This window comes from Arthrobacter sp. ov118, from assembly GCF_900116495.1.
Lineage (GTDB): Bacteria > Actinomycetota > Actinomycetes > Actinomycetales > Micrococcaceae > Arthrobacter.
Genome location: NZ_FPAY01000003.1, coordinates 228,069 through 340,667, shown reverse-complemented (window position 1 = coordinate 340,667; position 112,599 = coordinate 228,069). Strand labels below are relative to the sequence as shown.

General features: G+C 67.3%; 108 protein-coding genes, 3 tRNA genes and 1 riboswitch (1 of these 112 cut by a window edge). Of the genes, 66 read left to right on the top strand and 45 right to left on the bottom strand.

What is annotated here, in order from left to right; all coding sequences use genetic code 11:
- The 4 genes from BM372_RS09115 to BM372_RS09100 all read left to right on the top strand — a co-directional run.
- Window positions 1-394: the 3' portion of a urocanate hydratase gene (locus BM372_RS09115; protein WP_090954337.1), read on the top strand. It extends 1,304 nt beyond the left edge of the window; 394 of the gene's 1,698 nt are visible here — the last part of the coding sequence; its start codon lies beyond the left edge, outside the window; its stop codon occupies window positions 392-394.
- A 118-nt stretch (window positions 395-512) separates the two neighbouring features.
- On the top strand, window positions 513-2,105 hold the full coding sequence (hutH, locus tag BM372_RS09110; RefSeq protein WP_090954335.1) for a histidine ammonia-lyase: 1,593 nt from the start codon (window positions 513-515) through the stop codon (window positions 2,103-2,105).
- 152 nt (window positions 2,106-2,257) lie between these two features.
- Complete coding sequence (locus tag BM372_RS09105; RefSeq protein ID WP_090954333.1) at window positions 2,258-2,494, top strand: hypothetical protein; 237 nt, start codon at window positions 2,258-2,260, stop codon at window positions 2,492-2,494.
- A 117-nt stretch (window positions 2,495-2,611) separates the two neighbouring features.
- Entirely contained in the window at window positions 2,612-3,919 is a 1,308-nt protein-coding gene (locus tag BM372_RS09100; RefSeq protein WP_090954331.1) for a cation:proton antiporter, read from the top strand.
- Window positions 3,920-3,926: 7 nt separating this feature from the next.
- On the opposite strand, the gene hutG is transcribed toward BM372_RS09100, so the two are convergent.
- Both hutG and BM372_RS09090 read right to left on the bottom strand, forming a co-directional pair.
- Window positions 3,927-4,907, bottom strand: coding sequence for a formimidoylglutamase (hutG, locus tag BM372_RS09095; protein WP_090954329.1), 981 nt, complete (start codon window positions 4,905-4,907; stop codon window positions 3,927-3,929).
- 127 nt (window positions 4,908-5,034) lie between these two features.
- The gene (locus BM372_RS09090) at window positions 5,035-6,477 is read right to left on the bottom strand and encodes an NCS2 family permease (protein ID WP_090954581.1); all 1,443 of its coding nucleotides are present in this window, start codon (window positions 6,475-6,477) and stop codon (window positions 5,035-5,037) included.
- A 121-nt stretch (window positions 6,478-6,598) separates the two neighbouring features.
- Here BM372_RS09090 and BM372_RS09085 point away from each other — a divergent pair, with 121 nt between their 5' ends.
- Window positions 6,599-7,192 carry a copper resistance CopC family protein gene (locus tag BM372_RS09085; protein WP_090954327.1) on the top strand — a complete coding sequence of 198 codons (594 nt, stop codon included), beginning with the start codon at window positions 6,599-6,601 and terminating at the stop codon, window positions 7,190-7,192.
- Between the two features lie 78 nt (window positions 7,193-7,270).
- Here BM372_RS09085 and BM372_RS09080 read toward each other — a convergent pair whose 3' ends face one another.
- Window positions 7,271-7,903: an NAD(P)/FAD-dependent oxidoreductase gene (locus BM372_RS09080; protein ID WP_090954325.1), complete on the bottom strand. Its 633-nt coding sequence runs from the start codon at window positions 7,901-7,903 to the stop codon at window positions 7,271-7,273.
- A 478-nt stretch (window positions 7,904-8,381) separates the two neighbouring features.
- Here BM372_RS09080 and BM372_RS09075 point away from each other — a divergent pair, with 478 nt between their 5' ends.
- The 6 genes from BM372_RS09075 (at window position 8,382) to BM372_RS09050 (ending at window position 16,187) form a co-directional block, all read left to right on the top strand.
- On the top strand, window positions 8,382-9,419 hold the full coding sequence (locus tag BM372_RS09075; RefSeq protein WP_090954323.1) for a universal stress protein: 1,038 nt from the start codon (window positions 8,382-8,384) through the stop codon (window positions 9,417-9,419).
- A gap of 42 nt (window positions 9,420-9,461) precedes the next feature.
- Window positions 9,462-12,206: a PEP/pyruvate-binding domain-containing protein gene (locus BM372_RS09070; protein ID WP_090954321.1), complete on the top strand. Its 2,745-nt coding sequence runs from the start codon at window positions 9,462-9,464 to the stop codon at window positions 12,204-12,206.
- Entirely contained in the window at window positions 12,203-12,883 is a 681-nt protein-coding gene (locus tag BM372_RS09065) for a hypothetical protein (protein WP_256214139.1), read from the top strand. Before BM372_RS09070 ends, BM372_RS09065 begins: the two co-directional genes overlap by 4 nt.
- Before the next feature lie 116 nt (window positions 12,884-12,999).
- Window positions 13,000-14,079, top strand: coding sequence for a LolA family protein (locus BM372_RS09060; RefSeq protein ID WP_090954319.1), 1,080 nt, complete (start codon window positions 13,000-13,002; stop codon window positions 14,077-14,079).
- 106 nt (window positions 14,080-14,185) lie between these two features.
- Window positions 14,186-15,256: an ABC transporter ATP-binding protein gene (locus BM372_RS09055; protein ID WP_090954317.1), complete on the top strand. Its 1,071-nt coding sequence runs from the start codon at window positions 14,186-14,188 to the stop codon at window positions 15,254-15,256.
- Between the two features lie 133 nt (window positions 15,257-15,389).
- Window positions 15,390-16,187, top strand: a complete 798-nt coding sequence (locus BM372_RS09050) for an ABC transporter permease (protein ID WP_090954579.1) — start codon at window positions 15,390-15,392, stop codon at window positions 16,185-16,187.
- Window positions 16,188-16,216: 29 nt separating this feature from the next.
- Here BM372_RS09050 and BM372_RS09045 read toward each other — a convergent pair whose 3' ends face one another.
- From BM372_RS09045 to BM372_RS09025, 5 genes are all read right to left on the bottom strand, one after another.
- The gene (locus BM372_RS09045) at window positions 16,217-17,776 is read right to left on the bottom strand and encodes a C40 family peptidase (protein WP_090954315.1); all 1,560 of its coding nucleotides are present in this window, start codon (window positions 17,774-17,776) and stop codon (window positions 16,217-16,219) included.
- Between the two features lie 328 nt (window positions 17,777-18,104).
- Window positions 18,105-19,037 carry a cation diffusion facilitator family transporter gene (locus tag BM372_RS09040; RefSeq protein ID WP_090954313.1) on the bottom strand — a complete coding sequence of 311 codons (933 nt, stop codon included), beginning with the start codon at window positions 19,035-19,037 and terminating at the stop codon, window positions 18,105-18,107.
- Between the two features lie 10 nt (window positions 19,038-19,047).
- Window positions 19,048-19,518 carry a metallopeptidase family protein gene (locus BM372_RS09035; RefSeq protein ID WP_090954310.1) on the bottom strand — a complete coding sequence of 157 codons (471 nt, stop codon included), beginning with the start codon at window positions 19,516-19,518 and terminating at the stop codon, window positions 19,048-19,050.
- A 9-nt stretch (window positions 19,519-19,527) separates the two neighbouring features.
- Window positions 19,528-20,505, bottom strand: coding sequence for a DMT family transporter (locus BM372_RS09030; protein ID WP_090954308.1), 978 nt, complete (start codon window positions 20,503-20,505; stop codon window positions 19,528-19,530).
- Between the two features lie 224 nt (window positions 20,506-20,729).
- Window positions 20,730-21,611 (bottom strand): ArgP/LysG family DNA-binding transcriptional regulator, encoded by an 882-nt coding sequence (locus BM372_RS09025; RefSeq protein WP_090954306.1) that lies wholly within the window; start codon window positions 21,609-21,611, stop codon window positions 20,730-20,732.
- Window positions 21,612-21,691: 80 nt separating this feature from the next.
- Between BM372_RS09025 and BM372_RS09020 the strand changes: the two genes are divergently transcribed.
- Both BM372_RS09020 and BM372_RS09015 read left to right on the top strand, forming a co-directional pair.
- Window positions 21,692-22,282: a LysE/ArgO family amino acid transporter gene (locus tag BM372_RS09020; RefSeq protein WP_177235954.1), complete on the top strand. Its 591-nt coding sequence runs from the start codon at window positions 21,692-21,694 to the stop codon at window positions 22,280-22,282.
- Window positions 22,283-22,379: 97 nt separating this feature from the next.
- On the top strand, window positions 22,380-22,712 hold the full coding sequence (locus tag BM372_RS09015) for a methyltransferase family protein (protein ID WP_256214138.1): 333 nt from the start codon (window positions 22,380-22,382) through the stop codon (window positions 22,710-22,712).
- Window positions 22,713-22,754: 42 nt separating this feature from the next.
- On the opposite strand, the gene BM372_RS09010 is transcribed toward BM372_RS09015, so the two are convergent.
- Window positions 22,755-23,774 (bottom strand): PHP domain-containing protein, encoded by a 1,020-nt coding sequence (locus BM372_RS09010; RefSeq protein ID WP_090954302.1) that lies wholly within the window; start codon window positions 23,772-23,774, stop codon window positions 22,755-22,757.
- 176 nt (window positions 23,775-23,950) lie between these two features.
- Between BM372_RS09010 and BM372_RS09005 the strand changes: the two genes are divergently transcribed.
- The 14 genes from BM372_RS09005 to BM372_RS08940 all read left to right on the top strand — a co-directional run bounded on the left by BM372_RS09005 (window position 23,951) and on the right by BM372_RS08940 (window position 32,258).
- Window positions 23,951-24,023, top strand: a tRNA-Glu gene (locus BM372_RS09005).
- Window positions 24,024-24,126: 103 nt separating this feature from the next.
- Window positions 24,127-24,200, top strand: a tRNA-Asp gene (locus BM372_RS09000).
- A 49-nt stretch (window positions 24,201-24,249) separates the two neighbouring features.
- Window positions 24,250-24,325: transfer RNA gene (locus BM372_RS08995), tRNA-Phe, on the top strand.
- A gap of 233 nt (window positions 24,326-24,558) precedes the next feature.
- Window positions 24,559-25,005, top strand: coding sequence for a hypothetical protein (locus BM372_RS08990; RefSeq protein WP_090954300.1), 447 nt, complete (start codon window positions 24,559-24,561; stop codon window positions 25,003-25,005).
- A 101-nt stretch (window positions 25,006-25,106) separates the two neighbouring features.
- Window positions 25,107-25,586 (top strand): Asp23/Gls24 family envelope stress response protein, encoded by a 480-nt coding sequence (locus BM372_RS08985; protein ID WP_090954298.1) that lies wholly within the window; start codon window positions 25,107-25,109, stop codon window positions 25,584-25,586.
- Window positions 25,583-25,774, top strand: coding sequence for a hypothetical protein (locus BM372_RS08980; RefSeq protein ID WP_090954296.1), 192 nt, complete (start codon window positions 25,583-25,585; stop codon window positions 25,772-25,774). Before BM372_RS08985 ends, BM372_RS08980 begins: the two co-directional genes overlap by 4 nt.
- Window positions 25,771-26,154, top strand: a complete 384-nt coding sequence (locus BM372_RS08975; RefSeq protein WP_090954294.1) for a hypothetical protein — start codon at window positions 25,771-25,773, stop codon at window positions 26,152-26,154. The genes BM372_RS08980 and BM372_RS08975 overlap by 4 nt, the downstream gene beginning before the upstream one ends.
- An 86-nt stretch (window positions 26,155-26,240) precedes the next feature.
- Window positions 26,241-26,804: a hypothetical protein gene (locus BM372_RS08970; protein ID WP_256214152.1), complete on the top strand. Its 564-nt coding sequence runs from the start codon at window positions 26,241-26,243 to the stop codon at window positions 26,802-26,804.
- The gene (locus BM372_RS08965; RefSeq protein ID WP_090954290.1) at window positions 26,801-27,412 is read left to right on the top strand and encodes a hypothetical protein; all 612 of its coding nucleotides are present in this window, start codon (window positions 26,801-26,803) and stop codon (window positions 27,410-27,412) included. Before BM372_RS08970 ends, BM372_RS08965 begins: the two co-directional genes overlap by 4 nt.
- Window positions 27,413-27,556: 144 nt before the next feature.
- On the top strand, window positions 27,557-28,849 hold the full coding sequence (locus BM372_RS08960; protein WP_090954288.1) for an ABC transporter substrate-binding protein: 1,293 nt from the start codon (window positions 27,557-27,559) through the stop codon (window positions 28,847-28,849).
- Window positions 28,850-28,856: 7 nt separating this feature from the next.
- Window positions 28,857-29,894 (top strand): carbohydrate ABC transporter permease, encoded by a 1,038-nt coding sequence (locus tag BM372_RS08955; RefSeq protein WP_090954286.1) that lies wholly within the window; start codon window positions 28,857-28,859, stop codon window positions 29,892-29,894.
- A complete protein-coding gene (locus tag BM372_RS08950) occupies window positions 29,891-30,787 on the top strand; it encodes a carbohydrate ABC transporter permease (protein ID WP_090954284.1) in 897 nt (298 codons plus the stop codon). Before BM372_RS08955 ends, BM372_RS08950 begins: the two co-directional genes overlap by 4 nt.
- Before the next feature lie 23 nt (window positions 30,788-30,810).
- Complete coding sequence (locus BM372_RS08945; protein ID WP_090954282.1) at window positions 30,811-31,068, top strand: hypothetical protein; 258 nt, start codon at window positions 30,811-30,813, stop codon at window positions 31,066-31,068.
- Between the two features lie 122 nt (window positions 31,069-31,190).
- Window positions 31,191-32,258: a LacI family DNA-binding transcriptional regulator gene (locus BM372_RS08940; RefSeq protein WP_090954280.1), complete on the top strand. Its 1,068-nt coding sequence runs from the start codon at window positions 31,191-31,193 to the stop codon at window positions 32,256-32,258.
- Between the two features lie 57 nt (window positions 32,259-32,315).
- Here the strand turns inward: BM372_RS08940 and BM372_RS08935 are convergent, their stop codons facing one another.
- Entirely contained in the window at window positions 32,316-33,257 is a 942-nt protein-coding gene (locus BM372_RS08935; RefSeq protein WP_090954278.1) for a DUF8083 family protein, read from the bottom strand.
- Window positions 33,258-33,288: 31 nt separating this feature from the next.
- Window positions 33,289-34,095: an exodeoxyribonuclease III gene (locus BM372_RS08930; RefSeq protein ID WP_090954276.1), complete on the bottom strand. Its 807-nt coding sequence runs from the start codon at window positions 34,093-34,095 to the stop codon at window positions 33,289-33,291.
- Between the two features lie 131 nt (window positions 34,096-34,226).
- Between BM372_RS08930 and BM372_RS08925 the strand changes: the two genes are divergently transcribed.
- From BM372_RS08925 to BM372_RS08910, 4 genes are read left to right on the top strand one after another with little or no spacing between them, the layout of a single operon-like run.
- The gene (locus BM372_RS08925; protein WP_090954274.1) at window positions 34,227-35,726 is read left to right on the top strand and encodes a CoA-acylating methylmalonate-semialdehyde dehydrogenase; all 1,500 of its coding nucleotides are present in this window, start codon (window positions 34,227-34,229) and stop codon (window positions 35,724-35,726) included.
- Complete coding sequence (locus BM372_RS08920) at window positions 35,726-36,841, top strand: enoyl-CoA hydratase/isomerase family protein (protein WP_090954272.1); 1,116 nt, start codon at window positions 35,726-35,728, stop codon at window positions 36,839-36,841. Before BM372_RS08925 ends, BM372_RS08920 begins: the two co-directional genes overlap by 1 nt.
- Entirely contained in the window at window positions 36,834-37,820 is a 987-nt protein-coding gene (mmsB, locus tag BM372_RS08915; protein ID WP_256214137.1) for a 3-hydroxyisobutyrate dehydrogenase, read from the top strand. Before BM372_RS08920 ends, mmsB begins: the two co-directional genes overlap by 8 nt.
- A 44-nt stretch (window positions 37,821-37,864) precedes the next feature.
- Window positions 37,865-38,644: an enoyl-CoA hydratase gene (locus tag BM372_RS08910; protein ID WP_090954269.1), complete on the top strand. Its 780-nt coding sequence runs from the start codon at window positions 37,865-37,867 to the stop codon at window positions 38,642-38,644.
- Between the two features lie 35 nt (window positions 38,645-38,679).
- Here BM372_RS08910 and BM372_RS08905 read toward each other — a convergent pair whose 3' ends face one another.
- The 4 genes from BM372_RS08905 to BM372_RS08890 form a co-directional block, all read right to left on the bottom strand.
- Window positions 38,680-41,853, bottom strand: coding sequence for a bifunctional cytochrome P450/NADPH--P450 reductase (locus tag BM372_RS08905; protein ID WP_090954267.1), 3,174 nt, complete (start codon window positions 41,851-41,853; stop codon window positions 38,680-38,682).
- Window positions 41,854-41,981: 128 nt separating this feature from the next.
- Complete coding sequence (locus tag BM372_RS08900) at window positions 41,982-42,656, bottom strand: DUF6766 family protein (protein WP_090954265.1); 675 nt, start codon at window positions 42,654-42,656, stop codon at window positions 41,982-41,984.
- A 92-nt stretch (window positions 42,657-42,748) separates the two neighbouring features.
- On the bottom strand, window positions 42,749-43,174 hold the full coding sequence (locus tag BM372_RS08895) for a hypothetical protein (RefSeq protein WP_090954263.1): 426 nt from the start codon (window positions 43,172-43,174) through the stop codon (window positions 42,749-42,751).
- On the bottom strand, window positions 43,161-43,763 hold the full coding sequence (locus BM372_RS08890) for a Rho termination factor N-terminal domain-containing protein (protein WP_090954261.1): 603 nt from the start codon (window positions 43,761-43,763) through the stop codon (window positions 43,161-43,163). The genes BM372_RS08895 and BM372_RS08890 overlap by 14 nt, the downstream gene beginning before the upstream one ends.
- Window positions 43,764-43,914: 151 nt before the next feature.
- Between BM372_RS08890 and BM372_RS08885 the strand changes: the two genes are divergently transcribed.
- Both BM372_RS08885 and BM372_RS08880 read left to right on the top strand, forming a co-directional pair.
- Window positions 43,915-45,318 (top strand): M20/M25/M40 family metallo-hydrolase, encoded by a 1,404-nt coding sequence (locus tag BM372_RS08885; protein WP_090954575.1) that lies wholly within the window; start codon window positions 43,915-43,917, stop codon window positions 45,316-45,318.
- 177 nt (window positions 45,319-45,495) lie between these two features.
- A complete protein-coding gene (locus BM372_RS08880; RefSeq protein WP_090954259.1) occupies window positions 45,496-46,971 on the top strand; it encodes an aminotransferase class I/II-fold pyridoxal phosphate-dependent enzyme in 1,476 nt (491 codons plus the stop codon).
- 72 nt (window positions 46,972-47,043) lie between these two features.
- Here the strand turns inward: BM372_RS08880 and BM372_RS08875 are convergent, their stop codons facing one another.
- Together BM372_RS08875 and BM372_RS08870 are read right to left on the bottom strand one after the other, a co-directional pair.
- Window positions 47,044-47,550 (bottom strand): MarR family winged helix-turn-helix transcriptional regulator, encoded by a 507-nt coding sequence (locus tag BM372_RS08875; RefSeq protein WP_090954257.1) that lies wholly within the window; start codon window positions 47,548-47,550, stop codon window positions 47,044-47,046.
- Window positions 47,551-47,552: 2 nt separating this feature from the next.
- Entirely contained in the window at window positions 47,553-49,310 is a 1,758-nt protein-coding gene (locus BM372_RS08870) for an AMP-binding protein (RefSeq protein ID WP_090954255.1), read from the bottom strand.
- Between the two features lie 332 nt (window positions 49,311-49,642).
- Between BM372_RS08870 and BM372_RS08865 the strand changes: the two genes are divergently transcribed.
- Complete coding sequence (locus tag BM372_RS08865) at window positions 49,643-50,833, top strand: acyl-CoA dehydrogenase family protein (RefSeq protein ID WP_090954573.1); 1,191 nt, start codon at window positions 49,643-49,645, stop codon at window positions 50,831-50,833.
- Here BM372_RS08865 and BM372_RS08860 read toward each other — a convergent pair.
- From BM372_RS08860 to BM372_RS08850, 3 genes are read right to left on the bottom strand one after another with little or no spacing between them, the layout of a single operon-like run.
- A complete protein-coding gene (locus BM372_RS08860; RefSeq protein WP_177235941.1) occupies window positions 50,830-52,650 on the bottom strand; it encodes a sensor domain-containing diguanylate cyclase in 1,821 nt (606 codons plus the stop codon). The two genes, BM372_RS08865 and BM372_RS08860, sit on opposite strands and share 4 nt — an antisense overlap.
- Before the next feature lie 52 nt (window positions 52,651-52,702).
- Window positions 52,703-53,380, bottom strand: a complete 678-nt coding sequence (locus BM372_RS08855) for a response regulator (protein WP_090954251.1) — start codon at window positions 53,378-53,380, stop codon at window positions 52,703-52,705.
- Window positions 53,377-56,067 carry a DUF4118 domain-containing protein gene (locus BM372_RS08850; protein WP_090954248.1) on the bottom strand — a complete coding sequence of 897 codons (2,691 nt, stop codon included), beginning with the start codon at window positions 56,065-56,067 and terminating at the stop codon, window positions 53,377-53,379. Before BM372_RS08850 ends, BM372_RS08855 begins: the two co-directional genes overlap by 4 nt.
- 187 nt (window positions 56,068-56,254) lie before the next feature.
- Here BM372_RS08850 and BM372_RS08845 point away from each other — a divergent pair, with 187 nt between their 5' ends.
- The gene (locus BM372_RS08845; protein ID WP_090954246.1) at window positions 56,255-58,231 is read left to right on the top strand and encodes an APC family permease; all 1,977 of its coding nucleotides are present in this window, start codon (window positions 56,255-56,257) and stop codon (window positions 58,229-58,231) included.
- Window positions 58,232-58,331: 100 nt separating this feature from the next.
- Here the strand turns inward: BM372_RS08845 and BM372_RS08840 are convergent, their stop codons facing one another.
- The 7 genes from BM372_RS08840 to BM372_RS08810 all read right to left on the bottom strand — a co-directional run bounded on the left by BM372_RS08840 (window position 58,332) and on the right by BM372_RS08810 (window position 65,883).
- Window positions 58,332-58,535 (bottom strand): cold-shock protein, encoded by a 204-nt coding sequence (locus tag BM372_RS08840; protein ID WP_013599688.1) that lies wholly within the window; start codon window positions 58,533-58,535, stop codon window positions 58,332-58,334.
- A gap of 254 nt (window positions 58,536-58,789) precedes the next feature.
- Window positions 58,790-61,558, bottom strand: a complete 2,769-nt coding sequence (locus BM372_RS08835) for a PEP/pyruvate-binding domain-containing protein (RefSeq protein ID WP_090954244.1) — start codon at window positions 61,556-61,558, stop codon at window positions 58,790-58,792.
- Between the two features lie 21 nt (window positions 61,559-61,579).
- On the bottom strand, window positions 61,580-61,897 hold the full coding sequence (locus BM372_RS08830; RefSeq protein WP_090954242.1) for a hypothetical protein: 318 nt from the start codon (window positions 61,895-61,897) through the stop codon (window positions 61,580-61,582).
- A gap of 121 nt (window positions 61,898-62,018) precedes the next feature.
- Window positions 62,019-63,074: a zinc-dependent alcohol dehydrogenase family protein gene (locus tag BM372_RS08825; RefSeq protein ID WP_090954240.1), complete on the bottom strand. Its 1,056-nt coding sequence runs from the start codon at window positions 63,072-63,074 to the stop codon at window positions 62,019-62,021.
- 127 nt (window positions 63,075-63,201) lie between these two features.
- Window positions 63,202-64,407: an acetyl-CoA acetyltransferase gene (locus BM372_RS08820; protein WP_090954238.1), complete on the bottom strand. Its 1,206-nt coding sequence runs from the start codon at window positions 64,405-64,407 to the stop codon at window positions 63,202-63,204.
- A complete protein-coding gene (locus BM372_RS08815; protein WP_090954235.1) occupies window positions 64,404-65,090 on the bottom strand; it encodes a CoA transferase subunit B in 687 nt (228 codons plus the stop codon). The genes BM372_RS08820 and BM372_RS08815 overlap by 4 nt, the downstream gene beginning before the upstream one ends.
- A gap of 73 nt (window positions 65,091-65,163) precedes the next feature.
- The gene (locus BM372_RS08810; RefSeq protein WP_090954233.1) at window positions 65,164-65,883 is read right to left on the bottom strand and encodes a CoA transferase subunit A; all 720 of its coding nucleotides are present in this window, start codon (window positions 65,881-65,883) and stop codon (window positions 65,164-65,166) included.
- 234 nt (window positions 65,884-66,117) lie between these two features.
- Here BM372_RS08810 and BM372_RS08805 point away from each other — a divergent pair, with 234 nt between their 5' ends.
- Window positions 66,118-66,888, top strand: a complete 771-nt coding sequence (locus BM372_RS08805) for an IclR family transcriptional regulator (RefSeq protein WP_090954230.1) — start codon at window positions 66,118-66,120, stop codon at window positions 66,886-66,888.
- Between the two features lie 9 nt (window positions 66,889-66,897).
- Here BM372_RS08805 and nadE read toward each other — a convergent pair whose 3' ends face one another.
- Window positions 66,898-67,752, bottom strand: a complete 855-nt coding sequence (gene nadE, locus BM372_RS08800; RefSeq protein WP_090954228.1) for an ammonia-dependent NAD(+) synthetase — start codon at window positions 67,750-67,752, stop codon at window positions 66,898-66,900.
- 404 nt (window positions 67,753-68,156) lie between these two features.
- Here nadE and BM372_RS08795 point away from each other — a divergent pair, with 404 nt between their 5' ends.
- The 6 genes from BM372_RS08795 (at window position 68,157) to BM372_RS08770 (ending at window position 73,272) form a co-directional block, all read left to right on the top strand.
- Window positions 68,157-68,504: a hypothetical protein gene (locus BM372_RS08795; protein WP_177235930.1), complete on the top strand. Its 348-nt coding sequence runs from the start codon at window positions 68,157-68,159 to the stop codon at window positions 68,502-68,504.
- Between the two features lie 9 nt (window positions 68,505-68,513).
- Window positions 68,514-69,908, top strand: coding sequence for an FAD-dependent oxidoreductase (locus BM372_RS08790; RefSeq protein WP_090954224.1), 1,395 nt, complete (start codon window positions 68,514-68,516; stop codon window positions 69,906-69,908).
- Between the two features lie 65 nt (window positions 69,909-69,973).
- Entirely contained in the window at window positions 69,974-70,558 is a 585-nt protein-coding gene (gene pyrE / locus BM372_RS08785) for an orotate phosphoribosyltransferase (protein WP_090954222.1), read from the top strand.
- A 97-nt stretch (window positions 70,559-70,655) separates the two neighbouring features.
- A complete protein-coding gene (locus tag BM372_RS08780; RefSeq protein WP_256214136.1) occupies window positions 70,656-71,465 on the top strand; it encodes a GAF and ANTAR domain-containing protein in 810 nt (269 codons plus the stop codon).
- A gap of 95 nt (window positions 71,466-71,560) precedes the next feature.
- Window positions 71,561-72,106: a hypothetical protein gene (locus BM372_RS08775; RefSeq protein ID WP_090954220.1), complete on the top strand. Its 546-nt coding sequence runs from the start codon at window positions 71,561-71,563 to the stop codon at window positions 72,104-72,106.
- Window positions 72,107-72,243: 137 nt separating this feature from the next.
- Entirely contained in the window at window positions 72,244-73,272 is a 1,029-nt protein-coding gene (locus BM372_RS08770) for a thioesterase domain-containing protein (RefSeq protein WP_090954569.1), read from the top strand.
- A 55-nt stretch (window positions 73,273-73,327) separates the two neighbouring features.
- Here BM372_RS08770 and BM372_RS08765 read toward each other — a convergent pair whose 3' ends face one another.
- Window positions 73,328-74,218 (bottom strand): HAD-IIA family hydrolase, encoded by an 891-nt coding sequence (locus tag BM372_RS08765; protein ID WP_256214135.1) that lies wholly within the window; start codon window positions 74,216-74,218, stop codon window positions 73,328-73,330.
- Window positions 74,219-74,271: 53 nt separating this feature from the next.
- On the opposite strand from BM372_RS08765, the gene BM372_RS08760 reads away from it, so the two are divergent.
- The 3 genes from BM372_RS08760 to BM372_RS08750 all read left to right on the top strand — a co-directional run bounded on the left by BM372_RS08760 (window position 74,272) and on the right by BM372_RS08750 (window position 76,571).
- A complete protein-coding gene (locus BM372_RS08760) occupies window positions 74,272-74,955 on the top strand; it encodes a TrmH family RNA methyltransferase (RefSeq protein ID WP_090954218.1) in 684 nt (227 codons plus the stop codon).
- Window positions 74,956-75,123: 168 nt separating this feature from the next.
- The gene (gene fbaA, locus BM372_RS08755) at window positions 75,124-76,143 is read left to right on the top strand and encodes a class II fructose-bisphosphate aldolase (RefSeq protein WP_090954216.1); all 1,020 of its coding nucleotides are present in this window, start codon (window positions 75,124-75,126) and stop codon (window positions 76,141-76,143) included.
- A 2-nt stretch (window positions 76,144-76,145) separates the two neighbouring features.
- The gene (locus tag BM372_RS08750) at window positions 76,146-76,571 is read left to right on the top strand and encodes a DUF3151 domain-containing protein (protein WP_090954214.1); all 426 of its coding nucleotides are present in this window, start codon (window positions 76,146-76,148) and stop codon (window positions 76,569-76,571) included.
- 126 nt (window positions 76,572-76,697) lie between these two features.
- On the opposite strand, the gene BM372_RS08745 is transcribed toward BM372_RS08750, so the two are convergent.
- Together BM372_RS08745 and BM372_RS08740 are read right to left on the bottom strand one after the other, a co-directional pair.
- Entirely contained in the window at window positions 76,698-77,330 is a 633-nt protein-coding gene (locus BM372_RS08745; protein WP_090954213.1) for a uracil-DNA glycosylase family protein, read from the bottom strand.
- 199 nt (window positions 77,331-77,529) lie between these two features.
- Entirely contained in the window at window positions 77,530-78,759 is a 1,230-nt protein-coding gene (locus tag BM372_RS08740; RefSeq protein WP_090954212.1) for a cobalamin-independent methionine synthase II family protein, read from the bottom strand.
- Window positions 78,760-79,156: 397 nt separating this feature from the next.
- On the opposite strand from BM372_RS08740, the gene BM372_RS08735 reads away from it, so the two are divergent.
- Entirely contained in the window at window positions 79,157-80,446 is a 1,290-nt protein-coding gene (locus tag BM372_RS08735) for an adenylosuccinate synthase (protein ID WP_090954210.1), read from the top strand.
- A gap of 100 nt (window positions 80,447-80,546) precedes the next feature.
- On the opposite strand, the gene BM372_RS08730 is transcribed toward BM372_RS08735, so the two are convergent.
- Window positions 80,547-81,197: a GntR family transcriptional regulator gene (locus BM372_RS08730; RefSeq protein ID WP_090954208.1), complete on the bottom strand. Its 651-nt coding sequence runs from the start codon at window positions 81,195-81,197 to the stop codon at window positions 80,547-80,549.
- Between the two features lie 138 nt (window positions 81,198-81,335).
- On the opposite strand from BM372_RS08730, the gene BM372_RS08725 reads away from it, so the two are divergent.
- From BM372_RS08725 to BM372_RS08710, 4 genes are all read left to right on the top strand, one after another.
- The gene (locus BM372_RS08725; RefSeq protein WP_090954206.1) at window positions 81,336-82,346 is read left to right on the top strand and encodes a 1-aminocyclopropane-1-carboxylate deaminase; all 1,011 of its coding nucleotides are present in this window, start codon (window positions 81,336-81,338) and stop codon (window positions 82,344-82,346) included.
- 372 nt (window positions 82,347-82,718) lie between these two features.
- Window positions 82,719-83,255, top strand: coding sequence for a hypothetical protein (locus BM372_RS20640; protein WP_090954204.1), 537 nt, complete (start codon window positions 82,719-82,721; stop codon window positions 83,253-83,255).
- 124 nt (window positions 83,256-83,379) lie between these two features.
- Complete coding sequence (locus BM372_RS08715) at window positions 83,380-83,928, top strand: RNA polymerase sigma factor (RefSeq protein ID WP_177235940.1); 549 nt, start codon at window positions 83,380-83,382, stop codon at window positions 83,926-83,928.
- Entirely contained in the window at window positions 83,925-84,695 is a 771-nt protein-coding gene (locus tag BM372_RS08710; protein ID WP_090954202.1) for a hypothetical protein, read from the top strand. The genes BM372_RS08715 and BM372_RS08710 overlap by 4 nt, the downstream gene beginning before the upstream one ends.
- Before the next feature lie 299 nt (window positions 84,696-84,994).
- Here the strand turns inward: BM372_RS08710 and BM372_RS08705 are convergent, their stop codons facing one another.
- The 5 genes from BM372_RS08705 to acs form a co-directional block, all read right to left on the bottom strand.
- On the bottom strand, window positions 84,995-85,960 hold the full coding sequence (locus tag BM372_RS08705; protein WP_177235939.1) for an AraC family transcriptional regulator: 966 nt from the start codon (window positions 85,958-85,960) through the stop codon (window positions 84,995-84,997).
- Window positions 85,961-86,126: 166 nt separating this feature from the next.
- On the bottom strand, window positions 86,127-86,621 hold the full coding sequence (locus BM372_RS08700) for a CoA-binding protein (RefSeq protein WP_090954198.1): 495 nt from the start codon (window positions 86,619-86,621) through the stop codon (window positions 86,127-86,129).
- Entirely contained in the window at window positions 86,618-87,982 is a 1,365-nt protein-coding gene (locus BM372_RS08695; RefSeq protein ID WP_090954194.1) for an O-acetylhomoserine aminocarboxypropyltransferase/cysteine synthase family protein, read from the bottom strand. Before BM372_RS08695 ends, BM372_RS08700 begins: the two co-directional genes overlap by 4 nt.
- A complete protein-coding gene (gene sfnG / locus BM372_RS08690) occupies window positions 87,982-89,184 on the bottom strand; it encodes a dimethylsulfone monooxygenase SfnG (RefSeq protein ID WP_090954192.1) in 1,203 nt (400 codons plus the stop codon). The genes BM372_RS08695 and sfnG overlap by 1 nt, the downstream gene beginning before the upstream one ends.
- A gap of 9 nt (window positions 89,185-89,193) precedes the next feature.
- Window positions 89,194-91,374: an acetate--CoA ligase gene (gene acs / locus BM372_RS08685; protein WP_256214134.1), complete on the bottom strand. Its 2,181-nt coding sequence runs from the start codon at window positions 91,372-91,374 to the stop codon at window positions 89,194-89,196.
- A 285-nt stretch (window positions 91,375-91,659) separates the two neighbouring features.
- Here acs and BM372_RS08680 point away from each other — a divergent pair, with 285 nt between their 5' ends.
- The 12 genes from BM372_RS08680 (at window position 91,660) to BM372_RS08630 (ending at window position 100,008) form a co-directional block, all read left to right on the top strand.
- Complete coding sequence (locus tag BM372_RS08680; RefSeq protein ID WP_090954190.1) at window positions 91,660-92,085, top strand: CoA-binding protein; 426 nt, start codon at window positions 91,660-91,662, stop codon at window positions 92,083-92,085.
- Between the two features lie 97 nt (window positions 92,086-92,182).
- Window positions 92,183-92,272: riboswitch (SAM riboswitch) on the top strand.
- A 133-nt stretch (window positions 92,273-92,405) separates the two neighbouring features.
- A complete protein-coding gene (locus BM372_RS21025; protein WP_256214133.1) occupies window positions 92,406-92,906 on the top strand; it encodes an ATP-binding cassette domain-containing protein in 501 nt (166 codons plus the stop codon).
- Window positions 92,842-93,201: an ATP-binding cassette domain-containing protein gene (locus tag BM372_RS21020; RefSeq protein ID WP_371261717.1), complete on the top strand. Its 360-nt coding sequence runs from the start codon at window positions 92,842-92,844 to the stop codon at window positions 93,199-93,201. The genes BM372_RS21025 and BM372_RS21020 overlap by 65 nt, the downstream gene beginning before the upstream one ends.
- A complete protein-coding gene (locus BM372_RS08670) occupies window positions 93,194-93,859 on the top strand; it encodes a methionine ABC transporter permease (protein WP_090954188.1) in 666 nt (221 codons plus the stop codon). Before BM372_RS21020 ends, BM372_RS08670 begins: the two co-directional genes overlap by 8 nt.
- 45 nt (window positions 93,860-93,904) lie before the next feature.
- Complete coding sequence (locus BM372_RS08665; protein ID WP_090954185.1) at window positions 93,905-95,341, top strand: NtaA/DmoA family FMN-dependent monooxygenase; 1,437 nt, start codon at window positions 93,905-93,907, stop codon at window positions 95,339-95,341.
- Between the two features lie 38 nt (window positions 95,342-95,379).
- A complete protein-coding gene (locus BM372_RS08660; protein WP_090954183.1) occupies window positions 95,380-96,252 on the top strand; it encodes a MetQ/NlpA family ABC transporter substrate-binding protein in 873 nt (290 codons plus the stop codon).
- 45 nt (window positions 96,253-96,297) lie between these two features.
- Window positions 96,298-97,539 carry an acyl-CoA dehydrogenase family protein gene (locus tag BM372_RS08655; RefSeq protein ID WP_090954181.1) on the top strand — a complete coding sequence of 414 codons (1,242 nt, stop codon included), beginning with the start codon at window positions 96,298-96,300 and terminating at the stop codon, window positions 97,537-97,539.
- Window positions 97,540-97,644: 105 nt separating this feature from the next.
- Window positions 97,645-98,055: an MmcQ/YjbR family DNA-binding protein gene (locus BM372_RS08650; protein WP_090954178.1), complete on the top strand. Its 411-nt coding sequence runs from the start codon at window positions 97,645-97,647 to the stop codon at window positions 98,053-98,055.
- A complete protein-coding gene (locus BM372_RS08645; RefSeq protein ID WP_090954176.1) occupies window positions 98,052-98,609 on the top strand; it encodes a DUF1990 family protein in 558 nt (185 codons plus the stop codon). The genes BM372_RS08650 and BM372_RS08645 overlap by 4 nt, the downstream gene beginning before the upstream one ends.
- Before the next feature lie 14 nt (window positions 98,610-98,623).
- The gene (locus BM372_RS08640; RefSeq protein WP_090954174.1) at window positions 98,624-99,226 is read left to right on the top strand and encodes a tetratricopeptide repeat protein; all 603 of its coding nucleotides are present in this window, start codon (window positions 98,624-98,626) and stop codon (window positions 99,224-99,226) included.
- Between the two features lie 155 nt (window positions 99,227-99,381).
- Entirely contained in the window at window positions 99,382-99,699 is a 318-nt protein-coding gene (locus BM372_RS08635; protein WP_090954172.1) for a putative quinol monooxygenase, read from the top strand.
- 15 nt (window positions 99,700-99,714) lie between these two features.
- Window positions 99,715-100,008: a DUF503 domain-containing protein gene (locus tag BM372_RS08630; protein ID WP_090954170.1), complete on the top strand. Its 294-nt coding sequence runs from the start codon at window positions 99,715-99,717 to the stop codon at window positions 100,006-100,008.
- A 99-nt stretch (window positions 100,009-100,107) separates the two neighbouring features.
- Here BM372_RS08630 and purL read toward each other — a convergent pair whose 3' ends face one another.
- The 3 genes from purL to purS are packed head-to-tail and all read right to left on the bottom strand — an operon-like array spanning window position 100,108 to window position 103,458.
- Complete coding sequence (gene purL, locus BM372_RS08625) at window positions 100,108-102,435, bottom strand: phosphoribosylformylglycinamidine synthase subunit PurL (RefSeq protein ID WP_090954167.1); 2,328 nt, start codon at window positions 102,433-102,435, stop codon at window positions 100,108-100,110.
- On the bottom strand, window positions 102,432-103,205 hold the full coding sequence (purQ, locus tag BM372_RS08620; protein WP_090954165.1) for a phosphoribosylformylglycinamidine synthase subunit PurQ: 774 nt from the start codon (window positions 103,203-103,205) through the stop codon (window positions 102,432-102,434). The genes purL and purQ overlap by 4 nt, the downstream gene beginning before the upstream one ends.
- 1 nt (window position 103,206) lies before the next feature.
- The gene (gene purS, locus BM372_RS08615) at window positions 103,207-103,458 is read right to left on the bottom strand and encodes a phosphoribosylformylglycinamidine synthase subunit PurS (protein WP_018776110.1); all 252 of its coding nucleotides are present in this window, start codon (window positions 103,456-103,458) and stop codon (window positions 103,207-103,209) included.
- 268 nt (window positions 103,459-103,726) lie between these two features.
- Between purS and BM372_RS08610 the strand changes: the two genes are divergently transcribed.
- Window positions 103,727-103,912, top strand: coding sequence for a hypothetical protein (locus BM372_RS08610; RefSeq protein WP_090954163.1), 186 nt, complete (start codon window positions 103,727-103,729; stop codon window positions 103,910-103,912).
- 113 nt (window positions 103,913-104,025) lie between these two features.
- A complete protein-coding gene (locus BM372_RS08605; RefSeq protein WP_090954161.1) occupies window positions 104,026-107,376 on the top strand; it encodes a S8 family serine peptidase in 3,351 nt (1,116 codons plus the stop codon).
- 139 nt (window positions 107,377-107,515) lie between these two features.
- On the opposite strand, the gene BM372_RS08600 is transcribed toward BM372_RS08605, so the two are convergent.
- From BM372_RS08600 to BM372_RS08585, 4 genes are read right to left on the bottom strand one after another with little or no spacing between them, the layout of a single operon-like run.
- Window positions 107,516-107,884, bottom strand: a complete 369-nt coding sequence (locus BM372_RS08600) for a serine protease inhibitor (RefSeq protein WP_090954159.1) — start codon at window positions 107,882-107,884, stop codon at window positions 107,516-107,518.
- Window positions 107,885-107,943: 59 nt separating this feature from the next.
- On the bottom strand, window positions 107,944-108,864 hold the full coding sequence (locus tag BM372_RS08595) for a 3-methyladenine DNA glycosylase (protein WP_090954157.1): 921 nt from the start codon (window positions 108,862-108,864) through the stop codon (window positions 107,944-107,946).
- A gap of 4 nt (window positions 108,865-108,868) precedes the next feature.
- Window positions 108,869-109,486, bottom strand: coding sequence for a serine protease inhibitor (locus tag BM372_RS08590; RefSeq protein ID WP_090954155.1), 618 nt, complete (start codon window positions 109,484-109,486; stop codon window positions 108,869-108,871).
- A gap of 27 nt (window positions 109,487-109,513) precedes the next feature.
- Entirely contained in the window at window positions 109,514-110,020 is a 507-nt protein-coding gene (locus BM372_RS08585) for a MarR family winged helix-turn-helix transcriptional regulator (protein WP_090954563.1), read from the bottom strand.
- Window positions 110,021-110,165: 145 nt separating this feature from the next.
- On the opposite strand from BM372_RS08585, the gene BM372_RS08580 reads away from it, so the two are divergent.
- Both BM372_RS08580 and BM372_RS08575 read left to right on the top strand, forming a co-directional pair.
- A complete protein-coding gene (locus BM372_RS08580) occupies window positions 110,166-110,390 on the top strand; it encodes a hypothetical protein (RefSeq protein ID WP_090954153.1) in 225 nt (74 codons plus the stop codon).
- Window positions 110,391-110,534: 144 nt separating this feature from the next.
- On the top strand, window positions 110,535-110,729 hold the full coding sequence (locus tag BM372_RS08575) for a hypothetical protein (protein ID WP_090954151.1): 195 nt from the start codon (window positions 110,535-110,537) through the stop codon (window positions 110,727-110,729).
- A gap of 153 nt (window positions 110,730-110,882) precedes the next feature.
- Here the strand turns inward: BM372_RS08575 and BM372_RS08570 are convergent, their stop codons facing one another.
- Complete coding sequence (locus BM372_RS08570; RefSeq protein ID WP_090954149.1) at window positions 110,883-112,241, bottom strand: aspartate kinase; 1,359 nt, start codon at window positions 112,239-112,241, stop codon at window positions 110,883-110,885.
- Between the last annotated feature and the right edge of the window lie 358 nt (window positions 112,242-112,599).

Genomic DNA, 112,599 nt, shown 5'->3' with positions numbered 1-112,599 from the left:
CGTCAAGGAAGGCAAGGTCAAGGCGCCCATCGTGATCGGCCGTGACCACCTCGACTCCGGCTCCGTCGCCTCCCCGTACCGCGAGACCGAGGCCATGGCCGACGGCTCGGACGCGATCGCCGACTGGCCGCTGCTCAACGCCCTGCTCAACACCGCCTCCGGCGCCACCTGGGTCTCCATCCACCACGGCGGCGGCGTCGGCATCGGCCGCTCCATCCACGCCGGCCAGGTCTCGGTGGCCGACGGCACCGATCTCGCGGCCGAAAAGCTCGCACGGCTCCTCACCAACGACCCCGGCATGGGCGTCATCCGCCACGTCGACGCCGGCTACGACCGCGCCGTCGAGGTCGCCAAGGAACGCGGTGTCCGCATCCCCATGTCAGAGTCCCGCTGACCCAGCCCCCGTAAACCTCGTCGATTGCTCCGTAAGTGCCGTTTTGAGCCTTGAAAAGGGCCGTTACGGAGCAATCGACGGGGAGCCCGGCTCTACCATCAGACTTAGGAAGATCTCAATGACTCTTACCACCCACGAACCGCTGACCGTCACCCTCGGCTCCAGCGGCGTCACCCCCGAAGACGTTGTCGCCGTCGCCCGCCACGACGCCCACGTGACCATCGCCCAGGACGCCCTCGACGCCGTCGCCAAGGTCCGCGCCCACATCGACGACCTCGCCCACAGCGATACCCCCGCCTACGGCATCTCCACCGGCTTCGGGGCGCTGGCCAACCGGCACATCCCGGGCGAGCTGCGCACCCAGCTGCAGAAATCCCTGATCCGCAGCCACGCCGCCGGCATGGGCCCGGCCGTGGAACGCGAGGTGGTCCGCGGCATCATGTTCCTGCGCGCCAAGACCCTCGCCTCCGGCCGGACCGGCGTCCGCCCCGTGGTCCTGCAGACCATGGTGGACGTCCTGAACGCCGGCATCACCCCGGTGGTCCGCGAATTCGGCTCGCTCGGCTGCTCGGGCGACCTCGCGCCGCTGTCACACTGCGCCCTCGTCCTGATGGGCGAAGGCGAGGCGACCGGCCCGGACGGCGAGCACTACGGCTCCAAGGGCGAACGTCCCGTCGCGGAACTCCTCGCCGCCCACGGGATCGAACCCGTCACCCTGGCCGAAAAGGAGGGCCTGGCCCTCGTCAACGGCACCGAGGGCATGCTGGGGATGCTGCTGATGGCCATCGCGGACATCCGGCAGCTGCTCACGACGGCGGACATCACCGCCGCGCTCAGCGTCGAGGCGCTGCTCGGCACGGACCAGGTGTTCCTGCCCGAACTGCACGCAGCGCTCCGCCCGCACCCCGGCCAGGCCGCCTCCGCGGACAACATGCTCCGGGTCCTGTCCAATTCGCCGATCGTGGCCTCGCACCGGATCAATGACACCAAGGTCCAGGACGCGTACTCGCTGCGCTGCGCACCCCAGGTGGCCGGCGCCGTCCGGGACACCGTGGACCACGCGGCCCTGGTCGCCTCGCGGGAACTGGCCGCGGCGATCGACAACCCGGTGGTCCTGCCGGACGGCCGGGTCAGCTCCAACGGCAACTTCCACGGCGCCCCAGTGGCTTATGTGCTGGACTTCCTGGCCATCGCCGTCGCGGACCTTAGCTCCATCGCCGAGCGCCGGACCGACCGGATGCTGGATCCGGCACGCTCGCACGGACTGCCCGCCTTCCTTGCCGCGGACCCCGGCGTCGACTCGGGCCTCATGATCGCCCAGTACACCCAGGCCGGACTGGTCTCGGACAACAAGCGCCTGGCCGTGCCGGCGTCGGTCGACTCGATCCCGAGTTCGGCGATGCAGGAGGACCACGTCTCCATGGGCTGGCACGCTGCCCGCAAGCTCCGGAAAGCGGTCGAGAACCTGCGCCGCGTCCTCGCCGTCGAACTGGTGACCTCGGCCCGCGCGCTGGACATCCGTACCCAGGTCTCCGGCGGGGAGCTGACACCGGGCCCTGCGGGCACGGCCGTGATCGCCGCGCTGCGCGACGTCGTCGGCGGTCCCGGCACCGACCGGTTCCTGTCACCGGAGCTCGAAGCGGCCGACGCGCTGGTGGCGTCCGGCGGGATCCGGGCTGCGGCCGAATCCGCCGTCGGAAATCTCGCCTGAGAGGAAACAAAGTGCATGCCAGCTGAATAATTCCCGGAGTTCCCGAAATCTTCGGCAACACGGCCTTCGGGAGCGCGGGATGTGTAGTACAAATGGAAAGTCCACACCGACGAAGTTGTGGCAAAGAACACATACAAAGGGGTAATAGTTCTATGAAAGCACGCGGCACGGTACTGTCCAGGCGCCTTGCAACGGCAGCCACGGTTTCCGACTGGTGCGGCCTTCGGGTCGGAGAGCGGGTCGAAATCGTCAAGCACGCACAGGTCATTGCGGCCGGTGAGGTCGAAGAGGTCTCACTGAGCGGAAATGTGCTCTGGCTGGTGCCCACCGGGCCGTCCGAAACGCAGCTTTTCCTGCAGTCCGACGGCGTGCGGGTGCGCCGTAGCTGATCGTTACCGACTTTCCACCCCGCACGCGGGTATGTTCTAAAGGAGGGGCGCCGTTCCGTTGGGGACGGCGCCCCGACCCATTCCCGGGACTCCGGGCCGCGGCAGGAGGGAAAGCACGTGTTCGAGGCGACCAGTATCGTGTTCGCGGCGGCGGGTCTGGCGGTCTTCGCCGCCGCCGTTCTGCCGAAGCTGCTGCGCAATGCGCCGCTGTCCATGCCGATGGTGTTCCTGGCCGCGGGGATGCTGGCCTTCACCTTCATCCCCAGCCTGCCGGACCCGGACCCTGTGCAATACGGGGATTTCACCACGCACCTGACCGAGGTGTGCGTCCTCATCTCGCTGATGGGCGCCGGGCTGGCCCTGGACCGCCCGATCGGGCTGCGCCGGTGGTCCACCACCTGGCGGATGCTGGGCCTGGCCATGCCGCTCTGCATCGTGGGCCTGACCCTGCTGGGGCTGTGGGCCCTGGGACTAGGCCTCGGCGCCGCCCTGCTCATTGGCGCCGCACTGGCACCTACCGACCCGGTCCTGGCCTCCGAGGTGCAGGTGGGTGAGCCGGCCGACGACGAAGGTGAGGCCGAGCGCGGCGAAGACGAGATCCGGTTCGGGCTGACCTCCGAAGCCGGGCTCAATGACGGCCTGGCGTTCCCGTTTGTCTATCTGGCCATCGCCATCAGCCTGGTTGGCGCGTCCCCGTCTGAGTGGTTCGCCCCCTGGTTCGCCGTGGACGTGCTCTGGCGGATCGGCATCGGCGTTCTCCTGGGCTTCGCGGCCGGAAAAGCGATGGGCAGGCTCTTTTTCGGTGCCCGGCACGAAAGCATCCGGCTCTCCAACCACTCGGAGGGCTTTGTGGCCCTCGCCGCGACCTTCCTGGCCTACGGGGCAGCACAGATGCTCGAGGGCTACGGGTTCGTCGCGGTTTTTGTCTGCGCGGTGACCATCCGGGCCGCGGAACGCACCCACGGCTTCCACCGCGTGATGCACTCCTATGTGGAACAGCTCGAACGGCTCATGACCGTGGTCATCCTGGTGCTGCTCGGCGGCGCCATTGCCCGCGGGCTGCTGGCCGGAATCGGCTGGGCAGAGGTGCTGGTGGCCCTGGCCTTCCTCCTGCTGGTGCGGCCGCTCGCTGGCTGGCTGGCGCTTGCCCGGGGCAAGACCGGCCCGCGGGAACGGATTGCGATTTCGTTTTTCGGCATCCGCGGCGTCGGTTCGCTGTACTACATCGGTTTCGCCCTCGGCACGGGAAACTTCGCCGCGCAGGCGCAGGAGCTTTGGGCGTTGGTGGGGCTGGTGGTGGCGATGTCGATCGTGCTGCACGGCGCCACGACTGCCCCGGTAATGAACCGGCTGGACCGGCTGCGCCAGCGCAGGGCCCTGGAACAGCACGGCGACGAGGGTGAGGCTCCCCGCACGGCTGTATAGGCCCGCGTTACCCGAGCAGCGTGGCGATCAGCCGCGCGGCCACCTTGGCGGTGCGGGCGTCGATGTCGAAGTCAGGGTTCAGCTCCGCGACGTCCAGGTGCAGGAGCTTCCCGCTGGCCGCCACCTGCCGGCACACGGCGGTGATCACGGGCAGCGGTACGCCGTAGGCGGCCGGCGCGCTGACCCCGGGGGCCACCGAGGCCGGCAGGACGTCCAGGTCGATCGTGAGGTACACGGCATCCACCTGCGCCAGGAACTCCGCCACAAAGGACTGCGCGGCCTCCGCCGTGCAGTCCTCGTCCAGGAGGTAGTCCACGCCGAGCTCTTCTGCGGTCCGGAACAGTGCCCGGGTGTTGTTCGGCTCGGAAATCCCGACGACTGCGTAGCGCAGTTCGCGGCCAGCGGCCGCTTCCGCGCGGGCCATCTGCAGGAACGGCGTCCCGGAGCTGGGTGCGGGTTCGTCACGGAGGTCGAAGTGGGCGTCGAGGTTCAGCACGCCGACCCTCAGCCCCTCGCGCACGGCCGCCGACCCTGCGACGCCGAGGTAGCTGGCGAACGCGGTTTCATGGCCGCCGCCCAGCAGCACCGGAAGCTGCCCGGCGTCGATGATCCGGGAGACCGCCTGCCCGGCACGGACCTGGCCGGCTTCCAGAGACCCGCCGCTCACGGTGACGTCCCCGGCGTCGAGCACGTCCCGGCCGGAGTGGAAGGCGAGCGGGCCCAGGGCGGCCCTGATGGCGGCGGGCGCGGCCGCGGCGCCGACACGGCCCTTGTTGCGGCGCACCCCTTCATCGCTGCCGAAGCCGAGAATGACGGCGGTCCGGCTGCTGAATGGAGCCGGGACCGGTGCCGGGTGCGCGGCCGCCGGACCCTGCGGGGCGTAGGAGGTCACCGCCTGCCACCAGCGCCGGTGCTCGGCGCCGTCGCCATCGAACCTCCCGGTCCAGGGCAGCGGCGGGACATCGACGAAGAGGGCGGCAGTAACCATGGTCCTAGCTCACCGCAGCCGGCACCCGAAAACCAGCCGCTCCGTCGTCGTCGTGTCCGAAATCCCGGAAAGCCCCGTTAAACACTGCCGCGAATGCCATCTCGGCGGACGGGAAGGCGGGAAGACCTTAGTGGATCCCGAGCGCGGCCTCGATCGGGCCGATCGCGAAGAACAGGAGGAACGCCGCAGCCACAGCCCACATCAGCGGGTGCACTTCGCGGGCACGGCCCTGGAACAGGCGGATCAGCACAAAGCTGATGAAGCCCGCGCCCAGGCCGTTGGCGATCGAGTACGTGAAGGGCATGAGGGTGAAGGTCAGGAAGGCCGGGATCGCGATGCCCCAGTCCTGCCAGTCGATCTTGCCGACCTGCGAGACCATCATGAAGCCGACGATCACCAGGGCGGGGGCCACAGCCTCGAACGGCACGAGGTTGATTAGCGGGGTGAAGAACATGGCCACGAGGAACAGCAGGCCGGTGACGACCGATGCCAGGCCGGTGCGGGCCCCTTCACCGATGCCGGCGCCGGATTCGACGTAGATCTGGTTCGAGGAGACGGAAGCTCCGCCGCCGATGATCGCGCCGAGGGCGTCCACCTGCAGAACACGGTCTACGTTGGGGATGTTGCCGTCCTTGTCGATGGTGTCGGCCTCCGTAGCCAGGCCCACCATGGTGCCCATGGCATCGAAGAAGATGCTGAGCAGGATCACGAAGGCAAGCAGGGTGGCCGCGACGAAGCCGAGGTGCTCAAAGGCGCCGAAGGGGTTGGCCTTGCCGATCAGGGACAGGTCCGGCGCGGTCCACTCCGAGAACTGGGGTGCGACCAGGGACCAGCCCTGCGGGTTGTGGTTCTTGCCGTCAAAGCTGGGGCCGATGTGCAGGATGGATTCCAGGATCACCGACAGGATGGTGGAGGCGACGATGCCGATCAGGATGGCGCCCTTGACCTTGCGGACCACGAGCGCAATGGTGAGGACCAGGCCGAAGACGAACACGAAAGTGGGCCAGCCCACCAGCTTGCCGTCAAAGCCGAGCCCGACCGGAACGGTGGTGCCGGCGACATCCGGGATGCGGCGCACGAAGCCCGCGTTGACGAGGCCGATCAGGGCGATGAAGAGGCCGATGCCGACCACGATCGCGGTCTTCAGTCCCTCGGGGACGGCCTTGAACACGGCCGTCCGGAAGCCGGTGAGGACCAGGATCAGCATGGTGATGCCGGAGAGCATCACCAGGCCCATCATGTCCGGCCAGGTCAGGCCGGGGTTCGTGGCAACGGTGACCGCCACGAACGCGTTGACGCCGAGGCCGGTGGCCAGGGCGAAGGGATGCTTGGCCCACGCTCCCATGAGGATGGTGAGGATGCCGGCCACGAAGGCGGTTACAGCGGCGACGGCGGGGAAGCCGAGCGTCGCGCCCGTGGAGTCGGGTCCGGCGAGGATCAGCGGGTTCAGCACCACGATGTAGCTCATGGCGAAGAAGGTGGCGAACCCTCCGCGGATCTCGCGCGAGATGTTCGAACCGCGCTCGGAGATCTTGAAATACCGGTCGAGTTTAGAGTCCTGCTTGAGCATGACTTCTTGCATGAGTCCTCCGGGAGTGATGGGTGTTGCTTATATCCTATTGGGCGCCCCGCGGCCAACCCCGTGTTTTCGCCTAGTCTGTAAGGAAGACAACACTAGGAGTAGCCTGCCCATGCGCCTGATCCGACAGCTCGGGGGTGTCCTGCTGGGCGCCGTCGTCGCCGCCGCCGTTCTGCTCGGAGCCGGAGGCCCGGCGTCGGCGCACGACACCGCGGAGTCCACCAGCCCTGCCTCCGGAGCAACCCTTGCGGCGCCGCCGGAGAAGGTTTCGGTCACGTTCAACCACAATCCGCTGGCCCTGGGGTCGCAGATCGTGGTCAGCAGCGCCGCGGGCTCCAACTGGGCGGACGGTCCGGTGGAGATTGTGGACAACGTCGTTTCGCAGAAACTCAAGGCCGGCGCTCCGGCAGGGCAGTACACCGTGCAGTGGCGGGTGGCCAGTTCCGACGGCCATCCGATCGAGGGCAGTTTCACCTTTACCGCGGCGGCTGCTGCCCCGGGCGCGACGGCGGCTGCTGCGGTTCCCACGCTCGGCACCGCCCAGCCGGGCACCACCCAGGCGCCTGCCCCGGCGCCGGACGCGTCACAGCCGTTTCCGTGGAGCGTGATGGGTTTCGTCGCGGTGGGCATCGGAATCCTGGTGGCGCTCGGCCTGATGGCCAAACGCCGCCTCACGCCGGGCGCCGGCAGCGGCACCGAAGACTGAACAGCAACGCGGGGTCAGATACGGCCTATTGAAGGCCCTCCAATGGGCCGTATCTGACCCCGCGTTGCCCTTGGGCTATTAGGCCGGGGCGGCGGCCAGGGAAAGGGCGCCGGGCAGGAGCGCGGGCCGGCCGTCCGGGTAGACCTTGGCGGAAATCGCCTGCCCCACCACCTTGGCCTGGCGCAGCACTTCCTTGGGCGTGGGCGTGATGAGTTCGCCGACCCCCACGAGGTACATCCCCAGGGCGTGCATCGCCGCCATGACGTTGCGTCCGGCTGCCATGCCCAGTTCCGAGAGCATGCGGCGCAACTGGCTGTGGGCGCAGCGGGTCAGGACAAGATGATCGGCCAGGAGCACCCCGCCCGGAGTTTGGACAGCCCATTGCCCGGCGGGAGACCCGCCGGTGCCGGCGTCAAGGAGGTCCAGCTGCAGTGCCCGGATGTCGTTCCGAACGTCGAGCTTATGGCTCGCGGCGTAGTTGCGCAGATGCCGCAGGATTTCGTTGCGCTCCTTCAGGCTGGCGGCATCTGCCGCGTCGCAGCGCTGCAGGGAGGAAGTATTGGCCGGATGGCCGGCGCCCAGGAGGTCGAGACCGTCCACAATGATGGACGCGACACCGCGGCGCTGGAGCTCGCTGGCCACAGCCAGGCCGGAGAGCCCCGTCCCGATGACCACGGCCGTGGTCCGCTCAATCCCGCCGCACAAAGGCATGCTCGACACTGCAGGGTCCTCCTCGAAATGGCGCCAGTCCCGGGGCAATACCCCGGACGCTGACCTCGGCCTGGCTCCCGCAGCCACCCAGCAGCCGCGTTCTGAACTACCAGTCTCGGTTCAGCAACGAATCGAAGAATACCCAAGATTTGGCTCCGTGAATAGGGGAGGTAGGACATTGGCTGAACTCCCCGGATCACGGCGGTTTCCGCACGGGTCACGGCGGGAACCGGCCTTCGAAAATCCCGGAAATCCGGTGCCGCAACGGCCTGTTAATTCTGCGTAAATCCTTAGGCTCAGGGCCGCCGGGGACGCGTCTGACGCCGTCTTGTATGTTCGCAATTAACCGAGAATAGTGAGGAAAAAGAGGGGTTGTCGCGCGCGGGGTCGGGGTCGCCCCAGCCGGTGAACGCCGGGCGCCGGCACTTCTGGCAGAATAGCCGCAACATCAGGCAAGAATCGCGAGGAGGCGGACCCCATGGGCCGTGAACAGGTGCACCCGGACCCGGAATGGGAGACCGGCGGCGAGCCAGCGCCTCTGCGCGGAATCGTGGTGGGCTTCGATGGCTCGGACCACAGCCAGTGTGCCCTCGTGTGGGCCGCCCGCGAGGCCGAACGCCGGCGCCGCCCGCTGCACATCGTGACCGCTTATTCGGTGCCGATCTTCGCCGCTTCCGGGCTCGACGGCGGCTACGCCACTGTGGACGACTCCGTGATCCGCGAGGGCGCCGAAGCCATCCTCAAGCACGCCTTGGACAAGGTGGCCGGCTACAGCATTGACGTCGATGCGTCCGTTGAAAACGGGGACGCCTCCGGCGTGCTCCTCGAAATCAGCGAATCTGCGGAGCTGCTGGTCTTCGGAACCCGCGGCCGCGGAGGCTTCGTTGGCCGGCTGCTCGGCTCCGTCAGCAGCGCGTTGCCCGCCCACGCCAAGTGCCCCACCGTCACCGTGCCGCTGATCTGTGCCGACCGCCTCGGTGAAACCACTCAGGACAAGCATGTTCTGGCAGAACGGGCGAAGTCGGGCCGCCAGCCGGTCGAGAACGTTGTGGTGGTCGGCGTCGACGGTTCCGACCAGGCACGTATCGCGGTGCTGGAGGCCGCGGCCCAGGCCGAACGCCTCTCCGCCCGGCTGCGCCTGGTGTGCGCCGTCCCCCAGTACACGGGCTCGCTTGCCTGGGTGCCCGCGCCGATGGACCGCGATGCCCTGTTCGCCGACATCAAGATCCAGCTCGACGCGGGCGTGGCCTGGCTCCGGAGCCACTTCCCGGCCCTGGAGGTCGAGACGCAGCTTGTGGATGGCTCTCCGGTCGACATCCTCGTCGACGCCAGCCGCCACGTGGAACTGGTGGTGGTCGGCACCCGCGGGCGCGGAGGCTTCGCCGGAATGCTGCTGGGTTCCACGTCCGACGGCGTTCTGCACCACGCCAAGGGACCAGTGATGGTGGTACCGGACCGCGACGACCTGCGGCTTGCGGACAGGGCCAGCTTCGGCCCGATGCTCGGCGGCTACTAACGCCCCCAGGTACGGTCTCGACGCCGGAAGGACGGTCCGCACATGGGGCACCCCCGGAGGCCGGGCCCGGCCCAGGACGGGCTGGTTCTGGCCTTGGAAGACCTCGGCCAGGACATGCTGGCCGAGGTCGGCGGCAAGGCGGCCAACCTGGGCGAGCTGGCGTGCGCCGGCCTGCCGGTTCCGGCCGGCTTTTGCCTGGGCACCCGGGCCTACCTGGAAGCCACGGACTCCCCGTCGCTGGCCGAAGTGCAACGTGCCCTTGCCGCGACGGCACCCGATGACCTTGCCGCGCTGGCGTCCCTCGCCGCCGAGGCCCGCGCCCTGGTGCTCGACGCCGGCATCCCTGCCGGCATCGAAGCCGCCGTTCGGGCCGCGTACGCGGCGCTGGGAGCAGACACCGCCGTCGCCGTGAGGTCTTCAGCGACCGCCGAGGACCTGCCCTTTGCCAGTTTCGCCGGCCAGCAGGACACCTTTCTTAACGTGATCGGCGCAGATGCCGTGCTGGCTGCCGTCCGGCAGTGCTGGGCCTCGCTGTGGACGGACCGCGCCGTGACCTACCGGGCGGTGCAGGGCATCGATCCGTCCACGGTGTCCCTGGCGGTGGTGGTCCAGCGCTTGGTGGATGCGGCCGTGGCCGGAGTGCTGTTCACCGCCAACCCCGTGACCGGCCGCAGGCACGAGGCCGTCATTGACGCCAGCCCCGGACTGGGGGAGGCGGTGGTGTCCGGGGCCGTCACACCGGACCACTTCGTTCTCGACGGCGCCACGGGAACCATCACGGAGCGAAGAATCGGGGCCAAGGGCCTGCTGATCCGTCCCCTGCCGGGCGGTGGAACTGAGCGCCTGATGCAACCCGACGCCGGATCCCTGCCGAGCCTGGACGACACCCAGTTGGGCGCGCTGGAACGCCTGGGCCGCCGCGCCGAGCGGCACTTCGGCGCGCCGCAGGACCTCGAATGGGCCATGGACCAGGACGGCACCGCATGGCTGACGCAGTCCCGGCCGATCACCACGCTTTATCCGATGCCGGCCAGGCCGCCGTCGGGGCCGGGGACGCGTATCTATCTGTGCTTCAGCCTGGCCCAGGGGCTGACCCGGCCCCTGACGCCAATGGGCCTGGCCGGTATCCGGCTGATTGCTTCCTCCGTGGCGGCGACGGCGCGTTTCCCGGTGCCGGTTCCCCGGGACGGGCCCGCGCCGTTCGCGGAAGCAGGGCAGCGCATCTTCTTCGACGCCACCACCGTGGTCCGGAGCAAGACGGGGCGGGCGATCGTTCCGCGGGTGTTCGACGTCATGGAGGCCAGATCGGCCGTGGTGCTGCGCCGGCTCTTCGCCGATCCCAGGTTCTCCATCGTGATGACCTCGCCGTGGCCGCTCCTGCGCCACGTCGCCCCGGTGGCGGCGCGGGCGCGGGTCCCCGAGACAGTGCTCCGCGCCCTGATCCGGCCCGAAGATGCCCTGCGCCGCGCCGCCCGTGTGGGCCAACAACTTGCGACCGCCCTGGTGGTACCAGCGAGTGCCACCGCCGCGCAGCGCCTGGACCACGTTGAACGGATCCTCAGCCATAGCCTCTTTCCGGTGGTCCCGGCCCTGCTGCCGTTGCCCGCTTTAGGGTTCGCCTTGCTGGCCCTGGCCGGGAAACTCGCGGGAAGCCCGGGGAACGGGGCGCTGCAGGGCGTCCTGCGCGGCCTGCCCAACAACGTGACCACCGAAATGGACCTGGAGCTTTGGTCGCTGGCCGCCGCCATCCGGAACGACCCGGCGTCGACGGCGGTGTTCGGCGAGGCCACATTGGCCGAGCTGGCCCGGCGTTACCGGGCGGGCAGCCTTCCTGGCGTCGCGCAGTCCGGGCTCTCGCGGTTCCTCGGGCGGTACGGCCACCGCGCCGTCGCGGAGATCGACCTCGGAATGCCCCGCTGGTCTGATGACCCGACGCACATCCTCGGAGTCCTGGCCAATTATCTGCGTGTGGACAACCCCGAGCTCGCCCCGGACCGGCAATTCGACAAAGCCGCACGCGCCGCAGACGCCCAGGTGGAACGGCTCGTGGCCGCGGCGCGGAGGCGCAGCCGCCTGCGCGGCGCACTGGTGCAGGCCGCGCTGAAGCGGACCCGGATGTTCGCCGGCCTGCGCGAGCTGCCGAAGTACCACCTTGTGGAGGCACTCGGCGCCGTGCGGCAGCAGCTGACGGTAGTCGGTGCCGAACTCGCCGCCGCCGGAATGATCGATACGCCGGACGATATTTTCTTCCTCGACCTGGCCGAAGCCCACCTGGGGCTCGGGGGCGCCGCGCTGCAGGCCGTCGTGAAGCAGCGCCGGGAGGCATACGAGGCCGAACTGGGCCGGCGGCATATTCCCCGGGTGCTCCTCTCAGACGGAACGGAGCCGGAAGCGGTGCAGCCAGACACCGACGCCGACAGTGGCGCCGGGATCCCGGCGGGGGCGCTCGCCGGCACCCCGGCCTCGGCCGGCACCGTCACCGCCCGTGCCCGCGTGATTTTGGATCCGCAGGGCGCCCATCTGGAACCGGGCGAGATCCTGGTGGCGCCCTCGACGGATCCAGGCTGGACACCGTTGTTCCTGACGGCAGGCGGCCTCGTGATGGAAATGGGCGGCCCGAACTCCCACGGCGCCGTCGTCGCGCGGGAATACGGCATCCCCGCGGTGGTGGGCGTCCCCGACGCGACGTCGCGGATCGCGACAGGCGACCACATTACTGTCGACGGCGCCGCCGGCACCGTGACTACCAATACCGTGACGCCAAATACCGTGACGCCGGCACCATGACGGCGGACGTCTCAGGCCAGCACCGCTTCGCGGACCGGGACGCGAGGCTCCCCGCGTGGCTCGTGGAGCATCCGCTGACGGCCGGCTGGGCCTGGACCGGGTTCTGGGCGGCCCTGATCGTGGCCGACGAATTCCTCGATCTGGCCGGCTGGTCCTGGTATGTGCTGGTCGGCATGGCCGCCCTGCCCACCCTGCTGGCAAGCCTGGTCCTGCTGCACGCCACGCCGCGCCTGTATTTGCGGCCGCACCGGGAGACGGTGCTGGGCCACTTCTTTATTCGCTTTCTCGCCCTGACCGCCGCCTTTCTGGTGTGGGGTGTTTCTGTGGTCATGAGCGCCTCGATCTCAACGACGCTGCAGTCGCTGGTCGGCGCCGACGAACGCGAGGTCACCGCGGTGGGCTTCAACCTCCTGCTGGCCGCCGTCCCGCTGGTGATCTCCGTGCTGTGGCTGGCCTTCATCATCCGCTGCGCCTGGTTCCTGCGTCGGCTCCGGGGCTGGAAGCAAATTCCGGAGCCCGGCACCGTGCACAAGAAATTCCTTCGGGACATGCCGCGGTTCAGACGCGTGGTGGTGGGCCTCGCCCATCCCGGGCTGCTGCTCGTGGCGGGACTCGGCACCTCTGTGCTTGCGCTGCTGCTGGGTGCGGTGGAGCTCACTGTGAATGTGCTGAAGTAGGACGCCCCCGGCCGGACCCAGGCGTAGTGTTGACGTATGAGCTGCACTGCCGGAGCGCTACGGACGCGGACTGATGGAACCCCTGCCGGGACTTTTGTTGATGGGTCGCGGTCGCAATGACCCGCGCAGGGAACCGCGCGTGGCTGCGCTGGCTGCCCGCCGCGGCCGTCCCCGCCGTCATCGCCGCCGGGGCTCTGGCAGGATCCCTGCCTGCCAGTGCCGGGGATCCGTTGCCGCCCAAGACGCCGGAGCAAGTGCTGCAGCTGATCGCCCAGCACCGCGAGCCCGCACTCTCCGGGACCCTGGAACAGTCCTCTGAGCTCGGTCTTCCTGAACTCCCCAAGACCGGTCCGGGCACGGATTCGTCAAACGCCTGGCTCGAACTGCTGACCGGTCCGCACACTGCCAGGGTTTATCTCGACGGCCCGGACAACGCCCGCGTCCAGGTGATGGACCGGCTGGCTGAACGGAACGCTGTCCGCCACGGCAACGAGCTGTGGTTCTACAACTCCAAGGACAACACGGCCTCCCACGTCCAGCTGCCCGCCGACGGTGCCGGCAAGCGCGTGGAAGGCAAAGACTCTGCAGTCACCCCTGACCAGCTCGCCTCGATGCTCCTGGCCAAGATCGACTCCAGCACTGAGGTGACGGTGGGTGCGGACGTCCAAGTGGCAGGCCGGGCCGCCTATAACCTGGTGCTCACGCCGAAGTCCGTAGCGACGCTGGTCTCCTCCGTCTCGGTTGCCGTTGACGGCCAGACCGGGCTGCCGCTCGGCGTCCAGGTCAAGGCCCGCGGACAGGCCGACCCCGTTTTCGGCGTCGCCTACACGAACCTGTCCCTCGGGGCGCCCGACGCTTCCCTCTTCACCTTCAGTCCGCCCCCGGGTGCCACCGTCAAGGAAGTCCCGGCCCCGGAGTACAAGGCAGGAACCGAACACGCCACGCCCCCAGCCAAGGACTCCACCCACAAGCCGGCCGTGACCGGCTCCGGCTGGGACTCGGTCATCGCATTCCCGGCGGGAACTGCCACCTCGGCGTCGGAGACGTCGGCGCTGCTTCAGCAGGCCACCGTTCCCGTCCAGGGCGGCCGGCTCCTGTCAACGGCGCTGGTGAACGTCCTGGTGCTCGACGACGGAAGGGTCGTCGCCGGCTCCGTACCTGTGGAGCGCCTCCAGGCCGCCGCCGCGGAAAAGTGAGCCGCGCAAAAGTGAGCAGCGCAAAAGTGAGCAGCCGCGCGGCGGTGAGTGGCCGCACGGCACGGAGTACCTGCCCCGAAGCCGCCGGCCGTCCGGTGACGACCGCGTGAGCACTGCCCGGCCGGGGGCCGAGCTAAGTATCGTGACCCGGGGCCTGACCAAGCGGTTCGGCCATCAACTGGCTGTCGACGGCGTCGACCTGGCCGTGCCGAAAGGTGCGGTCTTCGGCTTCCTGGGCCCCAACGGTTCCGGGAAGACCACCACCATCAGGCTCCTGCTCGGCCTGGCCGCCGCGAGCAGCGGCTCCATGCGCGTCCTGGGCGAGGAGATGCCCCGCAAACTCAGCGACGTGCTGCCGCGCGTCGGGGCCCTGGTCGAGGGGCCGGCCTTCTACCCGTTCCTCTCCGGCGCCGCCAATTTGCGCCGCATAGACGCCGCGGACCCTTACGCTTCGGCCGGCACCCGGCGGGCCAGGGTCCAGTCGGCCCTGGAACGGGTGGGCCTGACCCATGCCGCGGACAAGTTGGTCCGCGCCTATTCGCTGGGGATGAAACAGCGGCTGGGGATCGCCAATGCACTGCTGGCGCCCCGGGAGCTGCTGGTGCTGGACGAACCCACCAACGGGCTGGATCCCCAGGGCACCCGGGAAGTGCGCAGCCTGGTGCGCTCGCTCTCGGCCGACGGCGCCACGGTGTTCGTCTCCAGCCACCTGCTCGCCGAGGTGGAACAGATCTGCACGCACGCGGCCATCATGAGCGCGGGACGGCTGGTGGCGCAGGGGACCCTGGCGGAGCTGCGCCAGGCGGGCCAGGCGAGGATCCGGGTGCTGACGCCGGACCCCGGTCCCGCGGCTCAGGTGCTGGCGCGCCTGGGACTGACCGCCACGTTGAACCCCGACGGCGCAACAGGCGGCACCTCAGCCGGTGCGCACGCCGGGACGGACGCGGTCCTCTTCGCGCCCCTGCCAGCGGCCCCGTCAACGGTGCCCCGGGAAACCGCAGGAGCTGCGAAAACCGGGGAGCAACAGGCCGCAGCCCCCGGAGCCGCGGCACCGGAAGCCGTGGTGGCCGCCCTCGTGGCTGCCGGGGTCCGGGTCCGCGGCTTCGCGACCGAACAGGTAAGCCTTGAGGACCGCTTTGTGGCGTTGACGGGGGAGGGGTTCGACGTTGTCCAGTAATCGATCATCCGCTGGGGGCCCGGCGGGCACCGCCAGCCTTGACACCTCTGGCTCCGCGAAGGGAGTCGACGGCGATAGCGGCGTCGAGCATGGCGGCCCGCCGGGCCGGCGCCGTTCCTTCACCGGCGGGCTCCTGGCGTCCGAGATCGGCGTCCTGTTCCGGCGCCGCAGGACGTGGGCCATGCTGTGCGCGCTGGCGGCCATTCCGATCCTGATCGCGGTGGCGGTAAGGCTTTCCTCGGCGGTCCCGGCGGGACGCGGCCCGGCCTTCCTGGACCGGATCACGCAGAACGGTTTGTTCGTGGGCGTCACGGCCATGGTGGTCTCCGTCCCGCTGTTCTTGCCGCTTACCGTCGGCGTGGTTGCAGGGGACACGATCGCCGGTGAGGCCGGGCAGGGGACCCTCCGGTATCTGCTGGTGGCCCCGGCCGGGCGGATCCGGCTTCTGCTCGTCAAGTATGCCGGGGCGGCTGTTTTCGTTGTCGTCGGCCCGCTCGTGGTGGCTCTCACCGGGGCAGGAATCGGCGCGGCGCTCTTCCGGGTGGGACCTGTGACCCTGCTGTCCGGAGATACGATCGGGACCGGCGAGGCCATGGTCCGGCTCCTGTTGATCGCGGCCTATCTGGCGGTTTCACTGCTCGGGCTGTCGGCGATCGGGCTGTTCATCTCCACCCTGACCGATGTCCCGGTCGGGGCCATGGCCGCCACCGTGGTGCTCTCGGTGGTTGCGCAGGTCCTTGACGCGCTGCCGCAACTGGAATGGCTGCATCCGTGGCTGTTCAGCCACTATTGGCTGGATTTCGGCGATCTTCTCCGCCAGCCGGTCTCGTGGGACTCCTTCGCCGCCAATGTGCTCCTGCAGGGCGGCTACATCGCGGTTTTCGGTGCGCTCGCCTACGGCAGGTTCATCACCAAGGACGTGCTCTCCTAGACTCCGGAACCGGCCTTGAGGGCAGGAGTTCAGTAACGGGCCACGTAGCCGTAGAGCTGCATCCCGGACATGGCGGCAACATCGGTCACGGTGATGCCGGCGTCGGGATTGAGTGCCTGGACCACACGGCCGCCGCCGAGATAGATGGCCACGTGGTAGAAGCCCGGAGCTGAACCCCAGACGAGCAAATCACCTGGACGCGCCTGGGAGAGCGGGACATGGACAGGGGCTTGCGCGAACTGCTGGGAGGCCGTGCGGGGCAGGTACTTGCCGGCCGCGGCGAACGCATTCTGCACCAGGCCCGAGCAGTCAAACCCACGGGCCCCGGTCCCGCCGAACTGGTAGAAGTACGGCGAGCCGGTCTTACTGAGCGCAACCGAGATAGCGGTTTGGTTCGACCCGCCCGGAACCGGAACCGGAGCCGGAACGGGTGCAGGAACGGGGACGGGCGCAGGAGCCGGAGCCTTAACGGGAACGGGAACGGGAACGGGAACGGGAACGGGAACGGGAACGGGCACGGGAACGGGAACGGGCACGGGAACGGGAACGGGCACGGGATCGGGAGCGGGAACGGGTTTGGGTGCCGGTGCGGGCGCCGGGGCCGGGACAGGTGCGGGAGCAGAAGACCCGCCGGCCGGTGCGGGGGCCGCAGCGGGTGGCTGCTGGGGCGCCGGATCGCCCCCGCCCTGTGAGGCCGGGCCGGGCTGTGAGGCCGGGACGGGCTGTGAGCCCGTTCCCGGCTCTGGCGCGGGATCGACCGACGCCGTCAATGCCGCCAGCCGCTCCTGCTGGCGCTGGCGGTCGAGGGCGTCCACCCGGGCAGATTCCAGCGCGGCCGTGGTGTTCCGCAGGCTCGCCAGCTGGCCCACCAGAGCGGTCCGCTGTGCTTTGGCATCGGCTACGGCCTGGCGCTGAGCCGCGGTGGCGCGGTCGGCATCGGTTTTCCGGGCTTCCGCCGTCGTGGCGGCCTCGTCGGCGGCGCGGTCGGCGTCCGCGGCGGCTTCCTTCAGCGATTTTGCCGCAGCGGCCGCGTTTTCGGCCGACTCAAACGCCCGCGCGCGGCCGGCCGTGAGGGCCTCCAGCGTCGCAGCATCCTCAAGCGCCTGTCCCGTGCCGCTGACAAAGCTGCTGAGGGCCGGATTCAGTCCGCCGCTGCGGTACAGGTCGCCGGCCAGCAGGCCAAGCTGCTTGCGGCTCTTGGCCTGTTCCGCCTCGGCAGAGGCGGCCCTGGCGTCCGCGGCGGCCGCGGCGTCACGGCGCGTGGTCAGCTCAACGAGGGCCTCGCCGTACGCGTTGTTCGCTTGCATTGACGAGGCGAGGCTGGCTTCCTGGGCGCCCGACGCATCGGCCAGGAGACCGTCGATCCGGGTGACCTCTGCCGCCGTCGCGCTTTCACTGGACTTGGCCGCGGCGATCTCCTCCGGCGAGGGGATCTCCGGCGACGCCGGGAGCAGGCCGGTGGACGCCAGCGGCGCGCCCCCCGATGCAGGGGTCAGCGGTGCGGCTTGGGCCGGGAACGCGAGCGTTCCAAGGAGGACGACGGCGGTGCAAAGCACAGCGGTTCGGCGACCGGATCCGGTCCAGCTCATGGGCAACCTCGTTGAAGTCTCGGGCTGGAATGAACGAGGTTGTTGGATTGGCGCAATGAAATGGCCCCTCTGCGGATCACCCAGCAGGCATGAGGCTACGTGCCAAAAGTCACTTTGGCAACACAAGTCACAACAACAACATAAACAACAACAGCGTCATTTGGCCCCATTTGTTGCAGGTGTGTCGGGTCGAGGGCACCTGAGAACAGGGCAGGGCGGCGCGAGAGCGCCAGCGCCACGGGGAGCGGGAATACCCGCAGGGGCACCGGTCTCTGGTTCCTGGCCCTTGCACGCGTTGCCGGGCCGGTGTTGCCGGGTCCGGCTGTGCTCAGGCGTGCTGGTGGGCTTCGTGCTCCGAATGCGTGGCCGGTTCGAGCTGGAAGGTGCAGTGCTCCGTGTCGAAATGCGAGCCCAGGCAGGAGGTGAGCTTGTCCAGGACCCGGTCCGCGCCCCGGGCGCCGAGCGCCGCGTCCTCCACCACCACGTGCGCGGAGAACACGGGGACACCCGAGGTGATGGTCCAGATGTGGATGTCGTGGACGGACACCACGCCGTCCACCGCGAGGATGTGCTCACGGATCATCTGGACGTCCACGCCCTTGGGGGTGGCCTCGAGGAGCACGTCCACGACGTCGCGCAGCAGGTGCCAGGCCCGCGGCAGGATCATGAGGGCAATCAGGATCGATGCGATCGTGTCCGCCGCTTCGAAGCCGGTGACCATGATGACCACCGCCGCCGCTATCACGGCAATGGACCCGAGCAGATCCCCCAGGACCTCCAAGTAGGCGCCGCGGACGTTGAGGCTTTCCTTTTGTGCGCCGCGCAGGATCAGCAGGGATACCAGGTTGGCGACCGCACCGAGGACGGCGGCAAGGAGCATGACGTCGGTGTGGACGTCCGGGGCGGCGCCGAGCCGGCGGATCGCCTCCGTGAAGATGAGCACCGAGATGACGATCAGGACCAGGGCGTTGGCCAGTGCTGCCAGGACCTCCGCGCGCTGGTAGCCGTAGGTGCGCAGGTCGCTGGCGGGACGGGCGGCGATCCACGCGGCCAGCAGGGCGATGGACACGCCTGCAGCGTCGGAGAGCATGTGTCCGGCGTCGGCGAGCAGGGCCAGGGAGCCTGAGACGATTGCGCCAATGGTCTGCACCAGAACCACAGCCAGGGTGATCGCCAAAACGGCAACCAGCCGCTTCCGGTGCCTCGCGGTGCCGGTGCCAGCGGCAGCGATGCCGTGCGAGTGGCCGTGATCATGTCCCATGCCTACAAGGCTAGCCCCAGCCGAGTTCGTGCAGGCGTTCGTCGCTGATGCCGAAGTGGTGGGCGATCTCATGCACCACGGTGACCGTGACCTCCTCGATCACATCCTCCCGGGAGGCGCAGATGTCCAGGATGGGCTGGCGGTAGATGGTGATCCGGTCCGGCAGGGAGCCGGCGTCCCACCAGGAGTCCCGTTCGGTCAGGGGAACCCCTTCATAGAGGCCCAGCAGCACGGTGTCCGGGTCCTCTCCGGGCTGCGGGGTGTAGTCGTCCTCGATGAAGATCGCCACATTGTTCATGGTCTGCGCAAGCTCCGGCGGGATCCGGTCCAGGGCGTCGCTTACGGCGGCCTCGAAATCGGCCTCGGACATCGGAAACGGTTCAGCGTTCGCGCCGCGGTCGGCGTCGTCCCCGGCGTCGTCCCCGCCGTCGTCCCCGCCGTCGGGCACGATCGGCAGGCCTGGCGGCAGCGAAGAAGGCATGAAGAAATCCTAGCGGGCCCGGCGCCGGGTCAGGCCCACGCCCACCAGGCAGATCACGCCGCCCACCAGGCCCCAGATTGTCGGAATTTCGCCCAGCACGAGCCAGGAGATCAGGATTGTGGTGCCCGGGACCAGGTACGTGGTTGCGGCAAGCCGCCCGGCGTCAATCAGGGAGAGAGCATAGGCCCACGTGGTGAAGGCGATGGCCGTGGGGAAGATGCCGAGGTAGACCAACCCCAGCGTGGCCGGCAGGGGAGCGGCCTGCAGTTCGGCGACCAGCTGGCCGCTGAAGGGCAGGCAGCAGATCGCACCGATCATGATGCCAAACCACGTTGCCTGCGCCGCCGGGAACTTGCGGAGGACCGGCTTCTGGACGATCACGCTGACCGCGGCCAGTGCCGCCGCGAGCAGGCAGAGCAGCACTCCGGCCACGTCCGCCGTCGACCGCTGGCCGGAACCGAGCGCGATCACGGCAACTCCGCCGAACGCCACGAGGCTCCCGATCAGCAGCCAGCGCGGGAAACCTTCCTTAAGGATGATCCCGGCCATCACGGCGACGAGGATGGGATTGACGTTGATCAGCAGGGCGCTGGTGCCAGCGTCGAGCATGTGTTCGGCCGCGTTCAGGGCCACGTTGTAGCCGCCGAACCACATGACGCCATAGGCCAAGATGGGCCACCATTCGCGGCCCCGGGGAAGGGTGCGCAGCTTCGGCACCACCAGGAGGCCCAGTACGACGGCGGCGACGGCCAGCCGGCCGAGCGTCAGTGAGCCTGGGGAGAAGCTCGGGCCCACGGCCCTGATGCCAACGAAGGCGGAGGCCCACAGCACAACGGTGACAACGACGGCGGCGACGCCAAGTTTGTTGATCGGAGTGGGCCCCGCAGGGGCCGGGGCGGGTTGTGGGGCAGGTGCAGGGGCGGCGTGCGGGGACCCTTCGTGGGGGCCTGCAGAAGGAATGGGGCCGGAGGCGGCGGTGGTAGCCATGCTGCCAATCTAGCCGGTGCCGCCTCCTCCAGGCTGGCGGGAATCGGCCACGTCTAGTCGAGATCCTGCCAAAAGTGTCCCGCTCTCTCGGCTGGCCCGCTTCGTTCCACAGGGGGGCCTCCCGGGCCCGGCCACGATCCGTCCTGCCGGCCGGCTGCGCAATACCCGCCGGCGGCGCAATACCCGCCGGCTGCGCGATGCCGGCCGGCTGCGCAAGCAGGGGCTCACCTCAGCGCGCGGGCAGCTTCCTGGATCGCCGCCGCGACACTGTCCAGCGCCGTTGAACCGTGGCGCCACTGCTGCCAGTGCAGGGGGACATCAACGAAGGACTTTGTAGCGAGAGGAACCAACCGTTCCTGCTCGAAGTCCTGGGCGATTTCAATCTCGGGCATCATGCCCCAGCCCATGCCCAGGCGGATGGCCTCGCCGAACTCGTGGGCCGCGGGTACGTAGTGCCGCGGCGGCTCGAGGGGCTTGCGGCTCAACCGCCGCAGATAGCGGTCCTGCAGGTCGTCCTTGCGGTCGAAAACGATGACGGGGGCTGTCGCCAGCGACTCTGCCGCTGCCCCGCCGTCGAACCATGTTGCGGCGAAGGCCGGTGTGCAAACCGGCAGGTAGCGCATGACGCCGAGCCGCCGGGACGTGCAGCCGGCGGCCGGTGCGGCGGTGGCGGTGATCGCAGCGGCCGCGGCACCGCTGCGGAGAAGTTCCAGCGAATAATCCTGGTCCTCGCGCAGGATTTCGAGCTGGACTGCGCCTGCCACTGCGGAAAGGCCGGCCAGCGCCCAGGTGTGCAGTGAATCGCCATTGATCACCAGCGTCAGGCTTGTTCGCCCGCGGCTTTCCTCGGGCTGAAGTTCCTCGGCGAGGTCTGCCGAAAGCAGCTCGAGCTGCCGGGCGAAGCGCACCACGGCCTGGCCTGATTCCGTGAGCCCCGCCGGCCGCGCGCGTGTCAGGACAGGCCGGCCGACCGCGGCCTCAAGCGCCCGGATCCGCTGGCTGATGGCCGAGGGCGTCACGGATAAGTGGGCGGCCGCGGCGTCGAAGCTTCCGTGCGTGACGATCGCGGCGAGCGTTCGGGCCTGCTCCGGGGAAATGTCGATCATTAGCTCAGCTTATCTTCCAGCAGAATGTTTAAGTGGATTCATCTTCGGTGGGCGCCTACCGTGGAAGGGTGATCCTCCCGATGTTCTCCGGCCTCTCGGCTGGCCTTTCCCTCATTGTTGCCATCGGCGCGCAGAACGCTTTTGTCCTCCGCCAGGGCATCCAGCGCTCGCACGTCGCCATGGTGGTGGTGGTCTGCGCATTGTCGGACCTGGTGCTGATTGTGCTGGGCGTGGCAGGCATCGGTGTCCTCCTGGACCGGGCGCCCGCCGCCCTCGTGGTGATCCGCTGCGCCGGGGCTGCCTTCCTGCTTGTGTACGGTGCGCTCGCAGCCCGGCGTGCGGTCCGCGGGGAGCAGATGGAGCATCCCGGAGGCAAGCCCGCCGGCAGCCGGGCGGCAGTGCTGGGCACCTGCCTGGCCTTCACGTGGCTGAATCCGCACGTCTACCTTGACACGGTGCTGCTGCTCGGGTCGCTCGCCGCCGCCCATGGTCCGTCCGGGCGGTGGTGGTTCGCCGCTGGGGCCGGCCTGGGGAGCATTGCCTGGTTTACCGCCCTCGGCGTGGGGGCGCGTTTCCTGACCACGCTCTTCCGGCGCCGGGCTGCGTGGCGCGTGCTCGACGCCGGAATCGCGGCCGTGATGATCACCCTTGCCCTGCTCTTGCTGGCCTGAATCGGCCCGCTCCTGGGCCGAGGGCCCGCCCGGCGACCGGGCAAGCGCTTGTCCGCCCGTTTGTCTGCCGCCTTGTCTGGCCCCCTTGTCTGGGCTCTTGTCCACTCGGTGCGGCCTTGGGACCCCGGCGCCATTTGCCCCTCCCAAGCAACTGGTGGTCGGCGGCCTCTACCGGTACGTGCGGAACCCGATGTACGTGTCCATCGCTGCGGCCGTGGCCGGGCAGGGACTCCTGCTTGGGCAGCCGAGGCTCTATGTGGCCTTGGGCATCGGCGCAATCCCTGTGGCGGCCTTCGTCCAGCTGTTCGAGGAACCGACACTGACGCGGAAGTTTGCTGCGGCCTACGAGGAGTACTGCCGCAACGTCCCGCGCTGGCTGCCCCGGCTCACGCCGTGGCGCCCCGAGAGGCCCGGACCGTCCGGGGTCTAGGCCGTTGGCGGGCCGTTGGTGGGCTGGGCGCGGCTGCGGCGGCTACTTGCCGCGTCCGGACCACTCCAGCAGCCGATCCAGGGGCCAGGTGGTGACGATCCGCTCGGCGGGCACGCCGTTTGAGGCCGCCCGCTCGGCGCCGTACTGCAGGAAATCCAGCTGGCCGGGCGCGTGGGCATCACTGTCGATGCTGAAGAGGCAGCCGGCGTCGAGGGCCAGCCTGATCAGCTCGTCCGGCGGATCCTGCCGCTCGGGACGGGAATTGATTTCGACGGCGACATTGTTCTCCGCGCACGCGGCGAACACGCGCTCGGCGTCGAACTCGGACTGCGGCCGGGTTCCCCTCGACCCCTGCATCAGCCGCCCGGTGCAGTGGCCCAGGACATTCATGTGCGGATCGTTGATGGCGCCCAGCATTCTCTCGGTCATGGTGCGCCGGTCAGAGCGGAGTTTCGAGTGCACGCTCGCCACCACGATGTCCAGCCGGTCCAGCATGTCCGGGGTTTGGTCCAGGGTGCCGTCCTCCAGGATGTCCACCTCGATCCCGGCCAGGAGCCGGAAGTCCCCGCCGTCCCCGTTGATGTCCGCAACAACGTCCAGCTGTTCCCGGAGGCGTTCGGCGCTTAGGCCGTTGGCGATCTTGAGGTTGGGGGAGTGGTCCGTGAGGGCAAGGTAATCCCGGCCCAGCGTCCGCGCGGCCTCGGCCATGAGCCCGATCGGGGACCCGCCGTCGGACCAGTCGCTGTGGCTGTGCAGGTCCCCGCGGAGGGCGGCGCGCAGCTCGGCGCCGCCTTTCGCGAGCGGCTGCTGCCCGCGTTCCCGCAGGCTCTCGAGGTAGTCGGGTACGCCGCCGTCGACCGCCTGCCTGATGACGTCGAACGTCCTGTCCCCGATGCCCTTCATGCTCTTCAGCCTGCCGTTGCGGGCCCGCGCTGCGACCTCATCCGGTTCCAGGGCGCCGATGATCCCGGCCGCCTTCCGGAACGCCTGAATCTTGAACGTGGGGGCTAGCTCGCGTTCCAGCCAGAACGCAATCTCATTGAGGGCATCAACGGCATCCATCAGTCCATCTTGCACCCACCGCGCACTCCAACTTGCTCCGGCGGGGGCCGATTTTGGATTATCGGGGGGTCGCCCTTATAGTTTTATAGTCCAGTTCGGAGGAACCCGAGGGGACAAAAACGAAAGGCTTCGGCCCTTAATTTTTGCCCTGAAGCGTTCAGTCGGATGGCGTCCTGGCCCCCATCGTCTAGCGGCCTAGGACACCGCCCTTTCACGGCGGCGGCACGGGTTCGAATCCCGTTGGGGGTACGCAAGGAACTGGTCAAGCCGGATGAAAAAGTCTGGTAGGCTAAAGACCTTGAAAAACTGCGGTAGCGATACTGCAGAAAGCAAGAAAAGCAGTAACAAGCAAGGCCCTGTAGCGCAGTTGGTTAGCGCGCCGCCCTGTCACGGCGGAGGTCGCGGGTTCAAGTCCCGTCAGGGTCGCTCTGATTGCCGGAAGAAGACTTCGGCTCTCAAGGTGACGTGTCACCTAGGCTCTGTAGCTCAGTTGGTAGAGCGTTCGACTGAAAATCGAAAGGTCACCGGATCGACGCCGGTCGGAGCCACCACTGGGAAGCATCAGTTCATTCGAACTGGTGCTTTTCTTCTTTTAACCCCCTCGTTCCTCTTTTCGGCGAGGGATTTCGGCGGAAGGTCGACGGCGGGGATGGCCGGGGGGACGGGTTTTGGGAGCGGGGCCGTCAGCCCGGCTAGACTCGCACGCTGGGGAAAGACCACCAAGGCCGCCGGCAGCCCGGTCCGGGCGGGCGGCGCAATCTCAACCGAAAAGTGATTCTGCAACGTGACTTCGAAGAACATCGCCCGTCCTCTCGCCCTCGCCGCCCTCCTCGGTGCGCTGGCCCTCACCGGCTGTTCGGCACCGCAGGCCGGCAGTGCGCCGTCGTCCGCCGCCGCTCCCGCCTCCGCGACGCCGAGTCCCAGTGCCGCCTCCGGCCCGAACGGCGACTTCGCGACGGCGGCCGAGGCCTGCGCCAAGATCTCCGAGCAGGCCACCGGCGCCACGCTCCTTCCGCTGTCCGCGGCGCAGGGTAAGACGGCCGAACTGAAACAGTACGAGGCGGAGCTGGCCGCGACAGCCGAGCGCGTCCCCGACAGTCTCAAGGCCGACTTCGCCAACCTCAAGGACGTGGCAGTTGCAGGCGTCACCGACCAGACCGTGTTCTCCAGCGGCAAGCTCCAGGCCGCCATGGCTCCCGTGACGGAGTGGATCGCCGCCAACTGCAAGTAGGGGCGGGCGGCCTTGCCCACGGCAAGGAAGCGCGGCAAGAAAATCGCCCCCGCCGCGGGGCCAGGGGCTAGGGTGGTGTCAAAGAGAAGGGGGAGTGCGTCGTGGAATACCAAAATCCTCAACCCGTTGCCGGTCCTGTGGCCAGTTCTGTCCCCAGTCCTGCTGACGGGGTGCCTGGACTGGCCGCCACAGGCCGCACCGTCATTTCGGAAGCCGCCGTCGCCAAGGTCGCGGGAATCGCCGCCCGCTCCGTACCCGGGGTCTACTCGCTAGGGTCGGGCCCGTCGCGGGCCTTGGGGGCTATCCGCGACGCCGTGGGCAACATCGACCACGCCGCGGGGGTGCGCGTCGAAGTTGGCGAAACACAGGTCGCCGTGGACATCGACGTTGTCGCGCTGTACGGCACTGCCCTGCACGCCCTGGCAGGGCAGATCCGAGCCGCCGTGTACACCGCAGTGGAGGAACTCGTGGGGCTCGAGGTGATCGAGGTAAACATCGAGATCATCGACGTTTATGTGCCCGGCCCGGCTAAACCGGTCACGACGGGCGAGGTCCGGCCGGCAAGGGAGGCAATCCAATGAGTCTGACGGTAGTGGGAATCGCCGCGGGCGCCTTTGTGGCTTTCATGTCCTTCCAGTTCGGTGCGTGGGGCTTCCTCGGCGCCCTGCTCTTCATGGGCGTCGGCGCTCTCCTGGGCCGGGCCGCAGAAGGGAAACTGGATCTGCGCAGCGTGTTTGACGCGCTCACGGGCCGGCGTTCCTCCTCATGAGCATCACGGCTGGGGCGCCGGTCCGCGGCGTCGCGATGGCGGGCCACACCCGCATCAGCACCGAGGCCCTGACGAGCGTGGCACGGGCGGCCGCGGGCGAGGCCTTCGGCGTGCCGGCCCACGACGTGCGTGTCGAGTGGACGGATGACGACGGCCTGCTGGCGCTCTCGCTGGTCACCCCCGTCGCCATCCCGCCCCTCACCCAGGTTCTCCGCGATCCCGCCCGCGTGGAGGGTTTCGGCGGTTCCATCTGGGAGCGGGCCCTCGCCGCCAGGTCCAGGATCCTGCAGAGGGTGATCGAACTGAGCGGGGTGCAGCTAAGCCGGGTGGACATCCGCATCAGCGGTGCTGCGGTGCAGGGGAGAAGGCGGGTGCGTTGAGCCACGATATCCGGAACACACCTGTCTCCGGTCCGCCCGACGGCGCAGAGCCGGCGACCCCACCGCTTGGTGCCGGTGCGGCGGGCATGGAGCGCGTCCTCCGGCGGGAAACGCGCCCGTCCCGGGCCGTCGTGTCCATGATCGCTGCCGTCCTGGTCAGCGTTGTCTGCGGTTATGCGCTGCTGGAGACGGGGGTGCGAGCGATCGGGCAACCGCCGTGGCTCGTGGACCCCCTGACGGCGGCGGAGCGCGTAGTCGCGCTCCCGGCCGGAATTCCGCCGCTTCTGCTGGGCGTCACCGGCGCTGTGGTGACCATGGCGGGACTGTTCTTTTTCCTCAATGCCGTGCTGCCGGGACGGCGGGCGCGCCACCTGTTCCCGGACCGCCGGGCCGCCGTCGTGGTGGACGACGAAGTGATCGCCGCGGCCCTGGCGCGCCGGGCGCGGATGGCGGCCAACGTGAGCCCGGAGCAGGTGATGGTGGTCGTGTCGCGGAACCGTGTGGTGGTCAACGTCCGGCCCACCTCCGGCATACCGCTGCGCCAGGACACCGTCCTTGAGGCCGTGCGCCGGGAGCTGCAGGACATGCACCCCGTGCCCATGCCGGACGTGCAGCTCCAGGTCGCCACAGCCGGGGTGGTGGGGGCATGAACAACACTCCCAGGGTCCTAAACCGCATCCTGCTCGGCATCGTCGGCATCGTGCTTCTCGCCATCGGAGTTCTCCTGATGCTGCTGGTGAGCGTCCCCGCCGTCGCGGCGTGGTGGCATGGCTGGGCGGGCGGCGTCCTGAGTTTCTGGCTCGACTTGTTTGCACGTACGCAGTTCCCCGGCCGGCAGGAAAGCTGGCTGTGGCTCGTGATCTGCCTTGTGTTGGTAGTGGTGCTGGGCCTGATGGTCGCCTGGGTTGCCCAGCAGGGCAAGGGCCGGACCAACCTGCTCGTGGCGGAGGAGGATCCTGGCGGCGTGCCGGGCAACGTCGCGATCGGCGGCGGAGTGGCGGAGCAGGCGCTCCGTGCCGCCCTCGCGGACCGGCCGGACCTGACCGGTGTCACTGTTGCCGCCTACGCGATCCGGGGCGAACCTGCCTTGAAGATCCGGGTGGAGCCGCGCCAGGGCGTCGCCCCGCACACGCTCGCCGCCGAGATCTCCGCACTCGTGGAGGCTCTGGACGCCGTGATCGGCAGGCGCACTCCCGTCCTGATCCGCATCGGATCCGGCGCGCGGTCGCGGTTCGGCCGGGCTGAGCGCGTTCACTGAGCCGGCCCAAGGGGCCGCTGAGTCTCCTTTGCGTAAAGGTTTGATGTAAACGCTTGCATTACTTGTTCCTCATTACTACTGTGATGGTCGGCACATTAACTGCACGGCCGTTTTTCACCGGTACTCAGCGAGGAGCACTCCAGTATGAAAACCCGCAATATCCTTCTTCCCGCTGCCACAGCGGGCATTTTGGCCCTCACCCTTTCGGCCTGTGGCGGCGGAGGTGGCGGCAGTACGAGCGGCGGCGGTGGCGGCGACGCCGCCTCGCAGGGCTTGGACGGGCGCGGCCCCATCACGTACGTCCAGGGCAAGGACAACAGCAACGTTGTCCGCCCGCTGATCGAGAAGTGGAACGCCGCCCACCCGAATGAGAAGGTCACCTTCAAGGAGCAGACCGACCAGGCCGACCAGCAGCACGATGACCTTGTCCAGCACTTCCAGGCCAAGGACGCCGGCTACGACGTCGCAAGCGTCGACGTCGTCTGGACCGCCGAATTCGCAGCCAAGGGCTGGCTGCAGCCGCTCAAGGACAAGATGGCGCTGGACACCTCGGAGATGCTGAAGCCGACCGTCACGGCCGCCTCCTACAAGGGCACGCTGTACGCGGCACCGGAATCATCCGACGGCGGCATTCTGTACTACCGCAAGGATCTGGTCCCGACGCCCCCGAAGACCTGGGACGAGATGATGAGCATGTGCTCCATCGCGAAGTCCAAGAACATCGGCTGCTACTCCGGCCAGTTCAAGAAGTACGAGGGCCTCACCGTCAACGCCTCCGAGGCGATCAACTCCGCCGGCGGAGCAGTGCTGGACGCCGACGGCAAGCCCAACCTGCTGACCGCTGAGGCGAAGGCCGGCATGGCCAACCTGACGAAGGCTTACGCGGATGGCAGCATTCCGAAGGAAGCCATTACCTTCCAGGAGGAGGAGAGCCGTCAGGCGTTCCAGGACGGCAAGCTGCTGTTCCTGCGCAACTGGCCTTACGTCTACAACCTGGCCACGACCGAAGGTTCCTCGAAGGTCAAGGACGTCCTGGGCATGACGGCCCTCCCGGGCAAGACAGGCCCCGGCGCCTCCTCCCTCGGCGGCCACAGTGCCGGGATCAGCGTCTACTCGAAGAACAAGGCCACGGCCCTGGACTTCCTGAAGTTCCTCACCTCCGAAGAGAACCAGAAGTTCTTTGCCACGCAGGGTTCGCTCGCACCGGTGCTCGGCAAGCTCTACGACGACAAGGAACTCGTCGCCAAGCTGCCGTACCTGCCGGTCCTGAAGACCTCGATCGAGAACGCCGTGCCGCGCCCGGTCTCGCCGTTCTACCCGGCCGTCACCAAGGCCATCCAGGAAAACGCATACTCGGCCATCAAGGGTGAGAAGACCGTAGACGCGGCCCTTTCCGACATGCAGAAGTCCATCGAGTCCGCGAGCGCGGGACAGTAGGTCCATCATGGCAACTGAAGTAGGCCCGACGTCGGTCAAGGCACCGGCGTCGGGCGGGGCACCGATCCACCACGCTCCCAAGGGCGTTGGAGAGGACAACCGCATCGCGACGCAGGGGCGCTGGGCAGCCTGGCTGCTGGCGCCGACCATCATCGCTTTGTCGGTGGTGATCGTCTACCCGATCATCACCGCCATAGTGATGTCGTTCCAGAAGGATGCCGGTCTGGACCCCGTCACCGGCCTCTTCACCGAAGGTGGCCCTGCCGGCTTCTCGAACTACGTTAACTGGATCTTCCAGCAGTGCCCGGCTCCCGGCGGCGGAACCGTCGAATGCCCGCCCGGCACGCTCGGATCGCAGTTCTGGTCCGCAACCGCCACCACTTTCTTCTTCACCATCGTCACGGTGTCACTGGAGACGGTGCTCGGCTTCTGGATGGCCGTCATCATGGCGCGGGCCTTCAAGGGCCGCAGCCTGGTCCGAGCAGCTGTCCTGGTGCCGTGGGCCATCCCCACCGCAGTGACGGCCAAGCTGTGGCTGTTTATCTTCGCCTTCGAAGGCATCGGCAATAAACTCTTCAACACCACCGTCCTGTGGACTGGCAGCGAATGGCCGGCGAGGTGGGCGGTGATCATCGCGGACGTCTGGAAGACCACTCCGTTCATGGCGCTGTTGATTCTTGCCGGGCTGCAGATGATTCCCGCGGAAGTGTACGAGGCGGCCAAGGTCGACGGCGCCTCAGCCTGGCAGCGGTTCCGGATGATCACCCTGCCGCTGGTGAAGCCGGCGCTCATGGTGGCCATCTTGTTCCGCACCCTGGACGCACTGCGCATGTTCGACCTGCCGTACATCCTCACGGGCGGCGCCAACAACACCACCACGCTGTCCATCCTGGTGATCAACCAGATCAGGCAGGGCTTCAACGCGGCGGCGGCTTTGTCCACCATCACGTTCATCATCATCTTCATTGTGGCTTTCATCTTCGTACGCTTCCTTGGAGCGAACGTGGTGGAGCAGCAGACCGGCGCAGGTAAGGGGAAGAAATGACCGCCGCGACCGAAGCGACCGAACTACGCGCAAGGCAGGACCAGGGGCGGAAGGTCGCGCAGAACCGCGAGAAGTGGGCACAGACGCGCACCTACATCAGTGCGGTCGTGATCCTCTTCTGGTGCCTGGCTCCGGCTTACTGGATGGTGGTGACGGCGTTCCGCGACGTCGGCTATACCTACGACACCTCCATACTGCCGACCCACGTGACGCTGGATAACTTCAAGACGGCGTTCGACACGTCCTTCGGCAACCACTTCGGCCAGGCACTGCTGAACAGCCTGTTCATCGGTGCCGTCGTCACCGTCGTTTCCCTGGTGATCGGCGTGTTTGCCGCCTACGCCCTGGCCCGCTTGAACTTCAAGTTCAAGTACCTCGTGCTGGGCTTCATCCTGGGGGCTTCCATGTTCCCCGGCGTCGCCCTCATCACGCCGCTGTTCCAGCTCTTCACGAACATCGGCTGGATGGGTACCTACCAGGCGCTGATCATCCCGAACATCTCGTTCGTGCTGCCGCTGACGGTCTACACGATGACGTCCTTCTTCCGGGAGATGCCGTGGGAGCTGGAGGAATCGGCGCGGGTGGACGGCTGTACCCAAGGACAGGCCTTCCGGAAGGTCATCATGCCGCTGGCCGCCCCGGCCATCTTCACGACGGCCATCCTGGCGTTCATCTCCTCGTGGAATGAATTCCTGATCGCCAGCCAGCTCTCGTCCGACGCAACCCAGCCGGTTACCGTGGCCATCGCCAGCTTCGCCGGTGCACAGCCCAACCAGATCCCGTACACCGCCATCATGGCTGCGGGCACTATTGTGACCATCCCCTTGGTCATTCTGGTGCTGGTGTTCCAGCGCAAGATCGTCGCGGGCCTCACCGCCGGCGCCGTGAAGTGACGCAGGGAAGTGGCGGGGAAGCAATGAGCAACAAACCGAACCAGGGCACGGCGGCCGGCACCGACCGGCGCCGTGTCCGGTCCGGCGAGGATTTCGACATCATCATCGGGTTCCTCGCCTTCTGGACCGTGGTGCTGCTGGTTATCACCGTCTGGATGGAAGTGACCGCCCAGCCGGCCCTAGGCTGGGCCCTGGGCCTGCTGACCGCAGTTCTGGCACTCTACGGAATGATCCGGCTGCGTCGGCGCCTGCCGCGCCGCACGGCCAGCCGGCGAGGATAGGCAGCCGGCGCGGTAGCCAGCCACGAGCGGGCACTATATTCAACTGCCGCGGGGGAGGCGGGGCAGAGCACGTCTGCGGACGGCCGCCAGGCCTCCGGCGGACAGTCAACAAGGGGACAAAGGTGGCACGGACAACAGAACGGTCGCAGCGCGGCGGCCACACCGGGGTCAGCATTGAGGATGTGGCCGCCGCCGCGGGGGTATCCACGGCCACCGTTTCCCGGGCCGTCCGCGGGCTGCCCCGAGTTTCGCCGGCAACCCGGGAGAAGATCCTCGCCGTCGCCGAATCCCTGGGCTACGTGGCGTCCTCCTCGGCGTCCGGCCTGGCGACGGGCCGGACCAAGACCATCGGAGTGCTGGCACCGTTCGTCAGCCGCTGGTTCTTCTCCAAGGCCATCGAGGGCGCAGACCGCGAACTGCACGCCCGCCAGTACAACCTCTCGCTCTTCAATCTCGGCGGCCACGGCAGCAACCGGGAGCGGCTTTTCAGCAAGACCATGGTCTACAAGCAGATCGATGCCTTGCTGGTCCTCTGCATGGCGCTCAGCCACGATGAAATCGAGCACCTCCAAAAGATCGACATCCCGCTGGTGATCGTCGGCGGCCACGTCGAGGAGTGCCCCTACATCGGGATCGACGACTACGCCGCGGCCTCCACCGCGGTCCGCCACCTGATCGACCTGGGCCACACCGATATCGCGCTCCTGCACGGCGACGACGAGACGGACCTCAACTTCGACGTCCCCAGGGTCCGGATCCAGGCCTTCCAGGACGTCATGCACGGAGCGGGACTGCCTGTCCGGCCGGAATGGGACGTGTGGGGGGACTTCACCGTTCACAGCGGCCAGGAAGCCTTCCGGCGCCTCTGGGCCCCGGCCGGGCCCAAGCCCACCGCGCTGTTCTGCGCCTCAGACGAGATGGCCATGGGCGTCATCTTCGAGGCCAACAAGGCCGGCGTGCGGGTGCCGGAGGACTTGTCGGTCATCGGCATCGATGACCACGACTTCTCCGATGCCATGGGGCTCACCACGGTGGGGCAGCGCCCGGACCAGCAGGCGGAACTCGGCACGAAAATGCTGCTGGACGAACTCAACGGCATGGCCGGGTCCGTGCATTCCGTTGTGGCACCGCACCGGCTGATCGTGCGGCGGACGACGGCGCCGCCAGGCCGGACCGGAGCCCGCGCCTAGCGCTGTCCGGCGGCCTGATGTCCTGCGCCGCCCGGGGACAGCCCGGCCGGCGCCGGCCTAGGAGGCGCGGGCCAGCTGCCGGATCGGGACCCAGCGTGAGGCCAGCCGGCGGTACGCCGCGGCGGCCCCGGTCATGTCGCCTTCGGCCAGGCACTCGATGCCGAGGCGCACGTCCAGCGGCGAATCATCCGGATAGACCTTGTCTGCCACTGCGCCGTAGTCGAGTTCCACGACGGAACCCGGGTGAAATAGTTCAAGCCACTCCGTGAGCTGGGTCAGGTCCTCGAGCATATCGAGATCGGGCGCGGCGATGGCCAGGTGTGCCACGGCATAGCTCACGCGCTCCAGCGCGTTGCCGATGCTCGCGCGGATGCGGACGGTGGCAATGTGGCCCTCGGACTCCACGACGTCGGTGTGGTCCGCTTCCTGGAAGAGGCAGAACCAGCTAAAGGGGATGCCCCACGTGGAGGCCCGGGTATGGACCCGGCTCACGCCGTCATGCGCCCGCACCTCATCAATGCGCTCCTGGTGCTTGTCCCGCTGTTCCTCCGGAATCAGCAGCTCGGCCAGGGGCCCGTGGATGCCTTCGATCAGGGCGTTCGCGGCCAGCCCGGCGCGGAGCACCAGCTGGCTGGGGCAGTACAGCAGCCGCTCGGCCTGCCCGGCCGAAGCGGCGCCGGCCGCGACGGCGTCGGGCCCTAAGCCTTCGTGTCCCGGGCTTTCGTGCCCCGCCCCGGCGGGCGCCTGCTTTGCCGGCGCGGGAACAACGCGCACGAGGTCGGTCCGGCCGGTGGGGAAAGGGTCCCCGTCCGGACGCGTGATGCGTCCCAATGACGCCATCAGCTCGGCGTTCTCCACTGCCGCGCGGGACGCCTGCCTGGCGCCGGCGGCCCGCAGGGAATCTTGCTGCTTTTCGGGGAACGCCTCGAGGGGCTCGTAGATCCGGAGCGCGGAAGAGAACGGCAGCCCGGCCTGGCCGCGGTAAATGTTTCCCGTCATTGGATCACGACGCTTCCCTGGGCGGCAGCCATTAGTCCGCCAGTTCCGCCAACACCGGGGCATGGTCCGAGGCGCCTTTGCCCTTGCGCTCCTCGCGGTCGATCATCGCACCGGTCACCCGCGCGGCCAGGGCAGGGGAGCCCAGGATGAAATCGATCCGCATCCCTTCCTTCTTCGGGAAGCGGAGCTGGGTGTAGTCCCAGTAGGTGTAGACGCCGGGGCCCGGGGTGTGCGGGCGGACCACGTCCTGGAAGCCCACAGCCTCAAAGGCGCGGAAAGCCTCGCGCTCCGGCTCACTGACGTGGGTGAGGCCGCCGGACCGGAAAAAGTCGATGTCCCAGACGTCTTCATCCAGGGGTGCAATATTGAAATCCCCCATCAGCGCGATCTGCGCCTGGGGATCCTCCGTGACCCACGTGCCGGCGTGGGTCTTCAGGATGTCCAGCCAGTTGAGCTTGTAGGGCATATGTTCATCGTCGAGGGCACGGCCATTGGGGACATAGAGGCTCCAGACCCGGACGCCGCCGCACGTGGCGCCGATCGCCCGGGCCTCCTGCACGGCATCCTTGCCGTTCTTGCCGAACATGGGCTGGTCCAGGAAGCTGCGTTCGACGTCGGTGAGCCCCACCCGGGAGGCGATCGCGACGCCGTTCCACTGGCTCAGGCCAAAGTGCGCCACCTCGTAGCCCATGTTTTCGAACAGCTCCCACGGGAAGTTCTCGTCCTTGCACTTCGTTTCCTGGATGGCCAGGACGTCACAGTCCGTGCGCTGAAGCCATGCCTCCACGCGGTCGGCGCGGGCACGGAGCGAGTTCACATTCCAGGTAGCAATCTTCACAGTCCCTAACTTACCGAACTTGGCCCGCGGACGAAGCGGACGGCCGTCACCGCCCTCTGGAAATTAGTAGGAAGTCCGAGTATATTCGGCTGCAGAGATGATCTGCGTCACATGCAAAGGAGCATTCGGTCATGGTTCGAGAGCTATCCCATTACATCGACGGGCAGCGGGTGGACGGCACGTCCGGCCGGTTCAGCGACGTGTACGATCCCTGCACCGGCGAGGTCCAGGCCCGGCTGCCGCTGGCCAGCGCAGAGGAAGTGCACAATGTGATTGCCAGCGCGGAAAAGGGCCAGCTGGAATGGGCCGCCATGAACCCGCAGCGGCGCGGCCGGATCCTGCTCAAGTTCGTGGACCTGGTCAACCAGAACATGGACGAACTCGCCACCCTGCTCTCCTCCGAGCACGGCAAGACCTTCCCCGACGCCAAAGGTGACATCCAGCGCGGCATCGAAGTCGTCGAATTCGCCGCCGGCGCCCCGCACCTGCTCAAGGGCGAGTTCTCGGACAGCGCCGGGGCCGGAATCGACGTGCACTCGATGCGCCAGCCCCTCGGCGTCGTCGCCGGCATCACGCCGTTCAACTTCCCGGCCATGATCCCGCTGTGGAAGTCCGGGCCGGCCCTCGCCGCCGGCAACGCCTTCATCCTCAAGCCTTCAGAACGGGACCCCTCCGTGCCGCTCCGCCTGGCGGAGCTCTTCACCGAGGCGGGCCTGCCCAACGGCGTCTTCAACGTGGTCAACGGGGACAAAGCCGCTGTGGATGCGCTGCTTGAGGACCCCCGGGTCCAGGCCATCGGCTTTGTCGGTTCCACGCCCATTGCCCAGTACATCTACGCCACCGCCGCAGCGAACGGCAAGCGCGCCCAGTGCTTCGGCGGCGCCAAGAACCACATGGTGATCATGCCCGACGCTGACCTGGACATGGCCGCCGATGCCCTCATCGGGGCAGGCTTCGGCTCTGCGGGCGAGCGCTGCATGGCGATCTCGGTGGCGGTCCCGGTGGGCCAGAAGACCGCAGATGCACTGGTGGAGAAACTGCAGGACCGGATCGCCGGGCTCAAAGTCGGCCCCAGCCTCGCCAAGGATTCCGACTTCGGCCCCGTCGTGGCGGCAGCGGCCAAGGAAAGGATCGAAGGCTATATCGCCTCGGGCGTCGACGAAGGCGCCAGCCTGCTCACCGACGGCCGCGGCCTGAAGGTGGAAGGCTACGACGGCGGCTTCTGGGTAGGCCCCACGCTGTTCGACAACGTCACGAAGGACATGAAGATCTACAAGGAAGAAATCTTCGGCCCGGTGCTCAGCGTGCTCCGCGCGGAAGACTACGAGCAGGCCCTCCGGCTCTGCAGCGAAAACGAATTCGGCAACGGCGTGGCCATCTTCACCCGCGACGGCGACGCTGCCCGCGACTTCGCCAGCCGGGTCCAGGTGGGCATGGTGGGTATCAACGTCCCCATTCCCGTGCCGATCGCGTACTACACCTTCGGCGGCTGGAAGGCTTCCGGATTCGGGGACCTCAACCAGCACGGCGCCGACGCCTTCCGCTTCTACACCAAGACCAAAACGGTGACCACCCGCTGGCCCTCCGGAGTCCGCCAGGGCGCCAGCTTCGTGATGCCGGAAGGCAGCTGATGGGGGAGGAGGCTGCCCGGGAAGCCGCCGGCGGAGCCGAGGCCGGCGGGGCCGTAGGCGAGGAAGTCCTGTTTGAACGGCGCGGCCGGCTCGGCGTCGTGACGCTCAACCGGCCCAAGGCCGTCAACGCCCTCACGGCCGGGATGGCCGCCGCCATGCTGGAGCAGCTTACCCTCTGGGCCGAGGCCGACGCCGTCGCCGCGGTGCTGGTCCGTGGCGCCGGCGACCGGGGCCTCTGCGCCGGCGGGGACATCGTGGCCATCTACCGGGACATGCTCGACGGCGGGGACGCCACCGCCGACTTCTGGGCCGTCGAGTACCGGCTGAACCTGCTCATCTCCGAATACCCCAAGCCCTACGTCGCGTTCATGGACGGGCTGGTGCTGGGCGGCGGAGTGGGGATCTCCGCGCACGGCTCGGCGCGGATCGTCACCGAACGCACCCGCTCGGGCATGCCCGAGACGACCATCGGGTTCGCGCCCGACGTCGGCGGCACCCTGCTGCTCTCCGGCTCACCGGGGGAGACGGGTACGCATGCGGCCCTGACAGGTGCCCACCTGACCGGGGCGGACGCGCTGTTCCTGGGCCTGGCCGACCACTTCGTGCCCTCGGAACGGCTGCCGGAACTGGCTGCAGCGCTCGAAGCCGAACAGGTGGAAGCCGCCGTCGCACGTTTCGCCGAACCGGCCCCGCCGTCTGTTCTCGCCGGGCAGCAGGAGTGGATCGACGCCTGCTACTCCAGCGATGACGCCGAAGAAATCCTGGGCCGGCTGCGCACAGCGGGCGGGGAAGCGGCCGACGCCGCCGACACCATCGAGGCCAAGTCGCCCACCGCGGTGAAGGTGGCGCTGGAATCCCTGCGCCGCGTCCGCGCCCTGGGCCCGGACCAGGCCCTGGAGCGGGCCCTGGAACAGGAGTACCGCGTCGGTCTGCACTTTCTCGCCGGACCGGACTTCCGTGAAGGCATCCGCGCCCAGGTGGTGGACAAAGACCGCAATCCCCGCTGGAAGCCCGCCACCCTGGCGCAGGTCACCCGGGAGGACGTCGAGGCCTATTTCGCCCCGGTGGGCGAACGCGAACTGAAGCTCGCTCCGAAGGAGAAGGACAATGTCTGAAGCCGCATCAGAAACAGCACCGTCTGGAACAGCGCAGGCCGGTACAGCACCGTCTGAAACGGGCACCATCGCCTTCCTGGGCCTCGGGCACATGGGCGGACCGATGGCCGTGAACCTGGTCAAGGCCGGCTACACGGTGACCGGCTTCGACGTCGTGCCGGCGGCCCTGGACGCTGCCCGGGAGCACGGCATCCCGACCGCCCGGACGGCGGTGGAGGCGGCGGCCGGCGCCGCCGTCGTACTGACCATGCTGCCCAGCGGCCAACACGTCCTGGACGCTTACCGGGGCACGGGCGGTGCGCCCGGCCTGCTCGAGACCGCGGCGCCGGGCACCATGTTCCTGGACTGTTCCACGATCAATGTGGACGAAGCCCGCGAGGCCGCAGCACTCGCGGTCGCGGCCGGCCGCCGTGCCGTCGACGCTCCCGTGTCCGGCGGCGTGGTGGGTGCCGAAGCGGGCACGCTGACGTTTATGGTCGGCGCCCTCCCGGAGGATTTCGAGGCCGTCAGGCCGATGCTGGAAGTCATGGGCAAACGGGTGGTCCACTGCGGCGCGCACGGCGCGGGCCAAGCGGCCAAGGTGTGCAACAACATGATTCTGGGCGTCTCGATGATCGCGGTCAGCGAAGCCTTCGTGCTGGGCGAGAAGCTCGGCCTGACCCACCAGGCACTGTACGACGTCGCTTCCGCCGCCTCGGGGCAGTGCTGGGCACTGACCACCAATTGCCCCGTGCCGGGGCCGGTCCCGACGAGCCCCGCCAACCGGGATTACCAGCCCGGTTTTGCCGGTGCGCTGATGGCCAAGGACCTCAGGCTGGCCCTTAACGCGCTCCAGAGCACCGGCGTCGCGGCCCGGCTCGGCCCGCTCGCCTCCGAAATTTACGATACCTTTGCCGCGGAAGGCGGTGCCGGCCGGGACTTCTCCGGCATCATCACCGATATCCGGGACAAATCAGAATCCGGCGCTGCCGGGCGCTAGACCCGGGCCGAAGCCAGAACCAGCACCATTTAAGGGGAACACGCATGACGGAACAGTACGCGAACATCCTGGTGGAGCGCCGCGGCCGGGTGGGCCTCGTGACGCTTAACCGGCCGGACGTCCTGAATGCCCTCAACAAGGCCACGATGGACGAGCTCGTGAAGGCCGCCACCGCGATGGACGCCGACCCGGAAGTGGGTGCGGTGGTGGTGACCGGTTCGGCGAAGGCGTTCGCCGCCGGTGCGGACATCAAGGAAATGCAGTCCAAGGGCTACATGGACATGTACGCGGCGGACTGGTTCCGTGGCTGGGAGGACTTCACCCGGCTGCGCATCCCCGTCATTGCGGCCGTGTCCGGCTTCGCGCTGGGCGGCGGCTGCGAGCTGGCAATGATGTGCGATTTCATCATCGCCGCAGACAACGCCAAGTTCGGCCAGCCCGAAATCAACCTCGGAGTGCTCCCGGGTATGGGCGGCTCCCAGCGGCTCACCCGCGCGGTCGGAAAGTCCAAGGCGATGGACATGATCCTGACTGGCCGCTTCATGGACGCCGAGGAAGCCGAACGAGCGGGCCTGGTGTCCCGGGTGGTCCCGGCCGCCGACGTCGTCGAGGAGGCGCTGAAGGCCGCCGAGGTGATCGCCTCCAAGTCCAAGCCGGTGGCGATGGTGGCCAAGGAAGCCGTGAACGCGGCGTTTGAGACCGGGCTGGCGCAGGGCGTGCTCTTTGAACGGCGGGTGTTCCACTCGCTGTTCGCCACCGAGGACCAGAAGGAAGGCATGGCAGCCTTCACCGAGAAGCGCCAGCCCGAGTTCAACCACCGCTAGTTCGGCCGCCGCCAGTTCAGCGACCTGGCGCCGGCTCAGGTGAAAATGTCCGCCACGTACCGGCCGTGGGCACGTTCCACCTCGTCCATCCACGCGGCGGCGTCCGCCTGTGAGGCGCCGGTCGCCTCCCGGTAGATCATCGCGCACGTCTCGCGGACCTGCGGTGCCATGTGCTTCCCGTCGCCGCAGACGTAGACCGTGGCGCCCTGTTTGACGAGCTCGACGACGTCGCCCCGGTCCGCCCAGAGCCGGTCCTGGACGTACTTCAGCCCGTCTTCCGGTGCGGTCGAAAACACCGGCCGGAGATCGAGGTTGGCTTCCCCGGCCCAGGCGTCCAGTTCGGTGCGGTAGAGGAAGTCCGTGTCCGGGGCGCGGCAGCCGAAGAACAGCAGGGCAGGTGCCGGCGTCAGCCCCTCGGCCTGTGCCCGGAGCGCACGGTCCTGGACGAAACCGCGGAACGGCGCCAGTCCGGTCCCGGCACACACCATGATGAGCGGGACCTCCAGGGACGCGGGCGGGTGGAATGCCGTATTCGAGGGACGAACAGTAACCGCGACCCGTGAGCCGGGCCTGGCCTGGGCGAGGAAGGTCGAAGAGGCCCCTTCGAAGATCCCGCGACCGGACCACGCCGGCGCCTGGATGACGGCGAAGGTCAGCGTCGCATGGTCAGGGCTCCAGAGCGGGGACGAGGAGATGGAGTAGCGCCGGGGAGTCAGCTGGGTCAGCAATTGCAGGAACGACGTGAACGACAGCTGGCAGGACGGGTAGGTTTCCAGCAGATCCAACAGGGAAACGCGCTTGTCGAGAATTTCGGCCGCATAGCGCCCGCGGTCCTGCGCCAGGGTCTCAAGTTCCCCACGGTGCTCAGGATCCGCCGCGACGTCGGCCAGGTCCTCGAGTTGGATGCGTGTCGCCGGGACCGCAAGTTCGACGTAACTGCTCAGCAGTTCGCCCACGGCAACGGGAATGCCGGTGGGCAGGAACGTGTCTCCGCGCTCCATGCTCAACAGGACGTGCGAGTCATAGTCGAGGTTGAACCGGGCCAGGGCCCGCTGCACGAGTCCGCTGGGATTCAGCGGCAGCACGGCCAGATAGTCGCCGGTCCGGTAGCTCATGCCCTCGGGCAACGCGATCTCGACATGCCGCTTGGACCTGGCGCCGGGTTTGGTGATGTCCACCAGTTCCCGGTTCGCGACGACGGTGCCGAGGGCCAGCCCGTTCTGGCGCAGCATCGGTTCCCGGACGTTGCCCACGAACTGAAGTTCGAGTTGCGGCTGCGCGGCCGGGGGACTGGTGCGCTGCCCGAGGGCGGCATCCACTGCGGGCCAGAATCCGGAATACCACTCGTCGAAATCGCCGAAGAAGTCGCCGCGGGCGTTGGCCTCGCCCCGGGCGTAGACGCGTACGGCGCCGGCGGCCTCGAGCCGGGCGTCGATGGCCTTGGGCACTTCCTGATACGTTTGCGCCCAGTCCTTGTTGCCGTTGCCGAAGACCGTGTATTTGACGCCGGCGAGGCTGCCCGGCTGCAGCCCTACGGTCCAGGCCAGGAACTTCCGGGCGTTATCCGGCGGCTGTCCCTCGTAGGACGAGGACACGATCGCGACGAGCCCCTCCGTCGGCAATCCGCCGGCGGCCTCGTCGAGCGTGCCGATGGTGGGGCTGTAGCCGCGCCGTCCGGCGTCGTTGGCGATCCGTTGGGCAAAGTCCTTGGACGTGCCCGCGTTCGAACCGTAAAGCACCCGGATCGGGACGCCATTGGGGGCGGCGGCCGGCGGTTCCGCCTGCCGGGCAGGCTCGACGGCGGCATGGGGTGGCGGCTCGATCCGGACGTCCCGGCGGCGCACGTGGATGAACAGTCCTTCCGGCTTCATGGTCAGGGTGTGCTTGATCTGCAGTTCATAGCCGGGGTCCGCCGCCGTGATCTCGAAGCGCTGCAGGAGCTTGGCCAGGAAGAGCATGGCCTCCTGCAGGGCGAATCCCCGGCCGATGCAGGAGCGCTGCCCGTTACCGAAGGGCTTCCACGCGTTGGCGGGGATTTCCGCGGCACGTGCCGGGGAGAACCGTTCCGGATCGAAGATCTCGGCGTCCTCGCCCCACGCCGCCTTGTCCCGGTGCAGCAGCGGGATCAACACCAGGATGGGCTGGCCCGCAGGGATGTCGTAGCGGCCGCCGAGCGTCGTGTCCTCGTATGGTGCCACGTTGAACGCCGGTGCGGTCGGCCACAGCCGGAGCGTTTCCTTGAGGATCTGGTCCAGGTACCCCAGCCGGGGCAGGTGCTCGAATCGGGCGCTTTCGGTGCCAAGGACCTCGTCCACCTGGGCGCGCGCCTTGGCCAGGACACCCGGATGGCGGAGCAGTTCGTAGAGCGCAAAGGACAGCAGGCCGCTGGTGGTCTCGTGCCCGGCGATCAGGAAGGTGACCATCTGATAGCGGATGTTTTCATCGGATAGCCGCTCGCCGGTCACCGGGTCGGCCGCGATGAGCATGGTGTCCAGAATGTCTTCGCTGCCCGCCGGGCTGGGATTGCGCCGCCGGTCGCTGATGATCTGCTCGGCAACCTCGAACATCAGGGCGTGGTCTTCCTCGAGCTGGTGCCGTCTGCGCAGCATGATCTTGTTCTGCACGGGGAGCCTGCGCGCCCGGTCCCCGGATTCGACCAGGGCCCGGACCATGGCCCCGACGAAGGGATGCATCTGCTCCCGGTAAAGGCTGTTGAACCGGTAGTTGAACGAGCACAGGGCAATCGTGTCCAGCGTCAGGCGGGTGGTGTTGTCCGGCACGTCGATCCGCGCCGTGGGGCCCAGCCTTTCCCACTTGAGCAACAGCTGCTCCACGATGTCGTCCATGCCGGCGAACATTCGCTTGAGTGCCGCGGGCCCGAACGCCGGCATCAGGATCCGGTGTGCCTTCTGCCAGTTCGGTGACTGCGTGTCCGCGGTGAACAGGCCATCGCCCGCGAACTGCCGCACCTGCCGAAGGGCGACGCCGAGCACCTTGCCGAAACGGGATTCATCGCAGACCTCGTTGACGAACTGCTGGGAGGAGACGGCAATGACGCTGCGGTTGAAGAATTGAATCCGGACGATCGGGCCGTACTGCTCGGCCACCTCGACCAGACCCAGGATCCCCTTGCTGGAGTCGATGTCGGGCAGATTTCCCACCACCGGCCGCGGGGGAGGCTGGGGGATGGGGATGCTGGATGAAGGCACGGGCCCTCCTAAGCGGTCGCCGATGAACGCTTGTAAGCACAAACTGCTGAACCGCCGGGCCGGACAGCCCCGGTCGGATCCACGATACTCCGCTCAGATCCCGGGCAAAACAGGTACCCGCCGCTTGCCTAGCCTGTGGTGCCCGTGTCGTCGTGTGCACAACCCACCGGCTTGGACTCCGGTGAGCCGCGCTGGCGGAGGTAGATCGATAGGACCACCATGGACCCCACCGCGAGAAACTCAGACTGCCAGTTCTGCAGCGTGCGGTTCCAGAACTCCGGCGATGCAATGTACTCAGGCCAGCTAACCGGCCGCTGGAAGTTCTGGATCTGCTCCTGGTTGTAGTTGCTGTTCCCCGCGATGGACTGGACCAGCCAGGACAGGAGGAAGATCAGCCCCATCGTCATGCCGAGCGAGTTCGAGTACACGGTCCGCCGCCAGCCGGAGACGCGGGCCCACTTCGGGGACTTGGCGTTGCTGTAGTCGCCCACGAGCTGTTCCTTGTCCGACTCCAGGCCGGGCTCGTTCAGTTCCTTGGACTCGGGCGATCCTTTCTGGACGAGCCAGACGGTCGCGAAGATGTACAGCAGGAACTGCAGGTACTCCGACTGCCAGTTTTCCGCGACGTCTACGGCAAAGTTCGACGAAAGGAGGTACTGCCCGAAGCTGATTTCCTCCAGCCCAGAGGCCATCTGCTCCTCATTGAAGAGGGCATGGCCGGTGAGCGCCTGGCCCAGCAGGGCCAGGAGGAAGATCAGGCCGAAAAAGAGGCTGAGGCCGTTGTTTCTGATTGCTACTTTCACGGTTCGCTTATCCCCGGACGAGCCCGACGGCGCCCATGTAGGCCAAGCCGCCGAAAATGAGGACCAAGTACAGCGTGAAGCTCCAGCGCATCCTATTTTCCTCCTACTTCGCAGGTGTACGGCGCTTCTTCCCCGTTGGGAGCGCAGCCGACACCCGTTATTCTCCAGCCCGCGTCGGAGGCGGCCAAGAAAACCGTGTCGTTCTCGAACTTCACGAAGGCGTCCCGGCCGAACTGCTCGGTGCCCAGCAGTCTTCCGGGGTCCGGGATCTTATCCTTTTCCAGCTGACTCTCGCAGGTGCCGGCATCGCTGGACCGGGCGGTATCCTCGCGGGTTTTGGACTGGAGCAGCGAGCACGCCGCCGTCATATCGGAGCTGGCCACGTCCCGGTGGAATGCTTCGGCCGCTTCTGCCGCCGCCGTTCCGTCAGCGGCACACCCCGAAAGTGCGCCTCCCGAGAGCGTGAGCACGGCGAGGAGCCCGAATCGCAGGCACCTGATCGACTTAGGCGTCTTCACGTTCTGGGTTTTCCAGCCGGAAGAAGTTGGACTGCGTTCCGTCCGTACGCCGTTCCTGGTAGATGAAATTGAGGCCGCGCCCGTCAAACGTTTTGAACCATTCCTCCCAGCTGACACGGCGAAGGTTGCTGTCGTCGCCGCCAAAATCTATGCGCAGCACCCCCAGATGATCGCCGTGCTCAGTACCTTCAACCGTGGCCGGGACGCCGCCACGTTCGTCAGCCCACTGCCTGATGACCTCATGGTGGGTCGTGGCGAGGCTGCGGCCCTCCCGTTCGGGTTCATCCTCGGTGGAGGTGACTTCCTGCGAATACTTCAGCGAACTGGATGAGGCATCGCCGTGCCGGATTTTGCCGCCTTCGGGGCCAGCACCAAGGTCCTCCGCGTCGGAGCCCGGATCACCTTCTTTGCCGCCGCCGGACCGGGCACTGGCGACTTCCTGCACCAGCTCCTCTTTGCGCATTCCCGCAGCGCCGCTGATGTTTTGGTCTCTGGCCTCTTGTCGGAGCTCATCCACCTTCATCGCCCGCAGCTCTGTCTCGCTGACGTCAGGGGTGTCCGGCGTCTGGTTACCTGGCTTGTCACTCATGCCAATTCCTCCTCGAGCAGGTCCGACACGGTACTAAGGCTACTTATTTTTTAGTCCCCGCCGGAAGCCCGGTCAAGTGTCCTGCCGTACGGTGCTCCGCATCGGCGCTTTCTGACCCTGCGGACCTGTTTCTTGGGTCTAGGGTATGGGCATGACGATCGGAGGCGGTGTTCCCGTTGGTGCGCTCCGGGACCGGGTGGAAGCTGGTTTTAGGGCGGCTGTGGCTGACCTTGTGAAACTGGTCGAAATTCCAGGAATTGCTTGGCCCGCATTTGATCCGGCGCACTTGGACCATAGTGCCGAAGCCGTAGCCGGGCTGCTGCGGGATGCCGGCGTCAGTAATGTCCGGATTGTTCGAGGAGCGGGGCAGAACGGAAAGCCGGGCGGCCCGGCAGTTCTGGCACGGAAACCTGCAGCGGCAGGCCAACCCACGGTTCTGCTGTACGCCCACCACGATGTCCAACCGCCCGGCGATCCGGAGCAGTGGAGCGCACCGGCGTTCACCGCCGTTGAACGCGACGGGCGGCTCTGGGGGCGGGGAGTGGCCGACGACAAGGCGGGAATCATCATGCACTTGGCCGCATACCGGGCCCTCACTGACATGCTGGGAGCCGGGTTCGGCCTCGGCGTCACGTTTTTCATTGAAGGCGAGGAGGAATCCGGTTCTCCCACCCTGGATGGGCTGCTCAACGTGCACGAGGAACAGCTTCGCGCTGACGTCGTCATCGTTGCGGACTCCGCAAACTGGCAAGTCGGGGTCCCCGCCCTCACCACCAGCCTCCGCGGACTGGTCGACGGGCTCATCGAGGTTGAAGCCTTCGACCACGGGTTGCATTCGGGCACGTTTGGCGGACCCGTCCTTGACGCTGTAACTCTTCTGGCCCGGCTGATCGCGACCTTCCACGATGGCGACGGCGCGGTCACCATTCGGGGGCTTCCGGCCGTGAAAAACCCTGCGGCTCCGGAGGCGGACATCGACGAAAAGGAGTTCCGCGCCCAGGCTTCGCTGCCGAACGCCTTGCAGTTGGCGGGCACGGGAAGCATCGCATGGAGGCTGTGGAACGGGCCCGCACTGTCGATCATCGGCCTGGACGTTCCAGGAACGGCGGTGGCTTCAAACACCCTGTTGCCCTCGGCGCGGGCAAAATTCAGCCTCCGCCTGGCGCCGGGCACCGACCCGGACAAGGCGATGGAAGCGGTACGCCGGCACGTTCTGGCGAACGCGCCGTTTGGGGCCGAAGTTCGGTTCGTGCCAGGGAGCGCGAGCGCCCCGTTCTCTGCGTCTCCGCACGACCAGGCCTCCCGCACCGCCCTGTGGGCAATGGAGCAGGCCTGGGGCGTCGCCCCGGTCAGGATGGGCGTCGGCGGATCGATCCCGGTTGTCGAGCATCTGGCCGGCAGGTTTCCCGAGGCGACGATACTCATTACCGGAGCTGAGGATCCGGACTCCCGCGCGCACGGGCCGGACGAGTCGGTCCACCTCGGGGATCTCCAGAACGGGATCCTGGCCGAAGCCCTGCTGCTCGCGGCCCTTGGGAACAAGCGGCGCGGCTGAGGCCCTTTGCAGGGGAGAACGGTTGCGAAGACTTCGCAGTTTCGTGCCCAAGGCAAGCAGCAAGGGGGGAACAGGCAACGTAGGTCCCGCCCGTTGAAAGGTTTCCTTGCGGGAGCGGAATGGCAGGGCTAGCGTGAGGCACGAGTTCTAGCCGGTTGCCGTAGGAGGCGTATCAGCATGGATCAGGACGAAACCCCTATAGTCAGCGCGCTGGCCGATTACCACCGCAAGGACCGCTACGGGTTCACCCCGCCCGGCCACCGGCAGGGCCGCGGGGCGGCTGAAACTGCCGTGGACGTCCTGGGCAAGGACACTTATCGCTCGGATGTTCTCGCCTCGGCGGGCCTGGACGACCGTTCCTCCTCCAACGGCTACCTGCAGAAGGCCCAGGAACTCATGGCCGACGCGGTGGGCGCCCAACACGCGTTCTTCTCAACGTGCGGCAGTTCGCTCTCTGTCAAGGCTGCGATTTTGGCCGTCACCCGTGGCACCGGAGAAATCCTGGTTGGCCGGGACGCACACAAGTCGGTCACTGCAGGTTTGATCCTGTCCGGCCTTCAACCCCGGTGGATAAGCCCCAGCTGGGATGACGAGTTGCATCTGGCCCATCCGCCGTCGCCTGAAGCGGTGGAAAGCATGTGGCAGCGCCATCCGGACGCCGCGGCGGCCATGATCGTTAGCCCTACGCCGTATGGAACCTGCGCCGATATCCAGACCATTGCGGAGATCTGCCATCAACGAGGCAAACCGCTCATCATCGACGAAGCATGGGGCGCGCACCTGCCGTTCCACGACGACCTCCCCACCTGGGCCATGGATGCTGGCGCGGACATCTGCGTCGTCAGCGTCCACAAGATGGGCATGGGTTTCGAACAGGGATCTGTCTATCACCTGCAGGGCGGACTGGTGGATCCTGTCCGGTTGCGACAGTGCGCGGACCTGCTCTCCACCACCAGCTCGAGCGTCATCATGTACGCGGGCATCGATGCGTGGCGCCACCAGATGGCCCAGCACGGACGCCGGCTCCTCGACGACGCCCTGAACCTGGCCACAGATCTCAGGTCGCGCATCGACACGCTTTCGGGCATCCACGTCCTCGAAGACGAACTGATCGGAGCCGAGGCCTCCCATGACCTGGACCGCTTGCACGTACTGATGGACGTCCAGGAACTGGGTATCAGCGGCTATCAGGCGGCGGACTGGCTTAGGACGAACTGCACCATCGACGTGGGGCTCAACGATCACCGCCGCATCGAGGCGACCCTCTCAACGTCCGATGACGAATCGAGCGCCCAGCGGCTGATGAAGTCCCTCCAGGCGCTCTGCAGCGCGGCCAAGGATTTGCCCCGCCCTTCAGAGGTTCGATTGCCGCGTTCCTCCGATCTGGAGATGAAGACCGTAAAGCTTCCCCGCGACGCTTTCTTCGGACCTGTCGAGGTGGTCCCCGTCGAAGAGGCCGCCGGACGCATTGCCGCCGAACAAATCACTCCGTACCCGCCCGGCGTACCGGCCATCCTTCCCGGGGAGCGCATCAACGCCGCGGTCCTCGAGTACCTCGTCTCCGGAAAGGAAGCGGGCATGGTCCTGCCCGACCCCGCCGACCCCTCGCTGAAGACCATTCGTGTCGTCCCGGAACCCCCTGAGGCCGGTTGACCGCCGGCTGGCGTCTTTCGGGGCGATGGCCCGGCAGCCCGGTCCATGGTCGATTGCCCCACGGTCCGGGCGTCAGCCGCTGAAATCCCCGGCGTTCTGGCGGAACGTACCCAGAATCCGGATCAGCTGGTCCACGTCCTGGTCCCCGAAGCCCGACTGGCCGAAGACCTCGGAGTTCAGCACCGCCGTCGCCCGTTTGGCCAGAGCGCGGCCGTCGGGGGTGAGCTCGATCAAGGTGGTGCGGCCGTCCGTGGGGTGCGGCGAGCGCATCACCAGCCCGGCGTCCTGGAGCCGGTCCACGGCGTTGGTGACCGAGGTGGGGTGGACCTGCAGCAGCGCGCTCGCCTTGTTCATGGGCAGCGCGCCGCTGCGGGCGAAGCTGAGCAGCGCCAGCAGCTCGTACCGGGCAAAAGTGAGTCCGAACGGCTTGAGCACAGCTTCGATCCGGCCCAGCAGAATCTGCTGGGTCCGCATGATGGCCGTGATCGCGGCCATTGGTGCGGCGACGTCGGACCAGCCGTGGCGCTCCCAGTTCAGCCGGGCGTCGGCGATCGGATCCCGCGGCAGGGGCGTTCCCATGCTCAGCCCTGACCCTTAAGCCCGGGGAAGTCGGAGTCGGAGTACTCGACCCCCAAGCCTTGGGGGAGGGGCCCGCCGCCGTGGCGCAACTCCTCGCTGTGCCGCAGCTCCACGCGCCGGATCTTGCCGGAGATCGTTTTGGGGAGCTCGGCAAACTCCAGTCGTCGGATCCGCTTGAACGGGGCCAGATGGTCCCGGCAGTAACGCAAGATGTCCTCGGCGAGCTCCGGGCCGGGCTGGTGCCCGGCCGCCAAGACCACAAACGCCTTCGGCACCGACAGCTTGAGCGGGTCGGGGGAGGGGACGACGGCGGCCTCCGCCACCGCCGGATGCTCGATCAGCACGCTCTCCAGTTCGAACGGGGACAGCCGGTAATCGGAGGATTTGAAGACGTCGTCGCCGCGGCCCACGTACGTGATGATGCCGCGCTCGTCCCGGCTCGCCATGTCCCCCGTGTGGTAGTAGCCGCCGCGGAAAGCCTCCGCGGTCTTCTCCGGGTCGCCGTGGTAGGCCTTCATGAGTCCCACGGGCCGGGGGTCCAGGCGCAGGCAGAGTTCGCCGTCGTCGGTTTCCTGCCCTGTGGCGGGGTCCACGAGCACCACGTCGTAGCCGGGCAGCGGCTTGCCCATGGCGCCGATCTTGATGGGCTGGCCGGGGGTGTTGGCGATCTGCACAGTGGTTTCCGTCTGCCCGAAGCCGTCCCGGATGCTCTGCCCCCAGGCCCGGTGGACCTGGTCGATCACCTCGGCATTGAGCGGTTCGCCGGCGGACACCACCTTGGTGGGCGGATTCAACAGCCGCGTGAGGTCGGCCTGGATCAGCATCCGCCACACCGTGGGCGGGGCGCAGAAGCTGGTTACGGATTCGCGGTCCATTTGTTCCATGAGCGCCTTGGCATCGAAGCGGTCATAGTTGTAGATGAACACGCAGGCCTCGGCGATCCAGGGCGTGAACACGTTGGACCAGGCGTGCTTCGCCCAGCCGGGCGAAGCGACGTTGAGGTGCACGTCGCCGGGTTCCACCCCGATCCAGAACATCGTGGACAGGTGTCCCACCGGGTACGAGGTGTGCGTGTGCTCCACCAGTTTGGCCTTGGACGTGGTGCCGGAGGTGAAGTAGAGCAGGAGGGTCTCGTCGGCCAAAGTGGGGCGATCGGGGGTGAAGTCCGTGCCGGCCGCGGCAGCATCGCGGTACTGCAGGGCATTTTCCGTCGCAGCGGCCGGACTTGGGGGTGTCGCGGCGGGCTGAGCGGCGCCGCCGATTTCGATCAGGGCGTAGTTCCCCGGGACCTCGGCGAACTTGGCGATGTTGGCGCTTCCGACGGCGGCCCACGCCGCGCCGCCGCGCTCCACCCGGTCCCGGAGATCGGCGGGGCCCATCAGGGTGGTGGTGGGAATCAGGACGATGCCCAGCTTGATGCCGGCCAGCATCAGTTCCCACAGCTCCACCTGGTTGCCGAGCATGATGATCATCCGGTCCCCGCGCTGAACGCCCTGCCCGCGCAGCCAGTTGGCCACCTGGGACGAGCGCCGGGAGAGGTCCGCGAAGCTGCGCCGGGTGGCTGACCCGTCCTGCTCGACGATCACTAGTGCCGGTTTGTCCGCCTTGGCCGGATCTGCGGCGATCTGGTCGAACCAGTCCAGCGCGAAGTTGAATTCCTCGAAGCGCGGCCACTGGAATTCGCTCCGGGCGGCGTCATAGTCCCCGCGGAGGGCCAGCAGCCGGTCCCTCGCGGCCCTGAATTCCTCAGTCACGGTCATGGTGCACCTTTCGAAGTCCTCTGGCGCAACCATTCCGGAAAGTCCGTCAATTCGGAAAATCCGCGGTCCGGCGCCGTTGCCTGGGTTCCACCGGACCGGCGCGTTGCTGGCCTAGTGATCCCCGTCACTGTGCAATATACTAGGACATCCAAGGGTTTGGAAGAGCGGCGCCGCTCTGCAGACGGCGCGTAACGAGGGGAGATGCGCCCGTGCAGCGACAAGGACGTGCCAGCGGACAGGATGCCAACGCGGAAGCAGACAACACCGCGGAAGCAGACAACACAGCGGAAGCTGACACGACAGCGGAAGCGGGCACGACAGCGGAAGCGGGCATGACGGCCGTCGCCCCGGCGGACACGGTTCAGCCGCCGTTTCCCGACGCGGACCTGATGTACATCGTGGACCTGCTGCCGTCGGACGAGCAGCTCCGGTACCAGGAGGTCCGGGAGTTTCTGCAGTCCCGGATCCGGGCGGCCTCGATCGACTACTGGAACCGCGAGGAGTTTCCCTTCGGCCTGCTCGCGGAGCTCGGGAAATACGGCCTGGGCGGCCTGCAGACGGATGGCACGTCCAAGCTTTTCAAGGGACTCATGTACGTCGAGGTGGCCCGCGCCGACGTCTCGCTCTCGGCACTCGTGGGCATTCACAACGAGCTGATCGTCGGCATGATTGACCAGCTCGGGTCCGAGGAGCAGAAGGCCCGCTGGCTGCCCGGCCTCACCGCTTTCACGCAGCTCGGAGCGTTCGCCCTGACCGAGCCGGAGCACGGCTCGGACATCGCCGGCGGCCTGGAAACCACGGCGCGGCGGGAGGGCGGCGAGTGGGTGATCAACGGCGCCAAACGCTGGATCGGCGCCGGCACCATCGCGGACTTTGCGCTCGTCTGGGCCCGGGACGTTGCCGACCAGCAGATCAAGGGCTTCATCGTCGAGACCGACCGGCCCGGCTACACCGCCACGAAGATCGCGAACAAGATCGGCCTGCGCATCATGCAGAACGCGGACATCGTCCTCGACGAGGTCCGCATCCCCGAAACCAATCTGCTGCCCGGAGCCACCGACTTCTCCAAAGCCAACGAGCTCCTGCGCGACTCCCGGGCCTGGGTGGGCTGGCAGGGCGCCGGCATCCAGCTGGCCGCGTTCGACGTCGCGCGGTCCTATGCCCTGCAACGGAAGCAGTTCGGCAAGGAGCTGGCCCGCTTCCAGCTCGTCCAGCAGCAGCTCGCCGAGATCCTGGGCAACGCGACCGCCTCCCTGGCCCTGATGGCCCAGCTGGCCAGGATCCAGGAGGACGGCAAGCTTGAGATGGCCCAGGCCGCCATGGCCAAATCCACCACCACGCGGCTGGCCCGGGCCTCCGTGGCGATGGGCCGGTCCCTTCTGGGCGGGAACGGGATCAGCAGCGACTACGAGATGGGCAAGCTCTTCGGCGACGCCGAGATCCTCTACACCTACGAGGGCAGCTACGAAATCAATTCTCTGATCGTGGCACGGGCCGTGACGGGGAAGTCGGCCTTCGTCTAAGCTCCCCGGCCGCTGGCCCGCGTGCTGCCCAGGGCCTGCTCTCCGGCGGACTGGACCGCCTGCGTGGGGTGGCCGTAGCGCGACGTCCGGTTGCGCCCGGCGCTCTTGGCCTCATAGAGGGCCCGGTCCGCGCAGTCCAGGAGCGAACCCGCCATGGCGTCGCGCTGCTCGCACACCCCGGCGGAGATGGTCAGGAAGCCAACGTCCCCGAACGGCTGCGAGGCAATGGCCTCCCGTGCCCGTTCGGCCGCCCGCAGGGCCTCGGCACCATTAGTTTCCGGGAGCAGCCACACGAACTCTTCACCGCCGAAGCGGGCCACGAACTCACCGGCGCGAGCGGCCGCGCGGAGCCTGGCCGCCACCTCCGCCAGCACCACATCGCCCGTCAGGTGGCCATAGGTGTCGTTGATCCGCTTGAAGTGGTCGATATCGAGGACGACGGCGCTCAGGTTGGTCCCGCGGCTCCCGGCCAGCGCCACCTGTTCGGCGAGGTGCTGTTCCAGGGCCCGCCGGTTGGGCAGGCCGCTCAGGGCATCGGTGGTGGCCTGAAGCTCCAAGTCGGTCCAGGCCTCCGTGTTGCCGATGGCTATCTCGACGAGCTCCGCGAACTGGGCCAGCCGCTCCATCATCGCTTCCGTGACGCCTGTCCGGGACTTCGAGGTCAGGGTCACCACGCCCCACAGGCTCCCCCGGACGCGGACCGGCGCGGCCGCCGCGGACTGGAAACCGCCGGCGCGCATCTGTTCCGCCGCCGGGCCTCCATCCGGCCGGTAGACAACGAGGGCAGGTTTTCCGGTCACGGCCACCCGGACGGTGGCGGACTCGTCCGTCGGGGCGAAGATGTGGCGGCGGCTCAGCGTCGGCGGGAGCGTCGGGGCCATGGCGACGATTTCTGCCGACGAGGCCCCCGTGAAACGGACGACGGCGGCTGAGTCCACGTTGAACAGCTCGCGGACAATGGCGGCGACCCGCTCGGAGATGTCTGCGGGGGCGGCGTTGCGGGCAACGGCGGTCGCAATCTCATGCAGGGCCTCCCACACCTGCTGTTGCTGCAGGCGTTCAGTGACATCAACGGCCACCACCATGCCGGCCGTGGCGTCCTCGTCGGAGTAGACCGGCCCGGCCTTCAACCGGTAGGTACGGTGGCCGATTTGCCGGCTCCAGGAGACCTCCCGGCCCGCGAGGGCCGCGCGGTAGCGGGGTTCGAGCTCGCTGGCGAGGTCGCCCTTGAGTACGTCCTGGATGCGCCGGCCTTCGAGCTCTTCCGCGCGGTAGCCGAAGGTCTCCAGCTCCTGCCCTTCGGCGATCAGGTAGCGCAGCTCGGCGTCGAAGAGGAGCACGAAAACGCCGGGGACGCTCCGCGCCAGGGCGCGGTACCGGTCCATGTCCCGCTGCCGGCGCCGGTCGGCGAGCACTCGCTCCGTAACGTCCGTGACCACGACAAAGAAGCCCTGCACCGCGCCGTCGCGCGAATCGGGGGTATACGTGACCTCGGTATAGCGAGACTCGCCCGCGGCATCCACTAGAGTCCGGTCAAACTGCTGCGCCTCTCCGGCGAGCACCCGCTCGATGAGCGGCCGGGTCGCCTCGAAGGCCGCGTCCCCGAGCACGTCCCGGACATGCATGCCGTTCAGGTCCTGCGGTTCGATCCCGAACCACTTGCAGTAAGCATCGTTGGCTAGCCGGCTGCGGAGCCCCGTGTCCCAATAACCCACCATGGCCGGGATCCCGTTGAGGACGGCCCGCAGCTGCGCCGGGATAGTCGGCAGCGGCGACGGGCCGGCATCGTCCCTGTTGAGCGGGCTGCGATTAGTCATTGCCCAAGTATCCATGTCCGGCCGCGGCGGGAAAAACCGGCAGTAAAAGCCGTCAGGGCATGAAGCGGTAGCCGATGCCGGCCTCCGTGAGCAGATGGCGTGGATTGGTGGTGTCCGGCTCCAGCTTGCGGCGCAGCTGGGCCATGTAGACCCGCAGGTAGTTCGTCTCCTTGGCGTACGCCGGACCCCAGACTTTGGACAGCAGTTGCTGCTGAGTGATGAGGTTCTCAGGATTCCGGACCAGAACCTCCAGGATTTTCCATTCCGTGGGGGTTAGCCGGACGTCCTGACCAGCCCGAAGCACCCTGCGCTTGCCCAGATCCACGGTGAAGTTCTCCGTATTGACCACCGCATCCTGAACAGGTTCGATGCTGCGGCGCAGCAGGGCGCGGAGCCGGGCCAGCAGCTCGTCCAGGCCGAACGGTTTGGTGATGTAGTCATCAGCACCGGCGTCGAGCGCCTGGACTTTGTCCTCGGAGCCGTGGCGGGCGGAAAGCACCAGGACCGGGACGCTGCTGTTTCCGCGCAGCTCCCGGATCACGGCCGTTCCATCCAGATCCGGCAGGCCGAGATCCAGGATCACCACCGACAGCTGCGGCTCCTGCCTGGCCTTGAGCAGCGCGGTCCTGCCGTCCGTCGCCGTCGAGACGTCGTAGCCGTGGGCCTGCAGGGTGATGCGCAGCGCCCGCAACAGGTAGGGGTCGTCGTCGACCACCAGGACGGCGGTCATGGCGCGTCCTGTCCCGAGGGCGACGGCGCCAGCGGCGCCCGGCCCGGACCGGCATCGACGGGGGCGCCGGTAGAGAGCGGCAGGCTGATGGCCATGGTCAGGCCCCCGCCCGGCGTCGGCTCCGCTGCCAGCCGTCCGCCCATTGCCTCGGTGAAACCTTTCGCCACGGCCAAGCCGAGTCCGACGCCGGCGGCCCGGCTGGCGTCGTCGAGGCGCTGGAACGGGCGGAACATGTCCAGGACCCGTTCCGCGGGGACGCCGCGGCCGTGGTCAATGATGCGCAGCTCGCCCGCGGGACGCCCGCCGAGCGTCGCCGGACCGAGCCCGCCTGCGGCTCCCACCACCACGATGTCCGAATCCGGAGCATACTTGACCGCGTTTTCGACGATGTTGGCGACCACGCGCTCCAGCATGCCCTGGTCCGCATCCACCTCGGGCATGTTGGCCGGAAGCTCCACCCGCACCCGGCCCGGCGGGACGCCGTGCAGTGCGCCGGGCAGTACTTCGTACCAGCGGAGCGGGCGGAGGTGGGGGCTGGCCGAGTCGGACGTGATCCGGGACATGTCCAGCAGGTTCCCGACCAGCACGTCGAGCCGGTCGGAGCACTCTTCGATCGTGGCGAGCAGTTCCTGCTCTTCCTGCGGGGTGTACCGGACACCGGTCCCCCGGAGAGCGCCGACGGCGAGTTTGATCCCGGCCAGTGGCGTCCGGAGGTCGTGGGAGACTGCGCGGAGGATGGAGGTGCGCATGGTGTTGCTCTCCGCCAGGCGCATCATCTCGCGCTGGCTGGCCATCAGCTGCTGGCGTTCGCGCTGGGCGGCCAGGTGCACGCCGAAGGCCGCGAGGAGCCGCCGGTCGCTGGCCGGCAGGATCCGCCCGTAGAGGACGAGGCGGGTGCCGGCGTCGATTTCCTCGACGTTCTCGCCGTCGGGGCTTCCGTCGGTTGCAGGGCCTTGCCGCCCTGTGTCTTGTCGCCCTGTGTCTTGCCGAACTGCGCCTTCCGGGACTTGACCGGCGGACGCCAGGCGCTGCCAGGTTCCGTCGCCGCCCCGGCTGAACAGGGCCGTTCCGCTGACCTGAAAGACGGTCCGGGCCTGATCGAGCAGCGCCTCGACGGTGTCCTCCGAGCCGGCTGCCCCACGGGTGAGATCACTGAGCGTGGCGGCCTCTGCTCTCGCCCGTGCCGCCTCCTTCGAGCGGCGGGCAGCCAGGTCCACCACCAGGGCCACGGCAGCCGACACTCCCAGGAAGACGAACAGCGCCAGGAAGTTTTGCGGGTCGCTGATGATCAGATGGCCGGTCGGGGGTGTGGAGAAGTAGTTCACCAGCAGGCTGCTCCACAGGGCGGCCAGGACCGCCGGCCACAGGCCGCCGACGAGCGCGACCGCCACGGAGCCGCTGAGCTGGACGAGCATGGCCGTTGCAATGTTTTGTTCCGGGTTTAGGAGTGCGAGGAGCAGTTGCAGGAGCACGGGCACCAGGACCGCCAGGACGAACCCCACCACAACACGGGCCCGGCCGAGGTCACGGGGGCGCGGCACGCCGCTGCCCTGGCCGCCGAGGGCGTGCGGGACCATGTGGACGTCGATGTCGCCGGAATCGCGCACCACCCGGGTGCCGACGCCGCCGCCCAGAAAACCGCCCAGCAGTGCCGCGAGGTTCTTTCGGCGCGAGATCCCGACCACGATTTGGGTGGCGTTGACGCTGCGGGCGAAGTCCAGCAGCGCGGGGGCCGGGTCTTCTCCTGCCACGATGTGGTAGCTGCCGCCTAGGTCCAAGGTCAGCCGCCGCTGCCGTTCGAGTGCCTGCGGCGACTCCGAGGAGACTCCGTCGGCCGCGCGCACGTGGACGGCCAGGAGGTCGCCGCCACTGACGCGGGTCAGGATGCGCGCCGCGCGCCGGATGAGCGCCTCGCCCTCGGGGCCGCCGGTCAGGCCCACAACGATGCGCTCGCGGGCGGGCCAGTTGCCGTGGATTCCGTGCTCGGCCCGGTACTTCGCGAGCCCTTCGTCGACCCGGTCGGCCAGCCACAGCAGGGAGAGCTCGCGAAGCGCACTGAGGTTGCCCAGCCGGAAATAGTTGGACAGGGCGGCATCGATGTTGTCAGCGGCGTAGATCTTGCCGTCACTGAGGCGCTGGCGGAGCAGTTCAGGTGGGATGTCGACCAGGTCGATCTGATCGGCGCGGCGGACGACGTCGTCGGGCACGCTCTCACCCAGCACGGCCTCATTCGGCACGTCACCCGGCACGGCCTCCGCCTGGCCGACGTCGGTGATGGCGCTGACCACATCGCCGAGGGAGGCCAGATGCTGGATGTTGACCGTGGACAGGACATTGATTCCGGCATTCAGGAGCTCGTCCACGTCCTGCCAGCGCTTCGGGTTGCGGCTGCCCGGGACGTTGGAATGGGCGTATTCGTCCACCACCGCGGCCCCGGGGGCCCGGGCCAGGACGGCGTCCAGATCCATTTCTTCAAACTCGGTGCCCCTGGTGCGAAGGCGGCGTGGCGGGATGACCTCGAGACCGTCCAGGAGAGCCCGCGTATCGGAGCGGCCGTGGTCCGCAGCGAACGCCACGGCAACGTCCTCGCCGCGCCCGCCGAGGCGGTGCGCTTCCTGCAGCATCTCGTAGGTCTTGCCCACTCCGGGCGCGGCCCCCAGGAAGATCCGCAGCGTTCCACGTGCCATGCCGTCATTCTGTCACTTGCAGACGCAACATGGAGACGTCACCAGAGACGGGGGCGCCGCCCGGAGGGCGGCGCGCGGTGCCGCGTTAAGGAACCATCAGGATTGTCTGCCGGACGGTTGCGGAGGTTGCGGCGGCTGGTACTGTCCCGGATGGAAGCGGCGCGGTGCGCCGCGTGGAAAGGACATCATGACCACGCTCAGCCGGCCCCCGGCGGACCCTTCGGCGCCGCGGCCCGGCGCAGGAGAGCAGTTCAGGAACTGGTTGCTGTTCGGCCTCCAGGACGCGAAGGGGACCCATCAGGGTCCCGGCGGCGCCAGTGGCGGCCACCTGAAAAAGCACACGTGGTGGCAGGTCATGTGCCTGACCGGCGTGGACTACTTCTCCACCCTGGGCTACCAGCCCGCCATTGCGGCGCTCGCGGCCGGCGTCATTTCGCCGCTGGCCACCCTCGTCTTGGTTGCCGTGACCTTGCTGGGCGCGCTGCCCGTGTACCGCCGGGTTGCCGGCGAAAGCCCGCGCGGTGAAGGGTCCATCGCCATGCTGGAGCGGCTGTTGCCGCGCTGGGGTGGAAAGCTCCTTGTCCTGGTGCTGCTGGGCTTCGCCGCCACCGACTTCATGATCACCATGACGCTCTCCGCCGCCGACGCCACCGCGCACGCCATCGAGAACCCCTTCGCCCCGGCGTGGATGCAGGGGCAGAACGTCGCGGTCACGCTGTTCCTGCTGGCCCTGCTCGCGGCGGTGTTCCTGCGCGGCTTCCAGGAAGCCATCGGCGTCGCCGTCGTCCTTGTGGGTCTCTACCTTGGGCTGAACGTGATTGTGGTTGTTACAACGATCTTCGAGGTCCTCGGCCACCCTGTCGCGGTCGAAAACTGGTGGCTGGCGCTGACCACCTCCCACGGCAACCCGCTGATGGTGGTCGGCATAGCCCTGCTGGTTTTCCCGAAGCTGGCCCTGGGCCTTTCGGGCTTCGAAACCGGTGTCGCGGTCATGCCGCAGATCCGTGGGCACGCTACCGACACCGACGACAACCCGAAAGGCCGGATCCAGGGCGCCCGCCGCCTGCTGACCACGGCCGCCGTCATCATGAGCGCCTTCCTGGTCACCACGAGCTTCACCACAGTCGTGCTGATTCCGGAGCAGGAGTTCCAGCCGGGCGGCCAGGCAAACGGGCGGGCCCTGGCCTTCCTCGCCCACGAATACTTGGGCGCAGGCTTTGGGACGGTCTACGACATCAGCACGATCGGCATCTTATGGTTTGCCGGCGCCTCCGCCATGGCCGGGCTCCTGAACCTCGTTCCCCGGTATCTGCCCCGGTATGGGATGGCACCGGCGTGGGCCCGTGCGGTCCGGCCGCTGGTGCTCGTCTTCACGCTCGTGGGGTTTGGCATCACTTGGCTCTTCGACGCCGACGTCGACGCCCAGGGCGGCGCGTATGCCACCGGCGTCCTGGTCCTGATGACGTCGGCGGCGGTTGCCGTGACATTTTCGGCGCGGAGCAAGAGGCAGCGCAAGCGCAGCATCGGGTTCGGGGTCATCGCCGTCGTCTTCATCTACACCACAGTGGCTAATATCTTTGAACGGCCCGAAGGTATCCGGATCGCGGCGTTCTTCATCCTCGGGATCATCGTCATCTCCCTGCTCTCGCGCATCCGGCGCTCGTTCGAGCTCCATGCCACGCATGTGCGCATGGACACCCCGGCCCTGGAATTCCTGGCCGCTAACGAAACCGGCCCCATCGCCCTCATCGCGCATGAGCCGCTGCGGCTGAGCGCACAGGCGTACCGGGACAAGCTCACCTCCGCGATCGAGGTCAGCCACCTGCCGGTGGACTACCAGGCATTGTTCCTGGAAGTCGTGGTGGACGACTCCTCGGACTTCGAGACCGCGCTCGAGGTCCGCGGGGTGGTCCGGCACGGGTATCAGATCCTGGAGGTCCACGGGCCTGTTGTGCCCAACACGATCGCCTCTGTGCTCCTGCACATCCGCGACGTCACGGGACTGATGCCGCACATCTACTTCCGCTGGACGGAGGGAAACCCGGTCAGCAACCTGTTGCGGTTCCTGGTCTTCGGTGAGGGCGAAATCGCGCCGGTCACCCGGGAGGTGCTGCGTGAGGCTGAACCTGACGTCACGCGGCGGCCCTGGGTGCACGTGGGCTGACGCGGGGAGCACAAACGCCCCTCCGGAGAATCCTCCGGAGGGGCGTTGTGGTCTTCGGGGACGCTGTCCCGGCCGGCCGGCCGGGACAAGTCCAGCGTATTTAGAGCGGGCGGATGTTCTCAGCCTGCGGGCCCTTCGGGCCCTGCGTGACGTCGAATTCAACCTTCTGGTTCTCGTCGAGCGAGCGGTAGCCGCTGCTGGCGATTGCCGAGTAGTGGGCGAAAACGTCGGCCGACCCGTCATCCGGGGCAATGAAGCCAAAACCCTTTTCGGCGTTGAACCATTTAACTGTGCCTGTAGCCATGCCTTTTATCCTTCTGAAATGCTGCTGATCTCCGGCGGCCATGAGGCCAACGGCTGCGGAGACATTCGTCCGCTGTTCCCCAACGTACGGGTCCACGGGCCGCGGTGCAAGAGCCTGACGGGGGTCTTCGTCTCGGCCGACGCATTAAGCCGGGCCTGGCTTCAGGCGTCCGCACCCTCCATCGAGTGCTCCATAACTGCCGTTTTGGAAGGTTCATAGGGGCCGGTGGGGAGCACTCGTGGGGTTTCTGGAGCCTAGCCGGCCAGGGTCCCGGCAGCCCCTGCCGGCGAGAGCGGCGCGTCCGCCTGCCGCACCGTTCCGGCCGATCCGTCCACTGTCACCCTTTGGCCGGTCCTCAACAAGGTGGTCGCGTCCGGCACGCCCACCACGGCCGGGATGCCGTATTCGCGGGCCACCACGGCCCCGTGCGAGATTACCCCGCCCATCTCCATCACAAGGGCGCCGGCGGTCATGAACAGCGGTGTCCAGCCCGGGTCGGTGGACGGTACCACGAGGATTTCCCCGGGCTCGAGGTGGGCACCCACCGGGTCCAGAATGACCCGGACCGTTCCGGTGGCGCTGCCGGCCGACGCCGGTGTCCCGGCCAAGGCATCGGACGCCGGGGACTTGGCCATCACCGCCGCCTCCACATCCGTGCCATCGGAGAGTAGGAGCCGGGGAATCCGGCGCCGGCGCAGTTCGACGTCGTAGAGCCGGCGCCGGTCCGCCACGATGCCCTTGAGGTCTGCACCGCGCAAACCCACGCGGACCTCGTCCAATTCCAGGAAATAGACATCGTCCGCGGCGGCGATTGAGCCGGTCCGGACCAGTTCGGCGCCGATCTCGTTGAGCTGGCGGCGCATTTCCGCGAGCGTGAGGATGATGTAAAACTTCGGCAGTTCGCGCAGGCCCGACAGCTGCCGGGTCCGGCGCAGGCAGAGCTCCACCGCGCGCGCCCGCGTCCGGCTTCGCAACCCGGTCCGCTCCACAAGGCTGCGGATCCTGGCCTCGGCATGTTCCTCCGCCCGGACGAACTGACGGTCGGGGGCCTGCTCGGGGTCCTCCACCCGGAGGTAGTTGGAGATTACGCCGAGGATATGGTCCGGCTTCTCTGACCACCGCGGCATGCCAAGGTCAATCTCCGCCACGGCGCGGTGTCCGTAGCGGTCCAGGAATCCGTGCAGGCCGCTCTGGGCGACGGGAGGCAGCGTGCCGTCCGCGTACCGGACCGCCAGTTCCCCCGCACCGTTCGCAAGAAACACCTCGTGGGACTCGTCGTTGGCGCGGATCGTCACGGCCAGTTGCCAGAGTTCAAGGTCCATCTCTGTAGTGACGTTGTTGGGCAGCCCCCGCAACACGGTCTCCAGTTCGCGCGGTTCCGCGATGCCGCGCAGCAGCCTGCGGGCCACGGCCAGCATGAGGTAACCAACGGACGGGCCCGGCAGTGTGGCCAGAATCAATCCGCTAACGGTGCGCTCCAGGATGCGCTGGGCGTGATCGAGCCGTCCGAACGCGGTGGCCGGCTCCTGCAGGACAAGGCCCGCTTGGAGGCGGGTTCCGTAGTTAAAAGCGTGGCGCAGTTCCGCAGCCGGCCGCACCGCCGCCCGCAGCATGGCTGGTATGGCCCGGAGTGCCAGCGCCAGGTTCGCCATATTGTCCGCAGTGACTTTGCCAGGGCCGCCGCTCGGCCTTGGGTCTTTAGGCCTTGGGTTCTTAGAGAAAGGCCTCCGGGGCGGTCGTTCGCGCACGTCGAACCGCGGATCAGCCAGGAGCGCCGGGATAACCGCCGCCGACCTCCCATCCGCCAGCGGCAGGATCCGCAGCAGGAAACGGCGGCCGGACTTGTTCCGAATCATGGGCGTCATGTCCACAAACATGCGCAGGCCCGGGTTGACGTACTGCCACGGGCCGTTGCGGTTCCGCATGGAGCCGAGCACGAAAAGCCCCATCGGGGTGACCGGCCGGGTCAGGCCCTGGAGCAGGGTGCCGCACAGGTACACACGGGTTTCGGCAGCGGCGCCGGCCTCCGCACCAAGAGGTTCGGCCGCGGCAGGGTCCGGCAACGGATACAAAGTGGTGATTGGCCGGGACTGGGTCAGCCAGATCTTGCCTGCGGCGTCGATCACCCATTCCACATCCTGGGGTGCGCCGAACAGCTGCTGGACTGTGTCTCCCAGCGCAGTGAGTTCCCGGACCTGGGCCTCGTCCAGGCTCCGTGTCCGGCCGGCCGCCTTTCGTCCTGGGGAGCCGAGCAGGAGGCGGCCCGTGGCCGTTTCCGTGACGAAATGGTCCGGGTTCACACTCCCCGATACCACGGCGTGGCCCGGCCCGGCGCTTGCATCGATGACAGTTTCGGTCCGGGTGCCCGTGACAGGATTTGCGGTGAACAGCACGCCGGCCGTGGCGGCCGGGACGAGGCTTTGGACGACGACGGCGAGCCCCACGTCACGGTGGCTGATCCCGTTCGCGAAGCGGTAGACCACGGCACGTTCGGTCCAGAGGGAGGCCCAGCAACGCCGGACCGATTCGACGACCGCATCGGCCCCCGAGATGTTGAGGAAGGAATCCTGCTGGCCGGCGAAGCTGGCAAAAGGCAGGTCTTCTGCCGTGGCGGAGGACCTGACCGCCACGGCAGCGCCTCGGCCCATCGCGGCATACGCCGAGCGGACCGCGGCATCGACATCCGCGGGGATCGGCGCGGTGACGATCATTTCCCGCGCCTGCCTCGCCAGCTCGCGCAGATCCAATTCGCCCGGATCCAGTTGGTGCCTGCCCAGCTCGTCCGGGATCAGTCCCGGCTGTGGGGCGGAGTCCAGGCGGGCCGCCAGGACGTCCAGCTCTGCCGGGGCGGCCTTCCGGTACGCAGCCGTGGTGAGGCAGAAGCCGCTCGGCACCGGGAATCCGGCCGTGGTGAGCTTGCCGAGGTTGAGGGCCTTGCCGCCCACGAGCGGCAGGGGAGCGGACCCCAGTTCACCGAGGCTTACGACGAAACTGTCCGGCGCCCTGCCCTCTGCAGAACCCATTTCCCTGCTCCCACGTCAGAACTACTGGCCGGCGTCGGCCTCTCCGCTGTCCTCCCACATCACATCAAGGTTGCGGAAGACCGGCGGGCCATCGCAGAGGGCGGCCATTTTCGCGGCGAACTCGGAAGTCTCGGGCCGGTTGGAATTCTCCATGGCCGACTCGTACGAGTCGAATTCGACGATGGTGAGGTAAGTGCCGGGGCGGTCGCGGTCCGCCGTGGCCTTGATCCCGCGGAAGGTCGGGTTAGTGGCTCCCTCGGTCCTGGACGGGCGGCCCAGTTCCTCGACCTCCTCGATGCGTGACGTTTGGAATTCAATGATCTGCACAAACCTGGCCATGACGGCTCCTTGACGGCGGCGGATGCTGATGCGGTTCACGCTAGACCCTCGTCCCTGCGGGTGCAAGAGCAGGTGCGGGCGGGCGGTGCAGGGGCCCGCACCGCCGCCGTCGAAAGTCCCGTTACGGGATCAGGAGGACCTTGATGGCGCGGCGTTCATCCATGGCACGGTAGGCCTCCGGGGCCTCCTCCAGCGGCATCACGGCGTCGAACACGCGGCCCGGATTGATTTTGCCGTCAAGCACATCGGCCAGCAGTTCCGGGATGTAGGTCCTGGCCGGTGCCATGCCGCCGGCAATTGAGATGTTGGTGTCGAACAGGAAGCGCAGCGGGGCCTCCGCGCCGCCGGTGGGGACGCCGACAAAGCCGAGGGCGCCGCCGGGACGGACGCTGCGGAGTGCCTGGTCCATCGATTCCTTGGTGCCCACGCATTCCAGCACGGAGTCGGCCAGGACACCGCCGAGCAGTTCGCGGACCTTGGCGACGCCGTCGTCGCCGCGTTCGGCGACGATGTCCGTGGCGCCGAACTCGCGGGCGATCGCCTGGCGGTCGGCGTGCCGGGACATGGCGATGATCCGCTCCGCACCGAGGCGCTTGGCGGCGAGCACGCCGCAGAGTCCGACGGCGCCGTCGCCGACCACGACGACCGTCCGGCCGGGTCCGGCCTTCGCGGCGAGCGCAGCGTGGTGGCCCGTGGCCATGACGTCGGAGAGGGTCAGGAGGCTTGCGCGGAGGGCGTCGTCCGGGTCGGTGACGCCCGGGACCTTGACCAGCGTGGACTCGGCGAGCGGGACCCGGACGGTCTGGCCCTGGCCGCCGTCCACCCTCAGTCCGGCGTCGTCCTTGCCGCCCCAGCCGGCCAGATGGTCGCACGCGACCGTAACGCCGTTGAGGCACTGGGGGCACGCGCCGCAGCTGACCACGAACGGGGCGATCACGAAGTCGCCCACGGCGAGCTCGGTGATGTCCTCGCCGACGCTTTCGACTGTGCCGATGAACTCGTGTCCGATTGCGGCGGGCTTGTGGGTGGGCTTGACCCCGCGGTAGGGCCAGAGGTCCGAGCCGCAGACGCAGGAGGCGGTGACCTTAACAACGACGTCGGTGGGCAGCTGGACGGTGGGGTCGTCGCGGTCTTCAACGCGGATGTCGCCGGGACCGTGGATGATGGTGGCGCGCATGGGGGCTCCTCGAAGGGTGTCGGATGGGCTGGAACCGAGTTTAGCTGCCACGCAAAAGCAACGCGGGGTCAGATACGGCCCATTCGGGGCGCCATATTGGGCGTTATCTGACCCCGCGTTGCTTCGGCTAGACGGCTTCGAGGACGCTGACGTAGTTCGCGATCCCGACGCCGCCCATGTTCTGCACGGCGGCGCGGCGGGCAGTTCCGAGCTGCATGTCGCCGGCCGTGCCGGTGAGCTGCATCGCCGCGATGACGTGCTGCGAGACGCCGGTGGCGCCGACCGGGTGGCCCTTGGCCTTGAGCCCGCCCGAGACGTTGACCGGAAGCTTGCCGTCCTTGAAGACCCAGCCCTCCTCGAGCGCCCGGGCACCCTGGCCGCGTTCGGTCAGGCCCATGGCCTCGTACATCAGCAGCTCGGCGATGGTGAAGCAGTCGTGGACTTCCGCGAAGTCGAGGTCCTCCAGCCCGACGCCGGCCATCCCCAGCGCGCGCTGCCAGGAGGCCCGGGTGGCGGCGAATTCGGTGGGGTCCCGGCGGTCGGCCGGGAAGAAGTCGTTCGCCTGGCCGAAGCCGGCGAGCCGCACCGGCGCGGTGGCACCGCCGGTGGGCGCGATGCTCAGGACGACGGCGGCTGCGCCGTCGGACACGGGCGAGCAGTCGGTGCGGCGCAGCGGGTCGGCCACCATCGGGTTCTTGTCCGAGACGGTGCGGCAGAAGTCCTCACCGAGGTCCTTGCGGAGCTGGGCGTAGGGGTTGTCCACGCCATTGCGGTGGTTCTTCGCCGCGATGGTGCCCAGGACGTCGCCGAGGCTGCCAGTGCCGAGACCGCCAGAGCCGTAGCGCTTGCCGTAGTGCTTCGCTACCTCGGCAAAGAGGCCGGTGAAGCCCGTGGTGGAGGCCCGGCCGGCCATGTCGTAGTCGGCGCCGAGCAGGGCCGCGCCCACGACGTCGGCCCCGGCGTGCGTCATTTTTTCGGCGCCGATCACCAGGACGGTCTTCGCCGTGCCTGCCAGCAGTGACTTGGTGCCCTGCTGGAACGCGGCCGAGCCGGAGGCGCACGCGTTCTCAACCCTGGTGGCGGGCACGTTGGCCAGTTGGTCCGAGACCTGCAGCGCCAGCGAGGACGGGAACGCCAGCGGCATCATGCCGGAGTTGAACTGGCCGAGGTAGATCTCGTCGATCTGGCCCGGCTCGATTCCGGCGTTGCCGATCGCCTCGGTGGCGACCTGCACGATCAGGGACTCGAGGGTCTCCTCGCTCAGCTTGCCGAAGCGGCTGTGGCCCCAGCCGGTGAGCAGGATGTCCTTGCCGAACTGGTCTTTCAGGCTCATGCTCCCGCGACCTCCAGGACGTTTCCTTCGTTTTCGAGCGCGACGACGAATTCCGCCTCGGTCTTCTCGCGGATTTCGTCCACGGTGACACCGGGGGCCAGCCGGGTGAGCGTCAGCCGCCGGCTCCCGCCGTCGTCCTTAACAAGGTCGAACACGGCGAGGTCGCTGATGATGCGGTCCACGCAGCTGAGCCCGGTGAGCGGCAGGGAGCATTCCTTGACGATCTTGGCGGTGCCGTCCTTGGCGTTGTGCTCGGTGAGGACCACGACGCGCGGGGTGCCGGCCACGAGGTCCATGGCACCGCCCATGCCCTTGACCATTTTGCCCGGGATGGTCCAGTTGGCGAGGTCGCCGTCGCCGGAGACCTGCATGGCGCCGAGGATCGCGACCTTCACGTGGCCGCCGCGGATCATGCCAAAGGACGTTGCGGAGTCGAAAATGCTGCCGCCGGGCAGGACGGTGACGGTCTGCTTGCCGGCGTTGATGAGGTCGGCATCCTCCTCGCCCTCATAGGGGAAGGGGCCCATGCCGAGCAGCCCGTTCTCGCTCTGCAGCACGACGCGGACGCCCTCGGGCAGGTTGTTGGCCACCAGCGTGGGGATGCCGATGCCAAGGTTGACGTAGTCGCCGTCGTTCAGTTCTTCGGCCGCGATTGCAGCCATCTCATCTCGGGTCCAGGCCATGGTGGTTCTCCTCGGAAACGTAAGGGCGAAAAGGTGGGGCGCCAAAGTCGGGGCGCTCAACAGGATGGGGCGCTCAGGCCGGGATGGTGGCTTCGGGACGCGGGCGGACGGTTCGCTGCTCGATGTCCTTGACCCGGCTGCTGGCCTGGACCACGCGCTGGACGAAAACGCCGGGGGTGACAATGTGGTTCGGGTCCAGCTGCCCGGGCTCCACGATGACCTCGGCTTCGGCCACCGTGACGGCGCCGGCCGTGGCCACCACGGGATTGAAGTTCTGGGCCGTGTACCGGTAGATGAGGTTGCCGTCGGTGTCGGCAGTGTGCGCATGAACCAGCGCGACGTCGGCCTTGATGGCGCGTTCCTGGACGAAAGTCTCGCCGTCAAACTCCGCCAGCGGCTTGCCTTCGGCGACGAGCGTGCCCACGCCGGTCTTCGTGTAGAAGGCCGGGATGCCGGCGCCCCCGGCGCGCAGGCGCTCGGCCAGCGTGCCTTGCGGGGTGAACTCCACTTCCAGTTGGCCGGCGAGGTACTGCTCGGCGAAGAGCTTGTTTTCGCCGACGTAGGACGCGATGACCTTGCGGACCTGACCGCCTTCGATCAGCACGCCGAGGCCTTTGCCGTCCACCCCCATGTTGTTGGAGACGACCGTCAGGTCTTTGACTCCGGAGTCCCGCACAGCCTCGATCAGGTCAGCGGGGATGCCGCTGAGGCCAAAACCGCCGACGGCGAGGGTCATGCCGTCCCGCAGAACGTCCTGCAGCGCGGCCGCCGCCCCGGATTTCACCTTTGACATTGCTTCTCCTCATTGAGCTCTTATTACGTTCCACTTTGTGGACTCCGTGCCTGAAACATGAGCTTAGGATGTGTCTCAGCCCACTGTCAACGCGAAAATTCCCGCTGTACTCCCGGGTTTACAGTGTGGACGGTAGGCTACGTAGTGTCCATAATATGGATGAATGAATCCGTTCGGAGCGGGCGGAGCCGGACCTGAGGCAATGGGCGTGAGGCAAGGGGCGTGGAGCAACAGATGAATTCGACACCGATCCAGGGCGCCCAAGTGGTCAGCCGGGTAGCAGGCCTGCTGCGCATGGTCGGCCGGAAGCCGGAGGGCTTTGCGCTGGGGGAGTTGGTACGCGAATCGGGGCTGACGCGCCCCACGGTGCACCGGCTGCTCAGTTCACTGGCGTCCGAAGGGCTGCTGGACCAGGACCCGGGCAGCGGCAACTGGGTGCTCGGCCCGGAGATCCTGCTGCTGGGGTCCGTGGCGTCGGCGCGGTTCCCGCTGGAGGACATCGCCAGGCCGAGCCTCCGCCGCCTGGCCGAAGAGACGGGCGAGAGCGCGTTCTTCTCGATCCGCCGGGGCAACGAAACGGTGTGCCTGCTCCGGGAGGAAGGTAGCTTCCCCGTCCGCTCCTTCGTGCTGCACGAGGGCGTGCGGTTTCCACTCGGCGTCGCCTCCGCCGGCACCGCGATCATGGCATTTTTGCCGGCAGAGGAGCAGGACGAGCTCCTGGCGAACTGGAAAACCCACGCGGGCAGTTTTGCGGCCGGGCACACGGAAGCGCTCGTGCGGGAGAACCTCGCAGCGACGCGGCAGGCGGGCTATTCGGTCAACCCCGGGCTGGTCCTCGAGGGCAGCTGGGGGATGGGTGCGGCTGTTTTCGACCGTCGCGGGCGTCCCGCGTGGGCGCTGTCCCTGACCGGCATCGAGCCCCGCTTCCGCGAAGACCGGCGCCCGCAACTCGGCCGGCTGCTCATGGACGAGGCCCACCGGATTTCGCTGCAGCTCCAGGCATAGCCGGCCGGCTCAGAGACCGGCCCGGGGCTCCTCCGGGCCCTGGCCCTTCCACCAAGTGTCGAAAATCGTGACGGGAACGGTCCGCTTGTGGCGGGTGCGCAGGTACATGCCCTCGATCCGCTCGGCAACGGCCTCCGGGATTTCACGGCCTTCGAGGTAGTCATCGATCATGTCGTAGCCCAGGCCGAGCTCGTCCTCGTCGGTGCGGCCGGGCTTGCCGTCCAAAAGATCCGCCGTCGGGACCTTTTCCCAGATCCGGGCCGGAGCGCCTAGCTCGGCAAGGAGTGCCCGGTTCTGGCGCTTGTTCAGCCCGAACAATGGCAGGATGTCCGCGCCGCCGTCCCCGTACTTGGTGAAGAAGCCGGTGACGGACTCCGCGCCGTGGTCGGTGCCGATTACGAGGTAGTTGTGTTCGCCGGCCAGGGCGTACTGGGCGATCATCCGTGTCCTGGCCTTGGTGTTGCCCTTGTGGAAATCGGAGATCCCGTTGCCGACCGTCTTTTCGAACTCGTCCTCGAAGCCGTCCACCGCGGCCGAGATATTGAACGTCCACTCGGTCTTGGCGCGCACGAAGTCGAGGGCCGCCTGGGCGTCATCCTCGTCGTGCTGGACGCCGTAGGGGAGCCGAACGGCGACGAAGTTCGCCTCGACGCCCTCGGCCTCGAGCTCCTCAACCGCGAGCTGGGCCAGCCGGCCGGCGAGGGAGGAATCGAGCCCCCCCGAAATTCCCAGCACGAATCCTTTGGTGTGCGTGGCCTTCAGGTATTCCTTGAGGAACGTCACGCGCTTGCGCACCTCCCCGGCAGGGTCGATCCGGGGCTGCACGCCCATTTCTTCGATGATCTTCGCCTGGAGTTCACGCATGCCTCACAGCCTAGTCAGCGCTGTCAACCGCGCTCAACTATTGCGGCCGGACCGGCCGGTGAGGTGCGCGGATTCGAAGTCGGACCGGCCGGTGAGGTGCGCGGAGCCGACGTCGGGCTGGCCGGCGAGGTGCGCGGAGCCGACGTCGGGCTGGCCGGCGAGGTGCGCGGAGCCGACGTCGGGAGGCGCGGAGCCGACTTCGAAATGTGCTTCGGATCCGGACTTCCGCTACGAATTCGGACGGTTGCTACGCGGATCCCCGGTGCGCAGGTCCAGAATAGGCGCCCCTGTCCGGAACCGCCGCGAAAACCGCACCTTTCGGCTCCGGCGCCGACGCGTAGGACCCCAGGCTTCCGGAGAGTGCCCGGGAAACGGTGGAGGCTGCTACGCGGCAGAGAGCGGCAATGTCATGGATGGTCGCCGCCTGCGTAAAGGGCTTCGCCCAGGAGGCGGCCATCCGGATCAAGTGGTCAACGCCCAGGGCGGCCGAGATTCCCTGGTACGCCACGGAAGTCCCGACCGTGTTTGTCTCGCTCAACCAGCCCAACCACCTCATCGACGTGCCTATGGTGAAACAAGTCGGCGTTTCCGCCCTGGTTTCGGCTGCCGACCTTGGTTTCGGACCGGCGCGACGCGGATCCCCGCTGCGCCTGTCCGGAACCGCTGCCCGTGTCCGAAAGAGGCGCACCAAACAGCGGCCCTGGTCTGAAATCGCCGCGAAACCACTCCCGCGCCACCCCGCGCAGGCGTAGCGTGGGGCCATGGAGAAGACCGGATGCGCGGTGGTGGGCGGCGGTCCCGCCGGGATGATGCTCGGCCTGCTCCTGGCCCGGGCCGGGGTGCAGGTGACTGTCCTTGAAAAACACGCCGACTTCCTGCGCGACTTCCGTGGCGACACGGTGCACCCCTCCACAATCCGGCTGATTGACGAGCTCGGCCTCGGGGAGGAATTCAGGCAGCTGCCGCAAAGCCGCCTGAAGAACGTTGCCTTCCCTGTTCCCGGCGGTCCACCCGTAACTATGGGCGACTTTGGCGCCCTGCCGCCGCCGTACAACTACGTCGCCATGATGCCGCAATGGGATTTCCTCAACTTCCTCGCCGCCGCAGCGGCCGAGGAGCCCGGATTCACCCTCCTCATGAGCCATACCGCCACCGGCCTGGTCCGCAACGGCGGCCGCGTCCGCGGCGTACGCTTCCGGACCCCCGACGGCGCGTCCGACGAACTCCCGGCGGACTTGGTTATCGCCACTGACGGCCGCCATTCCGTGTTGCGCGCCGCAGCCGGGCTGGCGCCAAAAGAGTTCTACGTCCCCTTCGACACGTGGTGGTTCAAGCTGCCCCGTCATCCGTCCGAGACGGGCGAGGTGGCCGGGCTCGTGCCGGCCTTCGGCCCCGGCGAGGCGCTGCTAGCGCTGTTCCGCACCGACTACTACCAAATGGGATATCTCGCCGCCAAGGGCACCGACGCCCGGATCCGTGCGGAAGGCATCGAGGGCTTCCGACGGCGCGTCGCGGCGCTCCGCCCCGACCTCGCGGACCGGGTCGACGCCATCGCGTCCCTCGACGACCTTCACTGGCTGGACGTGCGTCTGAACCGGCTGCACCCATGGCACATCAACGGAATGCTTTGTATTGGCGACGCCGCGCACGCGATGTCGCCTGCCGGCGGCGTCGGCATCAACCTCGCCATCCAGGACGCCGTGGCCGCCGCCGAGCTCCTTGCCCCGCCGCTCCTCCGCGGCAACGTGACCAGGGCAGACCTGGAGAAGGTGGAACGACGACGGCGGCTGCCCACCGTCGTCGTGCAGAGCGTCCAACGGCTCATGCAGCGAGCGATCTTTGCCCCAATCATGACCGGGAAGCGGTCAAGATTTCCGTCCGCGGCACTGTTCGTGGCCCGGCACGTTCCGGCGGTCCGCAGCATCATTCCCCGGTTCATCGCCTTTGGCCCGCGGCCGGAGCACGCGCCGGCCTTCGCGCGGCGGGCTCCGCAGCGTCCGCAGGTGCCGGGGGCCTCGACGGGCGGCTCGTCGGGGGCCTCGACGGGCAGGAACCGGGATCCGGGCAAGCACCCCGAAGGGTCTTTCGGCCGGGCGCATGCCGCCGCTCCCCGGCACAGCCACCACGGACGGTGGGGCAGCCGATCAGCCTCGTGAGGCGGCCGGCGTCACACGGAGCCCAGCTGGAAGCCGGCAGCGGACCAGCCACTAAACTGGGACCCATGACTGCCTCCCCTGACTTCGCAGCCGACGCTGCCCCTGCCCGCGCCCGACTCCTGGAGCTGATCAAGGAACTGGCCGTAGTCCGCGGCAAGGTCATCCTCTCCAGCGGCGCGGAAGCCGACTACTACATCGACCTGCGCAGGATCACACTGCACCACGAGGCGTCCAAGCTGGTCGGACAGGTCATGCTCTCCCTGATGGACGACGCCGGGATCGACTTCGACTGCGCCGGCGGCCTCACCATGGGGGCAGACCCGGTGGGCACCGCCGTCATGCATGCCGCCGTCGACGCCGGCCGCCCGGTGGATGCGTTCGTCGTCCGCAAGGCGCAGAAGTCCTACGGCATGGGCCGCCAAGTGGAGGGCCCGTCGGTCGAGGGCCGCCAGGTCCTGGTCCTGGAAGACACGTCGACCACCGGCGGCTCAGCGCTCACGGCCGTCGAAGGCGTCCGCAAGGCCGGGGGCAACGTGGTTGCCGTCGCCGTGATCGTGGACCGCGACACGGGAGCCAAGGAAAAGATCGAAGCCGAAGCCGGAGTGCCGTACCTCTTCGCGTTCGGCAAGGACGAACTCGGCCTCAGCTAGGCGTTCCCCTCTGACCTGCGCCGGTGGACGGGGTATGGGCCGTGACTTATCATTTGTCCCATACCCGTCCCTTCCTTTCATCTGGAGAACACGCGCCATGCTCCCGCCCGAAAAGTCCCTGAACAACGGTGTGAGTGAGGGTCCGGAAAGCCAAGGTACCGAGATCTCGGTGGGCACGGTAGACCAGATTCAGAACCTGATCCTGGACAGCGCGGACTTCGAAGATTTCCTGAACGAACTCGCGCGTTTTTCCGCGCACCAGGTGGCGGGGTCCGGGGACGACGCGCTGTGCGGAATTACGCTGCTGCGGGACCGCAAGGCGGCCACGATCGGGTGGAGCAGTGACTCCGCCCGCGAAGTGGATGAGATCCAGTACTCCCTTTCCCAGGGCCCCTGCCTGACCGCTGCCAAGGAGGAAAGGGAAGTCTATGTCCCCGACCTCTTCGACGAGGACCGCTGGGGCCCGGACTATGCCGCGGCCGTGGCCTCGCACGGGCTGCGCTCGGTGTTGTCTGTGCCCTTCCACCTCCAGGGCGACGCCCAGGCGGCGCTGAACCTCTACTCGGACGTCCCGAACAAGTTCGACGGCGACGTCGCGGCCCGGGCGCGAGGCTACACCCGGGAAATCTCCCAGGCGCTGCGGCTGGCGGTCCGGTTCTCGCTGCATACGGACAGCGCCACCAACCTTCGGGCCACGCTCGAATCCCGCACCGTGATTGATATGGCAGTCGGAATTGTCATGGCGCAGAACCGCTGCGACCAGGAAACCGCGGTCCGGATCCTCATGGACGCCTCCAGTCACGGCAACGTGAAGTTGCGGGATATCGCCACGTCGCTGGTGCAGTCTGTCGGCGGTAGGGGTACCCGGACCCATTTCGAGGAGCCGGGTCGTAAAGAGGCGGTCTGAGCCCCCGTTCCCTGTAATTTGTGCGCACCGTTGGGCGCCGTTACGCTGGGTGAGGTTGAGCCGTCGGCCATAGAACCCCTTCTTTTGGAGTACCTATGGACCAGTCGCTGCAAGCCCAAGTAAAACTCGATGTCGTATCCGACGTCGTCCGGATTGACGTCCGGGGCAGCCTCACTCACGCCTCCCGCCCCTCCCTGATGCAGGTCATCCAGCGCGTCCGCCGCATGGGGATCAGCTCCCACATCCGGGTCGACCTCGGCCGGGCCGCGTTCGTCGAATCATCGGCACTTGCCGGCCTGCGCAACGACCTCAACGCGATCGACGGCGGAAGCGCCGGCTCGGAAATCGCCGGCATGCCGGCCCCCGGCGGGGTCTCCCTGGAATTGAGCCAGCTCGGCGATGACAACGCCATGCTGGAAACACTGGACCTGTCCGGGGAACTCACGGCCTCGCTGAATCCCACGGGCACCGGCCCACTGACCGGTTACTCCGACGATGCGCTCCTCGCCGCGAGCGACGCCGTCTTCGGTCTTCTGGACGACCCCGCGGACATGGCCCGTACCGAACTCCTCGCGACCTACGACGAGATCGGCATGGAGATCAGCCGTCGCGAGGTCGGCCGCGAGCCCGAGCCCGCTTAGCACCTCGTGGAGCCGGTGGCGGGGGCACTGCTGTCCCGCGGGGGCACTGCTGTCGGGGGCGGCCGTTCCGGTCCCCGGGTTGGTCCGGTTTCGTATCCCCACCGGAGCGTGGATACGGTAGGTATGTGCCGGCCGAGATGGAAGCAAACCATCCGCGAGGCCCCGGTCCCGCCGAGGCCCGCGCGCTCCGCCACGCCGTCGAACTCAAACGGTTTTCACGGCGCACGTTCCTGATTGGTGCAGGGTCCGCGTCCCTGCTGGCGGCGGACATGCTGTTCACAAGGGAGGTGCAGAACGAGCGGCGCGTCAACCGGATCCTTCAAGTGCAGGACGATGTCGCCGAGCGGTACTTTCCGCACGCCAGCTGGATCTTGTTTCCCGGCTACAAGACGAGCTGGGAAGAAACCCAGTGGATCCTGAACGCGCTGCGCGGTTCCCTCAACAAGCGGGGCCAGCTGGCCGCCGTCGGCTACTCCAACGAGGGGCTGGACATCGACGAGGTGGTGATTGCCGTGATCGAGCACGTCCGTGCCCATCAACTCACCACCCTCTACTTCTACGGCCACAGTTTTGGCGGCATGGTCGCAACCCAGGTGGCCGCCCGGTTGCGGGAGCTGCACGGCTTCGAAGTGGCTTTTATCCTGCTCGACTCCAGCCCCGCGAGCCGCCATGACGTGCTGGACCAGAGCTGGTTCGAGGGCGTGGTGCTGCTCTATGAGAGCGGCTTCCGTTTCCCCACGGTGCTGCGCGGCGGCTACGAGCTCGGCGAGAGGATGCTGCACAAGAATGAGCGCAGCTGGGGCCAGATCATGGACCAGAGCCTGGAACAGCTGTCCCCGATCGCGCCCTCCAGCGTGCTGATTCAGTCAGAATCCGCCTACATCTACCACTTTGACGTCAGCCGCTTCGCGGGCAAGCTCGGCAGCACGAAGATGGCTTTCATCGGCAACCCCGGGGACCAGACGGTCGACTACGAGACGGCCCGCGACGTGTGGTCCCTGACCTTCAAAGCCAACATGGTCTCGGATGACCTGCGGACGGATGGAGCCAGGCCCGAACACGCGAGCCCCGGCTGGAGCCCGTTCGTCTACCGCCCCCTCATCGAGAAACTTCAGGACGACTTCTTCCCGCTGCCCATCGGCGGCGGGAAGAAAACCGCGTTTTGACACCAGCCAGTTGCTGACGGCCTCCCAACGGGCGGCGCAACCGGGCGGCTGCCCGTCAGATCTGGTTCTTGAGGTCCGCGACGGAATTCAGGATCTGGTTCGGCCGGAACGGGTACGCGGCGATGTCGTCCCGGTGCGTGATGCCGCTGAGCACCAGCACCGTGTGCAGGCCCGCTTCCATGCCCGCGATGATGTCCGTGTCCATGCGGTCACCGATCATGGCCGTGGTCTCCGAGTGCGCATCGATCTGGTTCATGGCCGACCGGAACATCATCGGGTTGGGCTTGCCCACAATGTAGGGCTCGCGGCCCGTGGCCTTGGTGATAAGGGCCGCGATGGCGCCCGTCGCGGGCATCGGGCCGTCCTTCGACGGGCCGGTGGCATCGGGGTTGGTGGCGATGAAGCGGGCACCGGCCAGGATCAGCCGGATCGCCATGGTGATGGCCTCAAAGGAGTAGGTGCGGGTCTCGCCAAGCACCACGAAGTCCGGGTTCTGGTCGGTGAGGATGAACCCGGCCTCGTGCAGCGCCGTCGTGAGACCCGCCTCGCCGATCGTGTACGCGCGGTTGCCCGATTCCGAGCCGTGCACCTGGTCCTTGAGGAACTGGGCCGTGGCCAAAGCCGAGGTCCAGATGTTCTCCTCGGGGATTTCCAGGCCGGAGGAGCTGAGCCGGGCGGCGAGGTCGCGGGGCGTGAAGATGGAGTTGTTGGTCAGCACGAGGAAGCGCTTGGACGTGTCAACCCAGCGCTGGATCAGCTCCGCCGCTCCCGGGATCGGCTGGTTCTCGTGGACCAGGACGCCGTCCATGTCCGTCAGCCAGCACTCGATCTCCTGGCCGCTGCGGTACACCGACGCTGACGTCCGCACCGTGTCGGGGTCCGTCCTCCGGTCTGGTTCGTTGTCTGTCCCGTGGTCCGACTTCAGACGTGCCGCTTGGTCTGCCATGGTGCCCTTCGCGTAAGTGTGCCGCTTCTCGTGTCCCAGTCTAATGTTGATGCGTGACTGAACCTGAGACGCCCCGCGAACCCCGTCCCACGTCGGGAGCCGACGAGACAGCGGGGGCGGAGCCCAAGGCGGAGGTCGGCGTCGGCCCCTGGGAAGGTGAGCTGCCGCAGGGTGAACACTGGGATCCGGACCTTCTCGCGGACGGCGACCGGCGCAACGTGGTGGACAAGTACCGCTACTGGAAGCACGAGGCGATCGTGGCGGACCTGGACTCCAAGCGGCACAACTTCCACATCGCGATCGAGAACTGGCAACACGATCTCAACATCGGCACGGTTGTTCGCACGGCGAACGCGTTCCTCGCCAAGGAAGTCCACATCATCGGACGACGTCGGTGGAACCGGCGCGGCGCCATGGTCACCGACCGCTACCAGCACGTCCGGCACCACCCGACAGTGCCGGACTTTGTGGCGTGGGCGCAGGGGGAGGGGCTGGCGATCATCGGGATCGACATCTTCCCGGATTCGGTCCCGCTGGAGACCTATGAACTGCCGAAGGACTGCGTCCTGGTGTTCGGCCAGGAGGGCCCGGGACTCACTCCGGAAGTCCACGATGCCGCCCTCGCCACCTTGTCGATCGAGCAGTTCGGCTCCACCCGCTCCATCAACGCCGCCTCCGCAGCCGCCATCGCGATGCACGCCTGGATCCGCCGCCACGTGTTCGGCCAGCACGTCTGACTGCCGCCGAGATGTGTCATCTCGGGCGGCTCGGCCGGGAGCGAGTGTTACAGCGGCCTAGTGACCCGAGACACTGCCCCGGTGCAGGAATGGCTAGGATGGTTTCTAGCCGACGAGGTTCCCTCCAGGATCACCAGCCCGTAGACGAAATTCACTTTAGGAGTCAGCATGCCCATTGCAACCCCAGAGATCTACTCCGAGATGATCGACCGCGCAAAGACGGGCGGCTTCGCCTTCCCGGCGGTCAACGTCACGTCCTCCCAGACCCTGAACGCGGCGCTGCGCGGCTTCGCGGACGCCGAGTCCGACGGCATCGTCCAGGTCTCCACCGGCGGCGCAGCGTACTGGTCCGGCGCCTCCACCAAGGACATGGTTGCCGGCTCCCTGGGCTTTGCGGCCTTCGCCCGCGAGGTCGCCAAGAACTATGGTGTCAACATCGCCCTGCACACGGACCACTGCCCCAAGGACAAGCTGGACGGCTTCGTGCTCCCGCTGCTGGCCGCCTCCGAGGCCGAGGTCAAGGCTGGCCGCAACCCCCTGTTCAACTCGCACATGTGGGACGGCTCCGCCGAGACCCTGCAGGAAAACCTGCGGATCGCCCGTGAACTCCTCGAGCGCACCGCGGCCGCCAAGATGATCCTCGAAGTCGAGATCGGCACTGTGGGCGGCGAGGAAGACGGCGTCGAGAACGCCATCAACGACAAGCTTTACACCACCGTCGAGGACGCCCTCGCCACGATCGACGCGCTCGGCGCGGGCGAAAACGGCCGCTACATCACGGCCCTGACCTTCGGCAACGTGCACGGCGTGTACAAGCCGGGCGGCGTGAAGCTCCGCCCGGAGATCCTCAAGGACATCCAGGAGCAGGTCGGCGCGAAGATCGGCAAGGCCAACCCGTTCGACCTCGTCTTCCACGGCGGCTCCGGCTCCTCGGACCAGGAAATCGCCGACGCCGTCTCCTACGGCGTCATCAAGATGAACATCGACACCGACACCCAGTACGCCTACACCCGTCCGGTGGCGGACCACATGTTCCGCAACTACGACGGCGTCCTGAAGGTCGACGGCGAGGTCGGCAACAAGAAGACCTATGACCCCCGCGTCTGGGGCGCCTCCGCCGAAGCCGGCCTCGCCGCCCGCGTCGTGGAAGCCGCGCAGCAGCTCGGGTCCACGGGCAAGACCTTCTAGCCATGTCCGACGAGTTCCGCAAGAACCTGATGGGTCCCGAGCCCACGCTCCTGCCCGCCGAGCCTGAGATCTACCAGCACCTCGCGCTCGGCCAGGAAGCCGTGGACCTCGTGGCCAAGCACCCCACGTCCTCGCTGCTGTGGGCCATCCTGGCCGAGGAAGCGTGGGACGAGGGCCGCACCATCGATTCCTACGCGTACTCGCGCGTGGGCTACCACCGCGGCCTGGATTCACTGCGCCGCAACGGCTGGCGCGGCGTCGGGCCGATCCCGTGGGAGCACGAACCCAACCGCGGCTTCCTGCGCGCGCTTTATTCGCTGGGCCGTGCGTCCGCGGCGATCGGCGAGGCCGAAGAGCCGGAGCGGATCGACAAGTTCCTCAACGACTCCGATCCCGCTGCCAGGGCGGCCATCGAAGCCCAGGACTGACAAGCCCAGGACTGACACCACCGCACTCAAAGCAACGCGGGGTCACTTCCGGCCCAATCCACACCATGGATCGGGCGCGAAGTGACCCCGCGTTGGTGTTTAAAGTTGGTGTTTAAGGGCGGGCGCTTAGTTGGCCTTGGCCAGGCCTGTGCGGGCCATGGCATCCGCGTATGCAGTGCGCATGTCTGCCAGGTACTCCTCCTGGCGGGCCGGCGTGCCGGCGAACGCCCGGCCGCTAAGCGAGCGGACCTTGTAGGTCTTCAGACCGCGGCGCCACAGCAGCGGGACCTCGGTTTTGAGCAGCAGGTTGGCCAGACGGTTGGCCTCGGTGCCGTGCGCGACGATCACGGAGGCGCGGGGCACGAGGGCCAGGAACTTCAGCAGCGGCTTGAGGCCGGCGGAAATCTGGTCCGGCGTGAACTTGCCGTTGGGCTCGCCGGGGACGTGCCACGGGTGCACGTTCCAGGGCATGACGAATTCGGGACGCAGCCCCAGCTTCCACTGGATGCCGAGCATGCGGGTGGCCGCCTCGTCGTCGCCCGCCGTGATGAAGCCCGACGCGTCCGCGGTGCCGATGTTGGAGTACAGGCTGATGATGCGGCACTCATCGACCTCGTGCATGGGGTCCACATAGGGGACAACGGTGCCAGCCTTGGTTGCCTGGAGAGCATCACAGAGCTCATTGACCGGGGCGACGCTAGGTTCGTACCGGCGGCTCAGGAGCTCTTCGCGGAAATTTTCGGTGGCCAGGGCTGTCATATGTTGCTGGGTCTCCTGCGGGATTGGCAAAGCTGCCACACCGGATGCGGGCACGCCGGATACCGGCCATGCAGAACAATGGTGTGGTTTGAAAATGTGGTGTGGACCGATTCCTGGTCGATCCATATCAGTCTATCAAGCCCCCCGAAATGCAGAGCCGCCCCCATCACTCTCCCAAGCCCCGGCGGCCCGGCAGTCGCTACCAGAGGCGCTTGGTGGCGCGGCGCGCCCCTTCGCCGAGGGCCTCCAGCTTGGCAAAGGCAATCTGCGGATGCACCCTGCCGCCCAGTCCGCAGTCGGTCGAGGCGACCACGTTTTCACGGCCCACGAGGTCCGCGAAGCGCACGATCCGGTCGGCGACGAGGTCGGGATGTTCCACCACGTTGGTGGCATGGGACACGACGCCGGGGATGATCACCTTGCCCTCGGGGAGCTTGGTGTCTTCCCAGACCCGCCACTCGTGTTCGTGCCGGACGTTGGCCGCTTCGAAGGAGTAGCCGCCGGCGTTGACCTGGAGAACAGATCCGATGATGTCCGCGAAGGGAATGTCCGTGGTGTGCGGGCCGTGCCAGGAACCCCAGCACACGTGCAGCCGGATCTTGTCCTGCGGCAGGTCGCGCAGCGCCCAGTTCGTGGCCTCGACCCGGAGTTGGATGAACTTCAGGTAGTCCTCGAGGCTCGGCTCGGGATTGATCTGGTCCCAGCTCTCGGCCAGGGACGGGTCGTCGAGCTGGACCGTCAGGCCGGCGTCGATGATGGCTTTATATTCCTCGCGCATCGCGTCGGCGCAGGCATAGAGAAGTTCCTCGTCGCTCTGGTAGTACTCGTTGGCCACGCGCGCGCAGGAGCCGGGGGAGAGGGAGGCGACGAACCCTTCCGTGAGGCCCGCTACGGCCATGCCCGCCTTGAGGTTGGCGATGTCCGAGTTCACCAGGTCCTGGCCCGTGTACGTCAGGGGTCCCGCGATCTTGGGCTGTGTGACGGCACGGCGGTGGGCCAGGATCCCCGAGGAAGGGTCGTTGTAGGCGTCATTGAACTTCTGCCGGTCCCGGCGGTCGGGAAAGGACGTCAGGACAATGTGGCCCGGGGAGGAACGGTGCACCTTGGCGTCGGCCCAGCGGTCCACATCGGTCGGTGCCAAGCCGCCCAGCCGGGAAAAGGAGTAGTTCCACCAGGCGCCGTAGTCCACGGAGCTGGACATCGTGTGCCCGTACTCGCCGTCGTTGGGGATGTCGATGCCAAGATCCTTTTGGAGCTGGACGACGTCCCCCACGGACGTTTTCAGCAGGTCCAGGAACTCGGGCGTCAGGCCATCAGCTTCCTTGGCCTCGTTCGCGGCGATCAGCTCGGGCGTGCGCGGCAGAGAACCGGCGTGGGTGACCCGGATATGGTCGGTGTTCTGGGACCCTGATGTGGTGTTCGGCGACATGGCGTTTCCTTTCCATCGGTCCTGGCGGTAGCACCGGTGCCGGTCACGCTGCCCGCTGGTGGGCAGGCGGCGTCCGGCAGGGTTGCTGCGGCGTCAACGGTCCAGGTCCCTCGGCCGCTCGGGATGGTCACTCTCACTTAATTCCACGCCGGGACCTCCCGCAAGTCGAGCCCGCTATGTGTCGAAAATGCCCCGATCGATGATGCCGCGTCCACGCCAGGACCCAAACCGATGCCAGGAACCGTTTTCGGCTAAACTTGGGTGGTAAGAGCCCCGGAACTCTGGCGTTGGGCAGGAGCACAGCGGTAGATTCGGGGCATTCTCATGAACGGCGCTGACCTGCGGTGACCATTTGGTCATTCACGCAGTTCGGCCCGAACGAATGGGGGAGGATCCCATGCCAGCAATCGTGATCGTCGGAGCCCAGTGGGGCGACGAAGGCAAAGGAAAGGCCACCGACCTGCTCGGCGGCCGCGTTGACTACGTCGTCAAGCCCAACGGCGGCAACAACGCCGGGCATACCGTCGTCGTAGGCGGTGAGAAGTATGAGCTCAAGCTCCTTCCTGCCGGCATCCTGAGCCCGAACGCGGTTCCGATCATCGGCAACGGCTGCGTGGTGAACCTGGAAGCCCTGTTCCAGGAAATCGACGGGCTCGAGGCCCGCGGCGCTGACACCTCACGGCTCCGCGTCTCCGCCAACGCCCACCTCGTGGCTCCCTACCACCAGGTCCTGGACAAAGTCACCGAGCGTTTCCTGGGCAGCCGCGCCATCGGCACCACCGGCCGCGGCATCGGTCCGGCCTACATGGACAAGGTGGCCCGCCTGGGCATCCGCGTCCAGGACGTCTTCGACGCCTCCATCCTGCGGCAGAAGGTCGAAGGCTCGCTGCGGCAGAAGAACGAACTCCTGGTCAAGGTCTATAACCGCCGCGACATCGAGGTGGACGAGATCGTGGAGTACTTCCTGTCCTTCGCCGAGCGGCTCCGCCCGCTGGTCATCGACAGCACCTACGTCCTGAACACGGCGCTGGACGAGGGCAAGGTGGTCCTGATGGAGGGCGGCCAGGCCACGTTCCTCGACGTCGACCACGGCACCTACCCGTTCGTCACGTCCTCGAACCCGACTGCGGGCGGCGCCTCCGTGGGCTCCGGCATCGGACCCACCCGGATCTCGCGCTCCATCGGCATCATCAAGGCGTACACCACGCGCGTCGGTGCCGGGCCGTTCCCCACCGAACTGTTCGACGAGATGGGCATGTACCTGCAGAAGACCGGCGGCGAGTTCGGTGTCAACACCGGCCGTCCCCGCCGCTGCGGCTGGTACGACGCCGTTCTGGCCCGGCACGCCTCCCGGGTCAACGGCTTCACGGACTACTTCGTCACCAAGCTGGACGTGCTCACGGGCATCGAGCAGATCCCGGTCTGCGTCGCCTACGACGTCGACGGCGTGCGGCACGACGAAATGCCCATGACCCAGACCGAGTTCCACCACGCCAAGCCGATCTTCGAATACTTCGAGGGCTGGACCGAGGACATCACCGGCGCCCGCACCCTGGAGGACCTGCCGGAAAACGCCCGGAACTACGTCCTTGCCCTGGAGAAGCTCTCCGGCACACGGTTCTCCGCGATCGGCGTCGGACCGGACCGCGACCAGACGATCGTGGTCAACGATTTGATCCTTGACTGATACTGACTGATACTGACTGACGCATAAGGTTCACGTACGACGGCGGCGGGTCACCCTGGGAAGGGCGGCCCGCCGCCGTCGTCGTTAGGCTGCGCCCTCGCTACTGGCCTGCGAGGCCCAGCGAGAGCCAATTCTCCCGACACGCCCTGCCGGCAGCCTCGGCGTCGCCGAGGCGGGAGAGCCTGATGATCTCCGCGTGCTGGGCCACCGATTCCCGGGCCGCAAAGGAGCCGAAGCGCATCCGCTCCACCCGGCGCAGGACGGGCGTGGTTTGCTCCAGGAGCTCGTGGAGCACCGGGTTCGCGCTGACCGTTACAAAGACGGCGTGGAAATCGTCATCGGCGCGGAGTGCCGACTCGACGTCGGCGTGCTGCAGGGCCTGTTCGAAGCGTGTATTGGCCTCGTCCATTACGGAAATATCGTCCTCGGTCAGGAGCGGAACGGCCAGGCGTGCGGCCAGCTCGTGCAACCCCGCGACCACCTGCTGGGCGCTGACGGTCGACGCCTGGTCGTAGGGGGCGACGATGGTGGCCTTCCCCGGCAGCGCAATCACCAGGCCGGCGCGTTCCAGCCGGAGCAGAGCCTCCCGGATCGGCGTTCGGCTGACGCCCAGCCACGCTTCCAGCTCGGTGTCCTTCAGCCGTTCCCCAGGCGCCAGGGTGCCGTCGACGATCGCGTTCCGGATCGAGTCAAAGACGTTGTCCCGGAGCAGGGTCCTCTTATGGACTCCGTGGAGGGCGGGTACGGGCATGCAACATATCGTATATCGCTCTTGCCGAGGGGCGGTCTTAAGACGGACAATGGCTCGATTGGACAGTGCAATATATTGCATTTCGCTTGTTTTGATTTCATCCTGTTGCGCTGCCAGACCCCTACCGAAGGACCGACGATGGCCATCACCGACTTTGAGCGCTACCCCCTGATGTTCGGCCCCAGCCCCATCCATCCGCTGCCGCGGCTCAGCGCCCACCTGGGCGGCGCCCAGATCTGGGCCAAGCGGGAGGACGTCAACAGCGGCCTCGCGTTTGGCGGCAACAAGACCCGCAAGCTGGAGTATTTCGTCCCGGATGCCCTGGCGCAGGGCGCGGACACGCTCGTCTCCATCGGCGGCTATCAGTCCAACCACACCCGCCAAGTTGCGGCGGTGGCTGCGAAACTCGGCCTCAAGGCCCGCCTGGTCCAGGAGAACTGGGTCGACTGGCCTGACCCGCTGTCCGATCGCGTCGGCAACATCCTGCTCTCGCGCATCATGGGCGCCGACGTCCGGCTGGACAGCGCCGGCTTCGACATCGGCATCCGCGGCAGCTGGGAAAATGCGATCGAAGAGGTCAAGGCCGCCGGCGGTAAGCCCTACGCGATCCCGGCCGGCGGGTCCGACCACAGGCTAGGCGGCCTGGGCTTCGCCAACTGGGCCTATGAGGTGGAACAGCAGGAGCGGGAGCTCGGCGTATTCTTCGACACCATTGTGGTCTGCACCGTCACGGGCTCCACGCACGCCGGCATGATCGCGGGCTTTGCCGGCCAGGACAAGCCGCGCCGCGTGATCGGCATCGACGCCTCGGCAACCCTGCAGAAGACCCGTGAGCAGGTGGAACGCATCGCCCGCAACACCGCCGAACTCATCGGGCTGGGCCGGGAGCTCCGCGACGACGAAATTAACGTTCTGGAAGGCTGGGCCGGGGACCTGTACGGCATTCCCGTCGAATCCACCCTCGAAGCCATCCGCCTTGGCGCCTCGCTCGAAGCGATGATCACCGACCCCGTCTACGAGGGCAAGTCCCTCGCCGGACTAATCGACCTCGTGAAAAGCCGGGACATTCCGGCCGGCAGCAACGTCCTCTACGCGCATCTGGGTGGCCAGATCGCCCTCAATGCCTACAGCGGGCTCTTCCGATCCTGACGAGGCGCCGGTCCCCGCTGCCTATCGTGAGGCCACTCCCGTTATGGCACGCCTGGGCTACGACGGCTGCGGGTCCTCCGGTGAGGGAGCCCGCCGTCGTCGTTTAGGCCCAGCAGCGCTGGCCGGGAAAAAGAAAGAAGAAAATTTCAATTGGGGCGTAACCTTTCGGCCTGCCCCAGCGATTACTCCTTTGTAAGCGCCGCCCGGAGCTGAACCCCCCATGAGGCTTCCGGGCGGCCTTCCGCTGTTAGCGCCGGCCGGCGCCCGCCCCCCATTGGGCGCCGGCCTGCCTTCAAAGGCGAGAGCGGTCTGTTGACTGCCCATCAGGCTCCAGTCAGCCCTCCAACAAAAAACAAAGGATGTATGTCTCTTATGAAGAGTGTTAGCAAGACCACCAAGATTGCTGTCGGCGCCGCCATCCTGGCAGTCGGAGGATTCTCCGGCATCGGACTGGCCAACGCGGCGCAAACGTCCAGCACCCAGCAGCTTGAAGTAAACCGCGCTACGCCGGCCACCCCCGCGGTCCCGGCAAGCCCGACACTCCCGGCCAAGCCGGCCGTTCCCGCGATTCCGGCTTCCCCGTCGACTGACGGTTCGGACAAGGACTCCGTCAAGGGCGACGCCGAGAGCAACACTGACGCCGACGGCGCCGAGGGTGCCGCCGAGGGCTCCGTCGACGGCTCCGTTGACTCAAAGGAGGGCGCCACCGTCAAGAGCAACGCCAACGCCAAGGGCGCTGCCGGCTCGGCGCACGCCAACGTCAACGCCAACGTGCATGCCGCTGTTCCGGCCGTTCCCGCCACCCCGGCCGTTCCGGGCACCAACGGCGAACCGGCAACCCCCGCGGTTCCGGCAACCCCGGCCGTTCCCGCCGCACCGGGCGTCGAACTGCCCCGGCACGAAAAGTAGCACTCGGCTACTGAGCAGTGACCCGGCAAGGGTCTGCAAGTAGGGACTTCACTTTGGAGGTCCCGGGGGTGCGGCCGCTAGGCTTGCGTGGGCCGCACCCCGGCGGTAACGGAAGGACAGCCTCTTGGCACAGCAGCTAAGCGACGACGAATTGTCAGCCGCATTAGCTGGTGACCCATCAGGTTTCAGCGCCGTGTACGCGGCCATTTCCCCGGCTGTCCTGGGTTACTTCCGGGCCCGGGGCGTGGACGACGCAGAGGCCCTGACCCAGGACGTCTTCGTGGACGTCCTGCCGAAACTGGCCGGCGTCACCGGTGGACACAGTGGACTGCGGACGTTTATTTTCTCCGTCGCGCACGCCCGGCTGGTCGACCACCGACGGCGGGCGGAACGCACCCCGCACCTGGCCGAGTACGATCCGCTGAACGACGAGCGGTACGCGGCATCCGCCGAGGACGAGGTCCTGGGATCCCTGAGCGGAATCTCCGACACTCTCGCAAGGCTCAATGAGGAGCAACGGGAAGTCCTGGTCCTGCGCATCGTCGCGGACCTCTCCATCGATCAGGTGGCCGGCATCATGGACAAGTCGCCGGGTGCCATCAAACAACTCCAGCGCCGCGGGCTAAGTGCCCTGCGCGAACTCGTAACCGAAAAGGACCACGCAGCATCATGACGGGCACCCGCGACCCTCAGCAGCACGGCAGCATCCAGGCGATGCTGAGCGACTCCGGTCTCGAAACCGCGGCCGAGCTTCGCAGCGCGCTGGAACAGCTCCGCGCTGTGGTCCCGGATCAGGCGCCCGCGCCCCGCGCCGACCTGGCAGCGCTGCTCGCCACCGGGGCGCCCGGTTACACCGTGCCGGTCCCAGCGGAAGCCGGGCCTGACGCCGCCGTCGTGAGCCTGGAAGACCGGCGGAGGGGCCGGAAGCGCCGCCTCGCGATCGTCGGTGGCGCCGTGATCGGGGCGATGAGCCTGGGCGCAGGGGCCGTGGCCGCTTCCAGCGAGGACTTCCGGCACAGCGTCAGCCGCACGGTCGGGGTCATTTTCCATCCGGCGGTGCATCCCGCTCCGGCCCCTGAGCATGTCCAGCCGTCGCCGAGCGATGTTCCGGCCATTCCGGTCCCGGGCGCCACTGCGGCAGCGACCGGGAACCCCGGTGGTCCGGCGGCCGGGACGGCCACGTCCAGCAAGGCCAGCCGGGGCGTTTCGTCTGACGGAAAGACGCGGCCGGCCACGGCGCCAACGGCCCCGCCCGCCGTCGGCAGGGACGGCATACTGCCGACGCCCGGGCAGCGGCCGGTGACACCCGGGATTCCTGGAGCGCCGGACCAAAAGGACGGAAAGGGCAACGGCAACGGCAAGGACCTGCCCAGCACCCCTGGAAACGCGACGCCCACCCTGCCGGATGTCGTGCCGGCCAAGCTCCCGGGCCAGCCCTAGGATCGGCCGCCCACCCGCCCGGGTCCGCGGGCGCGAACGGGGTGATGGTTCACCCGATGCAGGATTCCTCGGATTCTGGCTCATTTGGTGCACACTTGCAGCCGGCCGCCCGCCGGGCTCGTCGGCGCCAGTATCGTTGCAACGACGGGTGAGGCCTCGGTCATCATTGGGGGATCGAGGACCGCCTGACTCTGGAGCGTTTCGCTTTTGTGCGGACCGGATGCCGGGCGAAGCGGAACGACGGGGCCGAGGCGCCCTCGTGAACCAGACGGACCGCCGGAGAGCAGGGAACCTGACGTTTACCTACCGAGGGATCGCCGAAGACCCTCCAGGTAGCCCGCAATAACGGCTGGGTTCTCCCTGAGGTCCCGCGCAGTCAGCCCGGTCGTCTCCTTCAGTGCCCGGCGTAGGCTCTGGGTGTTGGAAAAGCCGCTGCGGGCGGCAAGTTCGTCAATGGGTCGGAGTTGCCACTCCTTATCAAGAAGCAGCTCGAGTGCCCTCGCTGTCCGCAATGCGCGGATGCGGGCGCCCACTCCGAGCTCTTCCCGCTCGAAGAGGCAGAACAGCGCCCTGCGGGACATGTGGAAGCGCTGCGCAATGGCTTCCACTGTCAGGTCCCGGGAAGCATAGTTCCGGTGAATGTGTTTCTTGATTTCCAACCGGCGCGACGGCTGGAGCGCTTCGGGTTCCGCGGGAACGTCGAGCAACGACGAGATCAACGCCGTGGTGACGGACCTCAAAGCTGTGGCTGCCGCACCTGCGTGTGCTCCCATGCTCTCATTTCGGCAACCCAGGAGAACGGGCATCACGAGGGAGCGCAATACGGGATGCTGAATGAGGTTCGGTACCGCAGCCAGACGTTTCGCGGCTGCCGCGTCCACGCCCAGGCCGGCTCTGTCAAGGTTGAGCTGGATTACATGCATGCCGCAGGGGGCATGGAATGAGCCGTCGCGTGTGAGGTCGAGGAAGTGGACGCGCGGTGCGCTGAGGGGTGTCGGTTGTCCGGAGAAGTTGTACGTCGCGGATTCTGCCTTCACGAAGTAGGCCAGGCGGAGGTCGTCCAGATCCGGATTTGCATTCCAGGAGCCGGAAGCAGGTTCGTTCCGAAGCTCTATCAGGCTGAAGCCCGGCCCGGTAAAACTCACGGCGGAAGGGCAGAAGAGCGAAGACACCGGGCCGGTGGCTTCCAGCCGGACGGGGGTGTCGACGGCTTGCCCGTACCAGGCGCGCCAATGTTCAAACCTTTGCGGCGGAGTCAGGTCCATTGGAATTTCGTAGCGTTGACGGGATGCTTGGCCATCGGACCGGGAGCGAGCGATAGCGGGCTCCGGGTCCGGGCCAGTTGCGTCAAAATCCATTCTTCCCTACCTCGATGTCAACGGCGCGGGAGCTCAGAGGAGGACTACGTCACTTATCCGCGCATTCGGCATCTTATGCCAGGACCTGGCGCTTGGAGGAGATGACGCCGGTGTCGAAGCCGGCCAGGTGCAGGCCGCCGTGGAACCGGGCATGTTCAATCTTCACGCAGCGGTCCATGACGACGTCGAGCCCGGCGGCTTCCGCTTCCTTGGCGACGTCCTCGTGCCAGGACCCCAGCTGCAGCCACAGTGTCTTGGCTCCGGCGGCGATGGCCTCGTCCAGAACGGCCGGCAGGTCCGCGTGCTTGCGGAACACGTCCACAATGTCGGGGCTTTCGGGCAGGTCAGCCAGCGAGGCGTATGTCGGTTCGCCCAGGATTTCCTTCACCACGGGATTGACGAAATAGACCTTGTACCGCGTGGAGGACTGCAGGTAGGTGGCGACGAAGTAGCTCGCGCGCGAGGGCTTGTCCGAGGCCCCGACGATTGCGATCGACTTCGCCTGCCGCAGCAGGTTCAGCCGTTCCGGCGCCGAGGGTCCGGTCCAGGTTCGTTCTTCAGTGCTCATGCGTTCGCTCCGATCGTGCAGGAGGCAGCCTCATCGGCCGCGGACTGCTGGGTCGTGGACTCCAAGGACCCTGCCTCGAGCGATGCGGCATCCAGGGCCTGGTCCAGGTCCCACAGGATATCGTCGATGTCCTCCAGGCCCACGGAGATGCGGACCAGGTCTTCCGGGACCCCGGCGGATTCCAGTTGTTCCGGGCTGAGCTGCTGGTGCGTGGTGGAGCCCGGATGGATGACCAGCGTCCGGGCGTCGCCCACATTGGCCAGGTGCGAGGCGAGCTGCAGGGACTCGATGAACTTCTGTCCGGCTGCGCGGCCGCCCTTCACGCCGAAGGAGAAGACAGAGCCGGGCCCCAGCGGCAGGTACTTCTTGGCCCGCTCGAAGTGCGGGTGGGAGGGCAGTCCGGAGAAGTTCACGTAGGCCACGCGCTCGTCCGCTTCAAGCCACTCAGCCACGGCCTGGGCGTTGCTGAGGTGCTCGTCGAGGCGCTGGGCAAGCGTCTCCACGCCCTGCAGCAGCTGGAACGCCGACTGCGGTGACAGTGCCGGGCCGATGTCGCGCAACTGCTCGCAGCGCAGCTTGGTGAGGAAGCCGTACTCGCCAAAGTTCCCCCACCAGGAGACGTTGCCGTAGGAGGCCACGGGCTCGGTCATCGTGGGGAACTTGCCGTTGCCCCAGTTGAAGCGGCCGCTCTCGACGATGACGCCGCCGAGGGTGGTCCCGTGGCCGCCGAGGAACTTCGTGGCGGAGTGGATCACAATGTCCGCCCCGTGCTCGATCGGCCGCACGAGGTACGGGGTGCTCAAGGTGGCGTCGACGACGAGCGGGATGCCGGCGTCGTGCGCCACTTTGGCGAGCCCTTCCAGGTCCTGGACCTCCGACGACGGGTTGGCCACCGCCTCGACGAAGATCGCCTTGGTGTTCTCCTGCAGGGCCGCCGCGTAATCGGCCGGGTCCGTGCCGGGAACAAACGTGGTGTCCACGCCGAAACGGCGCAGGGTGACGTCCAGTTGGGTCACCGTGCCGCCGTAAAGCTGGGAGGCGGCCACGATGTGGTCACCTGCCTGGGTCAGCGCGGCAAACGTGATGAACTCCGCCGCCATGCCCGAGGACGTCGCGACGGCGCCGATCCCGCCCTCCAGCGACGCGATGCGCTCCTCGAACGCGGCCACGGTCGGGTTGCCGATCCGGGAGTAGATGTTGCCGTACTTCTGCAGGGCGAAGAGGTTCGCGGCGTCTTGGGTGTCCTTGAACACGAAGGACGTGGTCTGGTAGATCGGCACCGCGCGGGCGCCGTGCTCGGCGTCGGGGGTGCCGCCGGCGTGCAGGGCGCGGGTGCGGAACCCGAAAGTGCGCTCGGCCATTACGCAGCCACCTCCGCGGAGGCAACCGGGGCCTGGGACAGGTCCAGTTCGATCCCGTTCTTGCGTGCCAGGTCCGCCTCGAGCTCGCGGACGATGGGCAGGACATCCTGGCCGAACGCGGCGACTTCCTCCTGGAAGTGCAGGTAGCCGGTGAGGAACAGGTTCACGCCGATCTTCTTGTACTCCACGATCCGCTCGGCGATCTGCTCCGGGGTGCCGATCAGCTGGGTCTTGAAGCCGTCGTTGTACTGGACGAGGTCCTCGAAGCTCGAGTCGGCCCACATGCCCTTGCCGTCCTTGGTGGACGCTCCGGCTTCCTGGACGGCGGCGCGGAAACCCGCGACGGCGGGCTTGTGCGCCTTCTCGACGATTTCGCGGAGCGTGTCCCGGGCTTCCTTCTCCGAATCGCGGGCGATCACGAAGCCGTTCAGGCCAAACTTTGGAGAAGACAGGGCGGGGAGGGCGCCTTCGGTGCCGCGCCTGGTCTCGCCGGACGCGGCGACAACGCCGGCGATGTTGTCCTTGAAACCTTCCAGGTCCTTGCCGTTGGAGAAGTACCAGTCAGCCACCCGCCCGGCGGTAGCCTGCGCCGCCGTGGAGTTGCCGCCGAAGAAGATTTCGGGGTGGGCCCGTCCGGGCACGTCCACCGGTGCCGGCTGCAGGGTGAAATCGGTGATGTTGTAGTACTTGCCGGCCTGGCTGAAATTCTTTTCGGTCAGCAGGCCGCGGAGGACCCGGATGAACTCCTCGGTGCGGACGTAACGTTCGTCGTGTTCAAGCCATTCGAGGCCGAAGTTCTCAAACTCCGCCTTGAGCCAGCCGGAGACGATGTTCACGGCTGCGCGCCCGTTGGAGATGTGGTCTGCCGTGATGAGGTACTTCGCCAGCACACCGGGGTGCCACATGCCGGGGTGGACGGCGGCGATCACCTTGAGCCGCTCCGTGGCGGCCAGGAGCGCCAGGCTGAAGGACGTCGCCTCGTGCTGCTTGTCGGCGCCGTAGGAGGCGGCGTACCGGGTCTGGGTCAGGGCGTATTCGAAGCCGGAGTTCTCGGCGATCCGGGCCAGCTTCTTGTTGTACTCGAAGTCCCAGCCGGTGCGCTGTTCGATCGTGGAGATCACCAGGCCGCCAGAGACATTGGGGACCCAGTAGGCGAACTTCAGGGGTTCGGAGAGACGGGCAACACTGCTGATGTCTGTCATGGGGTTCCTTTACTTCCGGGTGTTTCGGGTGCGCAGGACATCCTGGATGTCCGCGATGGATGGTTCGTTCTGGAGCGAGGTGGTGTCCCCGAGCGCGGTTCCTTCGAACAACTGCGTCAGCAGCCTGCGCATGATCTTGCCGCTGCGGGTTTTTGGCACATCGGGAACGACGACGACGTCGCGCGGCTTGGCGATCGGCCCGATCGCCTTCGCCACGTGGTTGCGGAGGTCCTCCGCGAGTTCCGCGGTGGCCGCCGCCGCGGCTTTCAAAACAACGAACGCGACGACTGCGTGCCCGGTCTTGGGGTCGGCGACGGGACAGACACCGGCCTCCACCACGTCCGGATGCGAGACGAGGGCCGATTCGATTTCGATCGTGGAGAGCAGGTGTCCGGAGACGTTGAGGGTGTCATCCACCCGCCCAAGGATCCAGATGTCGCCGTCGTCGTCATACTTGGCGCCGTCACCGGCGAGGAACCAGCCGTGCGCCGCGTACTGGCGCCAGTACGAATCGAAGTAGCGCCGCGGGTTGCCCCACACGGTCCGGGCGATGGCGGGCCCGGGGGTGTCCACCACGATGAAGCCCTGGACGCCGGGCGGCACGGTGTTGCCGGCCTCGTCCACAATCCGGGTGCTGACGCCGGGCAGCGGACGGGCTGCGCAGCCAGGCTTGAATTCGGTGTCCGTGGGCGCGGGGGAGAGGATCGTGGCGCCAGTCTCGGACTGCCACCAGGTGTCCACCACGGGGGCGGTGCCGGCGCCGACGTTGTGCCGCAGCCAGCGCCAGGCTTCGGGGTTGACAGCCTCGCCCACGGTGCCGAGCATCCGGATGGAGGAGAGGTCGTAGGTGGCCGGGACTCCGTCCGGGAACCAGCCCATGAGGGACCGGACCAGCGTTGGGGCGGTGTAATACTGCGTGACCCGGTAGCGTTCGATGATTTCGAAATGCCGGCCGGGATGCGGGGTGTTGGGGGTGCCCTCGAAGATCACCTGCGTGACACCGTTCGAAAGCGGACCGTAGATCTCGTAGGTGTGCGCGGTGACCCAGGCGAGGTCCGCGGTGCACCAGTGGACATCCTGGTCCCGCAGCGCGGGGTCCGGGTTGCTGAACAGGTGCTCAAAACTCCAGGAAGCCTGGGTCAGGTAGCCGCCGGAGGTGTGCACCAGGCCTTTGGGCTTGCCGGTGGTGCCGGAGGTGTACATGATGAACAGCGGCGTTTCGGCGTCGAATGCCTCTGGAGCGTGCACGTCGGAGGCCGTGTTGACGACGTCGTGCCACCAGACGTCGCGTCCGGCGGTCATCGGGACGGTATCCAGCAGGTCCGGTGCCGTGGTGCGGTTGACCACCAGGACGTGTTCGATCGCGTTGTCGCCCGAGACGGCGGCGTCCGCGTTGTCCTTGACCGGCACGGCCACGCCGCGGCGGAACTGCCCGTCGGTGGTGACCAGCAGTTTGGCACCGGTGTCCTCGACGCGGAAGCGCAGGGCCTCGGCGGAGAAGCCGCCAAACACCAGGGAATGGACGGCGCCGATCCGGGCCACGGCCAGGGTGATGATCACGGTTTCGGGGATGACGGGCAGGTAGATGACCACCCGGTCACCCTTGGTGATCCCCAAGTCCAGGAGGGCGTTCGCGGCCTTGGATACTTCGCGCTGGAGTTCGGCGTAGGTGATGCTGCGGCGGTCGCCGGGCTCGCCCTCGAAGTGGAGCGCCACCTTGTCGCCGCGTCCCGCGTCGACGTGGCGGTCGACGCAGTTCTGGGCGACGTTCAGTTTGCCGCCCTCGAACCAGGTGATGGCCGGTCCGATGCCAGCTTCAGCATCCGCCGGCACGCGCCGGTGGGCGGTGTGCCAGGGCTTCCCGGCATCGGTTCCCGCGCTGCCCGGAGTGTCGGGAGTTTCCGGGGTTTCCGCCCAGTCGAGGCGGAGGGCCTGTTCCTCCCAGAATGCCACGTGGTCGGCGATGGCATCGGGGGTGGTGCTGCGGTGACGCGCCGGTCCGTCAGTGGGGACGCCGTGCACTGCGCCGTCCGTGGGCTCGGTCAGGGACCATCCCGAAGAGCCGCGAGAGGAGCCGGGCACGTCACGCAGCCCTGCTTCGTTCGCCGTCGCGTCCGAAGAGGTTTGTGGGGTTGCCACGGACGATGTCCGGGCAAGGGTGGGCAGGGCGGAAGAATTCTCAAGGGTCATTGCAGCACTCCATCGGTCCTGGCAGTAGCACCTCGTGTTCGCGTGTTCTGCACGGGAACAGTTCAGTGGGAATGGTCGTCCCACGTCACCAGGGTTGCTGCGGCTTCATCGATCCAGGTCTCTCGGCCGCTCGGGATGGTCAGTATCTACTAGAACCGAGTTGCACGATTCCGCCAAATCCGGGCCTTCCGCGCTGTAATATTCGTTCATCGCGGCCTTCGGAGGGGACGTTTCATTCATATGTTCGGCAATGCGCGGGAATCCCTGCAGGCGTAGGCTAAAGGCATGACGCACGTAAACGATCCAGCAGTCATTGACCGCCTCATGCGAACCAAAGGCGTCTGGGCGATCGTGGGTCTCACCACCAATGAGTGGCGCTCGGCCTATGACGTTTCGCTCTATGTCCGGGACCGGATGGGTATGGAGATTATCCCCGTCAACCTGCCCGGCGACGACGTCCACGGCGAGAAGGGGTACCGCTCGCTGGCGGAGATTCCTGCCCAGAAGCGCCCGATCGACGTCGTGGACTGTTTCGTAAACTCGTACAAGGTCGGGGCGGTCATAGACCAGGCCATCGCAGTTGGTGCCAAAGCGGTCTGGCTGCAGCTGGGCGTCTTCGACGACGCCGCGGTGGAGCGCGCCAAAGCCGCGGGACTGGACGTGGTGGTGAACGCGTGCCCCGCCCGCGAAGGGTGGCGCGTCGGCATTTAGCTGCCCGGAGAGCTGGCCAACACGGTGAGGGAAAAGTCGGTTACAAAATGTGACCGGCTTTTTCCGTTTCCGTCACGAGCCGTGTGAGATGGGGTGGTAACCATCCCGAGCGGCCGAGAGATCTGGCTCCATGACGCCGCAGCAACCCCCTCTTTGAGGACGGTGCTACCGCCAGGACCGATGGAGAACCTCTGTGTTCCTTAGGCTCCCCGGCTTCGCCAGGCGGAGCCGAGAAGCCGGGCTCAGGGCTTTCCTCGGGCGAGCCCGAAGGAAATCATGAACATGCAGACAGCGGCGCGACCCCACGCAGGTGATCATCCGTGATCGAGATCCAGAACGTCACCACCACCTTCGACTCGGCGGCAGGCCGCTTCCCGGCCGTTGACGATGTCAGCCTGCACATCAAGCGGGGCACCATCCAGGGCATCATCGGGTTCTCCGGCGCCGGGAAGTCCACGCTCCTGCGCAACATCAACCTCCTTGAGCGCCCGACGTCGGGGCGCGTCCTCGTGGACGGCGTCGACTTGGTGACTCTCTCCGACGCCGAGCTCCGGACCAAGCGGCACGACATCGGCATGATTTTCCAGCACTTCAACCTGCTCAACAACCTCACCGCCCAGGAAAATGTGGAGCTGTCCCTGAAGTTCGCCGGCGTGGGCAAGGCAGAACGCCGCCATCGCGCGGCCGAAACCCTGGACATCGTGGAGGTCCACGTATCCTGCCAAGCTCTCCGGGGGCCAGAAACAGCGCGTAGCGATCGCCCGCGCCCTGGCCACCGGGCCCAAGGTGCTGCTCTGCGACGAGCCGACCTCGGCCGTTGACCCCCGGACGACATCTTCAGTCCTGCAGTACCTGGCCGACGTCAATGCCGAATTCGGCATCACGATCGTCGTGGTCACCCACGAGATGAACGTCATCAAGGCCATCGCCGACAACGTCGCTGTCATGGAAGACGGCCGGGTGGTGGAGCAGTTCGACCTCACCGACCTCCAGCGCCCCGGCTTCCACCCGGCAACATCGATCGGGCGCTACCTGATCTCCGATGATATCCAGCTGGACCGCTCCGGGAGGGGCGCCGCTAAGACCGTCACGTCGGAGGACCTGATCAATGTTTGACCGCATCCTGGAAGTCCTGCCCGAAATCGGCATCGCCATGGGGCAGACCCTCACCATGCTCTTGGTGGCCATCCCGCTGGCCGTGCTCCTCGGCACGCCTCTGGGCGTCCTGCTGTACACCATTGGCCCCAACGGGCTCAAGCACAAGCCAAAGCTGCACCGCGTCCTGGACGGGCTGGTCAACCTGCTCCGCTCGTTCCCCTTCCTGATCCTGCTGATCGCCATCATTCCCGTCACCAGGTTCATCGTCGGCACGACTATCGGCACCGCCGCCGTCATCGTCCCGCTGAGCATCAACGCCATCCCGTACTTTGCCCGCTTCGTGGAACAGAACCTCAGCCAGCTGGGCGGTGGAGTGGTTGAAGCGGCTCGGTCCATGGGAGCCAGCCGGTCCCAGATCGTCCGCGATGTCCTGATCGTGGAGGCCAAGCCCGGCATCGTCAGCTCCATCACCATCATGACCGTCAGCTTCATCTCGTACTCGGCGATGGCCGGCCTGGTGGGCGGCGGCGGAATCGGCGACTTTGCCATCCGGTACGGCTACTACCGCTACGAAACGCCGCTCATGATTACGGCCATTGTCCTGATGATCCTGCTGGTCACCATCGTTCAGCTGGGCGGCTCCTACATCGCCCGGCGCCTGGACAAACGACTCTGACTGCCGCAGCATTCCTTCCCCACTCCCACAGCGGAAAGCACCCCCATGACTTCAATCGCCAGTACCCGTTTCGACGGACCCCGCCCCCGCCTGCTGATCAGCGCCTTCGTGATGAACACGTCCAGCCACATCATGGGCGGCCAGTGGCGGCGCCCGGAAGCGCAACAGCACCGGTTCAATGAACTCAGGCTATGGATCGACCTGGCCCGCCAGCTCGAAGACGCCAAGTTCGATGCGATCTTCTTCGCCGACGTCGTCGGCCTCTACGGAGATTACGACGGCGGGTGGGCATCACTGCTCAAAAAGGGCCTGCAGGTGCCGTCCAATGACCCGCTCATTCTGCTGTCCGCGCTCGCCACCGGAACCCGGGACATCGGGCTCGCAGCGACGTCGTCGGTGATTCAAAGCCATCCCTTCCAGTTTGCCCGGCAGATGTCCACCCTGGACCACATCAGCGACGGCCGCGTGGCCTGGAACATCGTCACCAGCGTGCTGGAAAACGCCCACAAGAACTTCAACGCCACCGAGCTGACCAAGCATGATGAACGCTACGACTGGGCGGACGAGTATGTCGAGGCCGCCTACAAATTGTGGGAAGGCTCGTGGGCGGACGATGCCCTGCTCGGCGACAAGGAAACCGGCGTCCACGCCGACCCTGAGAAGGTCAGCAAGATCTACCACCGCGGCCCCCGGTACGCCATCGACGGTCCACACCTGGCGGCGCCTTCCCCGCAACGCACCCCGGTGCTCTTCCAGGCCGGGAGCTCGGGCCGCGGCCAGCAGTTCTGCGCCGCCAACGCCGAGGCCACCTTCACCTTGGCGCCGAACACGGAGGTGGCCGCGAAGTACACGGCGGCCGTCCGCGAACAGGCCGCCGCCGCGGGCCGCCACCCGGACGACGTGAAGTTCCTCCAGGGAATGCACTTCGTGGTCGGCGGCACCGAAGCCGAGGCGGCACGCAAAGCGGACGAGCTGGAGGACAGCCTGGACATCGAGGCCCTGCTGGCCCACGTCGGCGGCGGATTCGGCGTCGACCTCGGCGGCCTGCCGCTGGACACCCCGCTGGGCGACCTCGAAACCGAAGGCAGCCAGGGCCATCTGACGGCCATCCGCGCCTCGGTCCGAGGGGGCAACCCCACCCTCCGCGACATCGCCCTTTACCGCAGCCGGGCCAACCGCGTGGTGGGTACGCCGGAACAGATCGCCGACGGCCTCGAGCAGTGGCAGGACGCCGGAATCGACGGCATCAATATCATCAACCAGACCATCCCCGGCTCGTACACCGACTTCATCGACGGCGTACTGCCAGAGCTGCGGCGCCGCGGCCTTGCCCAGGCCGAATACGCGCCGGGAACCCTGCGCGAAAAGCTCTTTGGGGCCGGGCCGCGCCTCAATGACCGCCACCCAGCCGCGGCGTTCCGGGGGGCCTTCACGGAATTCTCCGCGGCCGCCGAAAACAAGCCCGCCACCGTCACCGCCTAGTCACAGCTCAGCGCGAATCACCACAAAGGACCCAGAACATGCAGCGTAGAAATTTCCTCAAATATGCCCTCGCAGGCGCCGGCGCCGTGTCCGCCGCGGCACTGACCGGATGCGGCCTGACCGGCGCTGCCGGCGCCAGCGGCAGCAGCGGCGGCAAGACGATCAAGATCATCGTCACCGAGTCTGCCCCGTACCAGGAACCCACGAAGATTGCCCAGAAGCTGCTCGAGGCCAAGGGCTGGACCCTGGAACCCACCTACGTCACAGACATCATCCAGCCCAACCTTGCTGTGGCCAACGGCGAATTCGACGCCAACTTCTTCCAGCACAACGCCTACCTGAAGCAGTTCAACCAGGACAAGGGCCTGGACAACGTGGGGCTTTTCTACGTTTACAGCGCACCCGGCGGCATCTGGTCCGACAAGCACAAGTCCCTGAAGGAGCTGCCGGACGGTGCCAAGATCGGCATCCCCGTGGACCCGGCCAACAACGGCCGCGCCCTGTTCATGCTGCGCGACGCCGGCCTGCTGGAGCTTTCCGACGCAACGGTGATCCACACGTCGCAGAAGAACATCACCGCCAACCCGAAGAAGCTGCAGTTTGTCGAGGTGGACCAGCAGTCCCTCGCCAAGACCCTTCCCGACGTGGACGCCGGTTTCCTGGTGGCGCGCATGGCAGCCGACGCCGGTCACACCAGGGACGACGCTCTGGCCTTCGAATCGGATGCCGACCAGATTCCGTTCCGGATTGTGGTTGCGGGCCGGAAGGACTTTGCCGGCTCGGAGAAGGCCGCGGCCCTCAAGGCTGCCTACCAGTCCCCGGAGGTCAAAGCCTGGTTTGCGAGCTACCAGAAGGGCATCCTGCCCACGCCCTGGGACCAGGATCCCGCCGCCGACGTCTCCAAGCTCTAGCCCGCCGAGTCCGCCGAGTCCGCCAGACAGGAGCCAGGAGAACGCATGTCCTACGCAGCAGACACCACACCCCCCGCCCTTGCGGCACCCTCCGCCGAGGCTGCCTACGAGAAACTGGCGGAGCGCTTCCGCCCCGTATTTGCCCGCATCGCCGAGGGCGCGCTGGCCCGGGAGCAGGACCGCGTCCTGCCCTTCGAACAGGTCCGCTGGCTGAACGAGGCTGGCTTCGGCCGGCTCCGCGTGCCCAGGGAACACGGGGGCGACGGCATCGGTTTTGAACAGCTTTTCCGGCTGCTCATCGAACTTGCCGAGGCGGACTCCTCGGTGGCGCACCTGTACCGATCGCACTTCGCCTTCGTGGAAACCGTCGGGCTGGAATCCGTTGAGTTCAGGAACCGCTGGTACCCGAAGGTGGTGGCCGGCGAGATCTTCGGTAATGCCGCCACGGAGAGATCCGGGAACGCCCTGGGCACCACCGGGACCAAGCTGACGCGTGACGGCGGGGGCTGGCTGCTGAACGGCAGGAAGTTCTACACCACAGGCACCATCTTCGCCGAGTGGATTGCCGTCCTGGCCAGCACCGAGGGTGTGGAGGGCCGCCAGTACGCCGTGGTCAGCACCACCCAGCCGGGTGTGGAAATCCTTGACGACTGGGACGGCTTCGGCCAGCAGCTGACCGGCACCGGCACCACGATCTTCCGCGACGCGGTGGTTCCGGATGCCCACATCATCCGGCGGTCGGAATCCACCACGCACGAGCCGGCCTTCTTCCAGCTGGTCCTGCTCGCCGTCCTTGCAGGCATCGGCCGGGCAGCCCTGTCCGATGCCCGGACCCTGGTGCGCGACCGCAAGCGCACGTTCAACACCGGCTCCGGAGAGTTGTTCCGCAACGATCCGCTGATCCTGCAGCTCGTGGGCCAGCTCTCGGCCAAGGTCTTCGCCGCGGAGTCCGTCGTGCTGGCCGCCGCCCGGGAGCTCGACGCCGGCGCTGACCCGGACCTGGATCTCACCCCGGAGGAGCGGTACATCCGGGGCGAGCTTGCCGTGGAAAAGGCCCAGCTGCTGGTGCCTGAACTGGTCCAGTCGGCCGCCCAGCAGCTCTTCGACGTGACCGGGGCGTCCTCGACGTCGAGGACCAAGTCGCTGGACCGGCACTGGCGCAACGCCCGCACCGTGTCCACCCACAACCCCGCCGTGTTCAAGGCGCGCACCGTGGGCGACTACGAGGTCAACGGCACCACTCCCGAAGGGCTGCACAGCATCGGGGATGCCCGCACCGCCAAGTAGCCCCGCACGAGCCACTCCAGCCGCGCCTCCTGTGTTGCGGGAGGCGCGGAGTGCGGTTGCGGGGGCGGCCTGCGGTGGGCCCCTCCTGCCGGATAGGCTCGTGGCATGGACGTTGCCACCCTCCGCGAGATCTGCCTGAGTTTCCCCGGCGCCTATGAGGACTTTCCCTTCGGTCCGGAGACGTCCGTGTTCAAGGTGCGGGCCGCGGTGGCGGGCGGGGCGCGGCAGGAATCCAAGATGTTTGCCGCCTCCGCCATGGACCCGGCGGACTGGTCCGTAAGCCTCAAATGCGAGCCTGCCCTGGCCGAGCAGTTGCGCGCCGTCCACCCGGAAATCACCGGCGCCTGGCACATGAACAAGACGCACTGGAACGGCGTCCGGCTGGACGGCGCACTGCCCGATGACATGATCCGGGACATGGTGGAGGACTCCTATGACCTGGTGGTGGCGTCGTTGAGCCGGAAGCAGCGGGAGCAGCTGGGCTGGGCAGGACTCGCCCGCGGCGACCGCGCATGAGCCGCCATCCCGGCGGCCGCATCGCCCGGGGCGGGCTGAACTATCCGGGCATTGGCTCCACCGAGCACGGACAGGCTCCGCAGGGCTTCCCCTGTCTGGTGTCCCGGACGTACCTTGGCGACGGGCCGGACACCTATCAGCGGGTCGCGCGGGGAATCCTGACCTGGGAACTGCAGAAGCGGTCGGGGTTGCGCGTGCGCACCGACTTTGACGAGGTGGTTCCCGGAGCGCGCGTGGTGAGCGGATTCGGCGTCGGACCCTTCCGGATCAACGCGCCCTGCGAGGTGGTGTGGGTGCGCCGGCCGGCGGCCGGGGACGGTCCCCAAAGCGCCGGCTTCGGGTACGGCACCCTCCCCGGCCACCCGGAACGCGGCGAGGAAGCGTTTGAGGTGGAGATCGACGCCGCGGGGACAGTGTCGCTGAAGATCACCGCCTTCAGCCGGCACGCCAACGTGTTCTACACGGCAGGGGGTCTTCTGGCCCGGGCTGCGCAACGGCACATCACTTCCCGATACATTGAAGGAGCACGTCAACTCGCCGCAGGTGAAAGCTGATCAGGAGAACGTACATGCTGGAACAGACAACCCTTGACCAACTGTGGGACTTCGCTGACCCAGTGCTCTCGGAAGCCCGGTTCCGGGCCGCTGCGGCCGATGAAAGCTACGACGCCGATGAACGGGCGGAGCTCACCGCGCAGCTGGGGCGGGCCATCGGACTGCAGGGCCGTCACGAGGAAGCCGACGCCCTGCTCGACTCGATTGATCCGGACGAACCCACTGTCTCCGTTCGGGTGCTCCTGGAACGCGGCCGCCTGCTGAATTCCAGCGGACACCCCGCCATGGCCGTTCCGCTCTTTGAACAGGCGGCAGAACTGGCGGACCACCTGAGCGAGGAATTCCTGGCCGTTGATGCGCTGCACATGCTGGCCATCGCCGACCCCGCCCACGCCGAAGCCTGGACACGCAGTGCCCTCGAGTACGCTTCCACGGTCCACGATGAGCGGACCAAGCGGTGGATCGTGGCACTGCACAACAACCTCGGCTGGACACTGCACGAGGCTGGCCGCTGCACCGAGGCCATGGTGGAGTTCCAGCTCGCCGAACAGTGGGCGGAGCGGATCGGTACCCCGCGGCAGCAGGAACTGGCCCGCGAGGCCATCAAGGCCTGCTGAAATGCGCACCTACGACTGCAACGCGGGGTCACTTACGGCCCATAACCACCCCCGGAACGGACCGTAAGTGACCCCGCGTTGTCCTGTTACAAGAATGGAAGCTCCGGAAATACAAGAATGGAAGCTCCGGAAAACCGAATGAAAGGCAACAGCTCGTGATCTTCATCGTCGTCAAATTCAAGGTCAAGCCCGACTGGTCCGAGCGCTGGCTCGACCTGGTGGACACCTTCACCCAGGCCACCCGCAAGGAGCCGGGCAACCTCTGGTTCGACTGGTCCCGCAGCGTGGAGGATCCCAACGAGTACGTGCTCGTCGAAGCCTTCAAGGACGATGCCGCCGGCGACCACGTCAACAGCGACCACTTCAAGAAGGCCATGGCGGACATGCCGCAGGCGCTGGCCGAGACGCCGCGGATCATCAGCCGCCAGCTCGACGGCGACGGCTGGGACCGCATGGGCGAACTCACCATCTAGGACAGGACGAGGGCCATGTGGATCGGATGGATTGAGTTCGACATCCTGCTCGGCGACGTTCACAGCCTCAAGGAGAAACGCTCGCTGGTGCGCCCGGTCCTCGCGGAGCTGAAACGGCGCTTCGAGGTCTCCGTGGCCGAGGTCGGGGACCACGAGCAGTACCGGCGCACCCAGATAGGCGCCGGCCTGGTCGCGGCGGACCGGGCGCACCTCGTGGAGGTGCTGACCGCCGTCGAACGCTTCGTGGCAGCCCGGCCGGAAATGGAGCTCCTTAGCGCCCGCCAGCGCGAACTCCGCAGCGACGACTGAGACGAAAAGAGCAACGCGGGGTCACTTAGCGCCCATCCCGAGGGGATTTATGGGCGGTAAATGACCCCGCGTTGCTCTTATGCGGCGGTGGGGGTGGGGTCAGCCGAAGTACTTCGGCAGGGTGGCCTCGTGCGCTTCGCGGAGCGCGTCGAGGTTCATGGGTTCGACGCCGTTGATCTCCAGGGTGCCGCCCTCGGCGTCCACCACACCGATCCGGACGTGCGCGAAGCTGCGGGCGGTGCACATGTCCGTGAAGCGGATTTCCTCCGAGCGGGGCACCGAGACGATGGCGCGGCCCTGCGTTTCGGAGAACAGCGCCGTGAACAGGTCCACGCCGTCGCGATCCAGGACGTCCTGCAGCGCGATCCGCGCGCCCACGCCGTAGCGCAGGGCCGACTCCACGAGGGCCGCCGCGAGGCCGCCTTCGGAGAGGTCGTGGGCCGAATCCACCATGCCGTCGCGCGAGGCGTTGATCAGGATCTCACCCAGTGCGCGCTCGGAGTCGAGGTCAACCTTGGGCGGCAGGCCGCCGAGGTGCCCGCGCAGGTTGGACCATTCCGAACCGTCCAGCTCTGCCGCCGTCGTGCCCAGCAGGTAGATGGCCTGGCCGTCTTCCTTCCAGCCCGAGGGCGTGCGGCGCGCGACGTCGTCAAACTTCCCCAGCACAGCCACCACGGGGGACGGGTGGATGGGCGTGGTGCCGGTCTGGTTGTACAGCGAGACGTTGCCGCCGGTGACCGGGATGCCGAGCACCATGCAGGCGTCGGACAGGCCGCGGATGGCTTCGGCCAACTGCCACATGACGTCGGGGTCCTCCGGGGAGCCGAAGTTCAGGCAGTCGCTGACGGCCATCGGCACGGCGCCGGAGGTGGCGACGTTGCGGTAGGCCTCGGCCAGTGCCAGCTGGGCGCCGTGGTACGGATCGAGGTAGGTGTAGCGGCCGTTGGCGTCGGTGGCCAGGGCCACGCCCAGCCCGGTTTCCTCGTCCACCCGGACCACGCCAGCGTCGTCCGGGAACGCCATGGCGGTGTTGCCGCCGACGTAGCGGTCGTACTGGTTGGTGATCCAGGACTTGTCGCACATGTTCGGCGAGGCCACGAGCTCGGTGATGGCGGCGGCCAGCTCTGCCGGTGCGGAGGGGCGCCCGGCGTCCTGCACGGACCCGGTGAAGGAGTCGGCCTGGACGGCGTCCTGCCATTCGGGGCGGGCGTACGGGCGGTCGTAGACCGGGCCGTCGTGCGCCACGGTGCGCGGGTCGACGTCGACAATGACTTCGCCTTCCCACGTGATGATCAGACGGCCGGTGTCGGTCACTTCGCCGAGCCAGGAGTACTCCACGGCCCACTTGTCCATGACCGCTTCAAACGCGGCGATGTTCTCCGGGGTGACCACGGCCATCATGCGTTCCTGCGACTCGGACATCAGGATTTCACCCGGGGTCAGGGTGGGATCGCGGAGCAGGACGGAGGTCAGCTCGACTTGCATGCCGCCGTCGCCGTTGGAGGCGAGCTCGGACGTGGCGCAGGAAATGCCCGCGGCGCCCAGGTCCTGGATGCCCTCAACCAGGGATCCCTTGAACAGCTCCAGGCAGCACTCGATCAGGACCTTCTCGGCGAACGGGTCGCCGACCTGGACGGCTGGGCGCTTGGAAGGCTTCGTGTCGTCGAAGGATTCCGAGGCCAGCACCGAGGCGCCGCCGATTCCGTCACCGCCGGTGCGGGCGCCGAAGAGGACCACCTTGTTGCCCTTGCCTGAGGCGTTGGCGAGGCGGATGTCCTCGTGGCGCATGACGCCGACAGCAAGGGCGTTGACCAGCGGGTTGCCCTGGTACACGGAGTCGAAGACCATTTCGCCGCCGATGTTGGGCAGGCCCAGCGAGTTGCCGTAGCCGCCGATGCCGGCCACGGCGCCGTGCATGACGCGGGCCGTGTCCGGGTGGTCGATGGCGCCGAAGCGCAGCGGATCCATGACGGCCACCGGGCGGGCGCCCATCGAGATGATGTCGCGGACAATGCCGCCGATGCCGGTCGCGGCGCCCTGGTAGGGCTCAACGAACGACGGCGAGTTGTGGGACTCGATCTTGAACGTGACGGCCCAGCCGTCGCCCAGGTTGGTGACGCCGGCGTTTTCGCCGATGCCCACCAGCATGTCCTTCTTCATCTCCTCGGTGACCTTGTCGCCGAACTGGCGCAGGTGGTTCTTCGAGGACTTGTAGGAGCAGTGCTCGCTCCACATCACGGAGTACATGGCGAGCTCCGCGCCGGTGGGGCGGCGGCCCAGGACCTTGACGACCTCGTCGAACTCATTCTGTTTCAGGCCCAGCTCCGCCCAGGGGAGCTCCACGTCCGGGGTCTTGGCCGCATTCTCGACGGTGTCGATGTTGAACTTTTTGGTCTCGGTGATCGAGCCCGCTGACGTCTCCGTCATTTGTTGTCTCCCACAATTTTGTTCAGTACGGAGGTGAAGAAGCCGAGGCCATCGGTGTCTGAACCGCCGACACCGTCGAGGGACTCCGGGCCGAAACCCACCTCCACGGCGTGCTCGGGGTGCGGCATGAGGCCCACGACGTTGCCTGCCGCGTTGGCGATGCCGGCGATGTCCCGGCGCGAGCCGTTCGGGTTGAAGCCGACGTAGCGGAACACCACGCGGCCTTCAGCCTCGAGCGCGTCCAGGGTCTTCTCGTCGGCGATGTACTGGCCGTCCTGGTTCTTCAACGGCACAGTGATTTCCTGGCCGGCGGCGTAGTCGCCGGTCCACGCCGTGGTGTTGTTTTCCACGCGGAGGACCTGGTCGCGGCACATGAATTTCAGGTGGTCGTTCTTGATCATGGACCCCGGAAGCAGGTGCGACTCGGTCAGGATCTGGAAGCCGTTGCAGATGCCGAGCACGGGCAGCCTGGCATCCGAGTTGGCGGCATCGATGATCTTGGCCATGAGCGGCGCGAACCGGGAGATGGCGCCGGCACGGAGGTAATCGCCGTAGGAGAAACCGCCGGGAATTACGACGGCGTCGACGTCACCCAAGGTGGTGTCGGCGTGCCAGAGCGCCACCGGGGTGGCGCCAGCGAGGCGCACGGCACGGACGGCGTCGCGATCATCCAGGGTGCCGGGAAAGGTGACGACGCCGATTTTCGCGCCGGCGAGCTTGGGGTTCGCGGCGACGGCGATGGCTTCACCGATCAGGGGGAGTTCAGTCATGTCAGGCCTCAACGACCTCGACGTTGACGACGTCCTCGATGACCGGGTTGGACAGCAGGGTCTCCGCGGCATCGCGGGCCTGGGCCAGGATTTCCTCGGTCACCTCGCCGTCAACCGTGAGTTCGAAGCGCTTGCCCTGGCGGACAGAGCTGAAGGCGGTGAAGCCCAGCCGGGGCAGCGCACCAACGATGGCCTTCCCCTGCGGGTCCAGAATCTCGGGCTTGGGCATGACGTCGACAACGATCCGGGGCATCCGGTAACTCCTGTGCGTGAGCATTGGGTAAGGGCGCAGCGGAGTGGTGCCGTCTCACGCCGATCAGTTGTGTGGTGAGGGCAACATGAAAGGGCGCTCCGCGAGCTTGCATGCCTATTCTACCGGCCCCGGCCCGTCCCGCCGTATTTGGCTCCGCTCGTGTGAACCGGAGGGCGCCCGGGGCAGCGGCGCGGTCCGCCGCCGCCTGCTTGAACGCAGCCGCCGCGCGCTATGGTCGCGGACTGCACCGGGTCAGTAGGATGTGCGCATGGCCGAGAAACGCAAATCCATGGTGTTGTCAGTGGTGGCCGTCGCTGTGTTCGCCGGGCTGGGCCGAATGGTCCTGCAGAAGATCAAGGCCGACCGTGCAGCGAGGCGAACCAACGTAGCCGGGCCGTTGGACGAAAAGACCCGTGAGTGGATCAGCGAGGTAGTCCGGACCCCGCGGCAGTAAGCGGGGAACAGCCCGCCGACGGCCCGACCCGGAGTGACGACGGCGCAGTTCAGGACGTCGTCGACCATCCTGTCGCGTTGCGTGACAAAAAAGTAAAAAGCTCCCTGTGGTCTATGTCATATTCAGCTCTCAGTCTGTACTGTATGAATCGGCTGGTATCCGTCGGGGCAGGCCGGGCGATCGCTCGGTATGGTCCCGCCAGCCCGCGGGGCCCGGTATCAAGCCGAGCCGTTCCTTTACGAAAGGTTCAAACACTCGTGACATCACCAGGAAAGAGCTTCCTTCGAAGCGGGGGACTCCGGAGGGCCGCGGCACTGACCCTGGGCTTGCCGGTTCTTCTGTCCACCATCGCAATCGCACCCGCCAACGCGGCCCCGGCCCGCGGACCGGCTGCAACCGGCATCGCGCAGAAGAATATTGACCCGAACAATTACAAGGACGGCCGCTACATTGTGGTCTTGGCGGAAAAGCCGTCTGCAACCTACGACGGCGGCACGGCCGGTCTAGCGGCGACGAAGCCCGCGACCGGCAAAAAGCTGGACGCGAACAGGCCCGAAGTCAAGCAGTACAAGTCGCACCTGGAACAGAAGCAAGCCCAGATTGCCGGCCAGCAGGGCGTCAAGATCCAGCGCCAGTTCACCGCGGCCCTCAACGGCTTCAGTGCCAAGCTGACGGCCGACCAGGCCCTCAAGCTAGCCAAGGACCCCAGTGTCCTGGTGGTCGCGCCGGACACCGAGAACGCCCCCGACTATTCCACCACTGACTTCCTGAAGCTCAGCGGCCCCAACGGCACCTGGAACACCAAGTTCGGGGGCCTGAACGGGGCCGGCAAGGGCGTCGTCGTCGGCGTGATCGACACCGGGTACACGCCGTCCAGCGCATTCTTCGCCGGCGACGAGGTGAAGCCCCTCACGGGAGACCCGGTGGTCGGCGTGCCCTACCGCGACACCGACGGCAAGATCAAGATGCTCAAGGCCGACGGCGAGGACTTCAAGGGCGAATGCCAGACCGGCACCGACTTTGACGGCACCGCCTGCAACTCCAAGGTTCTGAGCGCGCGCTACTTCGGCGACGACTTCGCCGCCACTGTCCCGGAGTCAGAATGGGCCCCGGGCGAAAGGCTGTCGCCGGTCGACGCCGCCAGCCACGGAACCCACACCGCCAGCACGGCTGCCGGTAACGCAAACGTCGAAGCCTCGGTCGACGGCCGGAGCTTCGGCAAGACCAGCGGCATCGCGCCGGCCGCGAAGCTCTCCATTTACAAGGTCTGCTGGGAAGACAAGGACCCCGATACCGGCGGCTGCTACTCCTCGGCGTCCGTTGAGGCCATCAACCAGGCCATCCAGGACGGCGTGGACGTCTTGAACTACTCCATCTCCGGCGCCACGGACACCACCACCGACCCCGTGTCGATGGCCTTCCTGTCCGCAGCCTCGGCAGGGATCTTCGTCGCCGTCTCCGCCGGCAACTCCGGCCCGACGGCCAGCACCGTCAACCACGGCGCACCCTGGCTGACCACGGTCGCCGCGACAAGCTTCTCGCAGGAACTGCAGGGCACGGCCGAATTCTCCGACGGCAGCAAGTACCGTGGCGCCAGCATCATGAACACCCAGGTTTCCAACGCCGGGGTGGTTCTGGCCGCCAACGCGGGAGCCGCCGGCAGCGCCAGCCCGGCCCTGTGCGGTCCGGGGTCGCTGGACCCGGCCAAGATCGCCGGCAAGGTGGTGGTCTGTGACCGCGGTGTGGTGGACCGCGTCGCTAAGAGCGCCGAGGTCAAGCGCGGCGGCGGCGTGGGCATGATCCTCGTCAACCTGACAGATTCCTCGCTGGACACGGACAAGCACTCGGTGCCCACGGTTCACGTGAACCCGCCTGCCACCGAAGCCATCAAGGCAAAGGTCACGGCCAACCCGGCCATCAAGGTTTCACTGGTTAACAAGGACACCACCGGCCTGCCGCTCGAGGCGCAGCCGCAGATCGCCGGCTTCTCCTCCCGCGGCCCGCTGCTGGCCGCCGGCTCGGACCTGCTGAAGCCGGACGTCGCCGCTCCCGGTGTGGCCGTGCTGGCCGGTGTTTCACCGATCGGCACGGGCGGGGACAACTTCGGCTTCCTCTCGGGCACGTCCATGGCATCCCCGCACGTGGCTGGCTTCGGCGCGCTGATCCTGTCCAAGAACCCTATGTGGTCGCCTGCGACGGTCAAATCCGCGATGATGACCACCACGAGCAACGTCAGGAACGCTGACGGGTCCAAGAACACGGACGTCTTCGCCACCGGCGCGGGTCAGGTGGACCCGGCCCGGGTGCTGGATCCGGGTCTGGTCTACGACGCCAACCTGACTGACTACCTGGCGTTCATCAACGGCACGGGCATGGAACTTGGCATCCCGGGCATCGGCACCACCAAGCCGCGGGACATGAACCTCCCGTCCTTCGCCCTGGGCAACCTGGCCGGGAAGATCGAAGTCACCCGCACCGTGACCGCCCTGACCCCGGGCGTCTACAAGGCCAAGTTCGACGTCCCCGGCATTAAGGTCAGTGTGACCCCCGCGGCCCTGAACTTCAGTGCCGCCGGGCAGAAGCGCACGTTCAAGGTCTCCTTTGAGAACCAGGGCGCACCCTTGGGCAAGTTCGCCACGGGTTCGCTGACCTGGCAGGGCGCCAACAAGACCGTGACGTCCCCGATTGCAGTCCGTCCGCAGTCGGCCGTGGCCTCGCAGAGTGTTGCCTTCACCTCCCAGGGCGGCACCGGTTCCGGTGATATCAAGCTGGTCTCCGGCACGAACTCGCCGATCAACATGACCCTCGACGGTCTCTCGAAGGCAGACTCCACCGCCGTCGAGCTCGTCCCGGGCCCGTTCACGGCTGCACCCAATGCCGCAACCTACGTCAAGACGGTCCAGGTCCCGGCGGGCAGCCCGCTGGCGAAGTTCTCGATCCTCTCCGCGGATCCGGCCGCTGACTTTGACCTCTACGTCATGACTCCAAACGGGCCGGTGACCTCCGCGACGTCTTCGGCAAGCGAATCCGTGTCCATCCCCAACCCGACCCCGGGCGCGTACACGATCTACGCACACCTGTTCGACAGCCCGGACAAGCGCGCCACCAAGGCCTCGGTCGACGCTGCGGTGCTCGGCGTGGTCGCGGGCAAGGCGTCGCTGAGCCCGAACCCGCTGCGGCTCCCCAACGGCAAGACAGGCAAGGTCACGCTGAGCTGGTCAGGGCTGGAAACCGGTTCCTACATCGGCCGCGTCACCTTCGCCGGTGCAAGCGACCCGACGTTTGTCTCCGTTCTGGTGACGCCGGCCGGGGCCGTCGTGGTACCGCCAACGTCGGAGGACCAGGCCAGCAACGACGGTCCGGGTGACAGCGCCGGCGGCAATGACAAGGGCAAGAAGGTGCAGAAGGAGAAGGGCAAGATCCAGAACAGCGCCCGGCCCTTCGCCCCGAACAACGCCATCTAGGCCGAAACGAACACCAAGAAACCCGGCAACGGCCGGCGGTTCACACCGCCGGCCGTTGCTGTTTAAGGCGGCCCGGGTTAAGGGGGCCGCCTCAACCCGGGCCGCCGCAGCCGCGAAGCGGGCGGCCCCCAACTTCGGGTCAGATGGCGCCTGTGGAACCGGCGCTGCCGCCCAGCAGCGGGGCCATCGCGCGCCAGCGGGCGATCTCGCAGCCGTCGGTCCGGCTGAACCGGCAATTGACCTCGCGGCCCAGGTACCGGCCGGTCACGACCGCGGTCTGGGGGCCGCCGTACTGCTGCGTACACAGCGGCGGCGGACCCGGCTTGGGGAAGAAGATCGCCTCGCCGTGGCGCCGGACGACCTCAAGGGCGGCGGCCGGATCGGGAAGCGTCGACGCAGCGGTGGGACCGCCGTCGCCGGCCTCGAGGCGGAAAGTGTATTCCGGGGCGCCGGGGGCGTCGCTCAGGCGGATGGTGAGATCGATCTGCGTGTTGGCCGTGTCTGTCATGTCGGTCCCTTCACGTTGTCATCAGGGCTTGTCCGGTTCCGGAGCCGGCCACCGGGCGGTCACTGCCGCGGTGTCGCAGCTGCATGGAGCAAGGGTTCCAGATGTTGCAGCAGCCGCTGCCGGAGCCGCTGCGACTCCGCCGCGAACGCCCGCTGATATTCAACGTACTCGGCCTTGCCCTCCGGTGTCTCGATCCGGATGGCCGGATAGCCCCAGTCGGCAAGATCATACGGCGATGCCTGCATGTCCATGACCCTGATCCGCCAGGACAGTTCGAAGCAATCCATCACGATCTCGCTGGGCAGCAGGGGAGCGAGCTTGTACGCCCATTTGTAGAGGTCCATGTTGGCATGCAGGCACCCGGGCTGCTCCATGGTCCGCTGGTTTTCCCTGCTGGGGACCATGCTGTTCAACGGCACGGCGTCCGGCGTGTAGAACCGGAAGGCGTCGAAATGCGAGCACCGGATCCGGTTCTCCTCAACCACCTCGTCGGTGCGCCCGGACCCCAGCCGTAACTGCAGGTACTCGTGCCGGAGGTCGAACTTGTCCTGCCGGTAGACCATGGCCCACTCGTGGAGCCCAAAACAGCCGAACTGGGCTGGCCGCGCGGCGGTGCCGGCAAGGATGATCCCGGCGAACTGCAACGCCTCCCGCCGGTCCCGGATGAAGGCGTCGACGTCGACCGTCACGGCGGGCGAACCCGCCGGCAGCCCCCCGGCGGCGAGTTCGGCGTCGTCGGCCGCGCGGTAGTATTTCCAGCCGGTCCGCGCCGCCGCCTCGGGGCCGCAGAGCACGACGCCGGCTCCCGGATGCCAGCGCAGCAGCTGTCCGGGCTTTTGGGTGTAGTAGGTGAAGAGGAAGTCCTCCACCGGATGCTTCCGGCCCGCTGAGCGCCGCTCAAGGTAGGGCTCCGCGTAGCGGCGGACGCGCTGTTCGTGGGCCGACTGGCGTGGCAGCCATTCGTTTCGCGACAGGAACAAGGGCCTAGCTCGCCCCGCCGGATGAGCCCAGGACGTCCTTGGCGGCGTTCCACGCGGCGATTTCGCAGCCGTCCTTCAGGCTGTAGCTCGCCTGTACCGGCCGGCCGTCCACGACGCCGGAGACGGTCGCGACCTGAGGGCCGCCGTACACGGCCGGAGCGCCTTGCGCGGGCGCCTGTTGGGTGCAGATCTGGTCCTTGCCGGGCGGGAGGGGGCTGAGGATGGCGGGGTTGTTCTTGATGGCGAGGCAGGCCGCCGCGGCATTGGGGTGCTGGCTTTCGGGGGCGGGCACCCCGTTCTGGCAGACGAGCGTGAAGTTCGTGGCCGTGCCGGTTTCGGACGGCTTGATCATGATGGCGAGCTCGGCGTTGCCCTGGCCCGGGCCCGTCGGCAACGGGGCCGCCGTGGGTGAGGGCGCCGGGGCGGTCGTCTCGGTGTCCGGCGAGGGGGTGCCCGTCGCGGTGCCGCTCGGGGTGCTAGGCGAGGGGCTGGAGGGGGCCGTCGTCGTGCTGGCCGAGGGGGACGGGGAGGGCCCGCCGTTTGGCGTGCACGCGGCCAGGCTGGCCGCGACCATCAGAGCGGCCGCCAGGACAAGTGCCGGGCGGCCCGATTGCGTGCGCATGAGCAGTCCTCCTCTGTTGCGCCCAGTCTACCGCCGGGGCACGTCCTCCGAGCCCGGCCTGGTGGCGGCGATCAGTTCCATCATGGACCCATGCAGCTGGCCGACCTGTTCGCGCGTCAGCCCGAGACGCGCCATCATGATGCCCGGGACCTGGAGGGCCTGCTCGCGAAGGGCGGCTCCGCGGGGGGTCAGCCGGACATCCAGGGTGCGCTCGTTGCCTTCCATCCGCTGCCGGGTGATGAACCCGGCCGTTTCGAGGCGGCGAAGCAGCGGCGAGATGGTGGCCGGCTCCTGTGCCAGTGCTTCGCTGATGTCGCGGACCGACCTCGGGCTTGCTTCCCAGAGGCACAACATGACGAGGTACTGCGGATGGGTCAGGCCGAGTTTGTCCAGGACGGGCTTGTAAGCGCCGACGACGCCGCGGGAGGCCACCGTCAGGGCAAAACACAGCTGCTGCTCCAAGAGGAGATCGTCCCTCGCTGCTTGGGAGTCTTGGGCTGCCGGGGAGGGCCGTGCCGCCTGCGGGGGTTTCACCGGCCCGGCGTGCTCCGCTGCCTGCGCTTGCAGCCCCGCCGCGGCATCCGCCGTTCGATTGGTCACGCCGACTCCTTCCGATCGTTAGTGCACTAATGATTAGCGTACACTGGAGGCATTGTCTTGTTCCCAGGAAAGGATAGCCATGGCCAAGGAAAACGCCGCCGAGAGGTTCATGCGGGCCACCGGGAAGCTCCGGGCGATCTTCGGCCCGGCCAACCGCAGCTCGCTCGGCCACGAGATGACGGAGCAGAACAGGCGGCTGCTGGCGGCGCGGGAGGCCGAAACCGAGCAGTGGGAGACAGTGCACCGGGCCGATGGCAGCACCTATGTGGTGCCCCGCAACCCCGGCGACAAATCCTTGCGCTAGGCCCAATTCCGCACCGCTTCCACCCGGGCAATTTGCCGCCGTCGGGCGTAAAATAAGGGCACTGACACACCGCTGTGCAGCAGCCTGAACCACCCGCGACGATGAAAGGGGGTGGGACTAGTGACACGTACGGTCAAGGCTTTTATGGACAAAACCGACAAGCTGCGGTACTTGTTCGGCCCGGCAGACCGCAATGACCCGGAAGCGCCGGTTATTCACCGGCATGACGACTTCGAGCACGCCTCCGAAGACGACCTGGCGGGTTTCGAAGTGGAGACAGACACTCAGGGGCATCACTACGCTGTCCGTAAAACAGATCTCGGGAACGAAGAGGTCTGAAGCCTTAGACGGCGCTGATGCGCTGTAACGACGCGATGGACATGAAAATGGGAGCGGCGCGCCGCTCCCATTTTCATGCCTGGTCCGCGGTCCTCTAACCTGAACGCCGGCGGGGCCCAGACTTGGGCCACGGTGGCCGCGGCGCCCGGCTGCCTAGCGGCCGGTGCCGCCGTAGACGGTGGCTTCGTCTTCAGTGTCGAGGTCAAACGCCCTGTGGATGGCCCGGACGGCGTCATCGAGAAGGTCGGCGTGGGTGACCACCGAGATGCGGATCTCCGAGGTGGAAATCATGTTGATGTTGATTCCCGCTTCTGAGAGGGCCGCGAAGAAACGTGCGGACACGCCCGGGTGCGAGCGCATGCCGGCGCCGATCAGCGAAAGCTTGCCGATCTGCTCGTTGTATTCAATGCTCTCGAAGCCGATCCGGTCCTGTGCGGAGTGCAGCGCGGCCAGGGCCTCGGCGCCCTCGACGATCGGGAGGGTAAAGGAGATATCGGTCCGGCCCGTGCCGTGCGTGGAGACGTTCTGAACGATCATGTCGATGTTCGAGTGGGCGTCCGCGATGACTTGGAAGATGGCCGCAGCCTTGCCCGGGATGTCCGGTACGCCAACTACCGTGACTTTGGCTTCCGAACGGTCGTGTGCAACACCGGAGATGATTGGCTGCTCCAAGGCAACTCCCTCTTGGGTCGTGATCTTGTCGTCGGCGCCGGGGAGGACCCAGGTGCCTTCATTCTGGCTGAATGAGGATCGGACGTGCAAGGGTACCCCGAAGCGGCGGGCGTACTCGACGCAGCGCAGGTGCAGGATCTTGGCGCCCGAGGCCGCTAGTTCCAGCATTTCCTCGCTGGAGATGCGGTCGATTTTCCGGGCCGACGCGACGACGCGCGGATCGGCCGTGTAGACGCCATCGACGTCGGTGAAGATCTCGCACACATCGGCGTCAAGCGCCGCGGCGAGGGCCACCGCCGTCGTGTCGGAACCGCCGCGGCCGAGCGTTGTGATCTCGTTCGTGGTCCGGCTCATGCCCTGGAACCCGGCGACGATCGCAATGTGCCCCTTGTCCAGGGCGGTGCGGATGCGGTGCGGGTCGACGTCGATGATCCGGGCCTTGCCGTGGATGCCGTCGGTGATCATGCCGGCCTGGGAGCCGGTGAAGGACTGGGCCGAGGCGCCGAACTTGTTGATGGCCATGGCCAGCAGCGCCATCGAGATGCGTTCCCCGGCGGAAAGGAGCATGTCCATCTCGCGGGCCGGGGCGGAATCGGTCAATTGTCCGGCGAGATCGAGGAGCTCGTCGGTGGTGTCGCCCATGGCGGAGACCACCACCACAACCTCATCGCCGGCGTTGTGGGCGTCCACGACCCTCCGGGCGACGCGCTTGATGCCCTCGGCGTCCGCCACGGAGGAGCCGCCAAACTTTTTCACGACAAGGTGCTTGGTGGCGGCGGCCATGGCGGGCAGCGTCTGGGGCTGCGATCCGGGCTGGACTTCGGTAGTGGGCAAACTCATTCGCGCACCCTCACTGGATCATCGGGGTTCTGGGCCAGGCAACCAAACGGCGCGACGGCGTAACTTCTCACCCCAGTTTATCGCCGTGCACCCGCGCCGTTGAAATGTGACCGAATGGCAGACACCGCGCCCCGTTCCACCGGACATGTCCCAGGCTGCGTTCCACGGGACATGTCCACGCCGCGGGCCACGGGCGGACATGCTCCCCGCTCCGAGGGACATGCTCATTCTTCGTGGGCCTGCGCCGTGACCTCCAAGGCGCATGTCCCACGCTGCGGACCAGGAGTGGACATGCTCCCGCTCTGAGGCACATGCTCATTCTTTGGGCCCAGCCCTACGACCCTCAAGGCGCATGTCC

Bases quoted from the DNA above. Each gene is read 5' to 3' on its own strand.
- BM372_RS08920 (WP_090954272.1), top strand. From the start codon at position 35,726: ATGGGGGAGGAGGCTGCCCGGGAAGCCGCCGGCGGAGCCGAGGCCGGC.
- BM372_RS08775 (WP_090954220.1), top strand. From the start codon at position 71,561: ATGGACCAGTCGCTGCAAGCCCAAGTAAAACTCGATGTCGTATCCGAC.
- BM372_RS08870 (WP_090954255.1), bottom strand. From the start codon at position 49,310: ATGACCGTGACTGAGGAATTCAGGGCCGCGAGGGACCGGCTGCTGGCC.
- BM372_RS09065 (WP_256214139.1), top strand. From the start codon at position 12,203: ATGACGGCGGACGTCTCAGGCCAGCACCGCTTCGCGGACCGGGACGCG.
- BM372_RS08980 (WP_090954296.1), top strand. From the start codon at position 25,583: ATGAGTCTGACGGTAGTGGGAATCGCCGCGGGCGCCTTTGTGGCTTTC.
- BM372_RS08835 (WP_090954244.1), bottom strand. From the start codon at position 61,558: ATGGGTTCTGCAGAGGGCAGGGCGCCGGACAGTTTCGTCGTAAGCCTC.
- BM372_RS08910 (WP_090954269.1), top strand. From the start codon at position 37,865: ATGACGGAACAGTACGCGAACATCCTGGTGGAGCGCCGCGGCCGGGTG.
- BM372_RS08805 (WP_090954230.1), top strand. From the start codon at position 66,118: ATGAATTCGACACCGATCCAGGGCGCCCAAGTGGTCAGCCGGGTAGCA.
- BM372_RS08605 (WP_090954161.1), top strand. From the start codon at position 104,026: ATGTCATATTCAGCTCTCAGTCTGTACTGTATGAATCGGCTGGTATCC.
- BM372_RS08875 (WP_090954257.1), bottom strand. From the start codon at position 47,550: ATGGGAACGCCCCTGCCGCGGGATCCGATCGCCGACGCCCGGCTGAAC.
- BM372_RS08640 (WP_090954174.1), top strand. From the start codon at position 98,624: ATGCTGGAACAGACAACCCTTGACCAACTGTGGGACTTCGCTGACCCA.
- BM372_RS08855 (WP_090954251.1), bottom strand. From the start codon at position 53,380: ATGACCGCCGTCCTGGTGGTCGACGACGACCCCTACCTGTTGCGGGCG.
- hutH (WP_090954335.1), top strand. From the start codon at position 513: ATGACTCTTACCACCCACGAACCGCTGACCGTCACCCTCGGCTCCAGC.
- BM372_RS08740 (WP_090954212.1), bottom strand. From the start codon at position 78,759: ATGTCGCCGAACACCACATCAGGGTCCCAGAACACCGACCATATCCGG.
- BM372_RS09020 (WP_177235954.1), top strand. From the start codon at position 21,692: ATGTTCTCCGGCCTCTCGGCTGGCCTTTCCCTCATTGTTGCCATCGGC.
- pyrE (WP_090954222.1), top strand. From the start codon at position 69,974: ATGACTGCCTCCCCTGACTTCGCAGCCGACGCTGCCCCTGCCCGCGCC.
- BM372_RS09105 (WP_090954333.1), top strand. From the start codon at position 2,258: ATGAAAGCACGCGGCACGGTACTGTCCAGGCGCCTTGCAACGGCAGCC.
- BM372_RS08730 (WP_090954208.1), bottom strand. From the start codon at position 81,197: ATGCCCGTACCCGCCCTCCACGGAGTCCATAAGAGGACCCTGCTCCGG.
- BM372_RS08735 (WP_090954210.1), top strand. From the start codon at position 79,157: ATGCCAGCAATCGTGATCGTCGGAGCCCAGTGGGGCGACGAAGGCAAA.
- mmsB (WP_256214137.1), top strand. From the start codon at position 36,834: ATGTCTGAAGCCGCATCAGAAACAGCACCGTCTGGAACAGCGCAGGCC.
- BM372_RS08725 (WP_090954206.1), top strand. From the start codon at position 81,336: ATGGCCATCACCGACTTTGAGCGCTACCCCCTGATGTTCGGCCCCAGC.
- BM372_RS08830 (WP_090954242.1), bottom strand. From the start codon at position 61,897: ATGGCCAGGTTTGTGCAGATCATTGAATTCCAAACGTCACGCATCGAG.
- purS (WP_018776110.1), bottom strand. From the start codon at position 103,458: ATGCCCCGGATCGTTGTCGACGTCATGCCCAAGCCCGAGATTCTGGAC.
- BM372_RS09090 (WP_090954581.1), bottom strand. From the start codon at position 6,477: ATGCTCAAGCAGGACTCTAAACTCGACCGGTATTTCAAGATCTCCGAG.
- BM372_RS08795 (WP_177235930.1), top strand. From the start codon at position 68,157: ATGTCATGGATGGTCGCCGCCTGCGTAAAGGGCTTCGCCCAGGAGGCG.
- BM372_RS08650 (WP_090954178.1), top strand. From the start codon at position 97,645: ATGGACGTTGCCACCCTCCGCGAGATCTGCCTGAGTTTCCCCGGCGCC.
- BM372_RS08665 (WP_090954185.1), top strand. From the start codon at position 93,905: ATGACTTCAATCGCCAGTACCCGTTTCGACGGACCCCGCCCCCGCCTG.
- BM372_RS09025 (WP_090954306.1), bottom strand. From the start codon at position 21,611: ATGATCGACATTTCCCCGGAGCAGGCCCGAACGCTCGCCGCGATCGTC.
- BM372_RS08880 (WP_090954259.1), top strand. From the start codon at position 45,496: ATGGATCAGGACGAAACCCCTATAGTCAGCGCGCTGGCCGATTACCAC.
- BM372_RS09010 (WP_090954302.1), bottom strand. From the start codon at position 23,774: ATGGATGCCGTTGATGCCCTCAATGAGATTGCGTTCTGGCTGGAACGC.
- BM372_RS09045 (WP_090954315.1), bottom strand. From the start codon at position 17,776: ATGAGCTGGACCGGATCCGGTCGCCGAACCGCTGTGCTTTGCACCGCC.
- BM372_RS09040 (WP_090954313.1), bottom strand. From the start codon at position 19,037: ATGGGACATGATCACGGCCACTCGCACGGCATCGCTGCCGCTGGCACC.
- BM372_RS09030 (WP_090954308.1), bottom strand. From the start codon at position 20,505: ATGGCTACCACCGCCGCCTCCGGCCCCATTCCTTCTGCAGGCCCCCAC.
- BM372_RS08770 (WP_090954569.1), top strand. From the start codon at position 72,244: ATGGAAGCAAACCATCCGCGAGGCCCCGGTCCCGCCGAGGCCCGCGCG.
- BM372_RS08965 (WP_090954290.1), top strand. From the start codon at position 26,801: ATGAACAACACTCCCAGGGTCCTAAACCGCATCCTGCTCGGCATCGTC.
- BM372_RS08790 (WP_090954224.1), top strand. From the start codon at position 68,514: ATGGAGAAGACCGGATGCGCGGTGGTGGGCGGCGGTCCCGCCGGGATG.
- BM372_RS08885 (WP_090954575.1), top strand. From the start codon at position 43,915: ATGACGATCGGAGGCGGTGTTCCCGTTGGTGCGCTCCGGGACCGGGTG.
- BM372_RS08955 (WP_090954286.1), top strand. From the start codon at position 28,857: ATGGCAACTGAAGTAGGCCCGACGTCGGTCAAGGCACCGGCGTCGGGC.
- BM372_RS08570 (WP_090954149.1), bottom strand. From the start codon at position 112,241: ATGAGTTTGCCCACTACCGAAGTCCAGCCCGGATCGCAGCCCCAGACG.
- BM372_RS08655 (WP_090954181.1), top strand. From the start codon at position 96,298: ATGTCCTACGCAGCAGACACCACACCCCCCGCCCTTGCGGCACCCTCC.
- BM372_RS08925 (WP_090954274.1), top strand. From the start codon at position 34,227: ATGGTTCGAGAGCTATCCCATTACATCGACGGGCAGCGGGTGGACGGC.
- BM372_RS08825 (WP_090954240.1), bottom strand. From the start codon at position 63,074: ATGCGCGCCACCATCATCCACGGTCCCGGCGACATCCGCGTTGAAGAC.
- BM372_RS08745 (WP_090954213.1), bottom strand. From the start codon at position 77,330: ATGACAGCCCTGGCCACCGAAAATTTCCGCGAAGAGCTCCTGAGCCGC.
- BM372_RS08645 (WP_090954176.1), top strand. From the start codon at position 98,052: ATGAGCCGCCATCCCGGCGGCCGCATCGCCCGGGGCGGGCTGAACTAT.
- BM372_RS08700 (WP_090954198.1), bottom strand. From the start codon at position 86,621: ATGAGCACTGAAGAACGAACCTGGACCGGACCCTCGGCGCCGGAACGG.
- acs (WP_256214134.1), bottom strand. From the start codon at position 91,374: ATGACCCTTGAGAATTCTTCCGCCCTGCCCACCCTTGCCCGGACATCG.
- BM372_RS08865 (WP_090954573.1), top strand. From the start codon at position 49,643: ATGACGGCCGTCGCCCCGGCGGACACGGTTCAGCCGCCGTTTCCCGAC.
- BM372_RS08695 (WP_090954194.1), bottom strand. From the start codon at position 87,982: ATGGCCGAGCGCACTTTCGGGTTCCGCACCCGCGCCCTGCACGCCGGC.
- BM372_RS08610 (WP_090954163.1), top strand. From the start codon at position 103,727: ATGGCCGAGAAACGCAAATCCATGGTGTTGTCAGTGGTGGCCGTCGCT.
- BM372_RS08660 (WP_090954183.1), top strand. From the start codon at position 95,380: ATGCAGCGTAGAAATTTCCTCAAATATGCCCTCGCAGGCGCCGGCGCC.
- BM372_RS08845 (WP_090954246.1), top strand. From the start codon at position 56,255: ATGACCACGCTCAGCCGGCCCCCGGCGGACCCTTCGGCGCCGCGGCCC.
- BM372_RS08860 (WP_177235941.1), bottom strand. From the start codon at position 52,650: ATGACTAATCGCAGCCCGCTCAACAGGGACGATGCCGGCCCGTCGCCG.
- nadE (WP_090954228.1), bottom strand. From the start codon at position 67,752: ATGCGTGAACTCCAGGCGAAGATCATCGAAGAAATGGGCGTGCAGCCC.
- BM372_RS09075 (WP_090954323.1), top strand. From the start codon at position 8,382: ATGGGCCGTGAACAGGTGCACCCGGACCCGGAATGGGAGACCGGCGGC.
- BM372_RS09035 (WP_090954310.1), bottom strand. From the start codon at position 19,518: ATGCCTTCTTCGCTGCCGCCAGGCCTGCCGATCGTGCCCGACGGCGGG.
- BM372_RS08590 (WP_090954155.1), bottom strand. From the start codon at position 109,486: ATGCGCACGCAATCGGGCCGCCCGGCACTTGTCCTGGCGGCCGCTCTG.
- BM372_RS08975 (WP_090954294.1), top strand. From the start codon at position 25,771: ATGAGCATCACGGCTGGGGCGCCGGTCCGCGGCGTCGCGATGGCGGGC.
- BM372_RS08780 (WP_256214136.1), top strand. From the start codon at position 70,656: ATGCTCCCGCCCGAAAAGTCCCTGAACAACGGTGTGAGTGAGGGTCCG.
- purQ (WP_090954165.1), bottom strand. From the start codon at position 103,205: ATGACTGAACTCCCCCTGATCGGTGAAGCCATCGCCGTCGCCGCGAAC.
- BM372_RS08970 (WP_256214152.1), top strand. From the start codon at position 26,241: ATGGAGCGCGTCCTCCGGCGGGAAACGCGCCCGTCCCGGGCCGTCGTG.
- BM372_RS08580 (WP_090954153.1), top strand. From the start codon at position 110,166: ATGGCCAAGGAAAACGCCGCCGAGAGGTTCATGCGGGCCACCGGGAAG.
- BM372_RS08815 (WP_090954235.1), bottom strand. From the start codon at position 65,090: ATGGCCTGGACCCGAGATGAGATGGCTGCAATCGCGGCCGAAGAACTG.
- BM372_RS09060 (WP_090954319.1), top strand. From the start codon at position 13,000: ATGACCCGCGCAGGGAACCGCGCGTGGCTGCGCTGGCTGCCCGCCGCG.
- BM372_RS08630 (WP_090954170.1), top strand. From the start codon at position 99,715: ATGTGGATCGGATGGATTGAGTTCGACATCCTGCTCGGCGACGTTCAC.
- BM372_RS08850 (WP_090954248.1), bottom strand. From the start codon at position 56,067: ATGGCACGTGGAACGCTGCGGATCTTCCTGGGGGCCGCGCCCGGAGTG.
- BM372_RS08575 (WP_090954151.1), top strand. From the start codon at position 110,535: ATGGACAAAACCGACAAGCTGCGGTACTTGTTCGGCCCGGCAGACCGC.
- BM372_RS08840 (WP_013599688.1), bottom strand. From the start codon at position 58,535: ATGGCTACAGGCACAGTTAAATGGTTCAACGCCGAAAAGGGTTTTGGC.
- BM372_RS08670 (WP_090954188.1), top strand. From the start codon at position 93,194: ATGTTTGACCGCATCCTGGAAGTCCTGCCCGAAATCGGCATCGCCATG.
- sfnG (WP_090954192.1), bottom strand. From the start codon at position 89,184: ATGACAGACATCAGCAGTGTTGCCCGTCTCTCCGAACCCCTGAAGTTC.
- BM372_RS20640 (WP_090954204.1), top strand. From the start codon at position 82,719: ATGAAGAGTGTTAGCAAGACCACCAAGATTGCTGTCGGCGCCGCCATC.
- hutG (WP_090954329.1), bottom strand. From the start codon at position 4,907: ATGGTTACTGCCGCCCTCTTCGTCGATGTCCCGCCGCTGCCCTGGACC.
- BM372_RS08600 (WP_090954159.1), bottom strand. From the start codon at position 107,884: ATGACAGACACGGCCAACACGCAGATCGATCTCACCATCCGCCTGAGC.
- BM372_RS08950 (WP_090954284.1), top strand. From the start codon at position 29,891: ATGACCGCCGCGACCGAAGCGACCGAACTACGCGCAAGGCAGGACCAG.
- BM372_RS08810 (WP_090954233.1), bottom strand. From the start codon at position 65,883: ATGTCAAAGGTGAAATCCGGGGCGGCGGCCGCGCTGCAGGACGTTCTG.
- BM372_RS09080 (WP_090954325.1), bottom strand. From the start codon at position 7,903: ATGCCTTTGTGCGGCGGGATTGAGCGGACCACGGCCGTGGTCATCGGG.
- purL (WP_090954167.1), bottom strand. From the start codon at position 102,435: ATGACGGAGACGTCAGCGGGCTCGATCACCGAGACCAAAAAGTTCAAC.
- fbaA (WP_090954216.1), top strand. From the start codon at position 75,124: ATGCCCATTGCAACCCCAGAGATCTACTCCGAGATGATCGACCGCGCA.
- BM372_RS08750 (WP_090954214.1), top strand. From the start codon at position 76,146: ATGTCCGACGAGTTCCGCAAGAACCTGATGGGTCCCGAGCCCACGCTC.
- BM372_RS08710 (WP_090954202.1), top strand. From the start codon at position 83,925: ATGACGGGCACCCGCGACCCTCAGCAGCACGGCAGCATCCAGGCGATG.
- BM372_RS09085 (WP_090954327.1), top strand. From the start codon at position 6,599: ATGCGCCTGATCCGACAGCTCGGGGGTGTCCTGCTGGGCGCCGTCGTC.
- BM372_RS08765 (WP_256214135.1), bottom strand. From the start codon at position 74,218: ATGGCAGACCAAGCGGCACGTCTGAAGTCGGACCACGGGACAGACAAC.
- BM372_RS09070 (WP_090954321.1), top strand. From the start codon at position 9,462: ATGGGGCACCCCCGGAGGCCGGGCCCGGCCCAGGACGGGCTGGTTCTG.
- BM372_RS08890 (WP_090954261.1), bottom strand. From the start codon at position 43,763: ATGAGTGACAAGCCAGGTAACCAGACGCCGGACACCCCTGACGTCAGC.
- BM372_RS08935 (WP_090954278.1), bottom strand. From the start codon at position 33,257: ATGACGGGAAACATTTACCGCGGCCAGGCCGGGCTGCCGTTCTCTTCC.
- BM372_RS08960 (WP_090954288.1), top strand. From the start codon at position 27,557: ATGAAAACCCGCAATATCCTTCTTCCCGCTGCCACAGCGGGCATTTTG.
- BM372_RS08820 (WP_090954238.1), bottom strand. From the start codon at position 64,407: ATGAGCCTGAAAGACCAGTTCGGCAAGGACATCCTGCTCACCGGCTGG.
- BM372_RS08705 (WP_177235939.1), bottom strand. From the start codon at position 85,960: ATGGACCTGACTCCGCCGCAAAGGTTTGAACATTGGCGCGCCTGGTAC.
- BM372_RS08680 (WP_090954190.1), top strand. From the start codon at position 91,660: ATGACGCACGTAAACGATCCAGCAGTCATTGACCGCCTCATGCGAACC.
- BM372_RS08945 (WP_090954282.1), top strand. From the start codon at position 30,811: ATGAGCAACAAACCGAACCAGGGCACGGCGGCCGGCACCGACCGGCGC.